Origin of the sequence: Duganella fentianensis (assembly GCF_009857835.1) — a bacterium.
GTDB lineage: Bacteria > Pseudomonadota > Gammaproteobacteria > Burkholderiales > Burkholderiaceae_D > Rugamonas > Rugamonas fentianensis.
This window is the reverse complement of the sequence record NZ_WWCL01000005.1, coordinates 1-114,906: the sequence shown is the minus strand read 5'-3', so window position 1 is coordinate 114,906 and position 114,906 is coordinate 1. Positions and strand designations below refer to the sequence as shown.

Annotated in this window: 105 protein-coding genes, 1 tRNA gene and 2 pseudogenes (1 of these 108 only partly in view); 54 read left to right on the top strand and 54 right to left on the bottom strand. The window is 60.8% G+C overall.

What is annotated here, in order from left to right; genetic code table 11:
• Both GTP23_RS21025 and lysS read left to right on the top strand, forming a co-directional pair.
• Positions 1-7: the 3' portion of an HAD family hydrolase gene (locus tag GTP23_RS21025; RefSeq protein WP_161036936.1), read on the top strand. Its footprint begins 671 nt before the window's first position; only the last 7 of its 678 coding nucleotides appear in the window; the start codon falls outside the window, past its left edge; it ends in the stop codon at positions 5-7.
• A gap of 29 nt (positions 8-36) precedes the next feature.
• Positions 37-1,563, top strand: a complete 1,527-nt coding sequence (gene lysS, locus GTP23_RS21020) for a lysine--tRNA ligase (protein WP_161036935.1) — start codon at positions 37-39, stop codon at positions 1,561-1,563.
• A gap of 82 nt (positions 1,564-1,645) precedes the next feature.
• Here lysS and GTP23_RS21015 read toward each other — a convergent pair whose 3' ends face one another.
• Entirely contained in the window at positions 1,646-2,446 is an 801-nt protein-coding gene (locus GTP23_RS21015; RefSeq protein ID WP_161036934.1) for an SDR family NAD(P)-dependent oxidoreductase, read from the bottom strand.
• 108 nt (positions 2,447-2,554) lie between these two features.
• On the opposite strand from GTP23_RS21015, the gene GTP23_RS21010 reads away from it, so the two are divergent.
• Entirely contained in the window at positions 2,555-3,457 is a 903-nt protein-coding gene (locus tag GTP23_RS21010; RefSeq protein WP_202412295.1) for a LysR family transcriptional regulator, read from the top strand.
• A 7-nt stretch (positions 3,458-3,464) separates the two neighbouring features.
• On the opposite strand, the gene ppnN is transcribed toward GTP23_RS21010, so the two are convergent.
• Positions 3,465-4,835, bottom strand: a complete 1,371-nt coding sequence (ppnN, locus tag GTP23_RS21005) for a nucleotide 5'-monophosphate nucleosidase PpnN (protein ID WP_155433984.1) — start codon at positions 4,833-4,835, stop codon at positions 3,465-3,467.
• A gap of 256 nt (positions 4,836-5,091) precedes the next feature.
• On the opposite strand from ppnN, the gene GTP23_RS21000 reads away from it, so the two are divergent.
• Complete coding sequence (locus GTP23_RS21000; protein WP_161036933.1) at positions 5,092-6,591, top strand: peptide MFS transporter; 1,500 nt, start codon at positions 5,092-5,094, stop codon at positions 6,589-6,591.
• Positions 6,592-6,661: 70 nt separating this feature from the next.
• Here GTP23_RS21000 and glpD read toward each other — a convergent pair whose 3' ends face one another.
• Complete coding sequence (gene glpD / locus GTP23_RS20995; RefSeq protein ID WP_161036932.1) at positions 6,662-8,197, bottom strand: glycerol-3-phosphate dehydrogenase; 1,536 nt, start codon at positions 8,195-8,197, stop codon at positions 6,662-6,664.
• Between the two features lie 149 nt (positions 8,198-8,346).
• Here glpD and GTP23_RS20990 point away from each other — a divergent pair, with 149 nt between their 5' ends.
• Entirely contained in the window at positions 8,347-10,701 is a 2,355-nt protein-coding gene (locus GTP23_RS20990; RefSeq protein ID WP_161036931.1) for a penicillin-binding protein 1A, read from the top strand.
• A 21-nt stretch (positions 10,702-10,722) separates the two neighbouring features.
• Here GTP23_RS20990 and GTP23_RS20985 read toward each other — a convergent pair whose 3' ends face one another.
• Positions 10,723-11,403 carry a TetR/AcrR family transcriptional regulator gene (locus GTP23_RS20985; protein WP_229256216.1) on the bottom strand — a complete coding sequence of 227 codons (681 nt, stop codon included), beginning with the start codon at positions 11,401-11,403 and terminating at the stop codon, positions 10,723-10,725.
• Between the two features lie 193 nt (positions 11,404-11,596).
• Here GTP23_RS20985 and GTP23_RS20980 point away from each other — a divergent pair, with 193 nt between their 5' ends.
• The gene (locus GTP23_RS20980) at positions 11,597-12,511 is read left to right on the top strand and encodes a lipase family alpha/beta hydrolase (RefSeq protein WP_161036930.1); all 915 of its coding nucleotides are present in this window, start codon (positions 11,597-11,599) and stop codon (positions 12,509-12,511) included.
• 9 nt (positions 12,512-12,520) lie between these two features.
• Entirely contained in the window at positions 12,521-13,465 is a 945-nt protein-coding gene (locus tag GTP23_RS20975; protein ID WP_161036929.1) for a lipase secretion chaperone, read from the top strand.
• A gap of 41 nt (positions 13,466-13,506) precedes the next feature.
• On the opposite strand, the gene GTP23_RS20970 is transcribed toward GTP23_RS20975, so the two are convergent.
• The 3 genes and pseudogenes from GTP23_RS20970 to GTP23_RS20965 form a co-directional block, all read right to left on the bottom strand.
• Positions 13,507-14,574 (bottom strand): GGDEF domain-containing protein, encoded by a 1,068-nt coding sequence (locus GTP23_RS20970; protein WP_371866959.1) that lies wholly within the window; start codon positions 14,572-14,574, stop codon positions 13,507-13,509.
• A 204-nt stretch (positions 14,575-14,778) separates the two neighbouring features.
• Positions 14,779-14,874: pseudogene (locus tag GTP23_RS23155) on the bottom strand (PEPxxWA-CTERM sorting domain-containing protein); the annotation flags it as partial.
• A 15-nt stretch (positions 14,875-14,889) separates the two neighbouring features.
• Positions 14,890-15,762: pseudogene (locus tag GTP23_RS20965) on the bottom strand (choice-of-anchor A family protein); the annotation flags it as partial.
• Between the two features lie 212 nt (positions 15,763-15,974).
• On the opposite strand from GTP23_RS20965, the gene GTP23_RS20960 reads away from it, so the two are divergent.
• The 3 genes from GTP23_RS20960 to serB all read left to right on the top strand — a co-directional run bounded on the left by GTP23_RS20960 (position 15,975) and on the right by serB (position 21,332).
• Positions 15,975-16,913, top strand: a complete 939-nt coding sequence (locus GTP23_RS20960; RefSeq protein WP_161036927.1) for a 5'-nucleotidase — start codon at positions 15,975-15,977, stop codon at positions 16,911-16,913.
• A 79-nt stretch (positions 16,914-16,992) separates the two neighbouring features.
• Positions 16,993-20,436 (top strand): transcription-repair coupling factor, encoded by a 3,444-nt coding sequence (gene mfd / locus GTP23_RS20955; protein ID WP_161036926.1) that lies wholly within the window; start codon positions 16,993-16,995, stop codon positions 20,434-20,436.
• A gap of 23 nt (positions 20,437-20,459) precedes the next feature.
• Complete coding sequence (serB, locus tag GTP23_RS20950) at positions 20,460-21,332, top strand: phosphoserine phosphatase SerB (protein WP_161036925.1); 873 nt, start codon at positions 20,460-20,462, stop codon at positions 21,330-21,332.
• A 19-nt stretch (positions 21,333-21,351) separates the two neighbouring features.
• Here serB and GTP23_RS20945 read toward each other — a convergent pair whose 3' ends face one another.
• The 4 genes from GTP23_RS20945 to rimO form a co-directional block, all read right to left on the bottom strand.
• Positions 21,352-21,834 (bottom strand): low molecular weight protein-tyrosine-phosphatase, encoded by a 483-nt coding sequence (locus tag GTP23_RS20945; protein ID WP_161036924.1) that lies wholly within the window; start codon positions 21,832-21,834, stop codon positions 21,352-21,354.
• An 11-nt stretch (positions 21,835-21,845) separates the two neighbouring features.
• Positions 21,846-22,901 carry a histidinol-phosphate transaminase gene (hisC, locus tag GTP23_RS20940; protein WP_161036923.1) on the bottom strand — a complete coding sequence of 352 codons (1,056 nt, stop codon included), beginning with the start codon at positions 22,899-22,901 and terminating at the stop codon, positions 21,846-21,848.
• A complete protein-coding gene (locus tag GTP23_RS20935) occupies positions 22,898-24,067 on the bottom strand; it encodes a cystathionine beta-lyase (protein WP_155433973.1) in 1,170 nt (389 codons plus the stop codon). The genes hisC and GTP23_RS20935 overlap by 4 nt, the downstream gene beginning before the upstream one ends.
• A 70-nt stretch (positions 24,068-24,137) precedes the next feature.
• On the bottom strand, positions 24,138-25,544 hold the full coding sequence (gene rimO / locus GTP23_RS20930; protein ID WP_161036922.1) for a 30S ribosomal protein S12 methylthiotransferase RimO: 1,407 nt from the start codon (positions 25,542-25,544) through the stop codon (positions 24,138-24,140).
• Between the two features lie 162 nt (positions 25,545-25,706).
• Here rimO and GTP23_RS20925 point away from each other — a divergent pair, with 162 nt between their 5' ends.
• The gene (locus GTP23_RS20925) at positions 25,707-26,717 is read left to right on the top strand and encodes a LacI family DNA-binding transcriptional regulator (protein ID WP_161036921.1); all 1,011 of its coding nucleotides are present in this window, start codon (positions 25,707-25,709) and stop codon (positions 26,715-26,717) included.
• A gap of 38 nt (positions 26,718-26,755) precedes the next feature.
• Here the strand turns inward: GTP23_RS20925 and GTP23_RS20920 are convergent, their stop codons facing one another.
• From GTP23_RS20920 to phaC, 7 genes are all read right to left on the bottom strand, one after another.
• Positions 26,756-27,190 carry a hypothetical protein gene (locus tag GTP23_RS20920; protein ID WP_155433970.1) on the bottom strand — a complete coding sequence of 145 codons (435 nt, stop codon included), beginning with the start codon at positions 27,188-27,190 and terminating at the stop codon, positions 26,756-26,758.
• Positions 27,191-27,383: 193 nt separating this feature from the next.
• Positions 27,384-28,469 (bottom strand): ABC transporter ATP-binding protein, encoded by a 1,086-nt coding sequence (locus GTP23_RS20915; RefSeq protein ID WP_161036920.1) that lies wholly within the window; start codon positions 28,467-28,469, stop codon positions 27,384-27,386.
• Between the two features lie 3 nt (positions 28,470-28,472).
• The gene (locus tag GTP23_RS20910) at positions 28,473-29,354 is read right to left on the bottom strand and encodes a carbohydrate ABC transporter permease (RefSeq protein WP_161036919.1); all 882 of its coding nucleotides are present in this window, start codon (positions 29,352-29,354) and stop codon (positions 28,473-28,475) included.
• Entirely contained in the window at positions 29,351-30,268 is a 918-nt protein-coding gene (locus GTP23_RS20905) for a carbohydrate ABC transporter permease (RefSeq protein WP_202412293.1), read from the bottom strand. Before GTP23_RS20905 ends, GTP23_RS20910 begins: the two co-directional genes overlap by 4 nt.
• A gap of 67 nt (positions 30,269-30,335) precedes the next feature.
• Positions 30,336-31,676, bottom strand: a complete 1,341-nt coding sequence (locus tag GTP23_RS20900; protein ID WP_161036918.1) for a GH1 family beta-glucosidase — start codon at positions 31,674-31,676, stop codon at positions 30,336-30,338.
• A 230-nt stretch (positions 31,677-31,906) separates the two neighbouring features.
• Complete coding sequence (phaR, locus tag GTP23_RS20895; protein WP_161036917.1) at positions 31,907-32,470, bottom strand: polyhydroxyalkanoate synthesis repressor PhaR; 564 nt, start codon at positions 32,468-32,470, stop codon at positions 31,907-31,909.
• 197 nt (positions 32,471-32,667) lie between these two features.
• Complete coding sequence (gene phaC, locus GTP23_RS20890; protein WP_161036916.1) at positions 32,668-34,401, bottom strand: class I poly(R)-hydroxyalkanoic acid synthase; 1,734 nt, start codon at positions 34,399-34,401, stop codon at positions 32,668-32,670.
• A gap of 47 nt (positions 34,402-34,448) precedes the next feature.
• Here phaC and GTP23_RS20885 point away from each other — a divergent pair, with 47 nt between their 5' ends.
• The gene (locus GTP23_RS20885) at positions 34,449-34,703 is read left to right on the top strand and encodes a hypothetical protein (RefSeq protein ID WP_161036915.1); all 255 of its coding nucleotides are present in this window, start codon (positions 34,449-34,451) and stop codon (positions 34,701-34,703) included.
• Between the two features lie 17 nt (positions 34,704-34,720).
• On the opposite strand, the gene pgeF is transcribed toward GTP23_RS20885, so the two are convergent.
• Positions 34,721-35,512: a peptidoglycan editing factor PgeF gene (pgeF, locus tag GTP23_RS20880; RefSeq protein ID WP_161036914.1), complete on the bottom strand. Its 792-nt coding sequence runs from the start codon at positions 35,510-35,512 to the stop codon at positions 34,721-34,723.
• Entirely contained in the window at positions 35,512-36,534 is a 1,023-nt protein-coding gene (locus GTP23_RS20875; RefSeq protein WP_202412292.1) for an RluA family pseudouridine synthase, read from the bottom strand. The genes pgeF and GTP23_RS20875 overlap by 1 nt, the downstream gene beginning before the upstream one ends.
• Before the next feature lie 87 nt (positions 36,535-36,621).
• Here GTP23_RS20875 and GTP23_RS20870 point away from each other — a divergent pair, with 87 nt between their 5' ends.
• Positions 36,622-37,422 (top strand): outer membrane protein assembly factor BamD, encoded by an 801-nt coding sequence (locus GTP23_RS20870; protein WP_155433961.1) that lies wholly within the window; start codon positions 36,622-36,624, stop codon positions 37,420-37,422.
• Between the two features lie 135 nt (positions 37,423-37,557).
• Here GTP23_RS20870 and yaaA read toward each other — a convergent pair whose 3' ends face one another.
• A complete protein-coding gene (gene yaaA / locus GTP23_RS20865; RefSeq protein ID WP_161036912.1) occupies positions 37,558-38,328 on the bottom strand; it encodes a peroxide stress protein YaaA in 771 nt (256 codons plus the stop codon).
• A gap of 35 nt (positions 38,329-38,363) precedes the next feature.
• Between yaaA and GTP23_RS20860 the strand changes: the two genes are divergently transcribed.
• The 3 genes from GTP23_RS20860 to GTP23_RS20850 are packed head-to-tail and all read left to right on the top strand — an operon-like array spanning position 38,364 to position 41,002.
• Positions 38,364-38,825, top strand: a complete 462-nt coding sequence (locus GTP23_RS20860) for a putative toxin-antitoxin system toxin component, PIN family (RefSeq protein WP_161036911.1) — start codon at positions 38,364-38,366, stop codon at positions 38,823-38,825.
• Positions 38,826-38,855: 30 nt separating this feature from the next.
• Positions 38,856-40,034: a pyridoxal phosphate-dependent aminotransferase gene (locus GTP23_RS20855; protein WP_161036910.1), complete on the top strand. Its 1,179-nt coding sequence runs from the start codon at positions 38,856-38,858 to the stop codon at positions 40,032-40,034.
• Between the two features lie 17 nt (positions 40,035-40,051).
• Entirely contained in the window at positions 40,052-41,002 is a 951-nt protein-coding gene (locus tag GTP23_RS20850; RefSeq protein ID WP_161036909.1) for an HD-GYP domain-containing protein, read from the top strand.
• 4 nt (positions 41,003-41,006) lie between these two features.
• Here GTP23_RS20850 and GTP23_RS20845 read toward each other — a convergent pair whose 3' ends face one another.
• From GTP23_RS20845 to GTP23_RS20770, 16 genes are all read right to left on the bottom strand, one after another.
• On the bottom strand, positions 41,007-42,197 hold the full coding sequence (locus GTP23_RS20845; RefSeq protein ID WP_161036908.1) for a tetratricopeptide repeat protein: 1,191 nt from the start codon (positions 42,195-42,197) through the stop codon (positions 41,007-41,009).
• A complete protein-coding gene (locus GTP23_RS20840; RefSeq protein ID WP_161036907.1) occupies positions 42,194-43,084 on the bottom strand; it encodes an ExeA family protein in 891 nt (296 codons plus the stop codon). Before GTP23_RS20840 ends, GTP23_RS20845 begins: the two co-directional genes overlap by 4 nt.
• Positions 43,085-44,881, bottom strand: coding sequence for a pilus (MSHA type) biogenesis protein MshL (gene mshL, locus GTP23_RS20835; protein WP_229256213.1), 1,797 nt, complete (start codon positions 44,879-44,881; stop codon positions 43,085-43,087).
• A 17-nt stretch (positions 44,882-44,898) separates the two neighbouring features.
• Positions 44,899-45,270, bottom strand: a complete 372-nt coding sequence (locus GTP23_RS20830; protein ID WP_161036905.1) for an MSHA biogenesis protein MshK — start codon at positions 45,268-45,270, stop codon at positions 44,899-44,901.
• Positions 45,255-45,932: a type II secretion system protein GspM gene (locus GTP23_RS20825; protein WP_161036904.1), complete on the bottom strand. Its 678-nt coding sequence runs from the start codon at positions 45,930-45,932 to the stop codon at positions 45,255-45,257. Before GTP23_RS20825 ends, GTP23_RS20830 begins: the two co-directional genes overlap by 16 nt.
• Positions 45,929-46,618, bottom strand: coding sequence for a PilN family protein (locus GTP23_RS20820; RefSeq protein WP_161036903.1), 690 nt, complete (start codon positions 46,616-46,618; stop codon positions 45,929-45,931). Before GTP23_RS20820 ends, GTP23_RS20825 begins: the two co-directional genes overlap by 4 nt.
• Entirely contained in the window at positions 46,615-47,559 is a 945-nt protein-coding gene (locus GTP23_RS20815; RefSeq protein ID WP_161036902.1) for a type IV pilus biogenesis protein PilM, read from the bottom strand. Before GTP23_RS20815 ends, GTP23_RS20820 begins: the two co-directional genes overlap by 4 nt.
• A gap of 149 nt (positions 47,560-47,708) precedes the next feature.
• On the bottom strand, positions 47,709-50,804 hold the full coding sequence (locus GTP23_RS20810) for a DUF6701 domain-containing protein (RefSeq protein ID WP_161036901.1): 3,096 nt from the start codon (positions 50,802-50,804) through the stop codon (positions 47,709-47,711).
• Positions 50,805-50,807: 3 nt separating this feature from the next.
• Positions 50,808-51,248, bottom strand: a complete 441-nt coding sequence (locus GTP23_RS20805; RefSeq protein ID WP_161036900.1) for an agglutinin biogenesis protein MshP — start codon at positions 51,246-51,248, stop codon at positions 50,808-50,810.
• Positions 51,245-52,081 carry a prepilin-type N-terminal cleavage/methylation domain-containing protein gene (locus tag GTP23_RS20800; RefSeq protein ID WP_161036899.1) on the bottom strand — a complete coding sequence of 279 codons (837 nt, stop codon included), beginning with the start codon at positions 52,079-52,081 and terminating at the stop codon, positions 51,245-51,247. Before GTP23_RS20800 ends, GTP23_RS20805 begins: the two co-directional genes overlap by 4 nt.
• Positions 52,078-52,662, bottom strand: coding sequence for a type II secretion system protein (locus GTP23_RS20795; RefSeq protein ID WP_161036898.1), 585 nt, complete (start codon positions 52,660-52,662; stop codon positions 52,078-52,080). Before GTP23_RS20795 ends, GTP23_RS20800 begins: the two co-directional genes overlap by 4 nt.
• Complete coding sequence (locus tag GTP23_RS20790; RefSeq protein WP_202412291.1) at positions 52,652-53,197, bottom strand: pilus assembly FimT family protein; 546 nt, start codon at positions 53,195-53,197, stop codon at positions 52,652-52,654. The genes GTP23_RS20795 and GTP23_RS20790 overlap by 11 nt, the downstream gene beginning before the upstream one ends.
• Positions 53,198-53,222: 25 nt before the next feature.
• Positions 53,223-53,666, bottom strand: a complete 444-nt coding sequence (locus GTP23_RS22975) for a prepilin-type N-terminal cleavage/methylation domain-containing protein (RefSeq protein ID WP_161036897.1) — start codon at positions 53,664-53,666, stop codon at positions 53,223-53,225.
• A 51-nt stretch (positions 53,667-53,717) separates the two neighbouring features.
• On the bottom strand, positions 53,718-54,227 hold the full coding sequence (locus GTP23_RS20780) for a type II secretion system protein (protein WP_202412290.1): 510 nt from the start codon (positions 54,225-54,227) through the stop codon (positions 53,718-53,720).
• A complete protein-coding gene (locus GTP23_RS20775) occupies positions 54,227-55,462 on the bottom strand; it encodes a type II secretion system F family protein (RefSeq protein WP_161036896.1) in 1,236 nt (411 codons plus the stop codon). Before GTP23_RS20775 ends, GTP23_RS20780 begins: the two co-directional genes overlap by 1 nt.
• A 1-nt stretch (position 55,463) precedes the next feature.
• Positions 55,464-57,170 carry a GspE/PulE family protein gene (locus GTP23_RS20770; protein WP_161036895.1) on the bottom strand — a complete coding sequence of 569 codons (1,707 nt, stop codon included), beginning with the start codon at positions 57,168-57,170 and terminating at the stop codon, positions 55,464-55,466.
• Between the two features lie 167 nt (positions 57,171-57,337).
• On the opposite strand from GTP23_RS20770, the gene GTP23_RS20765 reads away from it, so the two are divergent.
• From GTP23_RS20765 to GTP23_RS20690, 16 genes are all read left to right on the top strand, one after another.
• The gene (locus tag GTP23_RS20765; protein ID WP_161036894.1) at positions 57,338-58,054 is read left to right on the top strand and encodes an ABC transporter ATP-binding protein; all 717 of its coding nucleotides are present in this window, start codon (positions 57,338-57,340) and stop codon (positions 58,052-58,054) included.
• A gap of 8 nt (positions 58,055-58,062) precedes the next feature.
• The gene (locus tag GTP23_RS20760; protein ID WP_161036893.1) at positions 58,063-58,977 is read left to right on the top strand and encodes an ExeA family protein; all 915 of its coding nucleotides are present in this window, start codon (positions 58,063-58,065) and stop codon (positions 58,975-58,977) included.
• A gap of 63 nt (positions 58,978-59,040) precedes the next feature.
• On the top strand, positions 59,041-60,900 hold the full coding sequence (gene mshL, locus GTP23_RS20755) for a pilus (MSHA type) biogenesis protein MshL (protein ID WP_161036892.1): 1,860 nt from the start codon (positions 59,041-59,043) through the stop codon (positions 60,898-60,900).
• Positions 60,901-60,903: 3 nt separating this feature from the next.
• Positions 60,904-62,634 (top strand): tetratricopeptide repeat protein, encoded by a 1,731-nt coding sequence (locus tag GTP23_RS20750; protein ID WP_161036891.1) that lies wholly within the window; start codon positions 60,904-60,906, stop codon positions 62,632-62,634.
• Between the two features lie 9 nt (positions 62,635-62,643).
• Complete coding sequence (locus tag GTP23_RS20745; RefSeq protein WP_161036890.1) at positions 62,644-64,350, top strand: GspE/PulE family protein; 1,707 nt, start codon at positions 62,644-62,646, stop codon at positions 64,348-64,350.
• The gene (locus GTP23_RS20740) at positions 64,347-65,549 is read left to right on the top strand and encodes a type II secretion system F family protein (protein ID WP_161036889.1); all 1,203 of its coding nucleotides are present in this window, start codon (positions 64,347-64,349) and stop codon (positions 65,547-65,549) included. The genes GTP23_RS20745 and GTP23_RS20740 overlap by 4 nt, the downstream gene beginning before the upstream one ends.
• 12 nt (positions 65,550-65,561) lie before the next feature.
• The gene (locus GTP23_RS20735) at positions 65,562-67,133 is read left to right on the top strand and encodes a hypothetical protein (RefSeq protein ID WP_161036888.1); all 1,572 of its coding nucleotides are present in this window, start codon (positions 65,562-65,564) and stop codon (positions 67,131-67,133) included.
• Entirely contained in the window at positions 67,130-67,837 is a 708-nt protein-coding gene (locus GTP23_RS20730) for a hypothetical protein (RefSeq protein ID WP_161036887.1), read from the top strand. The genes GTP23_RS20735 and GTP23_RS20730 overlap by 4 nt, the downstream gene beginning before the upstream one ends.
• Positions 67,834-68,349 carry a hypothetical protein gene (locus GTP23_RS20725; protein WP_161036886.1) on the top strand — a complete coding sequence of 172 codons (516 nt, stop codon included), beginning with the start codon at positions 67,834-67,836 and terminating at the stop codon, positions 68,347-68,349. Before GTP23_RS20730 ends, GTP23_RS20725 begins: the two co-directional genes overlap by 4 nt.
• The gene (locus GTP23_RS20720; RefSeq protein WP_161036885.1) at positions 68,339-69,046 is read left to right on the top strand and encodes a prepilin-type N-terminal cleavage/methylation domain-containing protein; all 708 of its coding nucleotides are present in this window, start codon (positions 68,339-68,341) and stop codon (positions 69,044-69,046) included. Before GTP23_RS20725 ends, GTP23_RS20720 begins: the two co-directional genes overlap by 11 nt.
• Complete coding sequence (locus GTP23_RS20715; protein ID WP_229256212.1) at positions 69,043-69,813, top strand: ABC transporter permease; 771 nt, start codon at positions 69,043-69,045, stop codon at positions 69,811-69,813. Before GTP23_RS20720 ends, GTP23_RS20715 begins: the two co-directional genes overlap by 4 nt.
• 13 nt (positions 69,814-69,826) lie before the next feature.
• Positions 69,827-70,555: a hypothetical protein gene (locus GTP23_RS20710; RefSeq protein WP_161036884.1), complete on the top strand. Its 729-nt coding sequence runs from the start codon at positions 69,827-69,829 to the stop codon at positions 70,553-70,555.
• 47 nt (positions 70,556-70,602) lie between these two features.
• Positions 70,603-71,166, top strand: a complete 564-nt coding sequence (locus tag GTP23_RS20705) for a prepilin-type N-terminal cleavage/methylation domain-containing protein (RefSeq protein ID WP_155433931.1) — start codon at positions 70,603-70,605, stop codon at positions 71,164-71,166.
• A gap of 5 nt (positions 71,167-71,171) precedes the next feature.
• On the top strand, positions 71,172-72,239 hold the full coding sequence (locus GTP23_RS20700; RefSeq protein ID WP_161036883.1) for a phosphotransferase: 1,068 nt from the start codon (positions 71,172-71,174) through the stop codon (positions 72,237-72,239).
• 136 nt (positions 72,240-72,375) lie between these two features.
• Positions 72,376-76,833, top strand: a complete 4,458-nt coding sequence (locus GTP23_RS20695) for a PAS domain-containing hybrid sensor histidine kinase/response regulator (RefSeq protein ID WP_371866958.1) — start codon at positions 72,376-72,378, stop codon at positions 76,831-76,833.
• The gene (locus GTP23_RS20690; protein ID WP_161036881.1) at positions 76,830-77,756 is read left to right on the top strand and encodes a diguanylate cyclase; all 927 of its coding nucleotides are present in this window, start codon (positions 76,830-76,832) and stop codon (positions 77,754-77,756) included. The genes GTP23_RS20695 and GTP23_RS20690 overlap by 4 nt, the downstream gene beginning before the upstream one ends.
• Before the next feature lie 10 nt (positions 77,757-77,766).
• Here GTP23_RS20690 and GTP23_RS20685 read toward each other — a convergent pair whose 3' ends face one another.
• The 4 genes from GTP23_RS20685 to GTP23_RS20670 form a co-directional block, all read right to left on the bottom strand.
• On the bottom strand, positions 77,767-78,897 hold the full coding sequence (locus GTP23_RS20685; RefSeq protein WP_161036880.1) for an acyl-CoA dehydrogenase family protein: 1,131 nt from the start codon (positions 78,895-78,897) through the stop codon (positions 77,767-77,769).
• 9 nt (positions 78,898-78,906) lie between these two features.
• Positions 78,907-80,097, bottom strand: coding sequence for an acyl-CoA dehydrogenase family protein (locus GTP23_RS20680; RefSeq protein WP_161036879.1), 1,191 nt, complete (start codon positions 80,095-80,097; stop codon positions 78,907-78,909).
• A 123-nt stretch (positions 80,098-80,220) separates the two neighbouring features.
• Positions 80,221-82,290, bottom strand: coding sequence for a gluconolaconase (locus tag GTP23_RS20675; protein ID WP_371866957.1), 2,070 nt, complete (start codon positions 82,288-82,290; stop codon positions 80,221-80,223).
• Positions 82,291-82,620: 330 nt separating this feature from the next.
• Positions 82,621-84,879 carry a carboxy terminal-processing peptidase gene (locus tag GTP23_RS20670; RefSeq protein ID WP_161036877.1) on the bottom strand — a complete coding sequence of 753 codons (2,259 nt, stop codon included), beginning with the start codon at positions 84,877-84,879 and terminating at the stop codon, positions 82,621-82,623.
• A gap of 171 nt (positions 84,880-85,050) precedes the next feature.
• Between GTP23_RS20670 and GTP23_RS20665 the strand changes: the two genes are divergently transcribed.
• The 3 genes from GTP23_RS20665 (at position 85,051) to GTP23_RS20655 (ending at position 86,544) form a co-directional block, all read left to right on the top strand.
• Complete coding sequence (locus GTP23_RS20665) at positions 85,051-85,410, top strand: DUF2946 family protein (RefSeq protein ID WP_161036876.1); 360 nt, start codon at positions 85,051-85,053, stop codon at positions 85,408-85,410.
• A gap of 61 nt (positions 85,411-85,471) precedes the next feature.
• Positions 85,472-86,113 (top strand): SCO family protein, encoded by a 642-nt coding sequence (locus tag GTP23_RS20660; RefSeq protein ID WP_161036875.1) that lies wholly within the window; start codon positions 85,472-85,474, stop codon positions 86,111-86,113.
• Positions 86,110-86,544, top strand: a complete 435-nt coding sequence (locus tag GTP23_RS20655; RefSeq protein ID WP_161036874.1) for a copper chaperone PCu(A)C — start codon at positions 86,110-86,112, stop codon at positions 86,542-86,544. The genes GTP23_RS20660 and GTP23_RS20655 overlap by 4 nt, the downstream gene beginning before the upstream one ends.
• Positions 86,545-86,549: 5 nt before the next feature.
• Here the strand turns inward: GTP23_RS20655 and GTP23_RS20650 are convergent, their stop codons facing one another.
• From GTP23_RS20650 to GTP23_RS20640, 3 genes are all read right to left on the bottom strand, one after another.
• Entirely contained in the window at positions 86,550-87,425 is an 876-nt protein-coding gene (locus GTP23_RS20650; RefSeq protein ID WP_161036873.1) for a TIGR02285 family protein, read from the bottom strand.
• 112 nt (positions 87,426-87,537) lie between these two features.
• Positions 87,538-88,068 (bottom strand): hypothetical protein, encoded by a 531-nt coding sequence (locus GTP23_RS20645; RefSeq protein ID WP_161036872.1) that lies wholly within the window; start codon positions 88,066-88,068, stop codon positions 87,538-87,540.
• Positions 88,069-88,142: 74 nt separating this feature from the next.
• Entirely contained in the window at positions 88,143-88,703 is a 561-nt protein-coding gene (locus GTP23_RS20640) for a thymidine kinase (RefSeq protein WP_161036871.1), read from the bottom strand.
• 230 nt (positions 88,704-88,933) lie between these two features.
• Here GTP23_RS20640 and GTP23_RS20635 point away from each other — a divergent pair, with 230 nt between their 5' ends.
• Positions 88,934-89,374: an HNH endonuclease gene (locus GTP23_RS20635; RefSeq protein ID WP_161036870.1), complete on the top strand. Its 441-nt coding sequence runs from the start codon at positions 88,934-88,936 to the stop codon at positions 89,372-89,374.
• Here the strand turns inward: GTP23_RS20635 and GTP23_RS20630 are convergent.
• Complete coding sequence (locus GTP23_RS20630) at positions 89,304-91,496, bottom strand: penicillin acylase family protein (protein WP_161036869.1); 2,193 nt, start codon at positions 91,494-91,496, stop codon at positions 89,304-89,306. The genes GTP23_RS20635 and GTP23_RS20630 overlap by 71 nt on opposite strands.
• Before the next feature lie 67 nt (positions 91,497-91,563).
• The gene (locus GTP23_RS20625; protein ID WP_161036868.1) at positions 91,564-92,415 is read right to left on the bottom strand and encodes a hypothetical protein; all 852 of its coding nucleotides are present in this window, start codon (positions 92,413-92,415) and stop codon (positions 91,564-91,566) included.
• A 164-nt stretch (positions 92,416-92,579) separates the two neighbouring features.
• Here GTP23_RS20625 and GTP23_RS20620 point away from each other — a divergent pair, with 164 nt between their 5' ends.
• The 5 genes from GTP23_RS20620 to GTP23_RS20600 all read left to right on the top strand — a co-directional run bounded on the left by GTP23_RS20620 (position 92,580) and on the right by GTP23_RS20600 (position 98,655).
• A complete protein-coding gene (locus tag GTP23_RS20620; RefSeq protein ID WP_161036867.1) occupies positions 92,580-92,900 on the top strand; it encodes a hypothetical protein in 321 nt (106 codons plus the stop codon).
• 117 nt (positions 92,901-93,017) lie between these two features.
• On the top strand, positions 93,018-94,169 hold the full coding sequence (gene torT, locus GTP23_RS20615; RefSeq protein WP_161036866.1) for a TMAO reductase system periplasmic protein TorT: 1,152 nt from the start codon (positions 93,018-93,020) through the stop codon (positions 94,167-94,169).
• 125 nt (positions 94,170-94,294) lie between these two features.
• Positions 94,295-96,010: a methyl-accepting chemotaxis protein gene (locus GTP23_RS20610; RefSeq protein WP_161036865.1), complete on the top strand. Its 1,716-nt coding sequence runs from the start codon at positions 94,295-94,297 to the stop codon at positions 96,008-96,010.
• A gap of 1 nt (position 96,011) precedes the next feature.
• Positions 96,012-97,367, top strand: a complete 1,356-nt coding sequence (locus tag GTP23_RS20605; RefSeq protein ID WP_161036864.1) for a chemotaxis protein CheW — start codon at positions 96,012-96,014, stop codon at positions 97,365-97,367.
• Positions 97,368-97,389: 22 nt separating this feature from the next.
• On the top strand, positions 97,390-98,655 hold the full coding sequence (locus tag GTP23_RS20600; protein ID WP_161036863.1) for a cyclic di-GMP phosphodiesterase: 1,266 nt from the start codon (positions 97,390-97,392) through the stop codon (positions 98,653-98,655).
• Positions 98,656-98,717: 62 nt separating this feature from the next.
• On the opposite strand, the gene GTP23_RS20595 is transcribed toward GTP23_RS20600, so the two are convergent.
• Both GTP23_RS20595 and GTP23_RS20590 read right to left on the bottom strand, forming a co-directional pair.
• The gene (locus GTP23_RS20595) at positions 98,718-98,996 is read right to left on the bottom strand and encodes a helix-turn-helix domain-containing protein (RefSeq protein WP_161036862.1); all 279 of its coding nucleotides are present in this window, start codon (positions 98,994-98,996) and stop codon (positions 98,718-98,720) included.
• The gene (locus GTP23_RS20590) at positions 98,993-100,054 is read right to left on the bottom strand and encodes an HD domain-containing phosphohydrolase (protein ID WP_161036861.1); all 1,062 of its coding nucleotides are present in this window, start codon (positions 100,052-100,054) and stop codon (positions 98,993-98,995) included. The genes GTP23_RS20595 and GTP23_RS20590 overlap by 4 nt, the downstream gene beginning before the upstream one ends.
• A 156-nt stretch (positions 100,055-100,210) precedes the next feature.
• Between GTP23_RS20590 and GTP23_RS20585 the strand changes: the two genes are divergently transcribed.
• On the top strand, positions 100,211-100,942 hold the full coding sequence (locus tag GTP23_RS20585; protein ID WP_161036860.1) for a helix-turn-helix domain-containing protein: 732 nt from the start codon (positions 100,211-100,213) through the stop codon (positions 100,940-100,942).
• A 1-nt stretch (position 100,943) separates the two neighbouring features.
• On the opposite strand, the gene GTP23_RS20580 is transcribed toward GTP23_RS20585, so the two are convergent.
• On the bottom strand, positions 100,944-101,138 hold the full coding sequence (locus GTP23_RS20580) for a YgaP family membrane protein (RefSeq protein ID WP_161036859.1): 195 nt from the start codon (positions 101,136-101,138) through the stop codon (positions 100,944-100,946).
• 275 nt (positions 101,139-101,413) lie between these two features.
• Between GTP23_RS20580 and GTP23_RS20575 the strand changes: the two genes are divergently transcribed.
• Positions 101,414-101,644, top strand: a complete 231-nt coding sequence (locus GTP23_RS20575) for a hypothetical protein (protein ID WP_161036858.1) — start codon at positions 101,414-101,416, stop codon at positions 101,642-101,644.
• A 23-nt stretch (positions 101,645-101,667) separates the two neighbouring features.
• Here GTP23_RS20575 and GTP23_RS20570 read toward each other — a convergent pair whose 3' ends face one another.
• Together GTP23_RS20570 and GTP23_RS20565 are read right to left on the bottom strand one after the other, a co-directional pair.
• Positions 101,668-102,015, bottom strand: coding sequence for a carboxymuconolactone decarboxylase family protein (locus tag GTP23_RS20570; RefSeq protein ID WP_161036857.1), 348 nt, complete (start codon positions 102,013-102,015; stop codon positions 101,668-101,670).
• Positions 102,016-102,105: 90 nt separating this feature from the next.
• Entirely contained in the window at positions 102,106-102,561 is a 456-nt protein-coding gene (locus GTP23_RS20565; RefSeq protein ID WP_161036856.1) for a hemerythrin domain-containing protein, read from the bottom strand.
• A gap of 136 nt (positions 102,562-102,697) precedes the next feature.
• Between GTP23_RS20565 and GTP23_RS20560 the strand changes: the two genes are divergently transcribed.
• Complete coding sequence (locus GTP23_RS20560; protein WP_161036855.1) at positions 102,698-102,946, top strand: hypothetical protein; 249 nt, start codon at positions 102,698-102,700, stop codon at positions 102,944-102,946.
• On the opposite strand, the gene GTP23_RS20555 is transcribed toward GTP23_RS20560, so the two are convergent.
• Entirely contained in the window at positions 102,927-103,772 is an 846-nt protein-coding gene (locus tag GTP23_RS20555) for an SIR2 family NAD-dependent protein deacylase (protein WP_161036854.1), read from the bottom strand. The two genes, GTP23_RS20560 and GTP23_RS20555, sit on opposite strands and share 20 nt — an antisense overlap.
• A 78-nt stretch (positions 103,773-103,850) precedes the next feature.
• On the opposite strand from GTP23_RS20555, the gene GTP23_RS20550 reads away from it, so the two are divergent.
• The 8 genes from GTP23_RS20550 to GTP23_RS20515 all read left to right on the top strand — a co-directional run bounded on the left by GTP23_RS20550 (position 103,851) and on the right by GTP23_RS20515 (position 110,848).
• A tRNA-Leu gene (locus GTP23_RS20550) sits at positions 103,851-103,935 on the top strand.
• A gap of 272 nt (positions 103,936-104,207) precedes the next feature.
• Positions 104,208-105,404 (top strand): tyrosine-type recombinase/integrase, encoded by a 1,197-nt coding sequence (locus GTP23_RS20545; protein ID WP_161036853.1) that lies wholly within the window; start codon positions 104,208-104,210, stop codon positions 105,402-105,404.
• 26 nt (positions 105,405-105,430) lie between these two features.
• Positions 105,431-105,817, top strand: a complete 387-nt coding sequence (locus tag GTP23_RS20540) for a hypothetical protein (protein WP_161036852.1) — start codon at positions 105,431-105,433, stop codon at positions 105,815-105,817.
• 166 nt (positions 105,818-105,983) lie between these two features.
• Positions 105,984-106,187 carry a helix-turn-helix transcriptional regulator gene (locus tag GTP23_RS20535; protein WP_161036851.1) on the top strand — a complete coding sequence of 68 codons (204 nt, stop codon included), beginning with the start codon at positions 105,984-105,986 and terminating at the stop codon, positions 106,185-106,187.
• A gap of 165 nt (positions 106,188-106,352) precedes the next feature.
• Positions 106,353-107,138, top strand: coding sequence for a hypothetical protein (locus tag GTP23_RS20530; protein WP_161036850.1), 786 nt, complete (start codon positions 106,353-106,355; stop codon positions 107,136-107,138).
• A gap of 51 nt (positions 107,139-107,189) precedes the next feature.
• Complete coding sequence (locus tag GTP23_RS20525; protein ID WP_161036849.1) at positions 107,190-109,544, top strand: AAA family ATPase; 2,355 nt, start codon at positions 107,190-107,192, stop codon at positions 109,542-109,544.
• Positions 109,545-109,839: 295 nt separating this feature from the next.
• Complete coding sequence (locus tag GTP23_RS20520) at positions 109,840-110,220, top strand: hypothetical protein (protein ID WP_161036848.1); 381 nt, start codon at positions 109,840-109,842, stop codon at positions 110,218-110,220.
• Positions 110,221-110,260: 40 nt separating this feature from the next.
• A complete protein-coding gene (locus GTP23_RS20515) occupies positions 110,261-110,848 on the top strand; it encodes a hypothetical protein (protein ID WP_161036847.1) in 588 nt (195 codons plus the stop codon).
• Positions 110,849-111,140: 292 nt separating this feature from the next.
• Here the strand turns inward: GTP23_RS20515 and GTP23_RS20510 are convergent, their stop codons facing one another.
• Both GTP23_RS20510 and GTP23_RS20505 read right to left on the bottom strand, forming a co-directional pair.
• The gene (locus tag GTP23_RS20510) at positions 111,141-111,659 is read right to left on the bottom strand and encodes a hypothetical protein (RefSeq protein ID WP_161036846.1); all 519 of its coding nucleotides are present in this window, start codon (positions 111,657-111,659) and stop codon (positions 111,141-111,143) included.
• Complete coding sequence (locus tag GTP23_RS20505) at positions 111,649-112,947, bottom strand: AAA family ATPase (protein WP_161036845.1); 1,299 nt, start codon at positions 112,945-112,947, stop codon at positions 111,649-111,651. The genes GTP23_RS20510 and GTP23_RS20505 overlap by 11 nt, the downstream gene beginning before the upstream one ends.
• Before the next feature lie 217 nt (positions 112,948-113,164).
• On the opposite strand from GTP23_RS20505, the gene GTP23_RS20500 reads away from it, so the two are divergent.
• Both GTP23_RS20500 and GTP23_RS20495 read left to right on the top strand, forming a co-directional pair.
• Positions 113,165-113,728 carry a recombinase family protein gene (locus GTP23_RS20500; protein WP_161036844.1) on the top strand — a complete coding sequence of 188 codons (564 nt, stop codon included), beginning with the start codon at positions 113,165-113,167 and terminating at the stop codon, positions 113,726-113,728.
• A 44-nt stretch (positions 113,729-113,772) separates the two neighbouring features.
• Positions 113,773-114,822: a hypothetical protein gene (locus GTP23_RS20495; RefSeq protein ID WP_161036843.1), complete on the top strand. Its 1,050-nt coding sequence runs from the start codon at positions 113,773-113,775 to the stop codon at positions 114,820-114,822.
• Positions 114,823-114,906: the final 84 nt, after the last annotated feature.

The window sequence follows — 114,906 nt, the reverse complement described above, 5'->3', positions numbered from 1 at the left end:
CGTTTAACACTCACTACCTCAACAGAAGAAATGACCATGACTACGGATCATCACGAACACCCAGCGCATGACGAAAACAAGATCATCGCCGAGCGCCGCGCCAAGCTGGCCGCCATCCGCGAACAAGGCGTAGCCTTCCCGAACGACTTCAAGCCGGAACACAAGGCGGCCGATCTGCATGTGCAATTTGGCGAGAAGACCCGTGAAGAGCTGGAAGCCAACCCCGTCAACGTGGTGCTGGCTGGCCGTATGATGCTGAAACGCGAAGCCGGCAAAAAAGCCGCTTTCGCCACCCTGCAGGATTCCTCGGGCGCGCGCGCCGATGGCCGCATCCAGATCTACGTCACGCTGGACCTGACCGGCGAAGCCGCCATGGCTGCCCTGCACCACTACGATCTGGGCGACATTCTGGGCGTGACCGGCACCCTGTTCAAAACCAAGACCGATGAACTGACCATCAAGGTCAGCACCCTGCGTCTGATTACCAAGTCGCTGCGTCCGCTGCCGGACAAATTCCACGGCCTGGCCGATCAGGAAACCAAATACCGTCAGCGCTATGTTGACCTGATCATGAACGAAGAGACGCGCCGTACCTTCAAGGCCCGTACTGCTGCCATCTCGTCGATGCGCCGTTTCATGGAAAAGAACGCCTTCATGGAAGTGGAAACGCCGATGCTGCACACCATCCCCGGTGGCGCTGCGGCCAAGCCTTTCATCACTCACCACAACGCGCTGGACATGCAGATGTTCCTGCGTATCGCACCTGAGCTGTACCTGAAGCGTCTGGTGGTGGGCGGCTTCGACCGCGTGTTCGAGATCAACCGCAACTTCCGTAACGAAGGCGTGTCGATCCGTCACAATCCAGAATTCACCATGATGGAGTTCTACGCGGCCTACACCGACTACAAGTGGATCATGGACTTCACGGAAGAAATCATCCGTCAGGCCGCCATCGATGCCCACGGCACCGCCACCCTGACCTACGGCGGCCGCGAACTGGATCTGGCCAAGCCTTTCCATCGCCTGACCATCGTCGAAGCCATCAACAAGTATGCGCCGGGCTACACCCCTGAACAGCTGACCGACATGGAATTCCTCACCAAGGAACTGGCCAAGTTCGGCGTCAAGCCGTTCGCCACTTCCGGTCTGGGCGCGCTGCAACTGGCGCTGTTCGAAGAGACCGCCGAAGCCCAGCTGTGGGAACCGACCTTCATCATCGACTATCCGGCCGAAGTATCGCCACTGGCCCGTGCATCCGACACGCAGGCCGGCATCACCGAGCGCTTCGAGCTGTTCATGGTGGGCCGCGAAATCGCCAACGGCTTCTCCGAGCTGAACGACGCCGAAGACCAGTCGGCCCGCTTCCTCGCTCAGGTTGCTGCCAAGGACGCCGGTGACGAAGAAGCCATGTTCTACGATGCCGACTACATCCGCGCACTGGAATACGGCATGCCGCCAGCCGGTGGTTGCGGTATCGGTATCGACCGTCTGATGATGATCATCACCGATTCGCCTAACATCCGCGACGTACTGCTGTTCCCGCACCTGCGCCGCGAGGAGTAAGCTAAACAATATGCATGCTGCGCGTGCATAGCAAAAGGCCCGCGGATGCGGGCCTTTTTTTATACCTCAGCGCAGGATGCGCTTATACCAGCATGCCACCCGAAGCTTCGATGCGCTGCGCATTGATCCAGCCGCTACGCTGGTCCAGCAGGCTGGCCACGGCACCGCCGATATCATCGGCCTCGCCAACGCGGCCCAGTGCCGTCGCTGCCGCCACATGGGCGTTGATCTGCGGGTTGTCGCGCACTGCGCCGCCGCCGAAATCTGTCGCAATCGCGCCCGGCGCCAGCGTGTTGACGCGGATGCCGCGTGGGCCCAGTTCCTTGGCCAGATAGCGCGTCAGCACTTCCACCCCGCCCTTCATGATGGCGTAGACAGCCTTGCCGGGGAAGGAGAAGCGCGCCAGACCGCTGGACACATTCAGAATCTGGCCGCCATCAGCCAGCAGCGGCAGCAGGGTCTGGGTCAGGAAGAACACGCCTTTCAGATGGACGTTCAGCATCTCGTCGAACTGCTGTTCGGTGGTATCGGCAAACGCCACGTCGCCACCATTACCGGCGTTGTTGACCAGCGCATCGAACTGGCTGCGGCCAAACTGGGCCTGCAGCACGGCCGCGAAACGGCTGCGGAAATCAGCAAAGCCGGCCACGACGCCACTGTCGAGCGCCAGAGCTGCGCCCTGGCGACCCAGCGCACGTACTTCCGCCAGCGTGGCCTCGGCCGCATCGGCCCGTTCCTTATAGGTGATCACCACGTCCCAGCCAGCGCGCGCCAGATGGATGGCGGCCGAGCGCCCCAGTCCGCGGCTGCCGCCCGTAATCAGGGCCAGACGGCCGTTCGAAACAGTGGTATTACTTGCAGTGTTAGCGATGTTGTTGCTCATGTCAGACTCCTATCTCGTTCATGCTCGCCACGTGGAGCAGATGAAATAGAGTGTAATTCCGTATAATGAATGGATAAACCAGCGAAATCCGACATCACTATTCGAAAAATGAAACCAATCCAGACGGAAGACTTGAGAATTTTTAGCTGGGTGGCCAGACTGGGCAGCTTTACCCGCACAGCCGACCGGCTCCAGCTACCGCGCGCCACTATCTCGAATGCCATCCAGCGGCTGGAAGAGCAGCTCGGTGCGCGCCTGCTGCAAAGAACCACGCGGCGCGTACAGATCACCCGCGAAGGTGCCGATCTACTGGAACGCTGCGACCGTCTGCTGGAAGATCTGGACGACATCAGCGCCCTGTTCCGTCAGGGCGACCAGCTACGGGGTCGCATCCGTGCCGACATGCCGCTAGGTCTGGCGGCGCAGGTCAGCGCCCAGCTGGCCGGCTTTCTGGCCGCGCATCCGCAAGTGCAGGTAGACCTGTTCAGCACCGACCGTCGCGTCGACCTGCTGGGCGAAGGCTTCGATCTGGTGGTAAGGGTAGGTGCCGTCGTGGACCAGTCGCTGGTCGCGCGCCCGCTGCCGCCACTGGAATTGATCAACGTGGCCAGTCCGGCCTATCTGGCGCACTATGGCACACCGGCCACGCTGGACGATCTGGCGCAGCACTGGCTGGTCAACTACCAGCCCAATCCTGCCAGCCAGCCGGCCGGCTTCGAATACTGCGATAGTGCCAGCGGCCGGACGCATTACCTCGCCATGGGCCACAAAGTCACGGTGAATAACAGCGTGGCGTATAGCGCGGCCTGCCGTGGCGGGCTAGGCATCGCCCAGCTGCCGCAGTCGGCCGCGCAGGCCGACATACAGGCCGGCCTGCTGGCGCAGGTGCTGCCCGACTATCTGCCTGCGCCCATGCCCAGCCACATCCTGTTCCCGCACCGGCGCAACATCCCCAAGCGGGTCCGGGTATTCGCCGACTGGCTGGGCGAAATGGTTCAGACCATGCGATAAAGCCGGCTTACTGGATCACGCGGTAGCAAGGCGTGTAGTGTTTACCGGCCAGTTTCATGCGGTGCTGAACCACGAAGGAAGCCAGCAGCGCATCCATAGGCTCCATGATCTCCTTGTCGCCGTGGATTTCGAACACGCCGTGCTTTTCCACGGCGCGTATGCCCTCTTCCTTCACATTGCCAGCCACCACGCCGGAGAAAGCGCGGCGCAGATTAGCCGCCAGCAGATGCACGGGCTGCTGCTTGTGCAGGCTCAGTTTGCGCATGTTCTCGTGGGTAGGCGCAAACGGACGCTGGAACTCGTGGTCTATCTTCAGGCCCCAGTTGAAGTAATAGGCATCGCTGCGCAACTTGCGGTATTCGCGCACTTCCTTGATCCCGTTCTGCATTTCGCGCGCCACCAGTTCCGGATCGTCGATGATGATCTTATAGCGCTGCTGCGCCTCCGGTCCCAGTGTATCGTGGATGAACTGGTTAATCTGCACGAAGTACTCGCGCGAAGTTTCCGGTCCCGTGAAGATCAGCGGGAAAGGAATCTCGGCATTATCCGGGTGCAGCAGGATGCCGAGGATGTACAGGATTTCCTCGGCCGTGCCGGCACCACCGGGAAACACCACGATGCCATGGCCCGTACGCACGAACGCTTCGAGGCGCTTCTCGATATCAGGCATGATCACCAGTTCATTGACGATGGGGTTGGGCGATTCGGCCGCAATGATGCCCGGCTCGGTGATGCCCAGATAGCGCCCGTTGGTAAAGCGCTGCTTGGCATGGCCTATGGTGGCGCCCTTCATCGGCCCCTTCATGGCGCCCGGCCCGCAGCCGGTGCAGATATCCAGATCGCGCAGGCCCATCTGGTAGCCCACTTCCTTGGAATAGGTGTATTCGGCGCGGTTGATCGAGTGGCCGCCCCAGCACACCACCAGCTTGGGATTAAGCAGAGGTTTCAGCACATCGGCATTGCGCAGGATGTGGAACACGGCATCGGTAATGCCTTCCGTGCTCTCTACATCAAACTTCGGATTGTCACTGATTTCGCTGCTGACGAAAACGATATCGCGCAGCACCGCAAACAGGTGCTCGTGTATGCCCTTGATCATTTTGCCATCGACGAAAGCGATACCCGGCGCGCCCTTGATATCGAGCTTGATGCCGCGCTCGCGCTGCAGAATGCTGATATCGAACGATTCATAGCGTTCCAGCAGTTCCTTGCCATCGTCGATGGTGCTGCCGCAATTGAGCACGGCCAGTGCGCAGCGGCGCAAAGTATTAAACAGGCCACCCTGGCTGGTATCGAGCAGTTTGGCCACCTCCGCCTTGGACAGGACTTCCAGATGTCCTTCCGGCGAAATCAGGGTATCGACAACGTCATGTTCCATGATGCGTAAATCCTTATTCAATTTCGATGCACGGCACTATGTGCCGCGCCCTCAATATACGACAAACCGCCGTTCTGCGGGGCCGAGATTGTGCATTCCTGTTATGGTTAATTTAATAGCACAAATGCCACAACTTTAGGAACCATGCATCAAATTGCCCGTTGCCGGCGATTTGTAGATTAAAATGGCGCCCACTTGGCACCCCACGAGGGAGTCCGAGAGACTTTTTTCGATCATAAAAAATAGGAGAAGCCGCATGAGCGGTGCGACCACCACCAATACGGAAGCGAAGATTCCCGAGTTCAAACAGATCATGGGCCACCCTGCCCCGCTCTGGATGTTGTTCATGACCGAGTTCTGGGAGCGTTTTGCCTTCTACGGCATACGCTGGGCCCTGGTTCTCTACGTTGTGGCCCAATTCTACAGCGGCGACCCAACGGGCGAATCGGCTGCCAATCTGGTGTACGGTTCCTATCTGGCGCTGGTTTATGCCGCAGCGCTGTTCGGCGGCTACGTGGCAGACCGCGTGCTCGGTTATCAGCGCTCGATTCTGGTGGGCGCCTCGTTCATGGCCGCCGGCCTGTTCATGATTGCCTTGCCTGACCAGACCGTGTTCAAATTCGGTCTGGCGACCATCATCGTCGGTAACGGCATGTTCAAACCGAATATCTCGACCATGGTAGGCAAGCTGTATGGTGCCGCCGACCCGCGTCGCGATTCCGGCTTCACCATTTTCTACATGGGCATCAACTCGGGCGCGCTGGTCGCGCCAGTGCTGACCGAGTGGCTGGCTTCGGCCGTCTTCGGCAACCACGGCATGCCTGCCTACAAAGTAGTGTTCCTGTCGGCCGGCGTCGGTATGCTGGTTAGCCTGGTATGGTTCTTCATCGGCCGCGCCCAGCTCAAAGGCATCGGTGCTCCGGACCAAAGCAACGCCGACCCCAAGCGCATGGTCTACGTGGTACTGGGCTCGCTTTGCGTGATTCCGCTGGTGTACCTGCTGCTGGCCGCTGGCGCAGCCAATCTGCAGATCGTGCTGTCCGGCCTGTTCATCCTGCTGTCCGTGATGCTGCTGGTAGAAGGTATCCGCAACGGCAAAGTAGCGCGCGACAAAGTCATCGCCATGCTGCTGATCTTCTTCTTCAATATCATGTTCTGGATGTTCTTCGAACAGGCTGGCAGCTCGTTCACCTTCCTGGCCGACAAAATCGTTGACCGCGTAATGTTCAACTGGACTTTCCCGGTAGCCTGGTTCCAGACCGTGAACTCGCTGGCCATCATTTCCTGCGCTCCTGTCATCGCCTTCATCTGGGTGGCCATGCGCGGTGCCAATCCTTCGATTCCGCGCAAATTCGGCCTCGGCCTGCTGTTCAATGGTGCCGCTTTCGGCCTGCTGATGTATGCGCTGTCGATGCTGGTCAACGTCGACAACAAGATCCCGTTCTGGACCCTGTTCATGGTCTACGTACTGCAATCGATCGGTGAACTGTGCCTGTCACCTATCGGCCTGTCGATGGTGACCAAGCTGGCACCTACCCGTCTGGTCGGTCTGGGTATGGGTGGCTGGTTCCTGTCTACCGGTATCGGTAACAACCTGTCGGGCATCTTCGCTTCCCACGTCAGCGGCGAAGCCGGTATGTCGATCACCTCGGCACTGAGCGGCTACACCTTCGGCTTCTACTCGCTGATGGCTGGCGGCGTGCTGCTGTTCCTGATCGCTCCCCTGATCCAGAAACTGATGCACGGTGTGAAGTAATATAGGCAGCGCCGCGCACGCGGCGCCTAGCGCAAAACGGCGCCTGATCCGCAAGGACAGGCGCCGTTTTTTATTTACACTGGACGGGATGAGCCAGCAGCCAGTCCTGCAGGACTTGCGCGGCATCAGGTGGCAGATGCAGGCCCAGTTTGGAGCGGCGCCACAGAATGTCCTGTGCCGTGCGCGCCCATTCATAGCGGCGCAGGTATTCCACTTCCGTCGCATACAGGCCGGGCAGGATTTCCTCGCCCATCTCGATCAGCGTGGTCTTCTGCGCCAGCAGCGTATGCAGCCGCGTACCGTAGGCGCGTGCGTAGCGGGCCACCAGCAGCGGCGGCAGCCATGCATACTGGTTCTGCACCGTGCGCACCCAGCTATCGAACTCCAGCACGGAACGGTTCTGCGGCCTGGCGCCGAACAGGTCACCGCCGGGCAGGCAGGCATCGTGGGTCCATGCACCGTGGCGGTTGCCCAGCGCGCGGGCCACCTGATCGACCGCATCTTCGGCCAGCTTGCGGTAGGTGGTGATCTTGCCGCCGAAGACGCTCAGCAGCGGCGGGCCATCCTGATCCACTTCCAGCCGGTAGTCGCGCGTGACGGCCTTGGCGTCGGCCCCATCTTCCACCAGCGGCCGCACGCCGGAATAGGTAGACACCACATCGGCCGGCTGTACGGGGCGGACAAAGTACTCGCTGGCCAGCTGGCACAGATAGCGGATTTCTTCTTCGCTGATGGCCACCTGATTGGCGTCACCCTGGTAATCAAGGTCGGTCGTGCCTATCAGGGTAAATTCGCGTTCGTAGGGAATGGCGAACACGATGCGGCCGTCGCGATGCTGGAATATATACGCATGTTCGTGTTCGAAAATGCGCCGCACGATGATATGGCTGCCTTTAATCAGGCGCAGATGGCCGCCGCCTTCTTTCGGCACGGCCGCATGCAGCACCTGCGCCGTCCATGGTCCCGCCGCATTCACCACATAGCGGGCGTTGACCCGTACATCGCCGCAGCCCTGCTTGTGCAGGTCGGCCTGCCAGCCGCCCGCCTGCCGCTGCAATCGGCTGCACAGGGTCTGGGTCAGAATGATGGCGCCCTTTTCTTCCGCATCCATGGCGTTCAGCACCACCAGCCGCGCATCATCCACCCAGCCATCGGAATAGATGTAACCGCAGCGGAATTCCGGTTTCAGCGGCTGGCCGGCCGGATGACAGCGCAGATTGATGGCCGAGGAAGGCGGCAGCAGTTCGCGCTTGGCCAGCAAATCATATAGTTTCAGGCCGGCCCGTATCATCCAGCTGGGCCGCAAGCCGGCCGCATGGGGCATGACAAAGCGTAGCGGGCGCATGATATGGGGCGCGGCGCGTAGCAGCACTTCGCGCTCGATCAGGGCTTTGCGCACCAGATTGAACTCGTAATACTCCAGATAGCGCAGGCCGCCGTGGATAAGCTTGGACGAAGCGGACGAGGTATGGGCGGCCAGATCATCTTTTTCGCACAGCACCACCGACAGCCCCCGTCCGGCCGCATCGCGCGCGATACCTACCCCATTGATGCCGCCACCGACTATCAATAGATCGCAATCGAGAGTGTGCTGCGGTTCCGCCATGTCTTCCCCGGTGATACGTTTTAGCTCGAATAGTGATACGTTACGACAATTCCTAGCGCCAGCATAGACTGCCTCCCTCTAATTTGCAAAAATCACCAATTTCCAATTCGGGAAACGCACAACGCGATGGTCTATAATCGCGCCTACCGATGTCTCCGAGAGTGCCTGCCTTGACTACTTCCTCCATCGATTTTTCCAAGTGGCTGACCCGCCGCAACGCCATCCGTGGCTTCATCGCCATAGGCATTGCCGGCCTGATCGCAGGCGGACTGCTGATCGCCTATCTGCTGCTGGTGGTAGCGCCCAACCTGCCATCACTCGATGCCGTGACCGACTACCGGCCGAAAATCCCGCTGCGCGTCTACACGGCCGACAATGCCCTGATCGGCGAATTCGGCGAAGAACACCGCGACTTCATCCCCATCAAGGACATTCCCGAGATGATGAAGAAATCCATACTGGCGATCGAAGACAAGCGCTTCTACGACCACAACGGCATCGACTGGGTGCGCGCGCTGGGCGCGGCCAAGGCCAATCTGGGCGGAGCCATGAGTCAGGGCGGCTCCACCATCACCATGCAGGTGGCGCGTAACTTCTTCCTCACACGGGAAAAATTCTATGGCCGCAAACTCAATGAAGTCATGCTGGCCTTCAAAATCGAGGCAGCCCTGAACAAGGACCAGATCCTCGAGCTGTATATGAACCAGATCTATCTGGGCCAGCGCTCGTTCGGCTTCGGCAGCGCGGCGCAGACCTACTTCGGCAAATCGCTGAAAGACCTGAACATTGCCGAAATGGCCATGCTGGCCGGCCTGCCCAAGAATCCTGCGCGCCACAATCCGGCCGTCAACCCCAAGCGCGCCAAACAGCGCCAGCAGGTCGTCCTGCGCGCCATGCGCGACGTCAACTACATCACCGAAGAGCAGTACCAGAAGGCGCTGCATACCACGCTGCACGTCAGCCATCGTGGCCAGGAATTCGAGACCCATGCCGAATACGTGGCCGAACTGGCACGTCAGGTGGTGTATGCCCAGTTCAAGGAAGACTCCTACACCAAGGGCATCAGCGTCTACACCACCATCCTCAAGGCGGACCAGATTGCCGCTTACGAATCAGTGCGCCGCAATGTGCTGAACTATGACCAGCGTCACGGCTACCGCGGGCCGGAAGCCTTTATCAATCTGCCGGCCAATGCCGAGGAACGCGATGACGCCATCGAGGAAGCGCTGCAGCGCCGCCCGAGCAGCGACCGCCTGATTCCGGCCGTGGTGCTGGACGCCAGCCCGAAAGCCGTCAAGGTGCAGAATCCGTCCGGCGACGAAATCACCGTCACCGGTGATGGCCTGCGGCTGGTGACCAGTGCCCTGAGCGACAAGGCCAGGGACAGCGTACGCCTGCGTCCCGGTGCTGTAGTGCGCATCATGCAGGAAAAGAATAGCTGGAGCATCACCCAGGTGCCGCAGGTGGCGGCCGCGTTTGTGTCCATCGATTCGGTCACGGGCGGCTACCACGCCATGGTAGGCGGCTTCGATTACAACCTTCAGAAGTTCAACCACGTCACGCAGGCATGGCGCCAGCCCGGCTCCTCCATCAAGCCTTTCGTATATTCGGCGGCACTGGAGAAAGGCTTTAATCCATCCACCATCATCAACGATTCGCCGCTCGATCTGACGGGCGCCGAAACGGGCAACGAAGCCTGGAGCCCGAAGAACGATGATGGCAAGTTCGATGGCCCGATTACCATGCGTACCGCGCTGGCCGAATCCAAGAACGTGGCATCGGTGCGCATCCTGCGCTCGATCACCGTGCCATTTACCCACCACTACCTGGGCAAGTTCGGCTTCGATCTGGCCAAGCATCCGAAGAATCTGACGCTGGCACTGGGCACCGGCTCCGTCACGCCGGCCCAGCTGGTGGGTGCCTATTCCGTGTTCGCCAATGGCGGCTACACGGTCGAGCCGTATTTCATCGCCAAAATCGTCGATGGTAATGGCAAGGTAATCTCCGAAACCAAACCGCGCACCACCCTGCCCGACGAAGCCCGCGTAATCGATCCGCGCAATGCCTATGTGACCGATAGCCTGTTGCGTCAGGTGACGCGCACCGGCACGGGGGCTGCCGTGGCCAAGCTGGGCCGCCCTGATCTGGCCGGCAAAACCGGTACTTCCAGCGATGCCGTCGATGGCTGGTTTGCCGGTTACGGCGGCGGCATCGTGGCCGTTTCGTGGATGGGTTACGACGATTCCAAATCGCTGGGCGGCAAGGAGTTCGGTTCCAGCGTGGCGCTGCCGATCTGGATAGACTACATGAAGGTGGCGCTGCAAAACCGTCCGGCGCAGGAGCGTCCGACCCCGGCCGGCCTCACCCAGGTCAATGGCGAATGGCTGTACGACGAGTTCATGGGCGACGCCGCACGCCACTCGCTCGATATGGAAGATTATGTGCCGCCCGGTGGCGAGAACGTGACCCCTACACCACCGGCTACGCCGGCCACCAACCAGTAGTTCCGCAGCCGGTCTGCGCGCTTAGGCGCGCAGATAGCCGCGCATCATGCGCACCGCGCTATCGGCAAACTGGTCCGGCGTGATCTCGGCCGCGCGGTACTTCCAGCGCTTCACATACCAGTCCTGAAACATCGCCATGATGTGCGAAGCCAGCAGCTCGGGGCTGCCTTGCGGCCGGTGCGGCAGTTCGCTGATGATGCCGGCGAACAGGCTCTGCACATACAGTTCCGATTCCTTGGCAGTGGCACGCTGGGCCGTCTGCAGTACGCGCGAATCCATGAAGACGAAATAGAACCACGGCTGCAGGATTTCGGACACGAAGATCGAGGCCCGCACCAGCGCTTCCAGCCGCTCCAGCGGATCGCTCAGATCATCAAACATGCGCGGCACTTCATGGGTGGCATGGCGCACCACATCTTCTATCATTTCTGCCAGCTGGTCCTTGCTGCTGATGTAGCCGTACAGCCCGCCCATGGACAGCCCTGTCTCGCGGCACAGGTCGCGCAGATTCATGGTGCGGAAGCCCACCTCGTTGGCCAGCCTGAAGGTGGCACGGAAGATTTTCTCGATGTTTTCCAGCGCCGGTTTGCGCCGCTTCACAGTAATCCGCTCGGCATTGTGGTCCAGCAGATAGGCCCAGATGTTGTCGCCATCGAGTGGCGTCATGGCCTGAAATTGTTGCAGGTCGAAATGGGCTGGCAAAGTCGTCTCGCTATCTCTCGCTCGAAGCGCTGTGGTTTTTTTGCGTTGATTATAGCGCAGCCTTAATGCGGCCATCAGCAGCTATGCAGATTGGCTCCCCAGGCCTAGATTGCGGTCTGCACAGTCATTGAGCTGGTGCTACATTTTCCTCACCGGCAGCGCGCCGGACCATAAAAAATCCACGGAGACCATCATGAGACAACGCATCTGCCAGCTACTGGCATTCTGTCTGCTCGCCTGCAGCCTGATCAGCAGTCCCGCCCGCGCCGCCGGTTACACCCAGACCCGCTACCCCATCGTACTGGTGCACGGCCTGTTCGGCTTCGACAATATCGGCCCGGTCGATTACTTCTATGGCATCGCCTCGGCGCTGCGCAGCGGCGGTGCACAGGTCTACATTACCCAGGTTTCGGCCGCCAACAGCACCGAAGTACGGGGCGAACAATTGCTCACGCAAGTGCGCCAGATCCTCGCCGCTACCGGCGCCAGCAAGGTCAACCTGATCGGCCATAGTCATGGTGGCCCGACTTCGCGCTACGTGGCTTCGGTGCGGCCCGATCTGGTGGCATCCGTCACCAGCATCGGCGGCGTCAATAAAGGTTCGCGCGTGGCCGATGTGCTGATCGGCGCCGTACCCGACGTGACCTACGGCGTAGCCAATGCCGTCTCCGGCTTTATCAGCTTCCTGTCCGGCAATCCCACCCTGCCGCAGAATGCGCGCGCCGCCGCCACTTCGCTCAGCACGGCCGGCACGCTGGCATTCAACCAGCGCCACCCGCAAGGTGTGCCCGTCAGCGCCTGCGGCGAAGGTGATTATCAGGTCAACGGCGTGTACTACTTCTCGTGGAGCGGCGCCCGGCCCTACACCAATCTGCTCGACGTCAGCGACCCCGTGCTGGCCCTGACGGCGCTGGCCTTCAACGGCGCCAAGAACGATGGTCTGGTCAGCAGCTGTTCCAGCCATCTGGGCCGGGTGATCCGCGACGACTATGCGCTCAACCATCTGGACGAAGTCAACCAGATGGTCGGCATCAGCAATCTGTTCGAGACCAATCCCGTCACCCTGTTCCGCCAGCAGGCCAACCGCCTGCAGGGCATGGGGCTGTAAGGATTGTCTATGACACCGAAGGCAAGCAAGCCCGGGCTGCTGGTGCTGGTGGCGCTGATCGGCTCGGCCATCTACGCCGGCTGGCGCCAGCCTGCGGCGCCAGCGCCTCGCGCCCCCGCCGCGGCGCCCGACTACTTCGCCTTTGTTCCCTCCATGCTGGGTACCCGGCCCGACGGCCAGCTGACCCAGCTGGGGGCGGACCAGCTGGTGCTGACGCCCGAACTGGTCTACCTGTTCGACTACTATCTGGCCGCGCTGGGCGAAAAGCCGCTGGCCGCCATTCGCGGCGAAATCCGCCATGAACTGGAACGCCGCCTGCACGGCAAGGCGGTGCAGGAAGCCCAGCGACTGCTCGATATCTACATGGACTACAAGCAGGCCTTGGCCGGCGTGGAAGCGCAGCTGGCCGCCAGCCAGCCCCGCGCCAGCGACCCCGTAAAGGCAGCGCGCCTGCGGCTGCAAGCCTTGCGCCAGACCCGTGCAGCCTATTTCAGTCCGGCAGAAAGCACGGCCCTGTTCGGCGCCAGCGATGCCTACGATGAAGATGCCATCGCCCGCATGGCGATCAGCAGCGACCGCCAACTGAGCGAAGCAGAGAAACAGCAGCGCTGGCTGGCGCTTGATGCGGCGCTCACGCCGGAGCAGCGCAACGAACGGGCAGCCCCCGGCCGCGTTCTGGCACTGGAGCAGGCCGTGGCACTGGCACGCCAGCGCGGCACCGACGAAAACGAAATCTATCGCCTGCGGGCCAGCACATTTACGCCGGCTGCGGCCGACCGGCTGGCCGAGCTGGATAAGGAGGAAGCCGAATGGCAGCGCCGCATCAGCAGCTATCAGGCACGCCGCCGCGCGCTGCAGGAACGCGCAGGCAGTAGTGCCGACGCCTTGCAGCAATTGCGCGATGCCAGTTTCAGTGCGGCCGAGCAGCTCAGGCTGGGCGCTTACGAACAATAGGCCGCCCGCCAGCGCAGCATCCGTCCCCGGCCACTTGCGCCTCAGGCCGAACAGACCTGATTGCGGCCGCGGCGCTTGGCTTCATACATGGCGCGATCACCGGCCGCCATCAGCGCGGGCAGCTCGTAGCCCGCTGCCGCCGATGCCACGACGCCTATGCTGACTGTATAAGCCACGGACGCACCTTCGCATTGCACCGCTTCATCCGCAATGCGGGCGCGCAGGCGTTCGGCCAGCCGTAGCGCAGCAGCGGGATCGACACCGTCCAGCACCAGCACGAATTCCTCGCCGCCGATGCGGGCCAGCACATCCATCGGCCGCAATTCCTGCCGCAGCAAACGGGTCAGGCAGCGCAGCACTTCATCGCCGGCCGCATGGCCGAAGCTGTCGTTAATCTGTTTAAAGTGGTCGACATCGATCATCAGTACAGCTAGATCGCGCCGCGCCCGCTGCAGACGCAAGGCCAGCCGCCCGCCCTGATCTTCCAGCCCGGCACGATTCAGTGCGCCCGTCAAGGCATCGATGCTGGACAGCTGGCGCAAACGCTCGGCATAACGCCACATCACCATCAGGATCAGACCGAAGCTGGTGCAGACCTGACCCAGCGGCACCGTCAGCATGGTAATGCCCAGCACCGTCGAACTGGATAGATCGACCGGCCCTTCCTGCATCAGCAGGTGCATGCCGCGCACCACCAGCGCGGTGCCCAGCAAGCCAAAACCCGTCACGGCGATAGGCACGCCGCGCTCGCTCGAATAGCGCCCCGCGGCATAACCGCACATCCAGTTCAGTACGCCGAAATAGAAGCCGCTAAAGGCAATGCGGCCACGTACGCTAGGTTCGATCAGAGTGAAATAGCCGCTGACCAGCATAGCGATCAGGGTAATCAGCACGATCTGGCCGGTGGCCAAAGTGTCGCCACAGTGCACGCGCACACCGCGCAGCACCAGAGCGATGCCCAGCGCGATCAGGCTGTAGCCCACCAGTGCGCACAGCAGTGGTGGCACGCCTTCCAGATTGGTCAGCGCCAGTCCGGCAGAAATCACCAGATTACCGGTGGCCCACCAGCGCATTTCGGGCGGACTGTCGCGGTAACAGGCCGATGCCACCAGAAGTGCCGTTGTCAGCACAGTGGTGCAAACCTGAACCAGTAACAACGTCTCGAAGCTAAGCACGACGGCTCCCGTCCTGATGATATTTCAATGTAACTCAGGGCATCTGCAGTGGCAACTGGAAGTGTTCTGGACAAACAAAAATAGCTGCCGGAGCAGCTATTTTTGTAACAGTTACTAGTCAGCCCACTACCAGCCGGCTTACTGTTTGCGACGGCGGCGGGCGATGCCACCCACCAGTGCCAGCCCGGCCAGCATCATTGCATAAGTTTCTGGCTCAGGTACCGGTGCGGCCACATAGCCCTTGAACGGCTCCCAGCCCACTTCCACTGCCGAGCTGATCGACTTGGCAACGATGCTGCCTTCCAGGTGGCCCGTGCCCGTCAGATTTGCGTTGTTGGCCAGAATCGAACCCCAGGTGAAGGTCGAAATCTGCACGCCGGTCGCGCCGTTCAGATTGAACAGCACGTTGTTACGCAGGGCTTCCAGCTGACCATCCTGACCGCCGCCGAAAGTTACCGTACCCGTGCCGGTAACGTTGATCAGCACGATAGCGTCTTTCGCTACATTGCTCAGATTCAGATTGGTCAGGTTGTTGGTGTTCAGGTTGAACACTTCCACGCCCGACTTGCCATTACCAACCAGCGAGATGCCGCCGTTGACGAAGTTGACTGCGGTGCCGTTGCTGGCCTGTTTGCTCAGGGTATTGGACAGCGCCGTCAGGCTGGTCTTGGTGGCAGCGAAGTCCGTTACCTTGCTGATGTCCGTCTTGGTCAGATCGTGATATTTCGAGGAGGTATTGCTACCGCCATACACGCCTTTGCCGTTGAGGGTTTTGTTGTAGCTGGTGATAGGACCGTAACCTACCGTGGTATCCACGTTGGTTTTAGGTGGCGCATAGATGTCGCCGCCGGTCAGGCTGACGTTGCCGCCTACCACCAGACTTGGGCCGGTGCTGCCGTACGGAGCACGATAGCCGATGGAAGTGCCCGACGCGGTGAAGTCGCCACCGACGGCCAGACGGCCTTCGATGTCCGTCACTTTGCTGACGTTGCCGTAAATGTAAGCACTGTAGTTACTGGCTGCACCGAGGTTAAAACTAGGTACAGCGGCCTGGGCCGTACCGATTGCTGCAATGCTCAACACCAGGGGCAAAACACGTTTGATCAGATTTGAAGTGTTCATGGTATGTAATTGGTATATGTTGATGGAAAAGTAAGCAAAACGGGTAAAACCTGACTGCATGGGAAGAATTATATCCTCAAAACAATAGAAATAACCATCCTGACAATGAAAATTATTTTGTTTTAACTACCAGTTTCATACCAATCCACAAAATCGCCACGCCACTTGACTATGCGGTAAAGTAGCAAGCATTACCATCTGCCCTCTGTACCATGGCCTATCCCATCGAAAACAAGCTTGTCATCGGAATCGCTTCCAGCGCCCTGTTCGACCTCAGCGCGTCGCATAAAATTTTTCTGGAAGAAGGTGAAGAAAGTTACCGAAAGTATCAAGAAGCCCAGCACGACGTGGTACTGGACAAGGGCGTCGCCTTTCCTTTCATCCGCCGCTTCCTCAGTATTAACCAGCATTTCGCCGGCGAAGCGCCGGTCGAAGTGGTGCTGCTTTCGCGCAATTCGCCGGAAACCGGCCTGCGCGTGATGAATTCCATCGCCCATTACGGGCTGGACATTTCGCGCGCCTGTTTTGTGACCGGCAATTCCCCCTACACCTATCTGCCCGCCTTCAATACCTCGCTATTTCTCACGGCGCACGAGGAAGATGTGCGCAATGCGCTGGCGGCCAACTTCCCGGCCGGGCTGGTGCTGCCATCACGCATCGAAGACGATGACAGCGACAACGAGTTACGCGTGGCCTTTGACTTTGACGGTGTGATTGCCGACGACGAATCCGAAACCGTATTCAAGCGCAATAACAATGTGGATGAGTTCCATGCCCACGAGCGCGAACGGGTCGCTGTGCCGCACCAGCCGGGCCCGCTGGCCGCTCTGTTCCAGAAACTGTCGCACATGCAGCGTCTGGAAGAGCAAGCCCAGCAGCGCGATCCGTCCTACCGCAAGATCCTGCGCATCGCCATCATCACGGCACGCAGCGCGCCCGCCCACGAACGTGTGGTAACGACGCTGAAAAGCTGGGGTGTCTCGGCCAATGAAACCTTTTTCCTGGGCGGGATGGAGAAAGCCCGCGTGCTGGGCATACTCAAGCCGCACATCTTCTTTGACGACCAGTTAAGCCACCTGAAGTCGGCCGGTGGCAACATCCCTATGGTGCATGTACCGTTTGGTGTGGCCAACCGGCCAAGCCCACCATAACCAGCTGGCGGGGCTTGGTCTATAATGCTGGCAGCGGCATCGCCACTCTGGCGATGCGCCTTAACAGTGAAGCTGCGTTGTGTCTCTGGTCTTAAAAAATTCCATCCCCAAACCCGGCAACCGTTACGCCCTGCCTGCACTGCATGGCTCGTCGGACGCCTACGCACTGGCGCAAACTGCGCTAGCACTCAAAGCCCAAGGCCAGATGCTGGCCGTGATCGTGGCCAGCGCCAGCGACGGCCAGCGCCTGCTGGCGGAAATTCCGTGGTTCGGCGGCGACCAGCTGCGCTGCCATTTGCTGCCGGACTGGGAGACCCTGCCTTACGACGCCTTCTCGCCCCATCAGGATCTGGTGTCCGAACGTCTGGCCACGCTGCATGAAATCTCCAGCGGCCAGTGCGATGTGATGCTGGTGCCGGTCACCACGGCGCTGGTGCGCATGGCGCCGCCGTCCTTCCTCGCGGCCTACACCTTCTTCTTCAAGAAAGGCGAATCGCTGGACGAAGCGCGCCTGAAGACCCAGCTCACGCTGGCCGGTTACGCCCACGTGACGCAGGTGATGTCGCCCGGCGAGTACTCGGTGCGCGGCGGTCTGATCGACCTGTTCCCCATGGGTTCGGCCCTGCCCTACCGGCTGGACCTGTTCGGCGACACCATAGAAACCATACGCACCTTCGATGCCGACACCCAGCGTTCGCTGTATCCGGTGCAGGAAGTACGGCTGCTGCCGGGGCGCGAATTCCCCATGGACGAAGCGGCCCGCACCACCTTCCGCAGCCGCTGGCGCGAGCAGTTCGAAGGCGATCCTTCGCGCTCGGTGGTGTACAAGGACATCAGTTCGGGTATCGCATCGGCCGGTATCGAATACTATCTGCCGCTGTTCTTCGAGCAGACTGCCACCCTGTTCGACTATCTGCCGCAAGGCGCGACGCTGGCACTGGTGGGCGATATCAATGCCGCCATTCTGCGCTTCTGGACCGATACCAGTTCGCGCTACCGCTTCCTGAAAGCCGACCGCGAACGCCCTATCCTGCCACCGGAATCGCTATTCCTGTCGGACGAACAGTTCTTCGTGCTGGCCAAGCCGTATGGCCGCCTCGTCATCAGCCGCGAGGCCGATGCGGGCGCCTCCGAACTGTCGGCGCCCGTGCCGAATATCGCCGTCAACCGCCACAGCGACGATCCGCTCACCAATCTGCGCGCCTATCTGCTGCAGGCTGGCCGCCGCGTGATGATTTGCGCCGAGTCCAACGGACGGCGCGAAACGCTGCAGCAGTACTTCAACGAATACGATCTGACGCTGACGCCAGCCGAGGGCTACGAAGGCTTCATCACTTCCAGCGCCAAACTGATGCTGGGCGTAGCACCGCTGCACGCGGGCTTCGAGCTGTCCACCCCGGACGAGCACCTGATCTTCATCACCGAGACGGAACTGTATGCCGGCTCCGGTCGCCGCGTGGGCAAGAAGAAGCAGGAAGGCGTCACGCAGGTGGAATCCATGGTGCGCGATCTGTCGGAACTGAAGATCGGCGATCCGGTAGTGCACATCAACCATGGCATCGGCCGCTACATGGGCCTGACCAGCATGGATCTGGGCGAAGGCGAAACCGAGTTCCTGCATCTGGAATATGCCAAGGACACCAAGCTGTATGTGCCGGTCTCCCAGCTGCACGTGATTTCGCGCTATTCGGGCGCCTCGCCGGACGACGCACCGCTGCACTCGCTCGGTTCCGGCCAGTGGGAAAAAGCCAAGCGCAAAGCGGCCGAACAGGTACGCGATACGGCGGCCGAACTGCTTAATCTGTATGCCCGCCGCGCGCTGCGTCAGGGCCATGCCTTCGAATACTCGGCGCATGATTACGAACGCTTCGCCGACAGCTTCGGCTTCGATGAAACGCCGGACCAGCAGGAAGCCATCAACAATGTGATGCGCGATATGACTTCCGGCAAACCGATGGACCGCCTGGTCTGCGGTGACGTAGGCTTCGGCAAAACGGAAGTGGCACTGCGCGCTGCCTTCATTGCTGTAATGGGTGGCAAACAGGTGGCCATCCTTGCACCGACCACGCTGCTGGCCGAGCAGCATGCCCAGACCTTTGCCGACCGCTTTGCCGACTGGCCCGTGAAGATCGCCGAGATGTCGCGCTTCCGCACCGGCAAGGAGATCAGTCAGGCCATCAAGGGCATGGCCGACGGCACGCTCGATATCGTCATCGGCACCCACAAGCTGCTGTCGGACGACGTAAAATTTACCCGCCTCGGTCTGGTGATCATCGACGAAGAACACCGTTTCGGTGTGCGCCAGAAGGAGGCCCTGAAGTCGCTGCGCGCCGAAGTGGACGTGCTGACGCTGACGGCGACGCCGATACCGCGTACGCTGGGCATGGCGCTGGAAGGCCTGCGCGACTTCTCCGTGATCGCTACTGCACCGCAGAAGCGCCTCGCCATCAAGACCTTTGTACGCAGCGAAGGCGAATCGATCATCCGTGAAGCCTGCCTGCGTGAACTCAAGCGCGGCGGTCAGGTGTACTTCCTGCACAATGAAGTCGAGACCATCCAGAACCGTCTGGCCATGCTGACCGAACTGCTGCCCGAGGCGCGCATCGCCGTGGCGCACGGCCAGATGCATGAACGCGATCTGGAAAAAGTCATGCGCGACTTCGTGGCACAGCGCTACAACATCCTGCTGTGTACTACGATTATCGAAACCGGTATCGACGTCCCCACCGCCAACACCATCATCATGCACCGCGCCGACAAATTCGGTCTGGCGCAGCTGCACCAGTTGCGCGGACGCGTAGGCCGTTCGCACCATCAGGCCTATGCCTATCTGCTGGTGAACGATGTGGGCGCACTGAGCAAACAGTCGCAGCGCCGCCTTGACGCCATCCAGCAGATGGAAGAACTGGGTAGCGGCTTCTATCTGGCCATGCACGATCTGGAAATCCGTGGCGCTGGCGAAGTGCTCGGCGATAACCAGTCCGGCGAAATGACGGAAGTGGGCTTCCAGCTGTATTCGGACATGCTCAACGAAGCCGTGCGCGCGCTCAAGGCGGGCAAGGAACCGGATCTGGCGGCCCCGCTTTCCACCACCACCGAAATCAATCTGCACGTGCCTGCCCTGCTACCCGCAGACTTCTGCGGCGACGTGCACGAACGCCTGTCCATCTACAAGCGTATGGCCAACTGCAATGCCCAAGACAAAATCGACGACATGCAGGAAGAACTGATCGACCGCTTCGGCAAACTGCCCGATGCCGTCAAGGCCCTGATCGAAACTCACCGTCTGCGCATCGCTGCCAAGACTGTCGGCATCATCAAGATCGATGCCCACACCGAAGCGGCCAATCTGCAGTTCATGGCCAAGCCGCCCATCGATCCGATGCGCATCATTGAACTGATACAGAAAAACCGCCAGATCAAACTGAACGGACAGGACAAGCTGAAAATCACTGCGGCCATGCCGGATCTGGCCACGCGCGTGGCCCAGATCAAGGGCGCCATCAAACAGCTGACCAGCTAGTCCAAGGCTCACACTCTCTCTTTATGAACACGGAAAACAACATGACGAATCTGGTGCTGCAAGGTCTGGGCGACTGCAAAGCGCAACTGCAACAGCTGGCGGCACTGGCCGGTGTTAGCGGCACGGCTAGCAGCCGCTGGCTGAGCGACACTGCGCTGCGCTGCGAAGGCGTGGCACTGGATGAGGCGCAGCGCCGGAATCTGGCCGCTGCGGCACTGGCAGCCAGGGTGGATATTACTTACGACGCGGACCAGCGCAAAATGAGCGACTTCAAACTGGTCGCCATGGACATGGATTCCACCCTGATCACCATCGAGTGCATCGATGAAATCGCCGATATGCAGGGGCTGAAGGCGGAAGTATCGGAGATCACCGAAGCTGCCATGCGCGGCGAACTGGATTTCTCTGCCAGCCTGAAACGCCGCGTGGCCCTGCTCAAAGGTCTGGAAGCAACGGCACTGGAACGCGTGTACGAAGAACGCCTGCAACTGTCACTGGGTGCAGAAACCATGCTCAAGGCCGTACAACAGGCCGGTCTGAAAACCCTGCTGGTATCGGGCGGCTTCACCTTTTTCACCGCGCGCCTGAAACAGCGTCTGGGGCTGGACTATACCCACGCCAATGAACTGGAAATCGTTGACGGCCGCCTGACCGGTAACGTCATCGGCGGCATCGTCGATGCGGAAGAGAAGAAACGCACAGTGGAACGCGTGTGCGCCGAACTGGGCATCAGCCCGAGTCAGGCCATCGTCATGGGCGACGGCGCCAACGATCTGAAGATGATGAGCATTTCCGGCATGTCGGTAGCGTTCCGTGCCAAGCCGGTGGTGCGCGAGCAGGCCAGCGTGGCGCTCAACTTCGTCGGCCTGGACGGCATCCTGCCTTTGCTGGCCTGATCAGGCGCCGGCTGTGCTGCTAACGCTGCGCCTTGCGCAGCAGTTCCAGCAAGCCGTCCGACGCATCTTCGATATAGTCGAGTACCAGATCGAAACCACGCCCGCCGCCGTAGTAAGGATCGGGCACTTCCAGCGCGCCGCTACGGCTGGCGTGCTGCATGAACAGCCCCAGTTTATGGCGGTACTCGGGCGGACAGGCCGCTTCCAGCAGACTCAGATTGTGCTGGTCCATCGCCAGCACATGATCGAACACTTCGAAATCGCTAGCCTTCACCTTGCGCGAACGCTGGCTCGATAGATCGTAGCCACGTTTAAGCGCGAACTCCATCGAACGGGCATCGGGCTGCTCACCAACATGGTAGCCATGGGTGCCGGCCGAATCGATCTCCACCCAGTCAGCCATGCCCGCTGCTTCCACGCGCTGGCGGAATACGCCTTCTGCCGTAGGCGAACGGCAGATATTCCCCATGCAGACAAACAGCACCGCTACTTTGCCGGTCATCGCCATATCCCTCACAGCAAAGCCTGAAGCGCCGCTACCAGTTGCGCGCATTCCTCGTCCGTGCCGATGGAAATGCGCAGGAACTGGTCGATGCGGGCCTGCTTGAAGTGGCGCACGAGGATGGCGCGCTCGCGCAGCCCGGCTGCCAGCGTGGCCGCGTCGTGCGATGGATGACGCGCAAAGATGAAGTTCGCCTTGGATGGCAGTACCTCGAAGCCCAGCGCCTGCATCTGCTGCGTCAGCCATGCGCGGCTGGCGATGATGGCTTCCGACGTCTGCCGCGTGTAAGCCACATCCTGTAGCGCAGCCACAGCGCCGGCCTGCGCCACCTGCCCCAGCGGATAGCAGTTGAAGCTGTTCTTGACCCGTTCCAGTCCGGCGATCAGATCGGCATGGCCGAGCGCAAAGCCGACCCGCAGACCGGCCAGCGAGCGCGATTTGGACAGCGTCTGGACCACCAGCAGGTTCTCGTAACGGCCCACCAGCGCAGCGGCGCTTTCGCCGCCAAAGTCCACGTAGGCCTCGTCGATGACCACCACCTGATCGGGGTGGGCCTGCAGCAGCGCTTCGATCTGCGCCAGCGGCAGCGCGATGCCGGTTGGGGCATTCGGGTTGGCGATGATGATGGCGCCGCACGGTTGCTGGTAGTCGGCGATATCGATTTCGAACTGCGCGTTGAGCGGCACCTGCACATTGCGGATGCCGTACAGGCTGCAATAGGTCGGATAGAAGCTGTAGCTGATATCGGGGCTCAGCAGCGGCAGCTCGTGCTTGAGCAGCGCGTGGAAGGTATGAGCCAGCACTTCGTCCGAGCTATTGCCCACGAATACCTGCTCGCGGCGCAGGCCGAAGTGGGCGGCCAGCGTATCCTTGAGAACAGCATTCGACGGGTCGGAATACTTGCGCAACTGTTCGCCTGCTGCCGCCTGCATGGCAGCGATGGCCAGCGGCGAAGGCGGATACGGATTCTCGTTGGTATTCAGCTTGATCAGGCCCGGCATCTGCACCTGTTCGCCCGGCGTGTATGGTGTCAGCGCGTGTACGACATCGCTCCAGTAGCGGCTCATTGCAGCACCTCCAGCGCGTGTTCGATATCGGCAATCAGGTCGTGCACATCTTCCAGACCTACATTGAAGCGCACCAGCTGGCCCTTGTTCGGCCAGTCCTTGCGCATGCTCTGTATGCGGTAAGGCATGACCAGACTGTTGGCGCCACCCCAGCTATAACCGATCTTGAATAGTTGCAGCGCGTCGATGAAGCGGTCGGTCTGCGCTTCCGTGTACTGTTCGTCAAAGATCACGGAGAACAGGCCACCTGCGCCCGTGAAGTCGCGCTTCCAGAATTCGTGGCCGGGGCAATCGGTAAAGGCTGGGTGCAGCACCTTGGAGATTTCAGGGCGAGCCTGCAGCCATGCGGCCAGTTTGCGCGCTGCTGCGTCATGCGCTTCGAAGCGCAGACGCATGGTAGGCAGGCCGCGCGAAACGAGGAAGGCATCGTCCGCGCCTACGCCCATGCCGAGGCGCATGTGGGCACCGGCGATCTTGTCGTGCAGCGCACGGTCGCGCGTGATGACAGCGCCCATCAGCACATCCGAGCCGCCAGACTGGTATTTGGTCAGTGCCTGCATGATGATGTCCACACCCAGATCGAAGCCGCGCAGCGCCAGACCGGCCGACCAGGTGTTATCCAGCGCCACCACCACGCCGCGTTCGTGCGCTGCCTTGCAGATGGCTGGCAGGTCCGGTACTTCCATCGAGACGGAGCCCGGCGCTTCGGTCCAGATCAATCGGGTATTCGGCTGTATCAGCTCGGCGATGCCGGCGCCGATCAGCGGATCGTAGTAGCGCGCCGTGATGCCGTAATCGGCCGACAGCCAGCGCCCCAGTTCGCGGTTCGGGTTGTAGACGTTATCGGGCAGCAGCACGTCGTCGCCGCTGCGCAGCAGCCCCAGATCGACCATGGCAATCGCCGCCAGACCGCTAGGTGCCAGCAGGCAGTAGTCGCCACCTTCGATTTCGGCCAGCCGCGCTTCCAGCGTGAAGGTGGTCGGCGTGCCATGCAGGCCGTAGGTATAGGCGTTCTTGTCCTTCCATTCGCCCGAGCGCATGGCAGCCACGTTCTTGAACAGCACGGTGGAAGCGTGATGGATCACGGCCGGGAAAGCGGCAAAGCCTTCCGGTGCACGGTAATCGGGATGCACGATGGCGGTCTGCTGGGATTTTTTAAGTGTCATGATGAGTAAGCTCGGACGAAAAAAAAAGGCGGTCCATGTCTGGTCCGCCTTTATTATAGGTTTGATTCGCTTATTGCGCCTCGCCCCACAGGTCGTGCGCATCGGACGTGGTGATCTTCACGTCGACAAACTGGCCCACTGCCAGCTTCTTGTGCGGCTCGTAAGGTGGCTTGACGTACACCACGCCATCGATTTCCGGCGCATCGGCGCTGGTACGGCCTACGCCACCGGTACGGTTGATCTCGTCGATCAGCACGCGTACGGTCTTGCCGACTTTGGCTTTCAGGCGGTTACGCGAAATTTCTTCCTGCAGCAGCATGACGCGGCCACGGCGCTCTTCGCGCACTTCTTCCGGCACAGGGTTGGCCAGTTCGTTGGCCGTTGCGCCTTCCACTGGCGAGTAGGCGAAGCAGCCCAGACGGTCGATCTGCGCTTCCTTGAGGAAGTCCAGCAGATATTCGAATTCGGCTTCCGTCTCGCCGGGGAAGCCGGCGATGAAGGTGGAGCGGATGGTCAGGTCCGGGTTCATCTTGCGCCATGCCTGAATGCGGTCCAGATTCTTTTCACCGCTGGCAGGACGTTTCATACGCTTCAGCACTTCCGGATGGGCGTGCTGCATAGGGATGTCGAGGTAAGGCAGAATGTGGCCGTCGCCCATCATCGGGATGATCTGGTCCACGTGCGGATACGGGTAGACATAGTGCAGACGTATCCACGCGCCATACGATTTGGCCAGCTCGCCCAGCGCTTCGGTCAGCTGGGTCATGTGGGTCTTGATCGGACGGCCGTTCCAGAAGCCGGTGCGGAACTTGACGTCCACGCCATAGGCCGAGGTGTCCTGCGAAATCACCAGCAGTTCTTTCACGCCCGATTTGAACAGGTTTTCCGCTTCCAGCATCAGGTCCGCAATCGGACGCGAGACCAGATCGCCGCGCATGGACGGGATGATGCAGAAGCTGCAGCGGTGGTTGCAGCCTTCGGAAATTTTCAGGTAGGCATAGTGCTTGGGCGTGAGCTTCACGCCCTGTGCCGGAATCAGGTCAAGGAAAGGCTCGTGCGGCTTGGGCAGGTGCATGTGGACCGAGTCCATCACTTCCGCCAGCGCATGCGGGCCGGTTACGGCCAGCACTTTCGGGTGCACTTTCATGATGATGTCGTCGCCGGACGCATCCTTCTTCGCGCCCAGACAGCCCGTCACGATCACTTTGCCGTTTTCGGCCAGCGCTTCGCCGATCGCATCGAGCGACTCCTGCACGGCTGCGTCGATGAAACCGCAGGTGTTGACGATGACCAGATCGGCACCGTCGTAGGACTTGGCCGTTTCATAGCCTTCCGCGCGCAGCTGGGTCAGAATCTGTTCGGAGTCCACCAGCGCCTTGGGGCAGCCCAGCGAGACAAAACCGACTTTGGGCGCGGCGCCAGTGGTGCTGCCGGAGTCGCTGGCAGGCTTGTTACGGGAGAGAGATTGCGATTGCATGGTAAGTATCGAAAGCAGGTGTCGAAAGCGGGCGTTGAAAACGCGTGAAAATGTCGAGCAATCGAGCATTATACCCCATTCTTCATAGTGCGCCGTGATAGGATGACGCTCCGGCCGCTGCCTCAGAAACGCTGCGGCAACAAAGAATGGAGTGTAGATTTTGTGGCAACGCTAAAAGACGTCGCAGCCCTCGCGGGTGTGGGCATGTCCACCGCCTCGCGCGCGATCAGCGGCGCAGGCCCCGTCTCGGCAGAAGCCATGAAAAAGGTACAGGCCGCCGTCGAGCAGCTGAATTTCCGCCCGTCGTCGATCGGCCGTTCCCTGTCGAGCAAATCGCTGGGTATGATAGGCATCTACACACCGTCCTTCTTCGGCGCCTACTACGGCACCATCCTGCAGCAGACCGATATCGAACTGCGTGCCATCCGCCGCCATGTGGTGGTGGCTACCGGCTGCGGTGAAGGCGACCGGCGCGAAGAAACCATCGAAGCCGTCAACTTCCTGATCGACCGTGATTGCGACGGTATCGTGGTGCTGGCCCATGACCTGCGCGAAGAAGATATGCTGGCCCTGCAGAAGAAGCAGCCGCGCATCGCCTTCCTCAACCGGCGCAATCCCCATGCGCCAGAAACAGGCTTTTGCCCCGACCACTATCGCGGCGGCGAACTGGCAGCGCGGGCACTGGTCGACGCGGGCCATCGCCAGCTCGCCGTCATTTCCGGCCCTGCCTCGGCGTTCGATAACATCGAACGCATCAGCGGTTTTTATGCGGAGCTGGAACGGCACGGCATCACTCGCGCCTATGTGCAGCAGGTGGACGGGGACTTTTCGCGCGATAGCGGTTTTGGCGCTGCTGCGCAGCTGCTGGATCAGGGGCGACAATTCACTGGCATGTTCTGCGCCAACGACGAAATGGCCGTGGGCGCCCTCGCCTGCCTGCACCAGCGCGGCATCGGTGTGCCGCAACAGGTTTCCGTGATCGGCTACGACGATGACTACACGGCCGAATACAGCGTGCCGCCCCTCAGCTCGGTGCACATCCCCATGCAGGAAGTCACCCGCAATGCCGTCCGCTGGCTGCTCAACCTGTGCTACGGCACAGGCCACGAAATCGTGCGCGAATATCCCGTCACCGTCTCCATGCGCGCAACGTTGGCGCAACCAGCGTCATAGGTGTCCACTGCATAAAGGCAAGCAAAAATCATAGGCTCTTATCGCTTCGTCGAACCTTCTAGAAAATCCGTCAACAGATGCTCTGGCGGTCGCTGGTCTGCCAGCGCCTTGTCGTAGCGTAGTTCACTGGTCCACGCCATTCCTGTGATGAGCAGTTCCGCCTTGCCGCGCTGAACCGCCAGTAAATCATAGGACTTGCCATCGACAGTAGCAATATAGTTCACGCTATTGCCGCCTGTTTGAACCACCTCTTTGGCACGCAGAACGCGACCATCAAGCTTGTGGTCGATTCCACTGATCTGTACCAGTGCCTCGTGGTTTTCCTTCGCTCCGAGACGCGTGATCCATACCCGATATCCTTGCTCACCACTAAACGCCATCGTATAACGCGCCACTTCGGGACGTTTGCCCTCCGCGTGCGCAACTGGAACCAGACCGCTAGCAAATAAGAAAAGTAATAGAAGCTTGCGCATAATTTCCTCTTCCGGCAGGTTGAACTATGGGATGACACACCTGGCTATACGCCAGCGTTTTCAGACCGGCGACGTAAGCCTGTGGATGATTATCCGGCAAATATTTCCGTCTAGGAATGTGCGCGATCAAAGACGGATGCAGAACGTGAGCAAATTTATCTGCTCGCGTGAAATGTGGGCTGATGCTAAACGATTACAGGCGCTGCTCGCTGGCGGCGTCGAACAGAGAGATGCGCTGGCTGCGGATAGCAAACGCCATAGGCTGCTCGCCTTCCACCACCAGACCATCCTGCACGATGCCCGCTACCGGCGTGCCCTGCAGATCCAGCCACACTACGCGGTGTGCGCCCATGGCTTCGATCAATGTGACCGTACCTGTGGCCGCACTACTGGCACCATCGCGGTTGCCGATATCGATATCTTCGGGGCGCACGCCGAGCACGCAAGCCTGCCCATCTACGGCCGCCTGTGCATACGGATAGGCCGAGACGTCCAGCGTCAGGTGTTCATTGCGGAACATCACCTGCCCACCTTGCGCCGACAGGCTGCCCTTGAACAGATTCATGCCGGGCGAACCGAGGAAGGTGGCCACAAACAGATTGGCCGGACGGCTGTAGATATTATCCGGCGTGTCGAACTGCTGCACCACGCCGCCCTTCATCACGGCCATGCGCTGCGCCAGCGTCATAGCCTCTACCTGATCGTGCGTCACATAGATCATGGTGGCGCCCAGCTGTTTGTGCAGCTGCTTGAGTTCGCGCCGCAATTCCGTGCGCAGCTTGGCGTCCAGATTCGACAGCGGTTCATCGAACAGCATCACGTCGGCCTCGCGCACTATGGCGCGGCCTATCGCCACGCGCTGGCGCTGGCCACCGGACAGATTGGCCGGCTTGCGCTTCAGCAGCGGCCCCAGTTGCAGCATGTCGGAAGCGCGCGCCACGCGGCGCGCTATCTCCGCCTTGGGAGTGCCGCTGATGCGCAGGCCAAACGACATATTCGCTTCCACATCCATGGTCGGATACAGCGCGTAGGACTGGAACACCAGCGCTATGCCACGGTCTTTGGGATCTGCCCAGGTCATATCCCTGCCGCCGATTTCGATCTGGCCGCCGCTGGTATCAATCAGCCCTGCGATGCTGTGCAGCAGAGTCGATTTGCCGCAGCCCGATGGGCCCAGCAGCACCACGAATTCGCCAGCCTTCACATCCAGATTCAGGGATTCGATCACCGTGTTCCCGCTCAGCGTAATCTTCAGATCCCGTATCGCTACATTCGACATGCTTTATCCTTTAACCGCGCCAGAGGCGATGCCGCGCACGAACCAGCGGCCAGAAATGAAATAGAGAGCCAGCGGCACCAGCGACGTCAGGATGGTGGCGGCCATGTTGACGTTGTACAGACGCTCGCCCGTGGTGGTGTTGATGATGTTATTCAGCTGTACCGTCATCGGCAGATGATCGGTACCGGCAAACACCAGCCCTAACAAAAAGTCGTTCCAGATGCCCGTAACCTGCATGATCACCGCCACCACGATCACCGGCGTGGACATGGGCAGCATCAGTTGCAGGAAGATGCGCCAGAAACCGCCACCATCGATACGCGCGGCCTTGAACAGTTCCACCGGCAGCGCCGCATAGTAGTTACGGAACAGCAGCGTCATCACGGGCATGCCGAAGATGGTGTGGATCAGCACAATGCCGGGCAGCGAGCTATACAGATTCAGCGTGGCCAGCATGCGCACCAGCGGATACACCATCACCTGCACAGGTATAAATGCGCCCATCATCAGGATGGCAAACAGCAGCCCCGCACCACGTGGACGCCAGAACGACAGCGCATAGCCGTTCACTGCACCGATGGCGATGGACAGTATGGTGCTGGGCACGACGATGGCGACGGAATTCCAGAAGCCGCCGCGGATACCGTCGCATTCCAGCCCCGTGCAGGCCGACTGCCACGCCTGCAGCCATGGTTCCAGCGTGGGATGCAGCGGCAACGCGAACAGCGTGCCGAGGCGGATTTCTTCCATCGGTTTAAGCGAGGTTACCAGCATCACATATAGCGGCAGCAGGAAGAACAGGGCCGCCACGATCAGGAAGCCATACACGCCCATGCGGGCGGGAGTCCAGCCCGGCGTGCGGCGCGGTTTCGATACGGCGCTCATGCTGCACCGCCTTTGGCAGCACGGCGGCTACGCACAAAGTACAGCGGCGCGACGATGGCCAGCACGGTCGCCAGCAGCACGATGGAGGCGGCCGAAGCAAGGCCGATATTGGCCCGGCCGAACAGATAATCCATGATGAATTTGGCCGGCACTTCGCTGGCCGTCCCGGGGCCGCCCTGCGTCATGGCCACCACCGCATCGAACACTTTCACCACCATCACGAACAGCAGCACAAAAGCCGTCGACAGCGAGGCGCCCATCATCGGCAGCACGATACTCAGATACACGCGCCAGCGCGGTATGCCGTCGATGCGGGCGGCCTTCCAGATTTCCTCGTCCACCCCGCGCAGGCCGGACAGCATCAGCGCCATCACCAGACCGGAGGCCTGCCATACGGTGGCGATCACGATGGTATAGATCGCCATGTCCTGATCCACAATCCAGTCGAAGCGCGCTTCGGTAAAGCCCAGCTTGTGCAGCACTTCCTGTATGCCCAGTTCGGGATTGAGTATCCATTGCCAGATCAGGCCCGTGGCCACAAACGACATCGCATACGGATACAGGAAGACGGTACGCAAAGCGCCCTCCGCCATCACCTTCTGGTCGATGAACACGGCCAGCAGAAAACCGATCGCCAGACAGGCGATGATGAACAGCACGCCGTAGATGGCGATATTCTGCAGCGACAGCAGCCAGCGCTCGTTATTGAACAGGCGGATGTACTGGGCCGCGCCGACGAAATCACTATTGGGGAAGGTGCGCGAACTGCTGACGGACACGCGCGCCGTCCACAGCATGGTACCCAGATACGCCAGCAGCACTGTGGCCGCCATCGGCAGCAGCGCAAGGTAGGCAGCCAGCGATACCCGCTGGCGCCTGCGCACCACCCTGCCCGGCTGGTTAGCCTTGTTCATTCTGTCTCCTGAGGACGTGTTACGCCCATTTTATGCGGTTGGCCGAGCGAAACTCAATGCCTGGACACTATTTGCTGCGCCGTGCAGCGAGGAACTGCTGCACCAGCTGGGCGCTACGCTTGGGCGTGCGCTGCTGCGTGGTGTAGTCGACATGAACGATGCCGAAGCGGCGCTCGTAGCCGAAAGCCCATTCGAAGTTATCGAGCAGCGACCAGATAAAATAGCCACGCACATCTACCCCGGCTTTGACCGCCTGATCGACAGCGGCCAGATGGCGGTTGAAGAAGCTGATGCGCTGGCTATCGTTGACCTCACCATCGACCACTTTATCGTCCGAAGCCATGCCGTTCTCCGTGATATAGATGGGCGGCAGCTGGGGGTAATCGCGCTTGAAGCCAACCAGCAGATGGCGCAAGCCGTCGGGATAGACTTCCCAGCCCATCTGGGTGCGCTCCACATCGTCCAGCGGCACTTCCGTGTAGCCATGCTGGCCATCGCTGACCACATTGCTGCGGAAATAGTAATTGATGCCGAGGTAATCGACTTTCGCGCCGATGATGGCCAGATCGCCTTCCTGCATCAGGGGCTGGGCGTCGGGCCACAGCTCCCACAGGGCAGCCGGATAGCTTTGCTTGAGCAGCGGATCGAGCACCCACTGATTGTTCTGCACTTCGAACAGCATGGCGGCGCGCTGGTCAGCTTCGCGGTTGCCGGTGGTGGTGGCATGGCCTACATTGACCACGATGCCTGCCTGCGCAGCCGGATCGTTGGCACGCAGATGCGCCATGGCCAGACCATGGCCCAGCAGCAGATGGTGCATGGCCTGCGTGGCCAGCTTCACATCCTGCTTGCCCGGTGCGTGGTGGCCATTGCCATAGCCCAGCCAGGCCGAACACCATGGCTCGTTCAGCGTCGCCCACGCATCGACCAGACCGGCCAGTTCGCGGCTGATCATGTCGGCATATTCGGCAAACCGGTAAGCCGTAGCGCGGTTGGTCCAGCCGCCCTGATCTTCCAGATGCTGGGGCAGATCCCAGTGATACAGGGTGACGAAAGTTTTCATGCCTTGGGCGCGCAGCGCCTGCAGCAGCTTGCGATAGAAGGCGATGCCGGCCTGATTCGGCTGGCCCTCGGCCGTCATCACGCGCGGCCAGGCGATCGACAGACGGTAGGCATCCACCTTGAGCATGTCCAGCAAGGCCACATCCTCTTCCCAGCGGTGGTAATGGTCGCAGGCGACAGCCCCCGTATCCCCGGCCAGCACTTTGCCGGGGGTAGCCGAGAACGTATCCCAGATCGAGGGCACACGGCCATCCGCGTGGATAGCACCTTCGATCTGATAGGCTGCCGTGGCGGCACCCAGCAGGAAATTCTTCTGCCACAGCACCGAATCGGCGGGCGGCAACATACTCTGATCCAGCGCTACGGACACCACAGACACTCCCTATCAAATACTCAGATAACTATTTTGGAATCGTTTCCACTTCAGGTAAGCGATAGTAATGCCTAGGAATTTCTTGTGTCAACGGAAATATCGAGTTTTTGCAATACAGATACGAAAACGGCACGGCCACACAGGTGGACATGCCGTTCTGTCACGAGCGCCGGCCCGAACGGACCGGCGATACCGGATAAAACTTACTTCTTCTCGGTTGGTGCCGTGCCGGGAGCAAACGGGAAAGTACCGAACAGGTTCTTGCTCTGGCTCTGCATCTGCTCCTGCATCTGCACGAACAGGCTCTTGCTCTGGTCGATGTAGTTATTCATCATGCCTTGCATCATAGGGCCCTGCACGTTCATGAACTGGGTCCACATTTCCGGGCTAAAGGCTTTGCCATCGAGGCCGCCCACGGCACTACCGGTGAACTTGCGCTGGATGTCGGTGAAAGCCTGTACGTTCTTTTCCAGATACGAGCCCATCATGCCCTGCATGGCGTGGCCGTAGAAGCGGATGATCTGGGCCAGCACATCGGTCGAGAACATCGGCACGCCGCTGGCCTCTTCTTCCAGAATGATCTGCAGCAGGATGCTGCGGCTCAGGTCTTCATTGGTCTTGGCATCGACAACGGTAAATTGTTCATTGTCCAGCACCAGCTGTTTCACGTCCGTCAGCGTGATATAGGAACTGGTCTGCGTGTCATACAGACGGCGGTTCGGGTATTTTTTAATCAGACGGTCAGCATTTTTTTTCGTACTACTCATCACAAGTCCGTTTATTGCGCCGCAGCGCATACTCCATCAATTCGAAAAAAAGAAGCGAACCCTAGTCCGCTTTCCCAGTTACCTACACCTATTATAGAGGGGAAAAAGCATAAGTTGCACTAACCATCTTAACTATGGGTCTTATTGCAACGCAACGAAGTTGAGTTTTACTCATACTTCTGCCCCTCAACTCCCACTTAATCGGCTTTGGCCTTGACGTAGCGCCCCGGTGCCGCCTCGATAGGCTGATAGCGGGCATTGCCCGGTTTTGCCTTGGCTTTGACGTCTTTACCGCCATGGGTGGCAAGGAAGTCTGCCCACTGTGGCCACCAGCTGCCCGGCACTTCGGTAGCGCCGGCCAGCCATTGCTCGGCATCCTGACGCTTGCTACCGCGCGCCGGTACGGCGTCATTGACCCAGTAGCTGCGCTTGTTCTTGGCTGCCGAATTGATCACGCCGGCGATGTGGCCGGAAGCGCCGAGCACGAAACGGTTGGCCTTGGCCTTGCCCGGATTGAGGATGTTGATCGACTCGAAAGCCGAGGTCCACGGCACGATGTGGTCTTCGCGCGAGCCGTAGATGAACACGGGTGCCTGTATCGCCGTCAGATCGACGGCCTCGCCAGCCACCTTGAGCTTGCCCGTCTTGAGTTTGTTTTCCAGATAGGTGTTACGCAGATACCAGCAGAACATCGGCCCCGGCAGATTGGTGCTGTCCGAATTCCAGTACAGCAGATCGAACGCGGGCGGCTCGTTGCCTTTGAGGTAGTTGGACTGCACATAGTTCCACACCAGATCGTTCGGCCGCAGGCTGGAGAAGGTGCTGGCCAGATCGCGCCCCGGCATCAGGCCGCCGTCACGGAACTGCTGTTCGCGCAGCGCCACCTGGGTTTCATCGACGAACACGCTGAGCACACCCGTGTCGGCAAAGTCGAGGAAGGTGGTCAGCAGGGTCAGGCTGGCAGCCGGATGCTGGTCGCGCGCAGCCAGCACGGCCAGCGCCGTCGAGACCAGCGTACCGCCCACGCAGAAGCCCAGCATGTTGAGCTGCTGCTGGCCGCTGATTTCCTGCGTGACGTTGATGGCTTCGATCACGCCATCCTGCACATAGTCATCCCAGCTGGTGCCGGTCATGCTCTTGTCGGGATTGCGCCACGAAATCAGGAACACGGTATTGCCCTGCTCTACCGCGTAGCGCACCAGCGAGTTTTCCGGCTGCAAGTCCAGAATGTAGAACTTGTTGATACACGGCGGCACCATCAGCAGCGGGCGCTGGTGCACGGTAGGCGTCAGCGGCGCGTACTGGATCAGCTGGAACAGTTCGTTCTCGAACACCACGGAACCGGGCGTGGTCGCCAGATTGCGGCCCACTTCGAAAGCGCTCTCGTCGGACAGGGAAATATGGCCCTTGTTCATATCGGCCAGCATATTCGCCAGGCCCTTGGTCAGGCTTTCGCCCTTGGTTTCGATCAGCTTCTGCTGGGCTTCCGGATTGGTGGCGAGGAAGTTGGCCGGCGACATGGCATCGATGATCTGCTGCACGGCAAAGCGGATTTTCTGCTTCTGCTGCGGCGTAGTCTCCACCGTATCCACCATGGCATTCAGGAATCTGGCATTGAGCAGGTATGATGCTGCATTAAAGGTCGACATGGGATTGCCCTGCCATGCGGGCGAAGTGAAGCGACGGTCCGATACGGATGGCGCTTTACCGGCCAGCACATCCTGCCACAGCTGGCCGAAATCCTGCAGATACTGATTTTTCAGCGTTTCCATGGCTTCCGGCTTTACCGATGCACCCACCTCCTGCATCATGGCGGCCAGTGGATTGGCTTCCGTACTGGGGGCCAGATTAAACCAGGATTGCCATTGTGATGGGTCGCTCATCTGCGACATCCACGCGTTGGCAATAGCTTGAGGGTCGGGCAAATTCATGGTTGATTCCCTAAAAAATTAGTTAAAAATCTTTACCTGGATTGCGTATGCTGATTGTTGCTGTAGCCTGGATTTACGTGGTTGGCCTGATGGCACTGACCGAACCGACCGTGGTTGCGGGAATTGTAACGTTTTTGTTCTACTGCGTGTTGCCACTGAGCACCCTGATCTACATTTCGGGCACAGGCAAACGCAAAGCCAGACGGCGGGCTGAAGAACAGGCAGCGCGCGAAGCGCGCCAGGCGGTAGAGACTACGGAAGCCGGAGCGCACAACCCGGCGCAGGAACCCGCCCGAGACTAAGTCCGAACGGGCCTGTTTCATTTGATCCAAATCAACGAGCCTTGCCGGCCCGTGACGCCATCGCGGCGATAGGAATAGAAGCGCGCGCCATCGCTGGCCGTACACTCATTGCCGCCATACACGGCCTGCACACCGGCCGCACGCAGGCGCAGGCGTGCCAGCGCATAGATATCGGCCAGATACTTATCGTCTTTGCCGGCCACGGGCTGGAAAGCGGCCAGCGTGGCTTCCACGTCGTCACCGGCATGGGCCGCATGGCGCTGGAAGATTTCCCGCACTTCTGCCCCTACTTCGAAGCGGCCAGGCCCGATAGCCGGCCCCATCCACGCCGTGATGCCCAGCGCGCCGTGATCGCGCATGGCGGCCACCGTCTGTTCCAGCACGCCATCGGCCAGACCGCGCCAGCCCGCATGGGCCGCGCCTACCGTCTTGCCCAGCGCATCGCAGAACAGCACGGGCAGACAATCGGCCGTCATGATGATGCAGACTTTGCCGGGCGCCGAGGAAATGCTGGCATCGGCCTGCGGCACCTGTCCTTCGACCACTGTAGCGATATCCACTACGGCCGTACCGTGCACCTGCTCCAGCCAGACCGGCTCGGATGGCAAGGCTGCACCGAGCAGCGCGCGGTTGCGCGCCACCTGTGCAGCGTCGTCGCCCACGTGGGTACCCAGATTCAGCCCGCCCTGCCCTGCGCCATCGTCATACGGCGCCGCACTGACGCCACCGAGACGAGTGGTAGACAGCACGCCAACCCGATTGGGCAGGCCCGGCCAGTCCGGCACCAGCCACTGCGTGCTACCCGTCATCAGACTTGTTCCGGCTCGGCGATGCCGGCCTTGGCGATCAGCTCGGCGAAGTCTTCTGCCAGCGGCACCAGCCATTCGCACTGCTCCCCCGTGGCCGGATGCACCAGACCCAGACGGCGTGCCTGCAGCGCCTGACGGGGGAATACGCTGGCCAGATGCTGCTTGCCATACATGACGTCGCCCACCAGCGAGAAGCCGATCGACATCATGTGCACGCGGATCTGGTGGGTACGGCCCGTCTCCAGACGGCACTGCACCAGACTGACGGGGCGGCGGTCCAGCTCGCCCGAGGCCAGCACCTGATAATGGGTGATGGCCGGTTTGGCCGAGAAGTTGGTCGAAATCGCCATCTTGATGCGGTCTTTAGGGTGGCGCCCCATGGACGCGTCGATGGTGCCGTTCAGGCGCGGCGTACCCCACACCAGCGCAAAGTACTCGCGCTTGACGGTACGGGCGGCCAGCTGGCGCACCAGATCGGTCTGGGCTGGCAGGGTCTTGCCCACCACCATCAGGCCGGAAGTGTCTTTGTCGAGACGGTGCACGATGCCGGCACGGGGCACGCCCGCCAGCTGCGGGCAGTGATGCAGCAGGCCGTTGAGCAGCGTGCCGGACCAGTTGCCATTGCCCGGATGAACCACCAGACCGGCCGGTTTGTTAATGACGATCAGGTGCTCATCTTCATAAACGATGTTCAGCGGAATCGGCTCCGGCTTAAAAGCCTCGTCTTCCGGCGCAGGTTGGGGCAGAATGACGATCTTCTCGTCGCCGTAGACGGTATCCTTGGTGCTTTTGGCCACTTTACCGTCGACCGTGACGTGGCCGTCGGTAATCCACATTTGCAGGCGGCCACGGGAGAATTGCGGCACCAGATGCGAAATGACCTTGTCCAGACGCTGACCACACACTTCCGAAGTGAGGTTCAGTTCTATCGGCGCCAGACCATCCTCGTCATCGCCGAATTCACCATCGTGGTCGAGCAGCAGATCGGTATCGGTTTCAGGGGTGGCGGAAGATTCGGCCAAATTCGGCTTTGGAGTTAATATCACGGTAATCCTATCGGCTATAATTAGCCTCGTAAAACTTTGGTTAAACAGCTTCTTGCAAAACTTATGCAAAAAAAATTATCAGTAGTTGCAGCAACGTTGGTTCTGCTTAGTTTGTCCGGTTGCGGTCTGTTCTCGGAGAAGGCTGACGAGACGAAAGGTTGGAGCGCTACGAAATTATACTCGGAGGCGAACGAAGAGCTGGAAGGTCAGCACTACGAACGTGCAATTCAGTTGTATGAGAAGCTGGAATCGAGCTATCCCTTCGGCACTTACGCCCAGCAGGCGCAAATGCAGATCGCTTATGCCTATTACAAATCGCAGGATCAGGCTCAGGCCCTGGCAGCGGTCGAGCGCTTCATCAAGCTGCACCCGAATCACGCCAATGTCGATTATATGTACTATCTGCGCGGCCTGATCAACTTTAACGACCAGATCGGCTTCCTTAACTTCATTTACGAGCAGGATGCCACCGAACGCGATCCGAAAGCCACGCGTGAAGCGTTTGCCGCGTTCAAACAGCTGGTCGAAAAATTCCCGAACAGCAAGTATACGCCAGATGCGATTGACCGTATGCGTTATCTGGTCAATGCCATGGCTTCCTACGAAGTACACGTGGCGCGCTACTACTACCGCCGTGGCGCCTATCTGGCAGCAGCCAACCGCGCCATGGGCATCATGAACGATTACCGTGATTCGCCGGCCATCGAAGAAGCACTGTTCATCATGATCCGCAGCTACGACAAGCTGGGTATGACGGAACTGCGCGACGATACCACCCGCGTTTTCAAGCTGAACTACCCGACCAGCAAGTTCCTGGATGAAGGTAAAAAAGCGGACCGCCAGTGGTGGCAGTTGTGGAATTAATCGGCTGAATTAGGCAGCATCAGAGAAAACCGGGATCGCCATCCCGGTTTTTTTATGCACTTGCGGGCCGCTTTCGGGCCGGTTTCGCACCGATGACCGGCCCGTTTTACATCTGGTAGCGGGCTTTACAAAGTTTTACTCGGCCACTTTGCGGCGGAATATCCAGTTCGTTTCCGTCGAATCTCTGGCATCAAAGGCGTAGCCGTCGAGGTCGAATTTCTTCAGTTTCTGCGGATCGCGGATATTTTTGATGGCTGCATAGCGCGCCATCAGGCCACGGGCCCGCTTGGCATAGAAGGAGATGATTTTGTACTTGCCGCCTTTCCAGTCTTCGAACTGGGGCGTAATCACCGGCAGTGCAAGTTTTTTCGGCCGCACGGATTTGAAGTATTCGGTGGAAGCCAGATTGACCAGCGTGGTGGCGCCCTGCTCGGCCGCCGTGCGGTTGATCGCTTCGGTAATCGTATCACCCCAGAAAGCGTACAAATCCTTGCCGCGCGGGTTGCTCAGGCTGGTACCCATTTCCAGCCGGTGGGCATGGATCAGGTCCAGCGGGCGCAGCAGGCCATACAGGCCGGACAGGATGCGCACGTGGTTCTGGGTGTAGGCCAGCTGGGCCGGTTTCAGGCTGCGGGCGTCGAGGCCGGCATACACGTCGCCATTGAATGCCATCACCGCCTGACGGCCTTCGCTGGTATCGCGGCTCCAGCTCGCATAGCGTGCCACATTCAGGGCCGAGAGATTGTCGGACAGGTCCATCAGTTCACCCAGCTCCTGTGGCGCCAGTTCGCGCAGGCGCTCGATCAGCTGGACGGAATGGTCGAGGAAGTCGGGCTCAGTATGCAGTTTGGTGGTCGGAGGGGTCTCCAGATCGAGACTTTTGGCAGGCGAAAGCACTATCAGCATAAAATTTCACATCAACATAAATACAAAACAGCAACATGATACCTGTTCCACAGAAAGCCATCCCGCGCATCGTCATCGACACCAATGTCTGCCTCGATCTGTTCGTGTTCCGCGACCCGCGCTGGGGCGCGCTGGTGGCCGCGCTCGAGAGCGGCGCCGTCGAGGCCGTGACCCGTTCCGATTGCCGCGACGAATACCACATCGTGCTGCGCTACCCTCACCTGCCGCTCGATGACAGCAACCGGCCCGAGGCAGCCGCCCGCTTCGACCAGCTCATCAAAGTGGTGGCGCCCGAGACATCACCGCTGCTGCTACCCGTCTGCAAAGACCGCGCCGACCAGAAGTTTCTGGAAATCGCGCGCGATGCCGGCGCCAGCGTGCTGATCACCAAAGACAAGGCGCTGCTCAAGCTGGCCAAGCGCCTGAGCCGGGCCGGCATGTTCAAAGTGCTGGTGCCGGAAGCCTGGACACTGGAAGCGTGCGTGGCGCTGAGCTAGAATCAAACACCGTCCATTATTCCCTAGCCCATGAGCCATCCTGCCGCCGCCCCGATCACGCCTGTTCTGAATAGCCGCCTGCCCGCCGTAGGCACCACCGTATTTAGCCGCATGTCGGCACTGGCCGTGCAGGCCCAGGCCGTCAATCTGGGTCAGGGCTTCCCGGATTTTGCCTGCGAACGCAGCCTGATCCAGGCCGTCAACGAGGCCATGCAGGCCGATTTCAACCAATATCCGATGATGAGCGGCGCGCCTGTGCTGCGTCAGGCCATCGTCGCCAAGATCGCCAGCCTGTACGGCCACCAGTACGATGTGGAGCGCGAAATCACTGTCACGGCAGGTGCCACGCAGGCGCTGACCACGACCATCCTGTGCTGCGTCCATCCGGGCGACGAAGTGATCGTCATCGAACCGACTTACGATAGCTATGTGCCGGCCATTACCCTGTCCGGCGGCGTGCCCGTGCTGGTGCAGATGGAAACGGGTGCCAGTGGCTACAGCGTGCCATGGGCCAAAGTGGCGGCAGCCGTCACACCGCGCACGCGCCTGATCATCATCAACACCCCGCACAACCCGACCGGCAGCGTGCTGCGCGCCAGCGACCTGCAGGCGCTGGCCGACATCGTGCGCGGCACCGACATCCTGCTGCTGTCGGACGAAGTGTATGAACACATGGTGTACGACGGTGCGCGCCACGAGTCCGTGTGCCGCTATGCGGAACTGGCTGCACGTGCCTTCGTCGTTTCCAGCTTTGGCAAGACTTACCACGTCACGGGCTGGAAAGTGGGCTACGTGGCAGCACCTGCCAGCCTGATGGCCGAATTCCGCAAGGTGCACCAGTACAATGTGTTCACAGTGAACACCCCCATGCAGCACGGCATAGCGGCCTATATGGCTGATCCCAGGCCTTATCTGGAGCTGCCGGCGTTCTACCAGCGCAAGCGCGATCTGTTCCGCGCCGGTCTGCAAGGCTCGCGCTTCGAGTTGCTGCCCGCCGACGGAACCTACTTCCAGTGCGTGCGATACGATAGAATCTCCCAGCAGACCGAAGCAGAATTTGCCGAATGGCTGACCACGGAAATCAAGGTAGCAGCGATACCCGTCTCGGCGTTTTACCAGCAGGGCAAGGAATCCGGCATCGTACGCTTCTGCTTTGCCAAACAGGACGAAACACTGACGCTCGCCTTGGAGCGACTGCAAAAAATATAAATCGGGGACCCCGCATCATGAGCGAGACCATGACGGCGGCCGCACCTTCGGTGCTGCGCCGGCTCAACCTATCCAATCAGCGGCTGGAAAAGCTGCTGCATAATCTGCGCAACGAACATCAGGCCGAGAGCGAGCTGCGCGCGATCGCCCTCGAGGTGCTGCAGGCCGTTGAAATCCAGCCAGATATCGCACTGGCCAGCATACTGCTGTGCCAGATCGCCGGTAGCTACGCCGTGCGCCACTGCATAGAAACCGCCATCGTCACCATCATTGCCGCCCGCGGCCTGCAGCTGGACGCAGCGCAGACCCAGACGCTGGCGGCGGCAGCCCTGACCATGAATGTGGGCATGCTGCGCCATAACGAGAGCTTTCAGCACAAGCAGTCCTCGCTGAGCCACGAGGAAATCGCCGTGATCCGGCGCCATCCGGAAGAAAGCGTCAGCCTGCTCAAGCATGCGGGCATCGATGATGACGAGTGGATTTCCTGCGTGCTGCTGCACCATGAGAACGATGATGGTAGCGGCTATCCGGCCGGCGTGGCCAGCCCCGAGGTGACGCGCAATGCCAAGCTGCTCAGCCTGGCCGACCGCTATTGCGCCCAGGTGTCGGCCCGCAACTACCGCCGTTCCATCGTGCCCGATCAGGCGCTGCGCAATCTGCAGCAGGACCGCCAGGCACCAGTCGATCCGGAACTGCTGCAGCTATTCCGGCTGGAGCTGGGCGACTATCCGCCCGGCACACTGGTGCGTCTGCAAAATGGCGAACTGGGGGTGGTCAGCGGCCGGCACGATGGCAGCGGTGGCCAGCCCATCAGCTGCCTGCGTGATGCCGACGGCAGCGCCCTCACCCCGCCCGTGCAGCGCAGCAGCAACGTGGCCGGCTATGCCATCAACGCCGCCCTCAGCGAGGACGACGCGGGCCTGCGCTTCAGCATGAAACAGATCTGGGGCGAACAGGCCAGCCTGTGACGAACTAGCGCGACAGGGCCTCGAGCTTGCGCTCGACAAAGGCTTGCAGCTCGGCCGAGAGGCCGGTCGCTGCACGGGCGCGGCGATAAGCTTCGCGCGCTTCGGCTGGATGATTGTCTGCTTGCAGCGATATGCCCAGCCCCATCCACCAGATGCCGTTCTGCGGCGTCAGCTGCAGCGCATCACGGTAGTGCTGGGCCGCTTCGGCGTGGCGCTGCTCGCGTTGCAGCACGCCGGCCAGGAAGGCATGGTATTCGGGATTGCTGCCGGCATACGGCAAGGTCGTCAGCAGCGTCTGCAACGCCGGGCCGCCTTTTTCCAGCTGCAAGCGCGCCAGTATCATCGCCAGCCCCGGCTGACGCGGATCTATGCCCAGTGCCAGCCGCAACTGGCGCACCGCGTCGTCATTGCGCTTATTCTCCAGCAGCAGGCTGATATAGGTCTGGCGCGCCGCTTCATTGCGCGGATCGATTTCCAGCGCCCGCTCGAAATCCGCCAGCGCAGCATTGACACGGCCTTCCTGCAACGCCACCAGACCGCGCCGGTAGGTGTTCTCGGCCATCAGCCTCGGGCTCAGATTATGGGTGATGGTACCCGCTTCGCCCGTTTCATCACTGCTGCGAACTGGCACCGCAGCCTTGCGCTCGCTGCGTGCTGGCGACGCTTTCGGTACGGTCGGCGCCTTATCGCTAGGCGTCGCAGCTTTATCGGTTGGCGCCGCAGCGACGCTGGCCGCCACCACCGGCGTGGCCGGCATAGTGGCTGGTGTTTTCTTTTCGGCTTTAACGGTCGCTGCTGCCGATGCAGCCGCATCCGCCGCGCCTAGCGGCACCAGTTCCTGCGACGCAGCGCTAGCAGCCGACGCTACTGCGGCAGCGCTACTCTGGCTTGCAGCGGGTGGCGGCACTGAGGCTGGCGCCGGTGTAGCGGCAGGTGCGGGCGTTGCAGCCGGTGCCGCAACTGCAGCAGCCGCCACGCCAGCCGCATGGGCAGCACGCTGGCCCTGCCAGTAATGCCAGCCATACCAGCCAGCCCCCGCCAGCGCTACCACGGCCAGCGCGATCGCACCCAGCTTGTACTTGGCATGCTCCGCCGCCGGGACCTCGACGGCGTGCAACTGCTGCTGGCGCAAGCCGCCATCAGCGCTGCCACCGCGCGCATCGAGATCCTGTAACATCTTGTTTATCAAACTCATTTCATCAACGCCCAAGTCAGTCCGCCTGCTGCCGCAGCCACCACCACCAGCCCAACCAGCCACCACACCCAGCGCTTATCGCGGGTTACAGTATCGCTGGCCGCCAGTCCTACATGGCGTTTCGTTACCTGCTGTTTACCTTCTCCGTAACATACCATCAAAGCCTTGTTGGCCATAATGTTAATCAGACGCGGTATGCCGCCACTAGCCTTGTACAGGCTGCTGATGGCGCCACGGCTGAACAGCCGGCTTCCCGTATAGCCCGCCACGCGCAGGCGATGAGACAGATAGTACTCCATGTCGTCGCGCGTCAAAGGCCCGAGATGATAGTGAAAAGTAATGCGCTGGGCCAGCTGGCGTATGGAGTTGGCCTGCAAATGCTGGTTCAGTTCCGGCTGGCCGAACAGCACGATCTGCAGCAGCTTGCGTTTTTCCGTCTCCAGATTGGTCAGCAGACGCAGCGCTTCCAGACTTTCCAGCGGTATGGCCTGTGCCTCATCGAGGCACAGCACCACCTGCTTGTCTTCGCGCGCCAGTTCCATCAGGCGCAGCGTCAGCGATTTCAGCAGCTGGTGCTGGTCCACATCGCGCTGCAGCGGCAATTCCAGTTCGTCCGCCAGTGCCAGCATCAGCGTGCGCGGTTCCAGATACGGATTAGGAATATACGCCGTAACAAAGCCTGCGCCCAGCGAAGCCATGAACTTGCGGCATAACAGCGTCTTGCCGGTACCCACTTCCCCAGTAATCTTGATGAAGCCTTCACCACTGCGTGCCGCCACCAGCAGCGTGTTGAGCGCCTGCTGGGAATGCGGACTGGTGAAGAAGAAGCTGGTGTCAGGCGTAATGCCAAATGGCATCTCGCTCAGACCAAAGTGAGCCTGATACATTTACTTGCGTCCCCCGTTACGCGGCGCCAGCTGTTCGATACGGCGGCTGGCGTCATCCAGCTCCTGCGCGTAGCTGGACGCACCATCGACGATGGTCGGTTTGATCAGCACCACCAGCTCGCGTTTCTGCATGCTGCGCTCGGTATTGCGGAACAAGCCGCCTACCAGCGGTACATCACCGAGGCCGGGCGCCTGGCTGGCATCCGATACCGTGGCCTGGCGCATCAGGCCGCCGATAGCGACGATACGGCCATCCTGACCACGCACCATGCTATCCATTTCCGACGTACTGGATGCGGCCAGCGGCAATTGCAGCGAACCGGCACTGCCCAGATTGACGATCTTGTTGACGGTCGACACCTGGCTGACGGAAGGATGGACGTGCAGCATGATGTTGCCTTCTTCATCGATCTGCGGCGTCACATCGAGCACCACGCCGGAGAAGAATGGCTGCAGCGTCACGTTCGGGCTGGTGGTATTGCCGCTCACGTTGGAGTTGGTGGTGGTGCTCACCCCCGTCACATAGAATTCATCCGTACCGATTTTCAGCACAGCCTTCTGGTTGTTCATGGTCGCGATACGCGGACTGGACAGCACATGCACCGAACCCTGCGACTCGAGGAAGGAAATCATGGCTGCGAAATTGCTGGTCTGGAATGCCATGCCGAACAGTGTGCCGGCATTATTCGCCGCATTCGACAGCGTATAGCCGGCGCTGGCGCTGATGCCGGCCGTGCCGCCACTGGTCATGGTAGCTGGCTGGCCACCATTGGCCGGCAGCGGGGCCAGCCCGGTGCCGGGAGAGATCACGCCACCGGACACACGGTTGCTGCCGCCACCGCCGAAGGAGGCAAAGCTGGCCCAGTTGACGCCGCTCTGATAGCCGCTGTTCAGCTGTACTTCGAGGATCTTGGCTTCCAGTATGACCTGGCGTTCCACCGCCAGCCGGGTGGCTTTCAGATACTGTTCGACGCTGCGCAGCTGCTCGGGCAAGGCACGCACTACCACCACTCCCGATTGCGGGCTGATGACGACGCTGCGGCCTTCGCCGACACCGCCCACCAGTGCTACCAGCGCTTCCTTGAGTTCAGTCCAGAAATCCGTGGCCGACGAGGTTTTGACATTGCTGGCATCTTCCAGCGCATATTGCTGGTTCTGGCCCGGCTGGCCTGGCTGCTGCGGCTGGTTGCCCTGACCATTGCTCCCTAAGCCCGTGCCCGCATTGCCATTCTGGCCCGAAACCACGGTGCCTACCGTGTTCACCGAGGTCGAGGATACGCGCACATTCGAGTTACCTTTACGGGTGGCGCTCAGATAATTGACCTGGAAAATCCGCGTCTGCATGGTCAGCGGACGGATGTAGATGCGTGTGCCCTCCACCTTGTAATCGTAGCCATACATCTCGCGCACGGCATCGAGCGCCTCGAACAGGGTGACATCCTTCAGATTGGCCGAGATCGTGCCCGTCACATCGGGATGGACCAGCATGTTGTAGCGCGTACCGGCCACAATCGAGCTGAAGAACTGCTGCACGGGCACCTGATTGAACGACACATTGAAGCGCTCTTCCATCACGGTACGCGCTTTGGGCAACTCGGTTGCCAGCGTGGCCGCCGGCGGCGGCAGCAAGGCCGCTTCCACCGCCGCCGGCGTAGCGGCCGGCGCACGGGCCGAATTCGCGGCGGCCTTGAGCTGCTGGTCTATGCTGTTATAGGTATCGCGTGGCACTTGCGTCTGGCAGGCCGCCAGCATTAGCGACGCGCCCAGCACGCCCGCCCAGTAGATCATCTTTTGCATGTAACGCTCGTAGTTAGTCATCGTTTATTCCCGCTTACCTGCAGGCCACCCGGAGTCTGGGGAAACAGGATCAGGGTTTCCCGCAGTTTGCCACGTCGCAGCACTACCGAATTATCATTGATACGTTCCACGACCGCATCGGCAAATTTGCCGCCCTGCGTCACCGTTACGCCATCGATCACCGCCAGCCGCCGGTTGTTGGGCGCTGCACCGATCAGTATCGATTGCAGACGCGGCGCAGCTGGCGCGCCTTCCATTTCGCCCGCTTGCGCCGAGCCTTCCCCCAGCCCGGCAGGAACGCGGGTCGGGTCCTGCAACTGCTGTGCACCTGCCAGCAAGGGCAAGGCCAGTCCTAGCGCGCCCAGCAGGCGCTTCACAGTGCTATCCATTTCGAATCCAGACTCAGGGTATAGAGCGTCAGGCTCAGCCGCGCGGCGCCGTTACCGCTCGCGTCGAGTACAGCGTCGCCCCAGAACAGCTGTTGCGGCATGGCTTCCAGCGCTTCCAGATAGGTGATCATATCCAGATAACTACCCTGCAATACTACCTGCACGCCATGCCGGTACAACAGCGGCGTGGCGCTGCTGCGCGCATCGCTGCCTTCGTTGGCCTGGAACTGGCCATCGGCCGTGCCTTGCGGCACCAGCGTCTTGAGCGATACCAGGCGCAGTTTGCCGTGGCCATTGACCATCTGTTGCAGCAAGGGCCCCATGCGCTCGGGCGCGACCAGGCCTTTTTGCGCGACGCGTAATTTTTCGCGCAGAGCTGCACTGTCCGCCTGTACCGTGGCCAGCTTGCGGCGCAGCTCCTGATCTGGGTCACGTCTGGAGGCCGCTGCCATCTGGGCCAGTTCCGAATCGATGGCGCTGGTCTGCTGGCTTTGCTGCTCTAGCGTATCGCGCAGCACGGCATTCTGGCGGTACAGCGGCTCCAGTCCCAGCTGGTAGCCCAGATACACCAGCAGCAGCACCAGACACAGGGTACCGAGCAGCCGCTCGCGCAAGCTCAGCGCCATCAGCCAGGTGTCGAATTTCTTCCAGTTGGCCATCATGGTTGCACCGCCTTGCTGCCAGCTACGTCGGCCGTCGACTGCAGACTGAACTCGATAAACCGTGGCGCTGCCGCACGGGCCGGGGCTTGCACGCCCCCCGCCGCCACGTCGGCTTCAGCTGTAGCGCTGGCACTGCTGGCCGGCTCGTGCAGATCGAGCTGGGCGAATTTCTTACCCCGTAATACCGCCTCGCCCGACAGGCCGGCCAGGTATGGCGGCAGCAAGCCGGGTTTCAGCGCCCGCCCCTGCAGGCCTATGCTGTCGCCATTGCCCACGATTTGCACCCCGGTCAGCCACAGGCCGTCGCTGGTACGGCGTGCCAGTGCACGGAAATACGGCGAATAGCCATGCACGGCGCCGCTATGGCCCTGGTCGAGCAAGCCTGCCACTTTCTGCAGATTGGCCAGCGTAGTGCTGGCCTGATCGACTTCCTGCTGCAGCGCTTCACTCTTGCGCGGCGCCACGAAGGCGGCCGTCGCCGCCGTTTTGCTGGCCAGGCGTGCGTCCAGTTCAGCCTGAACCTTCTGCGCCTGCGCTCTGGTCTCGCCGAGCTGGCTTTTCGCCAATGCGGTGAACACGCCCAGCGCCAGCACGGTAGTCAGCACTACCCCCAGCACCACCGGCGTGGTGGCATAGTTCTTCTGCGGTTCGAAGGCGACGTTGTAGAGATTGATCTGCTGGCTCATGCCGCCACCTCCGCCGTGCGCAGTGCAGCGCCGATGGCACGCAGATAGCCGGCCTGCTGATCCAGCTGCTGCAGATCGGGCACGTCGTCCAGGTTAAGCACACTGGCCAGATCGAGCTGCTCCACCGGCAGATAAAGATTGGCGGCCAGATAGTTGCGCAGCTCGCCATTTCCGATCGGGGTCAGCACCAGCTTGGCAATGGTCACAAACGAGAATTGCCGCTCGAAGTGATCCAGCGAGCGCTGCAATTCCAGCGTGATACGGTCATGCAGATGCTGCAGACGGTCGGCGTCCGTTTCGAGCAGCTGGCCCAAGGTGATATCCATGCGCCGTGCCAGATACAGCTCGCCATTGAAGCTCACCGTCAGCAAGCCGCCGTCCGTATAGAAGGACAGCATGGCCACGCCGCGCCCCTCCGGCTCCAGCAAGGCCGAAATATTCCGCTGCGCCATCTCGTCGATATCGATGGCATCGAGCGCCACCTTGTTCTCCCAGAAGATCTGCTGGTGCGGCGCCAGAATGCTGTTGCGTGCCACCACGGCATAGGCCTGCGAGTTGTGCATATTGCTGTTCTGCGGCGGTGGCAGCATGGCCAAATCGAGAGTGGCTTCTTCGAGCGGGAAATCGATCATGTCCTTCACGCGCCAGCCCAGCGCGGCCTTCATTTCCGCCGCCGGCACATTCGGTGCCTCCACCAGCAGTAACTGATAGGCACCGCTGCCGAGCAAGGTAGTGCAGTGGTAGTTGGCAGCATGCAGGTCACGCGCCACGCGGAACAGTATCGTGCCCGGATAGCCGCCGGGTGCTGTATAGGTCTGGGCCAGCTGTACGCGCGGCTGGCTGCCGCTGCGCCGTTCGATGGCGACAGCCTGCACCCCGTCCGCCGTCAGCACCAGTGCCAGCCAGCCGCTCTTGTTACCTGCTTTTCCGAATAAACGCATCCGAGGTTCTCAAATGATTAGGTGCTGCTTTCAATAATCGCCACACATCCTTGATTATATTCAAGTTTCATGGCCAGGTTGCCGCATTTTTAGGACTAGGTGCAAGTTCGATTACTTTCTATCACCAGACGGAACAAAATGAGGCTGATTCAATACACTTCCCGCAAGAAGATCACCGGACTGCGGTAAACACCGAATGTCACGCGCCCTTGCGTCGTTGGCAGCCAGCCAGGCCCGTTGACTTTCACATCCGCAGCGCTCTTGGCGCTGCTCGTTCCCGCTTTCAGGCTGGTGGTGGCGCTACCGCTGCTCATGGTCAGCACGGCCGCAGCACCGCTGGCCAGTGTGGGACAGGACACCAGACCGCAGTTGGAATACTGCAAGGCACTGGCCAGCGTAAGACTGGTGCTGCTATCGCTGGGATTGGCGCGCCAGGAATAGCTGGTCACACCGCTGCGGCTGGTGGCACCGTAATACTGGGCCGACAGTTGCAGCGGCACCGGCAGCAGCGACGAGCCATAGGCATTCGGCACCAGCAACCGGCCGGCCACCACCGCCACACCGCCCTCCTCGGCATTGCTGCGCAAGGAAGTTACGCCATCGCTGCTGCTGCCGGTTTCGCTGGCGCGGATGTACACCATGGTCGGTGGCACCCAGTTCCTGGCATAGGGTGCACTGGCCACATACGGATTCGGCAGCGTGTAGACGGGATGGGTGCTGGCCGTGCCATCAACAAAGCTTGCCGCTGTGACGCTGTTGGCCGTCAGTGCCGCGCCGCTGGGACTGGCTGGCGGATTGGGCGTGGTGGTGCTGCCGGGCGCGCTAAAGGCGCTCAGCAGCACGGGCCGCGCCAGCGCACCGCGATAGTTCTTGGTGGTACCGTTCTGCACGTTCTGCGCTACCACCTGCAGGTCGAGCGGCTGGCCCGAATAAGCCATGCCATCGACGTTGGCCGGACAACTCATGCCGTTCGGATCGCACACCATGGGCGCATTCATGACGGTCTTGAAATGATCTGGAACAAATCGTCCTACGTTGACAGCCTCGGCCTGTATATTGCCCGTGCCCAGATAACCAGCGCTAAGCACCGGAGTCAATTCCAGCACACCCACATCGGCATAGGAAAACGCCGCACCGCTAGCCAACCCGCCGCTAAATGCACCAAAACTGCCGCTGAATGCCAGCGGAGCCTCCGGATCAGCCCCGGTGTCAACCATATCGTTCAGTCGCGCCCCCGTACTGTCCGTGGCAGGCCGCGCCAGCAGCGAAACCTGGATGGGACTGGTTTCCTTGCCGAAGTTCGGTGCCAGCCCACCGCCATACAACAGCGCCTGCACGCTCATGGAAAAATTAGTCCCCGCTGCGAGGAATTCGGGATCGCTGACGCTGGCCGGATTGCGCGCCTTGTTACCGGCCGGTGGCACCAGCAACAGCCGCTCCGGACGCTCGACAAAAGCACTGCTGGTACCCAGCCGTGCCGAGCTATCGCTGACCAGGAATTCGATACGGCCCACATCTGCATACTGGAAGAGGTAGTAATCCGCGGAACTGGCCGTGCCGCCATCGAATACCACGTCGTTCAGGCTGGTCCAGTAGGCAGAGTTTGGACCCGGCAAGGCCCCCGAGCGCGAGCACAACTGTAGTGTGACCTTGCTACCGTGGTTCTTGGTAAACGTCGCCCGTATACCTGCATCCTGGATCGGGTCATAACAGGCCAGCGCATATTTGAGCTTGATCGTCGTGTCATTACTGGCCACCGCCGTCGGCACGTTCGATATCAGATAGGTCAGATACATCGGTATCTGGTCATTGCCCAGATTCTGCTGGGCGTTGAAGTCGATCAGCTTGCAAGTCTGGGCAGGATCGCCGAACGGCAGTCCGTTGAGGCAAACACTATCGGTAAAACCATAGGTCGGCGCAATCGTCGCAACCCCCACCGATGTACTGACGGTGGAAGTATCGTTGCCATCGTAATAGTCATACAGCGGCCCGCTGACGGTAGCGCTATTCGTGATCAGGCCTGATGCCGCTGCGGCCGCCGTCACGCGCAAGGTAATCGTCGGCAGGCTGGCGCCCGCTGCCGCGGTGGCGGAATACAGGCAGGTGACCGTCTGGTCGATATTGCTGCAAGCCCAGCCGGTGCCACTGGCACTGACAAAGACCAGCGAGGACGGCAGCACATCCACCACCTTGATGGGGCCGCCCTCGGCCATAGGCCCGTTATTCACCACATTGATCAGGTAATTGCTGGCCTGCGAAGGCTGTAGCGGCGTCTGCAGCGTCATCGACACACCATGATCGGTGGCCGGCACATTGGGCGCAGCGATCACTTCGGCGTTGAGCAGCACCAGATCCTGCCCCGCCTGATAATCGCTGCGCGCCTGCGTCTGGCCTGCCTGTATCACGGGCGAGGCCACCGTGTAGGCGTCGAAATCGATACCGTAGGAAGCGGAATCATTATTGATGTTACTGGCCGAATTAAACTGGTTACCAGACGGGTTCATGGTATCGGTGACTTCCACGCCGTTATAGCGCAGAATTTCGCCCCCGCCCGACAGGGTGTTATCCCCTTCCCACGTAATGTGACCGATGCGCCCCGTCGCGCTACCTAGCGGTGACGGAATCTTGAAGTTAGCCAGCGTCAGCGTCTGGCTGGAATACTGCATGTACTGGAAGCCTTCATAGATGTTCAGCACGCGGAATGGCTGGCTGGCGAGCGAATAAACTACCAGCAACTGGAAGCCACCCAGCACGGTCTGATTATTGCAGTACGGGCTACCTGATGTAATGCTCAGGCCACCTACCGTGTAAGTGGCATTGCCCTTGGCCTTGACCTGCGTGGTAACGTCGGCTGCGCCGGCAAAGAAATCCAGCTGTATGGGAGACGAAACAAAGCTGCGGTTGGCGGGTGCCGTGACGCTGACACCATCGAAACTCACCGTATAGTCGGGGGTAGAGCTGGAACCGGCCCAGTACAGCTGCGCGTTAAGGATAGTGGCGCCAGCCGGCACACCGTTCAGCACCATATTCATGGTGCCCGTGTTGACGCTGCAGGGGTCGACGGTATTGTCTTTGGTCCGCATGGACTTCTGCGTACCGGTAAAGCTCACATTGCCGGCAAAACTCTTGAACAGCTTGATCGGCGTATCGGCCAGCGCACTGCCCGCCAGCAGCATGCCCAGCAGCAGCAAGGTGCGGCGTAGCCAGTTCGTCAGCAGCAGAGGAAGATAGGCGATCGGCATCATGATTCAGAATTGCACAGTGACCGTGCGCTGCACGTAATCAGGATTATTACTGAACGCCACGCCGCTCGGGCAGGCACCTGACTGGGGCATATTACAGGCCGTGGCAGTGATCGTCACCTGATCCAGACTGGTGCCCATGCCCGGCGTAGAGACCACACTGCACAGCACCGTCACCGTCATGCCCGACAGCGAGCCGCCCGGCACAAACGAACGGCTGGCCACGCAACTGCCATTGATCTGCTTCTGGTACAAGCCGTATTCGACACCGGCGCGCGCGGCCTCGTAGGCGCGCGATGACAGCAGGTCTATGGCTACCGTGGTCTGCTGCGAGGTACTCAGCACCATCACGGCCACTGCCAGCGTGGTCAGCACCACCACCAGAAATAAGGCTGTCACGATGGAAAAGCCGCGCTGGGCGGAGCGTATCAGGCTAGGCAGCATCATGGCGTATTATCCACGTGAACTTGCCGGCTCAGGCTGACATTCTCGCCATTCGGTGCCGTCAGGGTCAGCGTCATGCCTACCAGCGCCGCATTGGTGTTGGCCAGTACCGTGTAGTCGAAAGCGCAGCCGGAGATTTTTTTTGCCAACAAGGCCGGCGTGCCATATGGCGGTGCACCCAGGCCACTAGGGCCGAAGATCGACGTACTGTAGTTGCGGGTCAGCGTGCCGCCCCCGCCCGCCACCGGCGCACAGACATAGGTCACCGTGCCCGTCACCACCTGGAAGCGGTTGGTAGGCGAAGGCATGCTGGGCGAGGCCGTGGCAAACGGATTGCTCGCCAGCGTCACCCGCGTGCCGGAGACCGACGCCACGCGGGCGATATTTCCCCCCGTGTAGGCATCGGCCGGTGCCGCGCCGATATTGAACACCACGATGTAATCATTGGCCAGTATCTGCTGACGTCCGCTCGGTGCGGCGCCGGCAATGTCGAAGGACAGGCTGGCGCTCGGGCTGAAATCGAGCGGCAGCAGAGTAGCAGGTGGCGCATCACTGACATCGACATAGCGGCCACCGGTTTTCACGATCAGAAATTGCAGCATCTTGCGGTCCGCCGAAACATAGACGCTGTTCGGCAGCGCCAGACGCACATCGCGGGCCAGCCGCCGCAAGGCCAGGTCGGCGATATCGGACAGTTCGGCGCGGGCCGCCGTATCCACATAGCTCTGTACCGGACTGCGCAGAAAAATTGCCACCATGCCCGCCAGTATGCCGGTAATCACGATCACGATGATCAGCTCAACCAGCGTGAAACCCTGCATTCTGCTGCGCTTCATATCGACCTCGGCGCATAGCGGGTACGGTAGCCATCCAGCACCACCGAATAACCGCCCGGATAACTGACGGCCACGGTAATGCGCAGGACATTCATATTCGCCGGGGTGGCATCGGCGCTAATCTGCGCGCCGGCCGGTCCCAGAGCGCTGTCGGGATTGATGGTTACCGTGGCGCTATAACCATTCGGAAAATTGTTACCGGCCGCATCCGTTGAATAGGTCATGGGCGTGCCGAAGGCCAGTACATAATCGTTGACATTGTCGTAGGGACGGCTGTTGCCGGCTTCCGGCCCGACGCCCTCGGCCACCGTGCAACTAGCCGGGCTGGTGGTGCTGGGGCTTTCGGCAACCGGATCATTGCCGTCGCAATAGCTGAAGTGGGCCAGACGCACCTCTTCCAGCAGTCCTTCGGCGATAGCCAGCGCCTGCTTGCGCAGCATGGGATCAGGGCTATTGCGGGCGCTGCTGCTCAGTGCCTGCAGCACGCCCAGCACGGCGATACTGACTATGACGATGAACATCACCAGCTCGACCAGTCCGAAGCCGCGTTCGCTCCCTCGGCGTGGAGGATTAATAGACATAGCCGGTTTCCGCCGCCACCGTGACATTATGGGTACTGCCATCACCGGTCAGCGATAGCACCAGGGTTGAGAAGGTAGAAGTCAGCGTAGGCGGTGTATTCGTCACCAGGAAGGGTTTGCCGGTCGGGTCGAAATAGAAGCTGGTGCCGCCGGTGAGCGTGAGGCCGCCGGGCACGCCGGCACAGGCGCGGTTCTGCGTGCTGCCACACAGGCTGACCGTACTGGCGCTGCCATCGTTGATACCGGCGGGTGCGATCGCGTAAATGAGATAGAACGCATCATAGGCCAGCACGATACCGCTGCCATTCACCCGCACATACACGTTGCGCCCCTGGGAGATGGCGATTTTCTGGCCATACCGCAGCATGGCCTTCAGCTGCTCGGTATAGGATGCCGCGTCGAAACCCTTGCGCTCGAAAAAGCGCGGCACCGCCATACCGCCCAGCACGGCCAGCACGATAATCACCATCACCAGCTCGACCATGGTAAAGCCGCGTACACGCATCGCGGCGGGCAGCGCTTTCAACTGCTTCATCACGCCATCCCGCCCCGCAGGCCGATCAGCAGTCCGTCGCGGCTACCGCCATCGTAACAGCGCCCGTGGTAGGAGCGTAGGTCAGCTTGCAGCTGGCATGGCCGCTGTCCGGAGTCACCTCGCCCGAAGTGGTGAAGTTGGTGGTGACATAGTCACCCAGCTGCACGGCCGCCAGCATACCGTTAGCACTGAGGTCAGGATAACCCGTGGCATTGACGACCACGCCATCATAGGTGCCTGCCACCGAACCGGCCGCGAGGTAACGGCCATGATACATATTGGCGGCGCTCAAGATAGCAGCACGGGCACCCTGCATTTTAGCGATACGGGCATCCGTGCCCAGACTGGCAAACTTCGGCACTGCCGTTGCCGCCAGTATGCCGAGAATGACGATGACCACGATCAGTTCGATCAGCGTGAAACCGCCCTGCTGCGCAGCGAAACTGCGACGTGCTGCTGGAATATGCATGTGATTCTCCATACCTAACTATTAAAAACAACTTTTAGGTCCTAGCCTTCGTTAAGGCTGGGTCCGACAATTGGTTACTTCTATCAGCTCCACGCCAGTCGGTCTGACTGGCCTTTGCTCGGCATTGGCATTTTTTTCGGGCAAGCGCTGCAATTCTACTCTGAAACATATATTCCTAGCAGCACTATTTAAGCTAGTTTCTTGATTGTCTCTCACATAAACCAGCTGCTTCTGCACCACATCGAAATACCAGCTACCCGGCGCCAGACCGCGTGCCTGCGCGGCTTGCAGCTCGCCCGCATAGCGGCTGGGCGGATGTTCCAGCCATTCGACGGGATTGGCACCGGCCAGCGCGGCGATCTGATCTTCTGCGCCGCGCGCCCGCAAAGCTAGCACTTTGCCATTCAGTGCCGTGCGTAAATTGATCTGTATCGCTTGTACCACAGCCTGCTCACCAGCCTGCTGGTAGAAACCCATGCGCTGCAAGGCCACCGCCAGCACCAGTGCGAACACGATGACGGCGATGGCGAACTCGAACAGGCTGTGGCCGCGCTGGCGCATCAGTGCGGTATCGCCACTTTGCCCAGATCCCAGATCGGCACGAAAATACCCAGTGCCAGTACCAGCACCAGTACGCCGAGGAAGGTAATCAGGATGGGTTCGATCTGCGCCGCCAGCGTCTTCAGTTCATAGTCGACTTCGCGCTCGTACATCTGGGCGATTTCCTCCATCAGTTCATCGAGCGAACCGGACTCTTCGCCCACCGCTATCATCTGGATCACCACCGGGGTGAACACTTTGGACGCTATCGCCGTGCGCAATATGCTGTCGCCCCTTTCCACGCTATCGCGCATGCGCTCCACCCGCTTGCTCAGGTAAGTGTTATCGACCGTCTGCGACACCACCGTCAAAGCTTGTACGATGGGCACACCGCTGCGACTGGACAAGGCGTAACTGCGCGCAAAGCGGGCCAGCGTGGCTTTCTGGATAATCTTGCCGGCAATCGGAAACTTCAGCTTAAAGCGATCCCATCTGTAGCGGCCATCCCGGGTGCGTATCCAGCCACGCAGCGCGATCAGCCCTGTCACGCTCAGGAACAGCAACTGCATCCAGTAATCCACCGTGAAGCGCGAACCGCCTATCAGCAGGCGCGTCATCAGTGGCAGCTCGGCATGGAAACTCTCGAATACTTTGACGAACTGGGGAATCACGAAGATATTCACCACCACCACTGCCAGCAGCATGGCGACGATCACAAAGATAGGGTAGCGCGTGGCGCTCTTCACGCGGGCGCGCATTTCGCGCTCGAACTCCATATGATCGAATAGCCGCAGGAACACTTCTTCCAGCCGGCCCGTCATTTCGCCCACCCGTACCATGGACAGATAGAATTCGCTGAATACCTTGGGATGGCGCCGCATCGCCACCGATAGCTCGCGGCCCGCATCGAGCGATTCGCGCAAGTCCTTAATGACGGCGCCGAAGCTGGGATTGATGGCCGATTCCTGCAAGCCTGCCAGCCCGCGCATGATGGGCACGCCGGATTTGAGCAGCGTGTAGATCTGGCGGCTGAACAGCTGCACATCCATGGGCTTGACGGGGCGGGAAAACAGGCGCTTCACCCCATTGCCCCCCTGCTCCTTATTGCTGGCACCGCCGCGCGTCAGCGTAATCTGCACAGGGATGGCGCCGGCGCTACTGAGCTGGTTGGCCACGGCGCCGCTGTCGGCGCCTTCCATCACGCCCTGCAGCAGCTCGCCACGCGCATTGCGCGCCTTGTAGGAGAAATATGGCACCTCAATCCTCGCTCTGGTTGCTGACGCGCATGGCTTCGGCCACCGTGGTCCTACCCTGGATTACCAGCGAGACGGCATGCCGGCGCAAGGTTTCGCCGGCCATCTGGGCCGCCGCCTTGGTGAGGAAATAGGCCGGATCGGGGTTGTTGGCTGCATCGACCACTTCGCGCGTCATTTCCAGCAGTTCATACACGCCGGTACGGCCACGGTAGCCCATGCCGTTGCAATGCGAACAGCCCTTGCCATGGAAATAGCGCGCCATATCGACTTTATCGTTAAGCTCCATGCGCAGCCATTCGCGCTCGGGCGCCGTCAGTTCGTACGGCGTGGTGCAGCTTTCGCAGATCACCCGCACCAGACGCTGGGCCAGCACAGCCTGCAGCGAACTGCCCACCATGTAGCGCGGCACCCCCATATCCATCAGCCGCAGCGGGGTACTGGCCGCATCGTTGGTGTGCAGGGTGGATAGCACCAGGTGACCCGTCATGGCGGCACGCAGGCCGATCTGGGCGGTTTCCTGATCGCGCATCTCGCCCACCAGCACGATATCGGGATCCTGCCGCAGCGCCGAGCGCAGCACGCGGGCAAAACTCAGTTCGATCTTGTCGTTGACCTGCACCTGATTAATCCCCGGCAGCCGGTATTCCACCGGATCTTCTACCGTGATCAGCTTTTTCTCCACCGAATTCAGCTCGGACAGCGCGCTATACAGCGTGGTGGTCTTGCCGCTACCGGTAGGCCCGGTCACCAGCACCAGCCCGTTGGGGCGCTGGACTATGGCACGGAACTTCTCCACCATGGCGCGCGGCATGCCGATACTATCGAGACGCAAGCTGGTACTGCCCTGACTGAGCAGACGCATCACCACCGATTCGCCGTACTGGGTGGGCATGGTGGAAATACGCACGTCGATACGCTGGTTCTTCACGCGCACGGCAAAACGGCCGTCCTGCGGCAGACGTTTCTCCGAAATATCCAGATCGGACATCAGCTTCAGGCGCAGCGCCAGTGCCGGCGCGATACGGATATCGGCTTCCGTCTGCAGGTGCAGCAGGCCGTCGATACGGAAGCGGATCTGCAGACGGGCTTCCTGCGGTTCGATGTGGATGTCCGAAGCGCGCACCTGGGCCGCATCGTCGAACACCGATTGCAGCAGCTTGACCACGGGCGCTTCTTCCAGATTGGCATTGGCGGCCGCCAGTGCACCGAAGTCGACCGAAGCATCGCCCAGATCCTGCTCCAGCTCGCGCGCCAGATCGGAAATATCTTCCGTGCGGCGGTAGATGCGGTCGATCGCGGCCAGCACTTCCGTTTCGTTGACCACAGCCAGTTCCAGCGGCTGCTTGAGGATGCGGCTGATTTCGTCGTAAGCAAACAGATCGGTCGGGTCGGACATCCCCACCAGCAGCGAGCCACGGCGGTCTTCCAGCACCAGCGTACGGAAACGGCGCGCCTGGGTTTCCGGCAGCAGCCGCACCACTTCGGGATTAACGTTGAAGAATTTCAGGTTGAGGTAGGGAATGCTGAGCTGACGCGCCAGTGCACCGGCGATCTGTTCTTCGGTGACATAACCATTCTCGATGAATACGCGACCCAGCTTGCGCCCGCTGCGCTGCTGTTCGGCCAGCGCTGCCGTCAGTTGCTCTTCCGTGAGCAGCTTCTGCTGCACCAGTATTTCACCCAGACGTACTTTCTCTGGTCTTGCCATTCCTGATCCTCACTCTCTGCACAGCACATCAACTTGCGGCAATTCTAAGGCAGAAAGCGGGCCTTGAGCGGTTTTCAATGCGCCTGAGTCACAAGATATCGCATTCCTGGCACGAATGCGCTACAGTGACGGACGTTTTCCCGTCCTACGCACCCAGCCACCCACTCATGACGCTTCCAGCCCTGCGCTTCCAGCAAGTTGAAATACGCTATGGCGCAACGCCCGTCCTGCAAGGCCTGGATCTGCAGGTGGAAGCGGGCGAATGTCTGGCGCTGGTGGGACTGAACGGTGCAGGCAAAACCAGCCTGATCAAATGCCTGCTGGACTTCATCCGGCCCGATGGTGGCCGCATCGAAATCTTTGGCCAGCCGCATGACCAGCCCGCCAGCCGTAGCGCGCTAGGCTTTCTGCCGGAAAGCTTCATCCCGCCCTACTACCTCAAAGGCGCCGAATTCCTGCGCTATGTGCTCAGCCTGCAAGGTCTGGACTACCATGCGGAACAGGTGCACGCCATGCTGGCAGCGCTCGATCTGGCGCCCGCCGCGCTGGAGCAGACGGTGCGCCAGTATTCCAAGGGCATGACGCAGAAACTGGGACTGGCCGCCTGTTTGCTGGCGCCCAAGGCCCTGTATGTGCTTGACGAGCCCATGAGCGGCCTCGATCCGCGCGCCCATGCCCTGCTGCGCCAGCAGCTGGCCGCCCTGCGTGCACGCGGCAGCACGCTGTTCTTGACCTCCCACAATCTGGCCGATGTGGAAATGCTGTGCGACCGGCTGGCCATCCTGCACGCCGGCCAGATCCGCTTTATCGGCACGCCGGCCCAGTGCCGCGCCCAATACGGCACGGCCACACTGGAACAGGCCTTCCTCGCCTGTATAGAATAGCGGCCACCATGTACGTCTCCCACTTCAGGCTGCGCGAAGCACCGTTCGGCATCACGCCCAATCCGGCATTTTTCTATCCGGGCAATACCCGCGGCGATATCCTGCAAGCCTTGCTGTATGCCGTCTGCCATGGCGAAGGCATCATCAAGGTGACGGGCGAAGTGGGCGCCGGCAAGACCATGCTGTGCCGCATGCTCGAGAGCCAGCTGCCGGCCCATATCGATGTGATCTATCTGGTCAATCCGAATCTTGATGCGGAACAGGTGCAATATGCCATCGCCGCCGAACTGGGGCTGGCCGGCCACGGCTTGCGGGTCGATGAAATCCAGCGCGCCCTGCATGCCGACCTGATACAGCGCCATAGCCGTGGCCGCCAGGTAGTGCTGCTGGTGGAAGAAGCCCAGGCCATGCCGCTGGCCACGCTGGAAGCCATCCGCCTGCTGACCAATCTGGAAACGGCGCACCGCAAGCTGCTGCAGATCGTGCTGTTCGGCCAGCCCGAACTGGACCAGCATCTGGCCCTGAACAGCATGCGCCAGCTGCGCGAACGCATCACCCACAGTTTCATCGTGCCGGCCCTGCCGGCCGAACTGCTCGATGAATTCCTGGCCTGCCGCCTGCAGGCGGCCGGGCATGACGGCACGACCCTGTTCAGCCCGCAGGCACGGCGGCTGATTGCGCGTGATTCGGAAGGCATCATCCGCCGCATCAATATTCTGGCCGACAAGGCCCTGTTGGCAGCCTATGCGGCCGACGCCAGCGTGGTGCAGGCACGTCACGCGCGCCAGGCCATACGCGAAGCGGGTTTCCAGCGCCATGCCCGCCAGCGCCCGTGGTGGCCGGCTGTTGCATGGGCAGGCGCCATCGTGCTGCTTATTTGGGCAATTTCAAGTGCTGTCCTTGCAGCACGGGGCAATTTGTAAGATCATGCTGTCTATATTGCAAATATACAATATCCTGCACTCCTTCCGGGCCGGAAAGAAACAATGAAAAAACTCGCCACTCCCATCGTCCCCATGGTGTGCAGCGTGTTGCTGAGCGCATGCGCAAGCCATACCCTGGCGCCATCGCCCACCCACATCGCTGAAGCGCCCCGTCCTGCCGGCGCCATACCCGAGCCGGTGCAGCAGAGCGCTGCACTGCCGCCGCCCGGTGCCACCGCAAAGGTCGAAACGTATAGCGTGACGGTGCACAAGGTGCCGGTGGAGTCGCTGCTGTTCGCGCTGGCGCGCGATGCCGGACTGAATGTGGACATCCATCCCGGCATCGAAGGCGTGGTGACGCTGAATGCACTGGACCAGACGCTGCCGCAACTGCTGAGCCGCATCCAGCGCCAGGTCGATATGCGCTACGAAATCCATGGCGACACCCTGACCGTGCTGCCGGACACGCCGGAATGGCGCAACTACAAGGTCGATTACGTCAACATCGCGCGCAGCACCAGCAGCAGCGTGAATATCGCCACCCAGATTTCCACCACCGGCGGCGGCAGCGGCGCCTCCAATCCGGTCGGCGCTACCAGCGCGGCCAGCACCAGCAGCAGCTCGGGCAGCGGCCAGAGCAGCTCGGCCATCAGCAATAACAACAACGGTGCCAACGGCAACGGCAGTAATAACTCGACCACCGTCGTCAACAACCGTTCGGACAATAATTTCTGGTACAGCCTGGAAAAGAATATCCGCGACATGCTGCGCAACTCCAATCTGGCCGACAGCAATCCCGACCCATTGGCCGCGCTGAATCAGGCTGGTGCGAACACTCCCGGCGCCCAGCCCGCGACGGCACCGGCCGCCAGCAGCTTCGATGCGGCGGCCTTTGGCGGCAACAAGGCCAGCAACAAGAACAGCACCTCCGTCATCGTCAATGCCGAGGGCGGCCTGATCGCCGTGCGCGCAACGGCGCGCCAGCACGAGAAAATCCGCGAATTCCTCGACATCGTACTTGGCGCCGCCAAGCGCCAGGTGCTGATCGAAGCGACCATCATCGAAGTGCGGCTGGGCGACCAGTACCAGCAAGGCATCAACTGGTCCTCGCTGTCCAAGAGCGGCCTCAAGCTGACCCAGGGACAGGTGGGCACGGCTGCCCTGCCCAGCAATATCAATCCCGGCACCAGCCCCGGCGTGTTCGTGCTCAACTACACCAACCCCACTAGCCGACTGGGCAATATCGCTTCCACCATCCAGCTGCTGGAATCGTTCGGCAAGGTCAAAGTGCTGTCCAGCCCGAAAATCAGCGTACTGAACAACCAGACCGCCTTGCTGAAAGTAGTGGACAACAATGTCTTCTTCTCGATCAAGGTCACCCCGGCCGTGCTGGGCGTGAACGGCACGCCGACTTCGCCCGCTACCTACGAATCCAAGCTGGAAACCGTGCCCGTGGGCTTCGTCATGAGCGTCACGCCGCAGATTTCCGAAAGCGACGAAGTGACGCTGAATGTGCGCCCGACCATCACCCGCATCGTCGGCTACGTGCAGGACCCGAATCCGGCACTGGGTACGGTGGTCAGCAAGGTGCCCGTGATCCAGGCGCGCGAACTGGAATCGCTGATGAAAGTATCGAGCGGCCAGATCGCCGTGATGGGCGGCCTGATGCAGGATTCCGTCGACAACGCCAAGGACGGCATCCCCGGCCTGAGCAGCGTGCCCGTGCTGGGCAATCTGTTCTCCTACCGTAACGAGAACGCCAGCAAGACGGAACTGGTCATCTTCATGCGCCCCGTGGTGGTGAAAGATGCCAGCGTCAACGGCGACTACAAGGATTACCGCTACATGCTGCCCGGTAGCACGCCCGACACCGCAGCTTACGGCGAGGCCGCAGCACCCGCCGTGACCGTCAAGGGGAACTAGATCATGAGTCTATTGATGCAGGCGCTCAAGAAAGCCGAGCGCGCCCAGCAGAATTCCGCCGGCCATGAAGAACTGGACAAACCGTCGCAGGAATTCGACGAGATTCTGGCGCTCACGCCGGAGCCCGCGCTGCCCGCCAGCATGAGTGCTGCCAGCACGCGACAGGAACCGAGTCTGAGTCTGGAACCCATGGCCGGCCTCAGCCTGGAGCCTATGACGTCCCATCCGGCCAGCGTGACGGATAGCGCCGGTACGGCTGTCAGCGACAATGCCGCAGCAGCGGGCGCTGCGCCGGCCGCCTTCGCCACCGCGCCAGTGACGCCCACCAGCACCCAAGGTCTGGACTTTCCCGCCGCTGGTAGCAGCGCTGCAACCACGGCGACGCCGGCTGCCGATGCGGACACTAGCATGGAGAACGCCGCCGCAGCTGACTATGCAGGCTTGAACATGGATAGAGCGCCAGCGGCAGCAGCCCGGCCTCCCGCCGCCACGACCACCAGCAAAGCCGCTGCGGATGCGGCAGCAACAGCTTCTGCGTCGGCAGCGAGAACTGCAGCAGCAGGCAGCGCTAGTGCAGCACGCTCCAGCCAGCAGGCAGGCACAGGCGCACGCGAAGCGACTGCCGGAGCGGCCGCGCGTGCACCTGCCGACAGCATGCACAGCGAAAAAACCGAAGCGCCGCGCGGCACGGCGCGCACCCGCGCCCGCGCGGTTGCCGCCAGCAACCCTGAGCACGGTGGCATCGATCCCGAGCGCCTGCGCCTGTTTGGCCTGATCGGCCTGCTGGTGCTAATACTTGCCGGTTTCGGCTATTACTACTGGCAAGCTGTGATGGCGCCCGGTGCCGGCGCGCGTCTGCCGCCCGTCCCCATGCCGCCACCCGGCGCAACGGGTGCCACACCAGCCCAGGTGGTCAGCGCACCAGCGCGCAGCAGCGAAGCCGCACCGCCAGCGGAAGATGGTGCACTGCTGCCGTCCGCGCCCAAAACCACGGGCCAGCGCGATGAACTGGAACGCCGCCTGACCCAGGCTGAACAGCAACTGGCCGCCACCCAGCAGGCCCTGCAGGCACAGCTCAGCGCGCCGCAGCCTGCCAGCCTGCCACCGCTGGCCGCGCCGGAAAGCAGCGACATCCGCGTAGCGCGCGGGCAGAAATCGGAACCGCTGGCAGCCGCACTGGGCAGCGCGTATCAGACGCTCAACACGGGCGAACTGGCCAGTGCGCGCCAGCAGTACGAAGCCGTGCTGCAGCAGGATGGCAATAATCACGATGCGCTGCTGGCTCTGGCCAGCATCGCCAGCCGTGAGCAGCAGCCTGCGCAGGCGGCCAGCTACTATCTGCGCTTGCTCGAACTCGACCCGCGCGACGGGGCCGCCATCGCCGGCATGGTCGGCCTGCGTCAGGGCGATCCGGCCCAGAACGAAGTGCGGCTGAAAGGCATCCTGGCCAGCAATCCCGAGGCGGCGCCCGTGCATTTCGCGCTGGGCAATCTGTACGCCCAGCAGGGCCGCTGGCAGGACGCCCAGCAAGCCTACTTCCGTGCCTACAGCGCCGCCCCCACCAACCCCGACTATGCCTACAATCTGGCGATCGGGCTGGACCGTTTGAATCAGGGCAAGCTGGCGCAGACTTACTACCAGCGCGCACTGGCGCTGGCACAGGATACGGCGGCCGCCTTCGACCGCAGCGCGCTGCGCAAACGACTGCAGGAACTGGGCGCCAGCGCCCGCTAGAACGACACCATGGCTGAACAGGCAAAACTTCCACTTGGCAAACTGCTGATCCAGAAAGGGGTCATCAGCGAAGACCAGCTGCGCATTGCGCTGATCGAACAGAAACGCAGCAATGAGCCGCTGGGCAAGCTGCTGATCACGCTGGGCTTCGTGACCGAAGCCACGGTGCGCATGGCGCTGTCGGAAAACCTCAACCAGCAGAGTGCCGACCTGACCAGTCTGGTGGTCGATGCGATTGCCCTCAAGCTGATCCCCAAGGAAGTGGCCAAGCGCTACCGCGTGTTCCCTATCGTCTACGAGCGCGCGACCGACAATCTGATCCTGGCCATGTCCGACACCAGCAACATCGTCGCGCTGGACCAGATCAGCGCCATGCTGGTCAAGGGCATTACCATCAGCCCCCTGCTGGTGAACGAATCGGATATCAGCCGCGCCATCGACCAGTACTACGGTTTCGAACTGTCGATCGACGGCATCCTGCATGAAATCGAAACGGGCGAAGTCAATTACGCCAGTCTGGGCACTACCTCGGACGAGTACAGCCAGCCCATGGTGCGCCTGATCGATGCGATTCTGGCCGACGCGGTGCAAAATGGCGCGTCCGACCTGCACTTCGAGCCCGAGCAATCGTTCCTGCGCATACGCTACCGCATCGACGGCATCCTGCGCCAGATCCGCAGCCTGCACAAGTCCTACTGGCCGGCCATGGCCGTGCGCCTGAAAGTGATTTCGAATATGAACATCGCCGAGACGCGGGCGCCGCAGGATGGCCGCATCTCGATCAAGTTCTCCGGCCGCCAGATCGACTTCCGCGCCTCGGCCCAGCCCACCACCCACGGCGAAAACTTCGTGCTGCGCGTACTGGACCGGCAGAAAGGCATAGTCCCGCTGGACGGTCTGGGCCTCGGTGAAACGGAACTGGACCTGCTGAAGCTGATGATCGCCCGTCCCGACGGTGTGATCCTCGTGACAGGCCCGACCGGCTCGGGCAAGACCACCACGCTGTACTCCATCCTCAACCATATCAATACGGAGAGCGTTAACATCATGACGCTGGAGGACCCGGTCGAGTATCCGATGAATATGATACGCCAGACCTCCGTCAACGAATCGGCCAAGATGGGCTTTGCCGAAGGCATACGCTCGATGATGCGGCAGGACCCCGACATCATTCTGGTGGGTGAAATCCGCGACAAGGAAACCGCGGAAATGGCCTTTGCTGCCGCCATGACGGGCCATCAGGTGTATTCCACCCTGCACACCAATTCCGCCGTGGGCTCGGTGTCGCGCCTGCTCGATATCGGCATCGTGCCCGACATCATGGCCGGCAACATCATCGGCATCGTCGCCCAGCGTCTGGTGCGCAAGCTGTGCACCGAATGCCGCGCACCGCACGAAGCGGACGAAGTGGAACGCCGCCTGCTCGACCTGCCCGAAGGCGCCGGCCCGCAGACCCTGTACCACGCAGTGGGCTGCCCCCATTGCGCCCATCAGGGCTACAAGGGCCGTATCGCCATCATGGAACTGCTGAAAATGACGCCGGCCATCGACGAGCTGATCGCACGCCGCGCCTCCACCCGCGAGCTGCGCAATGCGGCCAATGCCGAAGGCTTCCACAGCCTGATCGACGACGGCCTGCGCCGTGTACTGGACGGCATTACCACGCTGGAAGAAGTGGGCCGCGTGGTCGACCTGACCGAGCGCCTGAGCCGATGACCCAGTTCTACTACCGCGCCATGGATGCGTCCGGCCATATCCAGCCCGGCAATATGGACGCTGCCAACGAGCCTGATCTGGAACTGCGCCTGCACCGCATGGGGCTGGACCTGATCGATTGCCGCGCTTCGCGCACCCGGGTGGTGGCGCTCAAGCGCGTGATCAAGCGCCACGACCTGATCAACTTCTGCTTCCACATGGAGCAGCTGACCGGTGCCGGCGTGCCCATACTGGAAGGCTTGAACGATCTGCGCGACAGCATAGACCACCCGCGCTTCCGCGAAATGATTACCGGACTGATAGAGAATATCGAAGGCGGCCAGCAACTGTCGGCAGCGCTGGCGGCCTACCCGGAAGTGTTCGACCTGACCTTCACCAGCCTGATCACGGCGGGCGAACAGAGCGGCAAGCTGGCGGAAGTGTTCAAAAACCTGTCGGAAAGCCTGAAGTGGCAGGACGAACTGGCTTCCCAGACCAAGAAGATCGTGATGTATCCGGCCGCCGTCGGCACTTTCGTGGTGGGCGTGACCTTCTTCCTGATGATCTATCTGGTGCCGCAGCTGACTGCCTTCGTCAAGAATATGGGCAACACCCTGCCGCTGCACACCAGGGCGCTGATCTGGCTCTCCAATGTGTTCATCAACTACTGGTATGTGCTGATCGGCCTGCCGCTGGCCGGCTATTTCGGTGGCCGGGCCTGGCTGGCGCACAGCGAAGCGGCGCGCTTCCGCGCTGATGGTTTCAAGCTGCGCATCTGGCTGATCGGCCCCGTGCTGCACAAGATCATACTGGCCCGCTTCGCCACCTTCTTCGCCATGATGTATGCATCCGGGATTACCATACTCGAGTGCATCCACCTGTCCGAAGGCATAGTCGGCAACCGCGTGATCGCGGCCGGCCTGCGCCGCGCCGCCCAGCTGATTTCGGAAGGCCATGGCATCACGGCCGCGTTCCAGCAGACCGGCATCTTCCCGCCGCTGGTGATCCGCATGCTGAAGGTGGGCGAAGCCACCGGCGCGCTCGATGGCGCGCTGCGCAATGTCAGCTATTTCTACAACCGCGAGGTCAAGGAAATGATAGAAAAAGTACAGTCCATGATAGAACCGGCCATGACGGTGATACTGGGCGTACTGGTGGGCTGGATCATGCTGTCCGTGATGGGCCCGATTTACGACACGATCAGCAAGATCCGCACCTGAGGCTGACGTGCTATGAGCAAACATCTTTTCTACCTGAGCAGCGAACAGCTGGCCGCCTACCAGTGGCAGGGCGGCCGTCTGAGCGGCGGCAGCGTGTTCAGCCACGATGCCGACGGCATAGCACGCTTCATGGACTACCTCGACAGCCAGCCGCTGATGCCGGCCCTGCTGCTGACCGATCTGGTCGAGGAAGACTTCCAGCGCATCAACGTACCGCATGTGGGTGGCATGGGCGGACGCAAGCTGCTGCAGCGCCGCCTGCAGCAGCAATACCGCGAAACGCCTTACCGCCACTACGAAATCCAGGGCCGCATGGCCGATGGCCGGCGCGACGATATGGTGCTGCTGGCCGCGCTGACCAATCCCGCCAGCGTGCAGCCATGGCTGGATGCGCTGGACCAGTTGCAGATTCCGCTGGCCGGGCTGTACTCGACCACTCTGCTCAGTACCGCGCTGGTGCACAAGCTGGGCCTGCGCGACGAGCACCTGCTGCTGCTGACCCAGCAAACGGGCGGCTGGCGCCAGAGCTATTTCCAGAACGGCCAGCTGAAGTTTTCCCGTCTGACGGCCGCCATCAACCGCGATGGCCAGCCCATCGATCTGGGCACGGAAACCGCCAAGACCCAGCAGTTCCTCACCAGCGTGCGCCTGATGGGGCGCGGCAATGTGCTGCATGCGGTGGTGATCGCGCCCGTGGCCAGCACACCGGTGCTGGAAGGCCAGTGCGAAGACGGGCCGGAGACTTCGTTCCGTTTCCTTGCGCTGCGCCATGTGGCCACCCGGCTGCGGCTGCGCAGCGACGAGCTGCAGGTGAATGAACTGGCCGCCCAGCTGGCCGACCCCATGCTGCTGACGCTGCTGGCACGCCAGCACGGCATCCGCCAGTATCCGCTGGGCAGCGTACGGCGCCACTTCAAGCTGTGGCGCATCCGCCGCGTACTCTACTGGGGTAGCGCCGCACTGGGCACGGCCAGCCTGCTGTGGATGGGCGCCAACCTGTGGCAGGCGCGCGATGCCCAGCAGCAGAGCGGCACGCTGATGGCCGAAGCGGCCAGCTACGACCAGCGCTACCGCAGCGTGATGGCGGCCATGCCGCCTAGCGTGACCAGCACCGCCAATATGCGCGCTGCCGTCAATGTGGAGCGCATGCTGGGCACCCAGGCGCCGGCACCGCTGGAGATGGCGGCCATGGTCAGCGCCGCACTGGAACAGACGCCGCAGATCCGTCTGCTGCAACTGGACTGGAAAGCCATGCAGGGTGATGGCGCCACGCCGCCCGCGCCCACTCAGGGCGATGGCCGCCAGGCTGCACCGATTTCGTCGGCCTTGCTGGGCATTCCCACCAAGCCGGCCCAGAGCCTGCTGCTGGAAGCGGAAATTCTGGGTGACCAGGATGACTACCGTGCCGCCGTCGACCATATGAACCGCTTTGCCCAGCAACTGGCCAGCAACCCGCGCCTCACCGTGGCCATCGACAAGCCGCCGCTGGACACCCGTTCCTCCGTCAAGCTCAGCGCCAAAGCGGGGCCGGCCAGCGAAGATGCCCACGCGCGCTTCTCCCTGATACTGGTGTGGAAACCATGAGCAGCCTGCCCCATAGCCCTAGCGGCCGCCGCGCCGCACCGCGCCCCCTGCCCCTGCCTTACTGGCTGGCCGAGTTCGGCCGCATCCGTAGCGCCGTGCTGACCGCGCTGGCCTGTCTGCTGCTCAGCACAGGCGCCTTACAGCTCAGCCACTGGCGCCTGAACAGCGCAGAAGACCGGCTGCAGCTGGCCCAGCGCACGCGCGATGCGGCCTACACGCGCTATGCCCACGTCGACAATGAAAAGCGCGATATCCGCAACTTCCAGCCGCGCTTTGTCGAGTTGCGCACGCGCGGCCTGATCGGTGCGGAAAAACGTATCGAATGGGTAGACGCCATCCGTCAGGTGCAGGAACAGCGCCGCCTGCTGCCGTTGAGCTACGAAGTCGAACCACAGCAGACCGTACAGCTGGCCGGCGCACTCGATCTGGGCGATTACCAGCTGCAAAGCAGCCGCATGCATCTGCACATGGACTTGCTGCACGAAATGGATTTATTCAACTTCCTCACCGACCTGCACCAGCGCGCCTTTTTCGCTGTGCAGAGCTGTAATATCAAGCGGCTGGCACGGGCGGTCGGCGCGCAGGGCGGCCCCACGCTGGGTGCGGACTGCACGCTGAACTGGGTCACACTGGGCACGCCGGCCAAAGCGCCAGCGGGTAATGCCAGCGCTGCGGCCAGCCCTGCCAGCAAGGAGACACCATGATGCCGCACCTCACTGCGGCAGCCCCGCACCTCAGCGCGCCACTGTGGCGGCGACCGTCGATGCTGCTGGCGGCGCTGCTGGCCATGCTCGTGGCTGTAGCACCTGATGCCGGCGCACAGCATCTGGGCCGGCTGTTCGCCACCCCGGCCGAGCGCGACGCCATGGAAGCCCAGCGCGGCGCCAGCACGGCACCGGCCGGAGTTGTCATGCCGCCGCCCGGCGTACCAGCCATGCCAGCCGATCCTAACCAGGCGATGGCAGGCAATCCTGCTGCCGCGCCCGCCGCCGCTGCACCCGTCACCCTGCTGATGGGCGGCAGCATGCGCAGCAGTTCGGGCCGCAGCACTGTCTGGCTCAACAACGTGCCGCAGAACGATGGGCTCAACCGCTTCAGCAACTCCGGCAAAGCCGACCTCTCCGTCACGCTGCCGTCCGGCCAGCGCATTGTCCTCAAGCCGGGCCAGCGCTACGACCTGTCGGCCGCCAGGGTGAAGGACGTCAATGAACCGTAAATCCCTGCAGCGCCAGCGCGGCTTTACGCTGGTCGAAATCGCCATCGTGCTGCTGATTGTCGGCCTGCTCATAGGCGGCATGATCGCGCCCCTCAGTTCACAGCTGGAACAGAAAAAAACTGCCGACACCCGGCTGGCCATGGAAGAGGCGCGCGAAGCCCTGTTCGGCTTCGCCCTGCGCAATGGCTATCTGCCCTGTCCGGCCATTTCGGCGACCAATGGACTGGAAGACCGCACCGGCAGCGCCTGCAACAAGCGCTACGGCCTGCTGCCCTGGGCCACGCTGGGGGTAGGCCGGCTGGATGGCTGGAACCGCATCCTCGGCTATAGCGTCACGCCGGCCTTCAGCGACAGCGTGGTGCTGTTCACGCTGAAAACCCCGCGCGATATCACCATCGCCACGCGTGACGCCAGCGGCCGCCTGCAGCCTCTCACGGAAAGCAACGACATACCGGCCGCGCTGATTTCCTTCGGCAAAAATGGCTATGGCGCGTTTAGCGACCAGAACACCCGCCTGAATGATCTGGGTGCCGGCAATGACGATGAAAAACTCAATCTGCAAAGCGGCATGGCACTGATCAGCCGCGACCCTAGCGAGGACCCGCGCGCCAGCGGCGGCAGCTTCGACGACATCATCCTGTGGATTTCGCCGAACATCCTCTACAACCGTATGGTGGCGGCCCAGCGCCTGCCATGATGGCCATGCACGCCAGCTGCACCATTGCCCGCTATACCGTACTGGAAGCCCTGCGCAACCGCTGGCTGTGGCTGCTGCTGGGGCTGACGCTGGCCGCCATCGGTCTGAGCAGCCTGCTCGATGCCATGGCCCTGACGGAAAGCCGCCAGCTGCAGATCAGCCTGCTGTCCAGCCTGCTACGTCTGGCCAGCGTGTTCCTGCTCACCACTTTCGTCATCAGCAGCATGGCGCGTGAAGCGGCCGATAAAGGCCAGCAATGGCTGCTGGCACAGGCCTACCCGCGCGCCACCTATCTGGCCGGCAAGCTACTCGGCTATGCCGTGCTGGCCCTGCTGCCGGTGCTGCTGTGCGGCCTGCTGGCCTGCTGCTATGCGCCCCCGCTGCAAGCAGGTGCATGGGCGCTGGCTCTGCTGTGCGAATGCTGGATCATGCTGGCTTTCGCCGTGCTGTGCATGGTCGGCCTGCAGCAGATACCGGCCGCACTGGCGGCCTGCAGCGGCTTCTACCTGCTGGCGCGCAGCATAGGCACGCTGCAGCTGCTGGCCCATGGCAGCCGTCCCGATGGCAGCCAGGGCAGCGCCGCCGGCCTGCTGTTCGACCTGCTGGGCACGCTGTTGCCCCATCTCGACCGCTATGCCCGCAGCGACTGGCTGGTCTACGGCGGTGCCAGCCTGCACGATCTGGCTGCCATGCTGCTGCAAACCGTCCTGTTCCTCGCCCTGCTGATACTGGCCGCTCTATACGACCTGTACCGCAAAGCCATCTAGCTGCCCGCCTGCCATGGCCGCCCTGCCTCCCCCTTCCATCCGCCCACTGCCGCGCAGCGCCGCACCGCGCTGGCTGACAGCAGCGCTGCTGCTGGCACTGGCTCTGCAGATCCTGTGGCAAAGCCTGCAACCGGCGCCGCGCGCCCAGGCAGCCGAACTGCCCGCCGTGCCGCCGCTCGCCCTGTTGCAGCTGGCCAGTCTGGGCGAGCCGGTAGCGCTGGCCAAGGCCAGCATGCTGTATGTGCAGAGCCATGACGAACAGGCCGGCCTCAGCATCGCCTTCCGTGCGCTCGACTACGTGCGCCTGCGCGACTGGCTCGCCACCATCCTGACGCTGGACCCGCGCAGCCAGTATCCGCTACTGGCCGCCAGCGAAGTGTATGCGGCCGTGAGCGACCCCGTGCGGGCCAGACTGATGCTGGAGCTAGTCTACCAGCGCTACCGCGAAGACCCGCAGCGGCGCTGGCCCTGGCTGGCCCATGCCGCGCTGGTGGCACGCCACCAGCTGCACGATATGCCTCTGGCACGGCGCTACGCCGCCGCCCTGCGCAGCCAGGCCGGCGCGGCCCAGCTGCCGGCCTGGACGCGCGAACTGGAAATCTTCATCGCCGAGGATATGCAGCAGAGCGACAGCGCGCGTACCCTGATCGGTGCCCTGATCAGCAGCGGCCAGATCACTGATCCGCACGAGCTGGCATTTCTGGCGCACCGGCTGGAGCAGCTGGCGCCAGTGCAACACTAGCCTTTGGGCTTGCGGTAAGATAACAACATCTAGCAGAAAGGAATCCCATGCGCACCCTCCCCCAACGTTCCCGCGGCTTTACGCTGGTTGAAATCGCTATCGTGCTGGTCATCATCGGCCTGCTGCTGGGCGGCGTGCTGAAAGGCCAGAGCCTGATCGACAGCGCGCGCGTCAAGAACATCGTTCAGCAGGCCACCTCGCTGACGGCGGCCGTGAATGCCTATCAGGACAAATTCCATGCCCTGCCCGGCGACGATGTACAGGGCACCACCCACGCACCCGGTTCTACCGGCAATGGCAACGGCGATGGCCAGATCGACGAATACCAGCTGGCGCCCCAGCATCTGGCGCTGGCCGGCTTCATCACGGGCTCCTTCAACGGCAGTACGGATTTCATGACCAGTGCCCAGGGTGGCGCCGTCTACATCTACAACGATGTGGTGGCTGGCCGTGGCGGCAATGGCGTGCGGCTCGACAACCTGCCGGACAGCTTTGCCGAACAGGTCGACAGCAAGCTCGATGACGGCAAATACAACACCGGCTCGGTGCGCGCCAGCGGCCCCTACACCAACAATGGCAGCGTGATCCAGCGCACCGCCGTGTTCTTCTAGTTCCCATGTTCGCCCAGTTCGAAGGGACCCGCGCCATTCCGGCGCGGCACCAGTTCGAGCTGACGGCGCTCGATGCCTATCTGCGCCAGCACCTGCCCGGCTATCCGGCCGGCACGCTGAGCGCCCTGCAGTTCAAGGGCGGCCTGTCCAATCCCACCTACCAGCTCGGCATCGCCGGCCAGCATTATGTGCTGCGCACCAGGCCGGCGCCGGCGGCGCAGCTGCTGCCCTCGGCCCATGCCATCGAACGCGAATTCCGCATCATGGATACGCTGGGCAAGGCGGGCTTCCCCTGCCCCCGTCAGTTGCTTCTATGCCCGGACGAGAGCGTGATCGGGCGCGCCTTCTTTGTGATGGAATATGTGCATGGGCGCATCCTGTGGGACCCCGGCCTGCCCGGCATGACGCCGCCCCAGCGGGCCGCCATCTACGACGAAATGAACCGCGTGATCGCCCTGCTGCACAGCCTCGACTACAAGGCACTGGGGCTGGCCGATTACGGCAGGCCGGGCAATTATTTTACGCGCCAGATCGAACGCTGGAGCCAGCAGTATCTGGCCAGCCAGACCAGCCCCATCGCCGCCATGCAGCAGCTGATGGACTGGCTGCCGCACCACATTCCGCCCGGCGAGGAATGCGCCATCGTGCACGGTGACTACCGGCTGGACAATCTGGTGTTCCACCCCGGCGAGCCGCGCATCGTGGCCGTGCTGGACTGGGAACTGTCCACGCTGGGCCATCCGCTGGCCGATTTTGCCTATCACTGCCTGAGCTGGCGCCTGGCCCCGGGCCAGTTCCGTGGTCTGGCCGGGCTCGATCTGGCCGCGCTCGGCATACCCGCACTGCAGCACGGCATTGCCCGCTATGCCCAGCGCACGGGCCGTACGCTGCAGGCGCACGATCTGGACTTCTATCTGGCCTTTAATCTGTTCCGGCTGGCCAGCATTCTGCAAGGCATCATGAAGCGCCATGCCGACGGCACGGCCGCCAGTGCGCAAGCGCTGGCAGCCGGCAGCATGGCCGGCCCCATTGCCGAACTGGGCTGGAGCTATGCCTGTGGTCGCGCCGGCTAGCCACCTGACAAAATAACTTTCTGATTCGCACCAGCTCGGCTACTATCCAAGGGCATTATGCTCAGATTGCCGTCCGGGGTTAGGCTTGCAAGAAACTCAATACCGTCGCTCATACTCACTGCGTAGCCTGCTAACCGTGCTGGTACTGCTCTGTCTGCTGCCGGCCGTACTGGCGCTGGGCCTGCTGGCCATGCGCTACCAGCAATATCAGCACAGCGCGCTCAGTGAACAAAGCCAGCAGAGTGCCCGCCTGCTGCAGGCCACCATCGAAGGCGAAGTCCTGCAGGCGCGCCAGCTGCTGACGGCGCTCAGCATCCATCCTGCGCTACAGCAAGATGAGCTGGGCCCCATCCGCGCCCAGGCCGCCCGTTTGTTGTTTCCTGGCAGCCCGATCAGCCAGCTGCTGGTGCAGGACCGCTCGGGCCGGCAAGTGCTACAGCTGGGCACACCGCTGGCGGCCGACATCAGCCCGGAAGCCACCCTGCACCGGCTGGCGCCCCTGTTCACCGGCGCCACCCAGCGGGTTTCTGCCATCGACCTGCAGGGCCAGCATCTGCTGGCCGTCGACCTCGCCGTACCCGGCAGCGAAACCCCGCGCTATGTGCTGAGCGCAATTTTCCATGCCGACTGGCTGGGCAAAACCGTGCGCGAACAGCAGCTCGCGCCCGAGCAGCATGTCAGCGTCTACGATGCCGACGGCAGCCTGCTGGCCACGGGCGGCGCCGCACGCCTGATCTGGACCCAGTCCAGCGAAGCCAGCCTGCGCAGCCTGCTGCATCAGCGCCAGACCGCCATCGCCACGGCCGAGACCAGCACCCACAGCAGCTATCTGGTGGCCATCAGCCATCCGCCGCAGGCGCTCACCATTGTCGCGCTGGCCACGCCGCGGCACCTGCCGGCCAACGGTGTGCTGGCCGATCTGGCCGCGCTGGGCACGGGCACGGCGCTGGTGTTGCTGGCCGTGGCAGCACTGGCCGGCTGGTGCAGTGTCCGGCTGGGGCGCAGCATACTGGCCCTGCGCGACGCAGCCCAGGCGCTGGCCGCCGGCCAGCCTTTCGGACTGGGCGATATGGGCTTCCGCGAAGCGGGCCAGATCGCCCACGCCATCCAGTCACTGCAAGGCAATCTGCGGCGCCATCAGGCCAGGCTGGAATCGCAGGTAGCCGAACGCACGGCCCAGCTGGAAAAGAACCGTACCCAGCTGGAAACCCTGTATGCCACTGCGCCCGTCGGTCTCTGCTATGTAGATGCGGAACTGCGCTATGTGCGCCTGAACGAATTTCTGGCGGCGCTCAACCGTCAGCCCGTGGTGGCCCATCTGGGCCGCCATGTGGCCGATATGATCGCCGATCCCGACCTGCGCCGCGAAGTGCTGGCCGATTACCGCAGCGTACTGGAAACCGGCCAGCCGGCCATCAATCTGCCCCGCTCCGGCCATCCCGAAACCTCGCCCGACCAACTGCGTCACTGGGTCATCAGTTACTACCCGCAGTTCGGCAACGACGGCCGCATCGTCGGCATTACGGGACTGATGCTGGACGTGACGGAACAGAAGCGCATCGAAGGGGAACTGCGCAAGTCGCGCCAGCTGCTGCGCTCGGTGGTGGACAATATGCCGGCCATGATCTTCCTCAAGCGCCTGCCCGACCTGCGTTATGAAATGTTCAACCGCTATGGCGCCCAGCTGTACGAGCGGGCCGACAGCGACGCGCTGATCGGCCTGAGCGATGCCGATTTAGTCGGCCCGGCCACGGCCGCCGAGTTTGCCGCCACCGACCGCCAGCTGCTGGATGCTCCGGCCGACACGGTAGTGGAAATTGCCGAGGAACCCCTGTGCAACAGCGCCGGCCAGACGCGCTACCTGACCACCCGTAAAGTGGCGCTGCGCGATGAGCGCGGCATCGCCACCCACGTGCTCGGGATTTCCATCGACATCACCGAACGCAAGCAGGCGCGCGAAGCGCTCACGGCCAGCCTGAACCAGCTGGCCGAACGCGAGCAGTTCATCCGTACCGTCACCGACAACCTGCCCGGCATGGTGGCCTACTGGGACACTGGCTTGCGCTGCCGCTTCGCCAACCGCTACCTGCTGGACTGGCTGGGACGCAGTGCGGCCGAAGTGCTGGGCCGCTCCATGACGGACTTGCTGGGAGCCAGTCTGGTGGCGCGCCACAGCCGCCAGCTCGATGCCGCCATGGCCGGCACGGCGCAGAGTTTCGGCGGCCAGGTCAGTGACGTGGCCGGTAAGCAACAGCACATCTGGGTCAATTACTTCCCCGACCTGACCCCGACCGGACAGGTACGCGGGCTGGTGGTGCTGGTGTCGGACGTGACGGCGCTGAAGGAGTCCGAACTCCATCTGCAGCGCCTGAACGAAGAACTGATCACGGCGCGTGACCGGGCCGAAGCGGCCAGCCATGCCAAGAGCGAATTCCTGGCCAATATGAGCCATGAAATCCGCACCCCCATGAATGCCATCATCGGTCTGGCCCGTCTACTGGAAGAAGCCCAGCTGGCCCAGCGCGAACGGGGCTATCTGGACAAGATACAGCTGGCCACGCAATCGCTGCTGGGACTGGTGAACGATGTGCTCGATTTTTCCCGCGTGGAAGCTGGCCAGCTGACGCTCGAACAGACCCCGTTCCGGCTCGAACATCTGCTGGCCAGCATCAGCGTGCTGGTCAGCGGCAGCGCCAGCGACAAGGGCATAGAACTGATCTACGACATCGATCCGCAGCTGCCGCACACCGTGCTGGGCGACCCCATGCGTCTGCAGCAGATCCTGCTCAATCTGCTCAGCAACGCCATCAAATTTACCGAGCATGGCGAAGTGGTGCTGCAGATCCGCCAGAGCCGCCAGCAGGAACAGCTATGGCTGGAATTCCGCGTGCGCGATACCGGCATAGGCATCCCGGCAGCCCAGCAGGCCCACATCTTCGACGCCTTCGTGCAGGCCGACAGCAGCACCAGCCGGCGCTTTGGCGGCACCGGGCTGGGGCTGGCCATCTGCCGCCAGCTGGCCGGCCTGATGGGCGGCCACATCAGCCTGCACAGCGAACCGGGGGTGGGTTCCGAATTCCAGTTCCGCTGTCCGCTGCAGGCGCTGGAGGCCGCGCTACCGCCCGATCCGGCGCAGCAGGGCTGGCGCATACTGCTGGTCGATCCGAATGCCACGGTGCGCGCCGTGCTGCAGCACTGCTGCCAGCAACTGGGCTGGCAGGCTGATAGCGTGGCCAATCTGGACGCCGCGGCCGCGCGCATGGATGCCGGCAGCGATGCCGACGTGCTGATCCTCGGTGCCGGCCTGCTGGGCGAGCTGCATGCCTGCCCGCAGGCTGCCACCCGCCGCTGGCCACCGCTGCTGCTGATGGCGGACGAAGAATATGCGGCCCGGCAGGCTGCGCAGCAGGGCCGTCCGGCCATCGCCGGCCTGCTGCCGAAACCGGCCACGCCGGCACAGATACGCGAACAGGTCGAGCAGATGCTGGCGCCCGGCCCGGCCGCACTGCCCGGCCTGACACTGGCCACCCACGCGCCGCTGCAGGGGCGTCTGCAAGGCATGCGCATCCTGCTGGTGGAAGACAACGAGATCAATCAGGAAGTGGCGCTCTACATCCTGCAGCATGCAGGCGCGCAGGTTGATACGGTGGACAATGGCCAGCTGGCGCTGGACCTGCTGCGCAACGCCCCGCGCCGCTTCGATCTGGTCCTGATGGATATCCAGATGCCGGTGCTGAACGGCTACGACGCCACGCTGGCCATCCGCGCGCTGGGCGGAGCGCTGGCCGAGCTGCCCATCGTGGCCATGACGGCCAATGTGATGGAAGATGACCGGCGCCGCGCCAGCGCGGCCGGCATGTCGGCCCACGTGGCCAAGCCCATCGATGTGGAACAGCTGATTGCCGTGCTGGTACGGCTGGCGCCGGGTGCCGTCGCAGCCCGGCCTGGCGGCGCCCCGCGTCCGCCGCGGGCGGCTACGTCGCAGCCGGACTGGCTGCTCGCCATGCGCGATGCCGGACTGGATGGCAATGCCGCCCTGACCCGGCTGGATGGCGACAGCCAGCTGCTGTGGAACTTGCTGCAGCGTTTCAATGTCGAACATGCGGACAGCGCCAGCCAGCTGCTGCACCTGCTCGGGCAGGATGCCGGACCAGCCGCGCTGGCCCAGCCTCTGCACCGCCTGCGCGGCGTGGCCGCCAATCTCGGTGCGGTCGAAGTGGCCGCCTGCTGCGCCGCCGCCGAAGCGGCCGTGCAGGACACGACAGCATGGCCGCGCCTGCCCGGGTTACTGGCAGCGCTGGACGCAGCATTGCAGCGCCTCGCGCAAGTTAGCACCACTTTGTCCAAGACAACTCAAGGGATTTCGCTCTCTCAGCCCCCGCTGGACCACGAACAGTTGAGACAAGCACTGGCGCACTTGCAAACTTTACTTCAGAATAACAACATGAAAGCACTCGACGTGCTGGCACACCTACAGGAGCAGCTTGCTGCCGACACCCTGCCCGCAGCGCTGGTCGAGGCCGTAGGCAAACTCGACTTCAAAGCCGCGTCGCGCCTACTTGAAGAATTTTTGCAGCGAAAGGGCAGTGCATGAGTTGGACCAACCTGGCCTGGAACGGACGGATACTGGTAGTCGATGACGCCATGGAAAATATCCAGATCCTGCACCACGCCCTGCGTGACGAGCACGAAGTGCTGTTCGCCCTCGATGGTGCGCGTGCGCTGGAAATGGCGTACAGCCAGAAACCGGACCTGATCCTGCTCGATGCGGTCATGCCGGGCATGGATGGCTATCAAGTCTGCGCCGCCCTGCGCGCCAACCCTGCCCTGCAGGATATCCCCGTCATCTTCGTCACGGCGCTGACCCAGCCCGAAGACGAGACCCGCGCGCTGGAAGCGGGCGCGGTGGACTTTATCAGCAAGCCTTTCAACGTGGCCGTGGTGCGCGCGCGCGTGCGCAGCCAGCTCACCATCAAGCGTCAGGCGGACGCCATGCGCGAACTGAGCCGCACCGACAGCCTGACCGGTGTGGCCAACCGGCGCAGCTTCAACCACACCATGGAAGCCGAATGGCGCCGCTGTGCGCGGGCCGGCCTGCCGCTGTCGGTGATCATGATCGATATCGACCACTTCAAGCTGTACAACGACCACTACGGCCATCAGGCTGGCGACCTGTGCCTGCAACAGGTGGGCGCCGCCATGTCGGCCTGTGCCGCCCGGCCGCAGGACATGCTGGCCCGCTATGGCGGCGAGGAATTCGTGCTGCTCCTGCCGCAGGAAGCGGCCGGTGGCGCCGCCGTGGTGGCCCAGCGCGTGCTCGACACCATACGCCGGCTGAAAATTCCCCATGCCGGTTCACCCACCTCGCCGTATGTCACGGCCAGTCTGGGCGTGCACACCATGCTGCCGCCGTTCGAGAACAGCGACAGCGATGCCCTGATCCGTCAGGCCGACCAGCAGATGTACCGCGCCAAGCAGAGCGGCCGCGACCGCGTCTGCGTGGCAGCACTAGGCTAGCCGCCCCCGTTCAGGCGTGCTCGGCAAACGCCGGCTGGGCCGCAAAGCGCTGCAGATGGTGGTCCACATCGCCCAGCGTCAGGTCTATCATGGTCAGGCGCTTGAACAGATGGGCTGCCGGCAGCTCGTCCGTCACCCCCATGCCGCCATGCAGCTGCACCGCCTGCTGGCCGATGAACTTGGCCGCCTGCCCTATGCGCACCTTGGCCGCCGACACGGCACGGCGGCGCTCGGCCGCGTCGCCACCATCCTGACGCGCTGCCGCCAGCATGGCCATGGAGCGGGCCTGCTCCAGATGGATGTACATATCGGCCATACGGTGCTGCAGAGCCTGGAAGCTGCCGATGGCCGTGCCGAACTGTTTGCGGGTTTTCAGGTAATCCAGCGTGGCCGCAAACAGCGCATCCATGGCGCCCACGGCTTCGGCGCACAGCAAAGTCACGCCGTAATCGGCCGCCTGCTCCAGCAGATCCGCAGCAGCACTGCCCTGTGCCAGCAAAGCGGACGCCGGCACGCGCACATCGCACAGTTCCACCGTGGCGGCACGCTGGCCATCGATGGTACGGTAGTCGCGCCGCTGCAGGCCGGCCGCAGTGGCCGGCACGACGAACAGACAGATGCCGTCCGGCGCGCCAGCATCGCGCGCTGAAACGATCAGGGCACCGGCCTGGGCACCGTGGATCACCACGCTCTTGGCGCCGTTCAGGCAGTAGCCCGCGTCATCGCGCACAGCACTGGTACGGATATCGTACAGATCGTGGCGGCTCTGCTGTTCGCCCAGCGCACACGCCAGCTTGAGCTCACCACTGGCCACCTGCTCGAGCAGCGCGGCCTGATTGCCGGCCAGCTGCAGGAACTGCGTGCCCCAGACGGTGGCAAAGTACGGTTCCACCACCAGCCCGCGGCCCAGTTCCTGCATCACCACCCACAGGTCGACGGCGCCGCCGCTGAAACCGCCCTGGGCTTCCGGCACCGGCAGCGCCGTCATGCCGAGTTCCACCAGGGTCTGCCAGGCGCTGTCGCTGACGCCGCTGGCACTATGGATGATCTGGCGCCGTGCCTCGTGGTGATAATCCTTGGCTACCCAGCGGCGCAGGGCGTCGGCAAATTGTTGCTGTTCTTCGCGCAATTGAAAGTCCATGGCTGCCCCTTACAGTCCCAGTATCATCTGGGTGATGATGTTTTTCTGAATTTCGTTCGAACCGCCATAGATCGAGGTCTTGCGGAAATTGAAGTAGTAGCCGGCCAGCGGTGCGGCCGCGTCGTCGCCCGTCAGCGCATGTTCGCGCTTGCCTTCGAGGTAGTCGGTATCGAAAGGCAGACCGGCAGGGCCCAGCGCTTCAAGCATCAGCTCGGTCAGCTGCTGCTGGATTTCCGAGCCACGGATCTTGAGCAGCGATGCTTCCGGTCCGGGCCGGTGGTCAGCCTTGGTAATCACCCGCAGCACCGTCGTTTCCAGCGCAATCAGTTCGATTTCCAGACTGGCCACCTTGGCGCCAAACACAGGGTCCTGCAGCAGCGGGCGGCCGGCCTTGCGCTGTTCCGTCGCGATCTTCTTCAGGAACAGCAGTTCGCGCTTGGAGCGGCCCACGGCAGCGATGCCGGTGCGCTCGTGGCCCAGCAGGTATTTGGCATAGGTCCAGCCCTTGTTCTCCTGCCCGATCAGGTTCTCGACCGGCACTTTGACGTTATCGAAGAACACTTCATTCACTTCATGCTCTTCATCGAGCATGATGATGGGGCGCACCGTGATGCCGGGCGTCTTCATGTCGATGAGCAGGAAGGAAATGCCTTCCTGCTTGCGCACCGTGCCGTCCGTGCGCACCAGGCAGAAGATCATGTCGGCGTGCTGGCCCAGCGTGGTCCAGGTCTTCTGGCCATTGACGATATAGTGTTCGCCCACGCGCTCGGCCGTGGTTTTCAGCGACGCCAGATCGGAACCGGAGCCGGGTTCGGAATAGCCCTGGCACCACCAGTCGTCGCAATTGAGGATGCGCGGCAGGTAATAGGCTTTCTGCGCGGCGTTACCGAAGGCCATGATGACGGGCGCCACCATGTTGACGCCGAACGGCAGGATGGGCGGCGTGCCGGCACGGGCGCACTCTTCTTCCCAGATGTGGCGCTCGGTCGCGCTCCAGCCCGGACCGCCAAATTCCACCGGCCAGGCCGGTGCCGCCCAGCCCTGCCTGGCGCAGATGCGGTGCCAGCGCACATAATCGTCGCGCTCGAGGCGGCGGTGCATGCGCACTTTCTGCTGCAGGTCAGTAGGTAAATTGGCTTCGAGGAAGGCGCGTACCGTATCACGGAAGGCCAGATCCGTCGCCGTATAGTCGAGGTCCATGCTGTCTCCATTATTTTTGCCCGCGCCAAAAAGCACGGTCGTTCAGATTATTCTACCCGAAAATCTGGACGGCACCGTGGCATTTTCGTGGCGCCGCGTATGGCCGCGCGAGCCAATGGAGGATTACTCGACCTGCACAGCCAGATCGTGCACGCCGCTGGCCGGATTGCCCGCGTAGTCGCGCGCACTGATGCGCAGGATATACGGCCCCGGCGCCAGCGCACCGATCTGCCACAGGCCCGGCTGGATCTGGCCCTGCACCAGCGTGTTGTGCAGCGCATAGGAGAAGCGGGTTTCGGCCGCGCCATGTACGGTGATGCCGCTGCTGGGCGCATAGGCATACTGCACGGCTTCGCGGTTGCGCGGGAGGCGGTCGTAGGTCTGGGCCGCCGGCAGCGGCGCCATGCCCGCCAGCGGTTGGCCACTGCGATCGAGCAGTTGGTAGCCCAGCTGGTACAGCCCCAGCCGGCGCCGTGCCTGATTGCCATCCATCTGGTCAAACGCATCGACGATGATCTGCACCCCGCCCAGACTGCGCGGCAGCAGCAGCCTGCCCTGCTGTTTCGCCGTCAGCGGCTGGCCCCGGCTATCGGCCAGCGCAATGCGCTGGATCTGCGGCGCGATGGTGTCGCGCAGGCCCGTGAACGGCAGCGTCAGCGGATTGACGGCTTCACCAGCAGGGCGGTAGTCGAGGTGCACATGGGCCATGCGGTTGACGCTGCCCAGCGTTTCGCCCACGCCGAAGCGGGTGCCGCGCCGCACCCGCAGCGCCACCGGCTTGCCTTGCTCGTCGCGCTGCAGCAGGAAGCGCGCATCGCGCACCTTGTCCTTGGCATCGCGCCCGACGCGCATGTGGATGTAGTTGAACTCGCCCAGCGCCAGCCCTTCCGACAGATCGCCATACGACCAGCTGGCGGCAGGGTTGCTGACTTTGGCCGCTACCACCGCCAGCACCGGCGTGCCGATGGCTGCCTGCACATCGAGGCCGGAATGGAAGTGGTGCCGGTTTTCCCCTTTGAAGCTGCCGCGCACCTCGCCCATCAGGCCCACGACTTCATGCGGCTGATCCTGCGGCGCTACCGGCCACAGCGTACGCGCACCGGGCACGGGCAGCGGCACGGGTGGCTCGGTGCTAGCCGTCATGCTGCCCGCGGGCGCCACATGGTAGAGCCGGCGTGTAGCGCTATCGCTCAAGTACAGGCTGCCGTCAGCGGCCAGCGCCATGCCGCGCGGCGCATGCAGGCGCACGCCGCCATCCGCGCCATAACCGGGCTGGGCCGGATGATCGGCGTCTTCCAGCGCCAGCACTTCGCCCTGCGGCGTGATCTGGGCGACGCGGCCGTGAGTCTGGCTGGCCAGATACAGATAGCCGTCATGGGTCAGCGCCAGCGCCACCGGCGCGCGCAGCAGCGAGACACGATCATCTTCAGGCGCGGCCGCGATGGTGCTGACCATGCCGTCCGGCCCCAGCCGGCGGATCGCATCGTTGCCCGTATCGGCAATCAGCAGCGTGCCGTCCGGTGCCACCACCAGCCCCGTAGGCAGATCGAAGCGCGCCTCGGCAGCTGCGCCATCCACCATGCCATTGCGCTTGCCGCCCGCCAGCGTGCTGACCATGCCGTCCGGCGTAATCTTGCGGATGCGGTCGTTATAGGTATCGCTGACATACACGACGCCGGCACGGTCCAGCGCGATGCCGACGGGGCCGTTGAAGCGCGCCGCGGCGCCCTGCCCGTCCTGATCGCCAGCGATGCCGTCGCCGGCCAGCGTGCTCACCACGCCTTGCGGGCTGATCTTGCGGATGGCGTTATTGCCCGTATCGGCCACGTAGAGATTGCCGGCCGCATCGATGGCCAGCCCCGAAGGCGTATGCAGCGCAGCGGCCGCGCCAGTGCCATCGCTGAAGCCTTCCTTGCCGCCAGCCAGCAGCGTCACGACGCCATCGCTGCCGATGCGCACCACGCGGTTGGCTTCGCCGCCTTCGGCCAGATACAGATTGCCGGCGCTATCGCCCACCAGCCCGAAAGGATCGTCCAGTGTCTGGGCGGGTGCCAGCCCCGCATGCACGGCGACGCGGGCGCGCCAGTGCGGTTCGGTTGCACGGATTTTGCCGTGCACTACGACGGCATTGCCGCCGGCCGGCGCGCTGGCCCGCATCACCCCATACACAGCAGCCCCGCCCAGCACCAGCACAACAGTGGCTCCGGCGAGCCAGGTTAAACGCGAAATAGCCAACAGACACCGCCCGAAGTTAATTTTAAAGCAGCATTCTAGTGCATCCATCGCCCCGAGTGGCGCGGCGAGTTGGGAAGCGTTCGAAACGACAGGGCAAAAAAAAACCCGCTACGGGAGCGGGCTGAATCTATTTCCTTGGAGGAGAATAGAGGAGACAGGTGAATGATGCTCTAGAGCAGAATATATTTCCAATTTTTATTCATAATGCCTGAAATATATTTGGTGAATATCTGCTGATCTGCCGCCTTCTTGCACGGCAGATTTCTTGGCATCAAGTTACGCTTTTGCCTATTTGACGCTATCCACGGCGTAAGGCAGTACGCGCGACGCCATGCGCGTATCCGTCTTCAGCAGGCTGACTTCGTCCGCGAGGATGTGCACGGCTTCATTGAGCAGCACATCCTTGGCAGCTTTGGCGGCTTTTTCCGCGTCCAGTTCGGCCGCCAGCGTACGCTCATCGCCCTGCAGGCCGTCATCCGTACGCAAAGCACCTTTGACAGCCGCCACTTTCGGCGCTGCCGCCGTCTTGCCGTTGCCGGCTTTGGCGGCAGCGGCCTGCTTGGCCAGCTCTTTGGCATCCGGAATCAGGATAGGATCGTCGGCGCCGGGCACCGGCGACAGCAATCGGGCTTCACGCAGCTTGGCGCGCGCATCCTGGGTTTCGCGTTCTTTGCGGCGCACCGCTTCATTGAGCGAAATCAGGTTGTCCTTGCGCTGCTTTTTCACCAGCGCGATATCTTCCGACAAATACTGGAAGTCCTTGTCCTTGGCCACGCGGCTTTCATGCTTCTTGTCCAGAATAGGCAGCATTTCCTTCAGGTCGCCCACGGGAATATACACGGCCGGCTTGATGGCCACCCACGGCAGCGCGTTGTCATAGCTCGATTCACCGAAAGTGTCGGAATCACCCATGGTCGGCAGTTTGATATCGGGCGTCACACCGCGCAACTGGGTGGTGCCGCCATTGATACGGAAGAACTGGGCCACAGTCAGCTTGAGCTCGCCATAATGGACTTTATCGTTGGGCGCGAAGCGGTCCAGCGGGAAGATGGTCTGTACCGTGCCTTTGCCGAAGCTGGGCTCGCCGATAATCACGCCGCGACCATAATCCTGGATCGCTGCTGCAAAAATTTCCGAAGCCGAGGCCGAGCCACGGTTGATCAGCACCCCCATCGGACCATCCCAGGCCATGCCGGCGTTGGTGTCGCTTTCCACTTCCACCTTGTTGTCGGCATTGCGCTGCTGCACCACGGGGCCCTTGTCGATGAACAGGCCGGTCAGCTCGACGGCTTCGCTGAGCGAGCCGCCGCCGTTGTTGCGCAGGTCGATCAGCACATTGTCGACCTTCTCTTTCTTCAGCTCGACCAGCAGACGGGCCACATCGCGCGTGGCGCTCTTGTAGTCGGGATCATTGCGGCGGCGCGCTTCGAAGTCCAGATAGAAGGTGGGCAGCGAAATCACGCCGACGCGGCGCTTGACGGCACCATCTTTCACTTCATAGATGGATTTCTTGGCCGACTGTTCTTCCATGCTGATTTTCTTGCGCACCAGCGTCACCGTGGTGTGCTTGCCATCCACGCCGGCATCGGCCGGCAGAATGTCGAGCCGGACGGTGGAATCTTTCGGGCCGCGGATCAGTGCCACCACATCATCGATGCGCCAGCCCAGCACTTCCGTCATGGGGCTCTTGTCATCCTTGGCCACGCCGAAGATGCGGTCGCCCACCTTGATCTTGCCGGACAGGCCAGCCGGGCTGCCGGGCACGACTTCGCGCACCACCGTGTACTCCTCGCGCGTCTGCAGCACGCAGCCTATGCCTTCCAGCGACAGCCGCATGGCAATATCGAAGTTCTCGGAAGCGCGCGGGCCCAGATAATTGGTATGCGGTTCGATCGACATGGCGTAGGCATTCATGAAGATCTGGAACACGTCTTCATTGGTCAGCTTGCGCGAACGGCTGATATAGCTCTCGTAACGCTTATCCAGCGTGTCACGGATGCTTTTATCATCCTTGCCGGCCAGCTTCAGGCGCAACCAGTCGTTCTTGACGCGCTTGCGCCACAGGTCCCTGATTTCGGCATCGCTCTTCACCCAGTCGGCCTTTTCGCGGTCGTACTGGTAGCTCTCGTCGGTAGCGAAATCAAATTTAGTCTTCAGCAGCTCACGCGCATAGCTGATGCGCTCCGCAAAACGCTGCTGGTAGAGGTTATAGATACCAAACGGCACACTGAGGTTTTCGCCCAGAATCGCATCGTCCAGACGGGTACGCACGATGGTGTACTGGTCGATATCGGCCTGGGTGAAGAACAGCTTTTCCGAATCGAGCGACTTGAAGTAGCGGTCGAAGATTTTTTCCGACATGGCGTCGTCCAGCGGCATGGGCTTGTAGTGCAGTTTGCCCAGTACGCGCGAGGCCCACAGGGCAGCCTGGGTCTGGCCCGGCTGTGGCTTGATCACGGTATCGGCCGCGGCTTTCTCCGGCACGGCAGCGCCAACTTGCACGGACAGCGCCGCCAGCATGGCGACCAACAGCATTTGCTTCTTCATCGGCTTACTCCGGAACTAAATTTGCAATCTCATTAATCGGTTATGCGCAGTGCGGATAACTGCTATTCCATTCTACAGGATAGGTGGCAGCTCGGCTCTGCTAGATTGCAGTGTCCCCGTACCAGCTTAAAGCTAGCTGAAAAGAAACACAGAACAGCCTATAATCGGCCCATGGGTGCATTTCTGAAGCGTAGTCAAGCAACTGGCCTGATCGTCTGTCTGGCGATCGTGCTGCAATTGCTCGCGCCCGCATGGGCCAGCGCGGCCCGCAGCACAGCCGGCACCCCTTGGGCAGCCGACGTCTGCCGCAGCAGCCCCGCCCCCGACAAGACACCCGCCGCCGCTCACAGCCTGAAACATTGTTTGTTCTGCAGCAGCGGCGCCGATACCTACGCTCCGCCAGCTGCACCGGCTGGCCTGCCCGCCCTGCCGGCAGGCGCGGCCCTGTATGCCGGCGTAGCGCCCGCCGCAACAGCCTGCCGCACCCACTGGCATCCGGCCCAGCCGCGCGCCCCGCCTGCCCTGTCCTGAAGTCCGTCAAGTAGCGGCTGCCCAGCGCAGCCCGCATTTCTTACGTTTTTACGGGATATTTATGCAACGCCGTACTGTTATCACTGCTCTGGCCGCGGCCAGCGCAGCCCTTTTCACCACGACCATGCTGGCCATGACGCCGGCCAGCGCCGCTGCGCCCAAGCTCAGCGGCATCGACATCACCGGCAGCAGCATAGGGCCGGACCTGCACCTGTCCTACACCAACGGCAAACCCGCCTCGGTCAAGGATTTCCGCGGCAAGCTGGTGCTGCTGTTCTTCGGCTTTACCCAGTGCCCCGACGTCTGCCCCACCGCCCTGTCGCGGGCGGTGGAAATCAAACGCCTGCTGGGTGCCGATGGCCAGCGCCTGCAAGTGCTGTTTGCCACCGTCGATCCCGAGCGCGACACGGCGCCCCTGCTGGACGCCTATATGCGCGCCTTCGATCCCGGCTTTATCGCTGTGCGCGGCGACAAGGCCCAGACCGCCCGTACGGCCAGCGATTTCAAGATCTATTACAGCAAAGTCCCCAGCGGCAGTTCCTACACCATGGACCACACGGCCATCACCTATGTGTTCGATGAACAGGGCGCCATCCGTCTGGCGCTGCGCCACGAACAGACGGCCGAACAGTGCGCCGCCGATCTGCGCACGCTGCTGCAAACCAAATCCCCCAGCAATTTTCTGAAAGGACTCTTCCAATGAAACGTCTGCTCAACCTGTTTTTACTCGCCGCCCTGCCCGCCATGGCCCAGGTCACTGTCAGCGAAGCGTGGGTGCGCGGCACCGTCGCCCAGCAGAAAGCCACAGGCGCTTTCATGACGCTCAACGCCGCCCAGGATAGCCGGCTGGTAGCGGCCAGCTCGCCCGTGGCCGGCACGGTGGAAGTGCATGAAATGAGCATGGCCAACGATGTGATGCGCATGCGCCAGCTCGACAGTCTGCCCCTGCCTGCGAGCAAGCCCGTCAAACTGATGCCTGGCGGCTACCACCTGATGCTGATGCAGCTGCAGCAGCCGCTGGCCGATGGCGACAAAGTGCCGCTGACGCTGGAAATCGAAGATGCCAAGCATGTGCGCAGCAAGGTCACGGTGGAAGCTGTGGTGCGCCCACTGGCGGGCGGCCACCAGCACTAGGCCGGCTAGCGGAAACGCTCGGCATCGGCCACGCTGGCGCGGCGCACGGATTCGCGGATCTGGGCGCCGTAGCGGGCCACGCTGGCAGGCGTCAGCGCCCCCAGTTCGGTGCGCACGATCAGGGCCGCCGCTTCCGGCGTGGACAGGATGGCGTCGATGCGGCGTATGGTCGCCAGTCCCCATGGCGTACGGGGACAGGCGAAGCCCGTCACGACAAAGTTCTCTGCGCCCTTGAGCGGCAGCACTTTCAGCCGGGCCAGCGCCGCATCCTGGGTGATGGCATAGGCCAGCGTGATGTCGTATTCGATCAGGTAATCGGCCCGCCCAAGCAAAAGCATTTTCAAGGTGCCGGCGCCATAATTCGGGCTGGCCAGCTGCTCCACATTCAGATGTACACCGGGCTGCCTGAGCACCTGATCGACAGCGGGACCATAGGCCCGCTGCTTGATGATCACCCCGCGCAGCTCGGGATTGTTCATCAGCTCGGCAGGATCGACCTGCCCCAGTTCATTCAGGCGCACATGCTCCAGCGCTTCGGGACGGATGATCAGCTGCGGCGGCGGGGAGAAAAACACAGCGCGGAAATACGCCAGTTTTTCCCGCTCCGGCGTGCGCAGGGCTGCCGTATCGCACATGCTGGCGTCCTGCCCCAGCATATGCCAGATGCGGGTGGGATTGGCACGCACAAACTGGTGCCTGGCCTCCGGCCAGTGCGCCACCACATATTCGGTAATCCGGTCGGCAATGCCATCGCCGGGCTTGCCCTCGACGGGCACATTCACGGGCGGAAAATACGAGCTCAGCCAGATCACACCAGGCTGGCCAGAGGCAGCTGCCTGAGCTAGCGCGGCGCTGCTGGCCAGCGCACTCGCCAGCAGCAACACCATCCTGCAGAATTGGGCTGGTATCTCCATGCAAGCAATAATAACTGATAAAGCCTGCTCAACCGCATCAGCAGTGGCGCGCAAACGACGCTGGCAAATAGTCTATCCGCTAGAGCAGACCCGCATACAGGGCCAGACGCCACAGGCCCACGCCCGCCAGCGCATACAGCGCAGCGGACAGAGCACCGGCACGCACATCCACCGCCGACGGCAGGCCGCCATACAGGCAGCAGGCCACTACATAGCCGGCCACACTCCAGCTGGCGTAGTGGCCGGCAGCATATGCCGGCAGCAGCCAGTGGCGCGCCAGCAGCCAGCCCAGCGGAAACAGCGCCAGTGGCGCCAGCGCCACAAATGCAGCGTTGCCCAGATGCAGGTTGCGAAAGCTGACCGCCCCCATAATCCAGCGCTGTCCCTGCCGGCGCGGCCACAGCGCCAACGCAACGGGACGCGCATGCAGCAGCAGGCCCACCAGCCAGTGGCAGGCTTCGTGCAGTACGGTGGCACAGAAACTCAGCAGCGCCAGCAGATACATGCTGTGACGCAGCCAGCGCAGCAGGGCCAGCCAGCCCAGTACCAGCACGGCCGAAGCCAGATCGGCCTGTGATAATGCGCTCAGATCAGGCATGGAGGCAGGCATGGGCATAGGCGGCTAGGCCGCCAGCAAGGCAGGCTGTCAGGCCGGCAAGGCGCGCAGCAGCGCCCGCGCAGGCGCTAGCCCAGTTCGGAATAAAAGCAGCGGCCACAGGCCTGACGGTAGCTCTCATTGCCGCCGATGCTGATCTGCTCGCCGTCCTTGATGCGCTTGCCCTGCTCGTCTACGCGGATATTCATGGTGGCCTTCTTGCCGCAGGTGCAGATGTTCTTGAGTTCTTCGATATCGTCGGCCAGCGCCAGCAGATAGGCCGAGCCGGGGAAAGGTTCGCCACGAAAATCCGTGCGCAGGCCGTAGGTAATTACGGGAATGCCGCGCACCTGCGCCAGCTGGTGCAGCTGCTGTACTTGCGCCGTACTAAGGAACTGGGCTTCGTCGATCAGCAGACAGGCGATCTTCTGGTCTATGCGCTCGAGGAAATTGGTGTCGGCGTCGAACACTTCCGTCTCGCGCTGCGGGCCCAGGCGCGAAGTCACGTAGCCTACGCCGTAGCGGTTGTCGATGGCGGCCGTGAACAGACGCACGGTCTGGCCCTGTTCTTCGTAATTGTGTGCCACCTGTAGCATGGCGGTGGATTTACCTGCGTTCATCGCAGAGTAGCGGAAATAGAGTTTTGCCACTGCAGCCTTCTGTCGTTCGGGTTAGTGCGCCTATGCCGTGCGCTATCGGTCTGCACGGATTATAAACTGCGCCCCGCCGTCAAGCGCAAATATAGGGGCAGTTAGGCCGCTTATTCCCCTTACCCGGCCAGCCGCACCGGTGTTAACATCTCGCTATCGGGAATTCCGTACGGATCTCCCGGCACTCACAGACCCACTTTTTACTGGACTTTTACTCTGGCTCTCACACCATGGAACTGCTTATTATTCTGATCGGCGTACTGGCCATTGCAACGGTTTATTCGATAGGCGTGGCTGCGGCCAAGCCCGTGCAAGGCAGCGATTTCTACAAAGTGTCCAAAGATGGCCGCGTGCTGGCCGCTGGCCGCCGCAAAATCCATGCGGTACGCCCAAAAGTCACGCCGCATGGCTTGCAGGTCAAGCTACGCAACGGCAAGCGCACGGGCGAATTCCTGGTCCATCATCTGGTGGCCGAAGCCCATCTGCCCAACCCTGCCGGCCACAGCCATGTGCGCCACCGTGACGGCAATCCGCGCAACAACAAGGTGAGCAATCTGGTCTGGATCAAGGCCCCCGTGGCGGAACTGGCCGCCGAGGAAGTCACTCGCCCGGATGATAGCGCCGCTCGAGATGCGCTTCGACGTCCTTTCGAGATATCCATATCTCTTTAAACTCGCCACGCGCATACATGCCGGCCTGATCGTTGAAATGCGGTGAGGCCGGATTGCCGCTCTGGCCACCGGCCAGCACACTACGGGCACGGATCTGCGGCCCGAACTCCACTACCGCCACAAAACTGTTACCACGTTCGCCATAGATGCGCCGCGTCTTGCTCTTGCTGGTCATGCCATAGGCGGCCAGCGAACCCCAGTTGGCCGAAGCAAACGGCACGGGCAGGCTGGGCTGGCTGTCATCGAACTGCTGCACCAGATCGTCGGACAGGCGCTGGAAGCGGTTGATCTCGCCCCACGGCGTCTGCCACTGGCCGAAATCGGCCGTCAGTCTGGCGCTGGCCTGCTCCAGCGCTGCCAGCCGCTGGGCTGGCGTCAGGCGCTGTTCCACATAGTCGAGTAGCGGCATTTCCAGCGTGCGCGCCGTGGCAGCATAGCTGTTGCTGAGCTCCTGCATCCAGAAGATGGCCAGCGAGGTCGGCACGGAATCGAGCGCATAACGCAGGTTCCAGCCACGCAGCGCGGCAATCTGCGGCGCCAGCGCAGCTTTCTGCGGGGCGTCCTCGGCCAGTCCGTCGTAGGCGGCGAACAGCTGCGGCAGCAGCGGCTCGAAGGCGGGCAGCAGCGTGTCATAGGCCGCTGCAATCAGGCTATCGAGCGTGAAATCACGCTGATCCTGCAGCACCCGCAGCGCGTGGATGCCGCGCGCGTTTTCACCCTGCAGCGACATATAGGCCGGATAGTCGCTGGCCCTGGGGCTGGCCGCACCGGCTGCCGTGTAGGGCCAGTTATTGGTGTTCTGGATCCAGCCCGTGCGCGGATTGAACAGCTGGATAGTCTCGCTGACCTTGTGCAGCCCCTGCCATTCCGTGGCCGGATTGCTGCCATCGACGGGGTGCTTCCAGTCGAAACGGGGATCGCGGCGCGGTATGAAATTGCCGTGGAAGTAGGCGATATTCCCGTCCACATCGGCATACACGGTATTGTTGGAGGAATTGCTGCGCAACTCCATGGCGCGGTAGAACTCGCGGTAGTTGCGGGCCTTGGTACGGATGTACGACTGGGTCAGGGCCTGACGAGGCTGGTTCATCATGCGCACCGCCACCCATTTGCCATCCACTGCCCGCACGATGGGGCCGTGGTGGCTGTAGTACACCCGCACCACCTTGCTGGCCATGCCTTGCGCCGTCTTGTAAGGCAGGCGGATATCGACCGGCTTCAAAGCGCGCCATTGCTGGCCATAGCGGTAGTAGAACTTGCCGTTCTGCTCGCGCACGGTTTCCAGATACTCGTCGATGGCATCGCCACCGCCCGAAGTATGCATCCAGCCCAGCCGGTCGTTAAAGCCCTGATACACGAAGAACTGGCCCCAGGTCACGGCGCCGTAGGCATGCAGGCCCTGCTCGCTGCTGACCTGCACTTCGGGGCGGAAATAGAACGAGGTGTGGGGATTGATCAGCAACAGCGGATAGCCGTTGCGGGTGAGCTGGGGCGCAATGGCAAAACCGTTGGAGCCGCCCGGCTCGCGCTCGCCGGGCCGGTACACGGCGGCCAGCGCCACCGGTTTGGACGTGGGCTCGGGTAGCCGGGCGCCATCGCGGTACAGTGCTTCCAGCTGTTTGAGATCGACCGTTTCGATATCGCCGCCTATGCTGCCTTCACTGAAGCTGAGCGCCATCCACGGTTCGAAATGGGTAATCAGGGCCGGCTTGACTTCCGGATGGGTGGCCAGATAGTAGTTCAGGCCGTCGGCAAATGCCACCATCAGCTGCTGCAGCCATGCAGGGCTGCGGCGGTACTCGGCTTTCAGCTGTTCCGGCGTGATGAACAGCTTCATGCGCAGGTCGCGGTACAGTTCGGCTTCGCCCTCCACTTCGGCCAGCCGCCCCATGGCATTGATGTAGTTGCGTTCGACGCGCTTGAAATCGTCTTCCGCCTGCGCATACATCAGGCCGAACACGGCATCCGCATCCGTCTTGCCGTACACGTGAGGGATGCCCCAGGTATCGCGCAGAATGGTCACGCGCTGCGCTGTTGCGGACAGCGTGGCCGGCGCGCCGGCCAGCACATCGCCACATGCCGCAGCACACAGCAGAGAAACTAGCGTACGACGTAAGCCCATGCGGCCACTCCTGTATAAACTGTTTAAACCATTCCATGCCCAGCCGGCAGCATAGCCGCTAGCCGGATCAGCTCGCGCCCATCAGTTCCGACAGACGCTTCTGCAGCGCCGTGATTTCTTCGCGCAAGGCAGCGTTCTTCTCGCGCAGCACGGCATTCTCGGCGCGCAGCTCGTCCACTTCCGTGGCCGGCCGGCCATAGCCGCCCTCGCCCGATGTGGCTGCGGCTTCGCGCCCTTCCTTCGGTTCTTTGGCTGGACGGGCTGCCGCACGCAGTTCGCGCACTTCCTTGGCCGCCTTCTGCAATTCCTTTTTGCCGCCCGCCACCGCAGCCAGCTGCTCCGCTTCCGGCAAGGACGCCACCGTGGCCGCTGCATTGATGGAAATCGTACCGGACCGTACGGCCTCGACCAGTTCCGGCGTGGCCGTCTTCTGGATTTTCTCGATCTGGCCTATGGTGGCGCTGCTCAGCCTGGCCGCACGGGCAATATCCTCGCGCGAGGTCAGCGGCATGGCCGGCACCCGTTTGCCTGCGTCGCCTTCCGGCGGGGCGATGGCCGCATCTTCGGCCGCCGCCTGTGCCACCAGCTCCGCCGCACGGGCCGCCATAATCTCTTTCTTGCGCAGCGCCAGCACCCCGCGCTGGTAATCGGAAATGCTGCGGCGACCCAGATTGTTGTCGATCATCCACAGTTTGACGTCTTCCAGATTGCGGAAACTGGTGTTTTCCGTGACCTTGAACGGGATGCCGTGCTGCTGGCAGATCTGGTAACGGTTATGCCCGTCCACCAGCACGTCCTGCCACAGCACCAGCGCGTCGCGGCAGCCTTCCTGCAGGATGCTCTGCTCCAGCGCCGTGTATTCAGCCTGCGTCAGCGGTTCGATATAGCTGCGCAGGGTTTCGTTAATCTTGATTTGCATAATAGGACTCCTGACTTCCTGACTCTATGCGGCATGGTAGCGCCGCCGGACGGAACGCCTCTACGCGTCCGGACCGACCCGCATGCTACACCATCGCCCCGCCCCATGGGTTGCAATTATAAAAACCTTGGCGCATCATGCTCTTTCCTCATCAGGGTACTACCATGGTTAATTACATCATTCACGTTTCGTACGCCCAGCCAGCCGCCGATACTCTCGCGCGCCTGAGTGATGAACTGCACAAATATCAGGTGGGCAGCGGCATTAAGGCCGAGGACGGGCGCGGCTATGTACTGCCAGCGGGTAGTTATGTCTACCACGGCAAGGAAACCATCAATGAAGTGCGCGACGCCATCTTCCGTATTGCCGATGAAATCCAGCATGGCGGCGTCAAGATTCTGGTGACGGAGGTGACAACGGCCTCGTGGACCGGACTGGAAGAACTGCCTGCGCTACCGGACCAGGCCCACCAGCAGCCAGCCTGATCCTGCCCGGCTAAAAAACCTGCCCAGATGAAACTTTTGTTTACAAGCTAGGCACTACTTGCAGGTAAAATAGGGCGCATGGCCCCTCTTCCCGGGTCGCCTTATCGAGACCGCAACATGCCCCGACTCCGCATATTGTCGCTGTTTTGCCTGACGCTTAGCTGCGCAGCGCACAGCCTCGCCGCCCCGCCGGCGGCAACGCCCGCCCCGCCCCGTTACAGCCCCATCCCCGTTGATGCCATTTATGCGCCTGTACAGCCTAATGGCACGGCCGACGATGCGCTGGCCAGCGGCAAAGTGGAACGCACCGTCTTCCCCATGGCGGCCAAAGCCAGCAAAGCCTGGCGCATTGCCTTCCTGTTCCCCCATGTCAAAGACCCCTACTGGGTGGCATGCAGTTCGGCCCTGATCAGCGAAGCACGCCGGCTAGGTGTCGCCATCGATATCCTGCCAGCCACCGGCTATGACGATCTGGCCGGCCAGCTGCAGCTGATGGACGAGGCCATCACCGCCCGCTACGATGCCATCGTCATTTCGCCGATAGGCATGACGGCCAATAACGCCTCGATCGCCAAGGCGCGGGCCGCCGGCATTCCCGTGTTCGAGCTGGCCAATGATAGCCGCAGCGACGACCTGACCATCAAGATCACCACGTCGCTACGCGAAATGGGCCGCCAGGCCACCCGCTGGGTGCTCGATGACGCGCGCAAGCGCGGCCTGAAGACGGTCAATCTGGGCTTGCTGCCCGGCCCGCTAGGCGCGGGCTGGGTCAAAGGCGAAGTCGATGGCACGCGCTATGCCGCCCAGGTGGCTGACCTCGAAGTCAACATCATCGATATCCGCTATGGTGATAGCGATGCCGGCGAGCAGGCCGAACTGGCCAGCCAGATGCTGGCCCGCTACGGCAATAAAATCGATTACCTGATCGGCTGCACCGGCTGCGCGCCGGCCGCCATCGCTCCGCTGAAAGCAGCCGGACTGGCCGGCAAGATCAAGCTGGTAGCTTTCGACCTGACCAATGAAATAGCCGAAGCCATACGCCAGGGCGATATCGCGGCCGCCGCCGATACGCGCGCCGTCAGTCAGGCCCGGGTGGCCATCAATGCAGCCGTCAATGTGCTGGAAAAACGCCAGACCCGTTTGCCCCATACCCTGCTCATCCAGCTGGGCATAGTCGACCAGCAAAACTTCAGTCGCTATCCATTTGATAGCTCAATCGCACCGGACAACTATAAGCTGCAGCTGAAATACGAGCCGAATAAGAGTTAGCGCGGCTGAAAATGTGAAATTTCACTTCGAAAAACATTTAAAGTGTTTTTTTTGCGAAATTCGCATATACTTGCTCCATGGAATTAAATATTTCCTTTTGACGCCTATCGGAGCCAGTCACCGCTATGAGTACGCAGCTATCCTGCATCACCGCCGCACAGACTGCGGCCGCTACCTCCCTGGACCACAGCCTGTTTGATGCGCTGGCCGCCTGCCGCCCCGTCTTGCGACTGGACCGCAACGGCGTGGTCGAGGTGATCAACGACGTCGCCCTGCAAGTCTTCGGCATCACGCAAGCGCAAGCGCTGCAGCAGCATGTCAGCAGCCTGTTCGACGCCATCCATCACAGCACCTTCAATGCCCCCGAACTGTGGCAGCAACTGGCCCAGGGCCAGCGCTACGAAGGCGAATTCCGTCACGCCTGTGCCGATGCCTCGGAACACTGGCTGAAAGCCCTGTTCCTGCCCATAGGCGAACAGGGCACCGTAGTCATCATGACCGATATCACGGCCAGCCGCCGCAGCCAGCTCGACCTGAACGGCAAGAACACGGCCATCGAACGGGCGCTGGCCGTGGTCGAATTCGACCTGCAGGGCAAGCTGCTACGCGCCAACGACAACTTCCTCGCCGTCATGGGTTACACGGCCGAAGAAGTGCTGGGCCAGCATCACAGCCTGTTCTGTACGGCAGCGGACACCGACAGCAGCCAGTATCAGGATTTCTGGCGCCGCCTGGTCGCCGGCGAATTTCTCACCGGCGAATACCGCCGCGTCGACAAGCAGGGCAAGGACGTCTGGATACAGGCCAGCTACAACCCCATCCTCGATACGGTCGGCAATCCCGTCAAGATCGTCAAATACGCCAGCGACATCAGTGCTGCCAAGCGCCAGAGCAACGAAGCTGCCGGCCAGCTGGCCGCCATCAACCGCTCGCAAGCCCAGATCGAATTCGACCTGTCCGGCAACATCCTCGGTGCCAATGCCAACTTCCTGCGCTGCGTCGGCTACACGCTGGAGCAGATCGTCGGCCGCCACCACAGCATGTTCTGCGATACCGCGCTGGTGCAGTCGGCCGAATACCGCCATTTCTGGGCCGATCTGGGCGAAGGCCAGTTCAAGAATGCGCGCTTCCGCCGCGTCGGCAACCATGGCGCCACCATCTGGCTGCAGGCCAGCTACAACCCGATACTGGACCTGAACGGCAAGCCCTACAAGGTGGTCAAGTTCGCCACCGACATTACCCAGCAAGTGGCACGCGAAGAAACCGTCAGCCACAAGGTCGAACAGATCGGCAAGATCATGCACGCGCTGGCCGATGATATCGACCATATCGCCATGAGCGCCGAACAGTCGAGCAGCATCGCCCAGCACACCGAGCAGCAGGCCCGAGAAGGCCGCACACTGCTGGAAAAATCGCTGGCCTCCATCCACGAAATCCAGAAATCCTCGCAGGAAGTGCACGACATGGTGGGCGCCATCAGCGACATCGCCAGCCAGACCAATCTGCTGGCCTTCAATGCGGCCGTGGAAGCGGCGCGCGCGGGCGAACATGGTCTGGGCTTCTCTGTGGTGGCCGACGAAGTGCGCAAGCTGGCCGAGAAGTCGGCCCAGGTGGCGCACGGCATCTCGCGCCTGATCGACCAGAATGTGCTGCGCGTCAGCGAAGGCGGCCGCATCAGCGATCAGGTCAGCATGGCGCTAGATCAAATTCTGCAGTCGGTACGCAACACCAGCGCTTCCATCAGCCAGATCGATAAGGCCACGGCCCATCAGGTCGACGCTGGTCGCCACGTGCAGACCCTACTGGAAGAATTGCAGACTTCCGCCACCCATCAGGCCTGATATGTCCGCCCCTCGCGCAGCCCAGACCGGCGCCCCGGCCAGCACCTATGCCGTGCTGCAACTGGGCAGCTGGCAGATAGGCGTAGACGCCGCACTGGTACAGCAGGCACGTCCCTATAAAGTGCCGGACACGCTGGATCAGGCTACACCGGAACTGGCCGGCAGTCTGACGCTGGACCAGCAGCGCCTGCCCGCACTCGCGCTGGCCCACTGGCTGCCCGGCCTGCCGCACAGCAGCGCCGACGCCAGCACTGCCGGGGGCTACCACCTGATCCTGCAACATCAGGGCATACGGCTGGCCTTGCGGGTCGACCAGCTGGGCGGCATGCGCGAGCTGCCGGCCACGCTGCTGGCAGCCGCCCAGCCGCACAGCGCCATGCCGCTACTGAGCAGCATCACGCTGGACGATGGCGCCACCCTGCACCTGCTCGATGGCGCCGGTCTGGCCAGCCAGGCCCGCAGCGCCATCGAAGCGGCCCGGCTGGGACAGGAGCACCTGCACCAGCCACAGAGCGAAGAAGCGCGCCTGCTGCCACCCATGGGCGTATTCGAGCTGGCCGGCCAGCGCTATGCCCTGCCCGCCGAACTGATCCACGAAGTCACCCCCTGTCCGCCCATGAGCACCGCCTTCCTATGGGGCGGCCCCTTGCGCGGCGTGGCGGACTGGCGCGGCCAGCATGTGTATCTGCTGGCACCAGCCCAGCTGGGAGCCGGCCAGAGCGAACCGGCCATGCTGGCCGTGGTGGGTGACCAGCATGGTTATCTGGGCCTGCCGATCGACGCCGCCACTACGCTGCGCCGCTTCCGGCTGGACCAGCTCAGCGGGGCCGAGGATGGTGCCCTGTATGCGGGCCTGATTGTCGATGATCAAGCCAGCCCTATCCGCCTGCTCGACAGCGCTGCCCTGCTGCAGCTAATCCCGCGCACGGCCAGAACCACCCAGCAGCAGTGCGCCGACAGCGTGCTGCAGCGCTCGCGCGACGCCTATCTGGTATGTAACACCGGCATCCGTCTGGCTGTCCCCATCCAGCTGGTGGAACAGGTGTGCGTGCTGCCGGCCGATTTTTCGCTGGCTGCTGACCTTGGCGAGAACACCGGTGGTAGCATTACATGGCGTGGTCAGGCATTGCCGCTGCATGCGCTGGGCAGCGCGCCCACCCGCATGCTGGTAATCCGCCATAACGAGAAAATTCTCGGCCTGCTGGTCGACGCGGTAGAAACCCTGCTGCCGGCCCTCAGCGCCAGCCTGCCCCGCGCCATCCGCGTGGCCGGCAAGCCGTTCCGCGTGATCAGCACCCGTCACGCCAGCTATACCCTGTTTGAACCGGAGCAGCTAGACTTCTTCAGCACCCATTAACCCACCGTGACAGTCCGCTTTCATGTTTAAAAAGATTACCGTCGATCAGGCCCAGATCGGAATGTATGTGCACAAAGTCTGCGGCACCTGGCTGGATAACCCGTTCTGGACTGCCTCGTTCGCGCTCAAGAGCGCCAGCGATCTCAAGAAGCTGCAGAGCAGTACGGCGCGCGAAATCTGGATCGATACCACGCGCGGCCTCGATGTGGCCACCGCCGTCACACAAGCAGCGCCGCCAACGCCGGCCACTACGGCCAGCGCTACCCCGGCCACACCGGTGGCGGCTGCCAGCAGCGCCGTCAGCGTGCATGGCACGCCGCCCGAATTCCGCTTCAAGGTGGAAGCCCCCACCAGCACCAGCGATGAACTGAAACGGGCCAAGCGCATCGTCAAGACCTCGCGCGAAGCCGTCGATGAAATGTTCAACGACGCCCGCATGGGCAAGCTGATCAGCACCGAAACGGCCGTCCAGCTGGCCGATGAAATCACCGCTTCCGTGCTGCGCAATCCGGGCGCCCTGATCAGTCTGGTGCGGCTGAAGAAGATCGATGACTACACCTATATGCACTCGGTAGCCGTGTGCGCCATGATGGTGGCACTGGGGCGCCAGCTCAATCTGCCCGACCATGAAGTGCGCGATTGCGGTCTGGCCGGTCTGCTGCATGATGTGGGCAAGATGGCGATCCCGATCGAAATCCTCAACAAGCCGGGGCGCCTGACGGAAAGCGAATACAGCACCATCCAGGGCCATCCGCGCGCCGGCTTCGAGCTGCTGGCACAGACCGGCAATGTGCCGGCGATCGCGCGCGATGTCTGTCTGCATCACCATGAGCGCGTCGATGGCAAAGGCTATCCCGATGCCCTGCCCGGCGACCAGATCAGCCTGCAGGCGCGCATGGGCGCCATCTGTGATGTGTACGATGCCATTACTTCCAACCGTCCCTACAAGGAAGGCTGGTCGCCCGTGACCTCGCTGGCACGCATGACGGAATGGACCAAGGAAGGCCAGTTCGATGCCACCCTGTTCGCCGCCTTCGTGCGCTGCATAGGCATCTATCCGATAGGCACACTGGTGCGGCTGAAGAGCGACAGGCTGGCCGTCGTGCTGGACAACCGCAAATCGCTGCTCGCCCCCATCGTGCGGGTAATCTACTCGCTCAAATCCATGGTCTACCTGCCGCCGGAAACGCTGGACCTGGCGCTGCCGGGCACGCCGGAAGCGATCCTTTCAAGCGAAGAAGAAGCGACCTGGGGCATTGTCGACTGCGGCCGCTTCATGGCCGACTAAACTCAGGCCGGCTTAGCTTAGACCGACTAAGCTCAGGCCGGCCAGGCTTAGACCGGCAAAGCTCAGGCCGGCTGCGGGTGGCGCTGCAGATACTGCTGGTGGATGGCGTCGAGCCGCTTCAGCTCGGCAATGGGGATCTCGAACACTTCATGCACCCGCAGCATCAGCTCGGCGCTGATGCCGGTGCGGCCATGACGGATCTTGCTCAGACTGGACGGCGCCAGCTGCAGCGCACGGCTCAGTTCCGCATCATTCTTCAGCTGCTGACGCAGCAGCACATGGTCCAGCAGCGTGTGCGGCCGGGCGTCAGCGGCCAGGCCTAGGTAACGTTGGGCATTCATACGGGGCTCCCGAGGTCGGCAAGTTCATGGGCCTGATAGGCGTGCTGGATGGCCAGTAAAGCATCCACGTCGGCCAGCAAGGCGGCCACGCAGAGTGGATCAAACTGGCTACCGGAACCATCGCGCAGATACTCGATGGCGCGCTGCAGATCCCAGCCGGCCTTGTAGGGACGCACCGAAGTGAGCGCATCGAATACATCGGCCACGGCGACGATGCGGCCATACAGCGGAATCGCATCGCCGGCCAGCCCGCGCGGATAGCCGCTGCCGTCATAGCGTTCGTGATGGCTGTGGGCGATGATGGCGCCCACCTGCAGCAGCGGCGACTCGCTGCCGGCCAGGATGCTGGCGCCGATTTCCGTATGGCGCCGCATGATCTCGATTTCGTCTGCCGTCAACGGCCCCGGCTTGAGCAGGATGGCATCGGGTATGCCCACTTTGCCGATATCGTGCATGGGGGCGGCATCGCGGATCAGATCGCATTTGGCTTCGTTCAGGCCCAGATTCTCGGCCGTCAGGCGCGCATAGGCCGCCATGCGCAGCAAATGCCCACCGGTTTCCGGATCGCGGTATTCGGCCGCGCGCGACAGGCGGCAGATGGCTTCGTGCTCGCGCGCCACCACGTCGGCCGTGGCCTTGCGCACGGCATGGGTCAGCCAGTCGGCCCGTTCGGCCAGCTGCAGCTGGGCACGGCGCAAGGCCAGCAGATTGCCCACGCGCGCATTCAGTTCGGCATGGTTGACGGGCTTGGTCAGGAAGTCATTGGCGCTCAGGCGCAAGGCTTCATGCCGCACGGCGATTTCCGTATCGGCCGTCACCATCACCACCGGCACTTCCTGCTTGCCCGGCAGCGCACGGAAACGGCGCAGGAATTCCAGCCCGTCCAGCTCCGGCATCATGTAATCGACCAGCACCAGATCGGGCGTGTGCTGCTCGCACCAGGCCAGCGCCGCCACCGGATCGGCCATGGGACGGGCCACCACCGTATCAAGCATGCTGAGCATGTGACAGAACAGTTCGAGATTGAGCTTGTTATCGTCGACGATCAAGATATTCATGGCAGTTCCCCTGAGCTGGCAGCGCTGCGGCAGAGCGTGCTGCCCGGCTGTCCGACATTCCAAATAAACCGATAAAATCAATTATACCGAATTCCACACAAAAATGTATTTTATTGTTAGAATTGGTTTAAATTGGGCGTACGGGGAATGTTACAAATGAAAAACACGAGTCGGGCCAGTGCGGTGTGCACCACACAGCGCGCGGCCAGCATATTGGGAATTTCCGTTTCATCCGTGCAACGGCTGGTAGAAGCGGGCGCCATAGGCGCATGGAAGACCCGCGGTGGCCATCGCCGCCTGCCGCTGGCCGAAGTGCTGGCCTACAAAGCCCAGCCCGGCCACCAGTTGCTGGAACCCGGACAGAGCGACCATCTGCGCATCCTGATGATAGAAGGCAGCGCCGAACGGCGCGAACAGTTCCAGCGCCGCTACAGCCAGTGGCACCTGCCGGCCACGCTGGAATTCAGCCGCAATATCTATCAGGCCATGCTGGAGCTGGCACGCCAGCAGCCGGACCTGCTGCTGGTCGATCTCGAAAGCAACGGCATCAACGGCTGCATCATGCTCAACACCCTAGTGGGCGATTCCAAGCTGTGGACCATGCATATCGTCATCCTGTCCGAGCACGATGCCGCCACGCTGGCCGAGCGCGGCGTGCTGCCGCAGGGCACGGTGTTTTTCGGCCGCACCGTCAAGGCCGAGGAATTGCGCGACTACCTGCAAGCGCGCTGCGCCCAGCAGGTGCGCAGCAGCGCACTGGCAACGGCCGTGCCGCCCCCCGCACTGCCGGTGGCGGCCCCGGTGGCGGCCGTCTGCAAACAGCAAGGGCATGCACCGCTCGCGCAGTCCATGCCCTCGTCTAGCGGCGCAATGCCGGGTGCAATCTGAATTATTCGCGTTCCAGCGGGCAGGTGTTAAAGCCCAGAATGCTGTACAGCGGGCAATAGCCCAGCGCGCCCGTCAGCAGCGGCACGACGCCGATATAGCCCCACACGCCGATATTGCCGCTCGCGGCCAGACCGATCAGCGCTACCCCAGCCACCACGCGCACGGCGCGATCCAGCGAACCTTCATTCTTCTTCATTTTCAAGCTCCTGTAGTGATTATCGGTCTACCCATGTAGCCGACGGTACAACACCCGGCAACTGCTGGCGCAACGGCCCCGGGTCCGCCCACTGCACCATGCTGGCATCTTCCCAGCAACGGCAGCAATATGTTGCAAGAAACAAGCATCATGTTGCTTGTCTTGGACATAATTTACTAGTTTGCGCCTCATCCTGCGCTAGCTCTGCCCAGATTTGTCTGGTCAGCGTATATTCTTGCCTGAGCAAACAGAACAGGGTTAGAGGAATATCTCGCATGGAAAGCATCACCGTGGTGTATCTGCAGGGTGAAAACCGTCGTTCATGTCCTGAACAAGGCGTCCTGTTAAAGGACTACACCTGCAGCGATGAAGCTTTACACGCTCCCGTACCGGAGGGCTATGCGCTGGCATTCTTCCAGGATGGCAAGGACCGCTACCTGTTCAGCCGTCCGCACGGCTGGAAGAAAATCACCCGTAACGAAACGCCCGAGCCGCGCAGCCCCTGATACGGCTGCCTATCTGTTCCAGATCAAGCAGTGAATTCTTCGTAAGCCTTGAGCGCGTGGGTGGCATACATCATCGATGGGCCGCCGCCCATGTAGACGGCCGTGCCCAGCACCTCTTCCAGTTCGGCACGGGTAGTGCCCAGCTTGACCAGTGCCTGCACGTGAAAACCTATGCAGTCATCGCAACGGCAGGCAATGGCTATCCCCAGCGCCACCAGTTCGCGCGTCTTCTTATCCAGTGCACCTTCCTTGGTACCGGCCGCAGCCAGCTGGCTGAAGGCCGTCATCAGGTCCGGCTGGGACTGGCGCAGGTCGCGCATCTTGCCCGATACTTGTTTGGTCAGTTCTTTATATTCCGGCATGCCACTCATATATCCTCCGTTTTCAATTTACTGGAAGATATTATATCGCAAAATATATTGAAGTGCGCAAATATCCGTATCCCGGCCAGTCCCGCCTGATCAGTCCGCGCCAGCCAGACTGTTTTTGAGTTCAGCCATCTGCTGGCCCAGCGCGGCCAGATCGACCTCGCTCTTTTTTACTTCGGGGAACATCTGCCCTTCTTCTTCCTCCACGTGGTGGGCGATCTGTTCCGACAGCACCTTGATACGGGCATCGTACAGTTCGTCGCCGGGGTCCAGCTCCTCGATCTGGGCTATCAGATCCTTGGCCGCCGCATGTTCCACCAGTGCCTCGTCCATCAGATCATCATCGTCCACCGGCCCGCGCACGGCCGGATAAAAGACTTCCTCTTCCAGCCGGGTATGCAGGCGCAAGGCCGCGCAGATCTGGTCGGCCAGCCGCTTCTTGCTGACTTTCGAACGGTCGCTCAGCGCTTCGAAGTCGGCAAACAGTTTGGCCACCTGCTGGTGATCGGGCTTGAGCATGGCCAGCGCATCCTGAGTCTGGTTTTTCATAACCCCTCCCATAACGATTCATCGGAAGGCCGATATTAGTAGCGCCCGCAGCGCTGCACTGTGGGCGGCCCCACACAGCAGCGATGCCGCCGTCTATAATGCGCCCACCTGTTACTTCATGCGACCATACAAGCTCATGCAAACTTTCCCTCTGGCCGGCTGGATGCGGATCGCCCTCGCCCTCGCCGCGCTCAGCACGCTGATCGTCAAAAAAGTCTGGGACCTGTCCAGTCCTCTCAACGTTGCCATAGGCGTGATACTGGCCCTGATCTATGGACTGGCTGCATGGCAGGGCGAGGTGCGCGGCTATAACTGGGGCAACAAGGCCTTCGTCGGCAGTGCCTTCATCTGGATCGCCAGCCTGGTCATGATGCTGCTGCCCTGAGCGCAGCGCTTAGCTCACGTAGGCCCGCCAATGCTGGCATGGCCAGGCTGATATCGCAGCGCCTGAGCACCGCTGCCTCGTCGGGATTCATCCGTATCAGCGGCACGTCCAGTTGTTCGCCGAAGCGCCGCACGGTCGGGATCGTCGTACCGGCGCCCAGCTCGAGTACCACCGTGCGGCTGGTGCCGGCCAGCCAGCGCTCCAGCCGCGCCATCTGCTGCCCGACGGCCTCACCATTCCAGCCACCATCGCTGAACATCAGGATATTCGGCCGCGCCAGTCCCTGACAGGCGGGACATTGCGGCAACGCCGAGCACAGCTCGCCGCTATCGCTATCGATCACCGGATCGAAGCTCTGCGCCGGCCATGGCGCATGGCCACAACCATCCAGACACTGCAGCGTATGAATGGTGCCATGGCATTCCGCCACTTGGTGTTCAGCGAAACCCGCTTTCTGGAAATGGCCGTCCACATTACTGGTGAAAACAAATCCGCCGCGCGGCATAGTCTTTGCAAGCTCGCGCAGTATGGCAAAGCCCTGATGCGGCATGGTGCGGCGGTACAGTTGCAGACGATGGCCATAGAAGCCCCAAGCCAGTTCTGGCCGTTCGCGAAACGCACGCGGGCTGGCGATCTCGTAAAAGCTCAGGCCATGCCGGCCCAGCGCCGGATAGGCACGCCAGAAACCATGCTCGCCACGGAAATCAGGCAAGCCGGAATCGATGGACATGCCGGCGCCTGCCGTAATGAGCAGGCTATCAGCCTGCAGCAGCAACTCGGCCGCGCTCTCGAAATCGCCAGCATATGGCGCAGAAAATTTAGTCATCGGTATTCCCGCAAATGTAGCTGATAGTTGCCGCTATGGCAGTTATCCCCGCTTCATGGCATAATGCCGGGCTATGTTGCTCCGATGGTGAAATTGGTAGACACTGCAGACTTAAAATCTGCCGCCGCGAGGCGTGCCGGTTCGATTCCGGCTCGGAGCACCACCTCAAGAATATCAGAATGCCTCAAATCGTCTCACATACTCTCAAAACCCGCATGCTATCTAGGCAGAGCGGGTTTTTTGTTATGTTGGCGCATCTCAATTTGTCTCATCCCATCTCAAGAGTCTGACGGTATCGGTGACGGTATCGCCAATTCGCTCGAACTAGATACCGTCATTTCGACAGATTTCTAGAACTACTTCGGACTACATTCCAGTCATTTCGACTGGCGTGGAGAAATGTTCCGTTGGCGAAAGCAAAAGAGGATGGGATTTATGGCTTTAACTGATACCTTCGTTCGTCAAGTCAAACACAATTGCGACACGGCCAGTAATAAGCACGCTGATGGTCAAGGCATGTATTTACTTGTCAGTGCTGCCGGGAAGTATTGGCGTTTTGATTATCGTTTCAACGGGAAGCGTAAGACCGCCGCACTCGGGAAGTATCCTGAGGTCAGTCTTGCGAAAGCTCGGCAGCGTCGTCTGGAAATGCGTGAACTGCTCGCGGAGGGCATTGATCCATCCGCCGACAAGCGCGAAAAGATGCGGGACAGCAAAGAGAAAGAGCGTCAGACGTTTAATGCTATTGCCCGTGAATGGCTTGAGAAGACCAAAGCGCAGAGAGCCGAAACGACCCAAATCAAGGTAAATGATTGGCTGACCCGCAATTTGTTCCCCTACATTGGCACAATGCCTATTTCACAAATCAAGCCACGGGATGTGCTTCTAGCACTGGAGCGTATGGAAGCGCGCGGCGCGATTGAGTCTGCGCACAGGGTCAAACAACTTTGCGGGCAAGTGTTTCGCTACGCCGTAGCTGTCGGCCTTGCAGAGCGCGACGTAACTGCTGACCTCAGGGGCGCGCTCGCTGCGATCCCCCGCACTCATTATGCAGCCATCACCGAACCAATTGAGGTCGCTAAGCTATTGCGTGCTATCCACGGCTATAAAGGCCATCCATACGCCACCGCCGCGTTGAAACTGTCGCCTCTATTCTTCGTACGGCCTGGTGAGTTGCGCAGCGCGGAGTGGCAAGAGATCGACTTTGCAGCGAGCGAGTGGCGCATCCCCGGCTCCAAAATGAAAATGAAGAATGACCACGTCGTGCCGCTGGCAACCCAAGCAATCGCAATCTTGAAGAGCCTCCACGCCATGACCGGCCACGGCAAGTACGTATTCCCCAGCATCCGCACGGAGGACCGCTGCATGAGCGAAAACACGGTCAACGCCTGCCTGCGTAGCATGGGTTTCGGGAAGGAAGTAATGACCGCGCATGGTTTCCGCGCGATGGCCCGTACCATCCTTGATGAAGTGCTAGAGGAGCGAGTGGACCTTATCGAACACCAGCTCGCGCATGCGGTCAAAGACGCCAATGGCCGCGCCTACAACCGCACCGCTCACCTCCCGGCGCGCCGCACCATGATGCAAAGATGGGCTGACTATCTGGACTCGCTGCGCCTTGGGAATAGTTGAGACGACAAAAAGACCGAAAGAATTTTATGACCTATATGAAAAAAGTAGGACGCACTGCGCATGAGTTTCTGCGCGTTCAAGCGAAAAAAATTGCAGACAGCTACCGTCCGGTATTTGAATGCACTGAGGAGTCATACTGTCCGAATCCGGATGACAACCCTGAAGATCAAATATTCATTAGCCACCGCCATGCTTTGGGTTGTCTGCTTAGTGAATTGGATACCTTTGCACAGCATGGCGAGTTCACCCCTCGGATTGACATGAAAAAGTTTGATATGCGGGAAAAAGCGAGGATGCTAAACGCAAATGGGTGGCGGCGCGTCGATATTTTACAGCACCTAATGGAGCAATATTCTGTCAGTCAGAGCGTTGCCGAGCGCGCGATCCGGAAGAAGTCTGCCAAGCATAGTTAGAAATTGCAAAGTGGGGGTATGTTGTTTGTGGCGATTCACTCCCCCCCACTGTTGAATGAATACATCGTCAACGTCAGCTTGTGACAAAAGCTGGCGTTTTTCTTTTGGATGCTACTACCTATCATTACCTCATGCCGCAACATCGCGGAACAACAAGAGGCACTAAATGAAAGCACGTATCATCCGCATCGCAGACATTGCGAGCACCCCATCCAAACCCGGCATCCTGCCGGTCAGTCCTGCCACTATCTGGCGCTGGGTCCGTGACGGCAAATTTCCCCAGCCGCTCAAACTGAGCGCAGGTGTTACCGCGTGGCGCGCCAACGACATTGAGCAATTTATCGCTGACAGCTCGCCAGCAATTGCTTAGACACAAGCAGCATGAACTAGCAATAACCTATCCAAATAGCTACCTACCGACCCGTAGTAACAAGAAAACTGGGCTTACCGCCTTCCACGAAACATATCGCAGAACAAAATTATCGCCCCTACTGCGAGGGGCACATATTCGCCCAAAGGGCAGAAAGATCTAACTATGAGCGCGACCATCATCGCTTCTACGCCACGCAAAATGGCTGCTTTCCCTGCGACCAAAGATATTAATGCAGCGGTCAAAGAACAATTCTCGGTAGAGAAGAAAGAATGGCTGGAATGCCAAGACTTCATCATCGCATCGAACGCCCAGCGAATTGGTTGGCTGCCGCTGAATGTCAACTCCTTGCGCCACTTCAAGGCATTCACCTGCGATGCGATCTATGTAACCCATCTTCGGAACGATATGATCACCAGCGAAATGCGTGCCGCGTACAGCCTCATTCACAAGGCGAGCCATATCATGAAAGACGCTGGTGCGAAAATTTGCGAGAAGATCAAGTCTCCACTTGAAATGCTGCGCGAAGCACCTCTCGAAGACAAGCGCGAAGTACTGCGCTACGCTCAGATCATCCCAACCGCGATTGCCGCCGCATACATTGGTGTATCGGAACATGCTCTGAGCGCATGGTACAAAGACTTGAAAGTATTCGGCGAAAACTATGCTGGCAGCCATTGCTATTCGCTTGAAGAGCTGAAGATGATTGCGAGCAATCGCTACTGGATCTGTAGCGAAATCGTTCCAGATGATCGCCGCGTTACTCCGTCGGACGACGAGAAATCGCTCGATGAGGTGGTGATGCTCGACTACCAATTTGCCGCAGCCTTCACTGACATGACGCACGAACAGATGCTCGAATATCTGCCACGGAACCAGCTTTCCAAGCGTCCATACCGTCTTTCCGATGTTGAAAAAATCCGTATTCGCAAGCTGAACGGAACTCACTAATCCCCTCCAACCTGACGCGGGCAATCGCCCGCGTCATCACTCCCCACCCCAATGCAAAACACCATTCAAATCCAAGATAGTGTCGGCGCGCAAGGCGTTGATTTGGCACTCCACTTCACCGGTGCCTCACCAAGCGAAGCGCAATCCAGTGCCGCCATTCAGGCATCAGCTTGCATCATCAACAGCGTAAACCTCAAAGCTGACGCACAGGTGCAACGCTTTCTAAGTTGCGTCACATCCCCATTAACACAGGCGACAGGCTATGCTGCCGGAGAACGTTCATCGCCGCCTAACACCAATTCTGTCCTGGCACCAATGCTGAGTGCGGTCCCTGAAACGCTACGCAACATCGCTCGCTGGGTGGTGTGGAAGCTGGAGTCACGTAATAGCAGCGGAAAACCAACCAAAGTTCCTTACTGTCCGACGCTGATCGATACGCGCGGCAGTTCGACTGACCCGAACACCTGGGGCACCTTTGATCAGGCCGAGGCGGCCTATGAAGAAGGCGACTACAACGGCGTCGGTTTCGTATTGAACGGTGATGGCATTGTCGGCATTGACATCGACAGTTGCCTTGAAAATGACGCCATTCATCCCGAGGCTACATTGCTGATGGACTCGCTGGGTGTGAAATACTACGAGGTCTCACCATCAGGCAACGGTCTGCGTGGCTTCGGGTATGCCGAAAACTTGGAAAAAGGCGTGAACGGCACATACAACGGTCTGAAGGTCGAACTGTATTCCGATGTACGTTTTCTTACCGTCACAGGCCGAGCGATTCAAAACGGCCCACTAGCACACCTCTCTGGCTTTGCTGATCTGGCCAACCGCATCGACTCTAGCAAGAAAGTGAATCCCAAAACAGGGCAGCTCGAACATCTGACTACCGACCAACGCTTGGCAAAACTTATGCACAACGTCCATACGGGTGCGGTGTACCATGACAGTTTACGCGACATGGCCGCCGTCATGGCCGGCAGTGGAACCCCGCCTGGCATGGTCGTGCAGATTTTGCGCGCTCTGATGCAAGAGTCCGTCGCACCACACGATGGCCGCTGGCAGGCACGCTACGAATCCATACCTAGCTTGGTCAATAGCGCAACCGCAAAGTATGCAAGCCATGGCATTGATATCAACGGCATCATCAACGCCGGACCAGCCTCGAATTTCAAAAGCGAGATGCAGTTGCCTTGCCGCGCGCCTATCTCCCTCGAAGAAAGCACTGCAAACCGCCTGTTCCTAGGAAAACCAAAATCTATTTCGTGGCTGGTGGAAGGTATCTTCCCACAAGCAAAGGCGATCATCTTGGCCTCGCCACCCGGCATCGGTAAATCCTATCTTTCACTTAATCTAGCTGTGGCAGTAGCATCTGCGCCATCTGCCCTTAATCCAGCTTTCTGCTTCGGTGGGCAAGTCAAAGCTCATGGCCGTGTCGTGATAGTTAGCGCGGAAGATGATTATGATGAACTGCACCGTCGTCTGGCCGCTATTACAAAAGTCATGCCGGCACGCCTGCATGTAGTGAGTCTGCCAGATAACGGACACTTTTCCTTCCTGCAAGGTGATGCCCGTTCCGGTATGTCGCCGACTGCACAATGGTCCGATCTGAAGAAACAGATCGAATCACTCGATGAGGTGCGCCTGGTGATCGTTGATACGCTCCAAGCATTGAGTTGTGGTGACATGAACGCGGCCGAAGTAGCTCAAGCTATGATGAATGAGCTGACTGAAGTGGCAAATCGCACCGGCGCAGCGGTAATTGCTCTTCATCATCTTACCAAGGGAACTGCTGATGCACAGCGTGGCCTGCTAAGCGCACAGTCTGCAATGGACTCGATTCGCGGTTCCGGCGCAATCGTGGGTGCCGTCCGCGCTGCCTATTGCCTGTTTCCTCACCCTGCCGGCAAACAGGTCTGCGAAGCCCTCAAAATACCCTTTGCAGAGAACAAGGTCATCTACGGCATGGTGGCCAAAGCTAACGGGCCAGCTCGTCGAGACCACTCGATCTTCATCCGAAGCGATTCAGGGTTACTGGAAGATCGCACCATGCAGTACAAGCGCGCAATGGGCGAAGACTGTTCCTTGCTGGAATCTGAGCTGCTGATGGAGATTTTAGCTGCCCACATCACCGGCAATGGTTTCTCTGCGTCAGTTCAATCGAAGAATGGCCTGTACAAGCGACGAGAAGAGTTGCCTAAACAGTTTCAAAGTAAACCAGCAGCGTGGTTTGAAGAAGTGAGCATGCGCCTAGTGAAGGCAGGGAAAATCGCCGAGCAAAAAATCACCAATGGCTACAAATTCGTCCCGCCGAAAGAATTTGAAAAAGATCAAATGCCAAATGCCGAAGTGCCCAGCAATGCCGAGATCATTCATCCATTACCGCAAGTACTTGATTTGAATGACTAAAATTACAATGCTCGAACGCCCGGTACATTTTTCCGAAGGGCATTCCTAAGTCTTTGATTTTTATGGATTTTTCAAATGCCCGAAATGCCTCCCTAAAGGGAGTATCCGCCTCCGCTGCTTTCGCGCTACGCGGCTCTCCGAGGTGCCAGCATGACGCACAGGCGACGCTTCAACTGCTCGTTGCGCGATGGACTGGCCCGCACAAAACCCTTAGTCCAGCACCACAGAAACTTTGCCGATCGAATTATTGGCGATCGATCAAAATATCACCAACATCTATTTCAAGGAGTAAATTATGGGCAACAGCCCTTTCGCGCCACGGAGCGCAAAATTTGAAGTCTCCGCCGATGGCAGTTATACCATCCCAACAGAAGCTGCCATAAAGTTGGTACGCAACATGTTTGAAGGAGTCGGCGTAGATCGCCTACGAGCGGATCGTTACTTCCTTAACTTGCCGTTTTCGGACGTCAGTCAACTCGATGATACGGATCTGGCCGAAGCAATTGCTGTTGGTCTAAATTATCTGACTGACCCAATGCGCGAACAGGCGGCAATTAAGGATGCCTTGCTCAAGCAGTTGGACACGCAGTTCTCCCGCAAAAATGGTCGTTTTATCTATAGCGTGGGTAGCAGCTACAAAATGGTGTGGCCAAATCACCGCACGCTGGCGCACTGATCAGTCGCCCCTACTCCTATAGTTTTCCCGCGAACCGCGAATGAAAATGCCCGTTTCGCTTTTCTTTTCGGTGTTGAAGATGAAGAAGCCTAAAGCTCCGCGTGTTCCCGTCCTTGAGCAAGCCTTTGAAGTGAACCTTCCCAAGTTAATGCGGGCTGTCAAAGCATCAGGCCGGCGGGAAGTCGTGCTGGTCGATGGTGACGAGCACACTGTCGCCGTGCTGTCTGAGACGCGCCTAGCGGTGCATCTCGGTGGCCGGGCGTGGCTGGTGGACGTTGTGGCCGTACCATGCCTAAATGACCGAGTACGCCCCCTCCTGAAGTGCCCTCGCGCACATGAGGGAAATTTTCAGTCGTTATACTGGCGAGACGGTGAATTGGCCTGCCGGCTCTGTCATCGTCTACGCTATAAGAGTAAATTGGCCACGTCGTCGGCAGAACGCGTGTTCTTGAAACAATTCAAGCTGCTTGGGCGCATGGGTGGAACACCAGGGGCCACACTGCCTGAACGACAACCTCGTGCTTGGCGCAAGCGGTACCTGGACCGTTTGAACCGTTTAGCCCATTCGGCCAACTCACATTTCGACCGAATTCGTCAATTTATAAAGCAGACGGCAGACAGCATTTAGTGACGACTGGGTGCTTCCTATAACAAAATAGCACGAAATTTGCATCAACGATGGGGCCAGATTGCACCGACAGGATGATTAATATCGTTAGCCATGTTCAGCATCATTACAAGGCGCTTTCAACTAACACTATCGACAAAGTTCTGCATTACATAAATTAATTAACCTATTTTAAATAAATACAATAACTTTTTATTTATTATATTTGCATCTAAATTTAATGCCACGATTTAGAAAGACCGAAAAACCATGAGGAATTATGCTAACTATTCCGTTTTTTTACGAAATAGACCTATGCGGCACGAATCAGCCATGATTTAGGTGTATAACCACCTTCGCTAAATACCGCGATCAGTTTTTCTGAATCTTCCGATGGAACAATCCATATTAAATCTTGGAGAAGCGGGGACACATTCGCGATATTTGAAAAAACTGAACGTGCAGTTTTGTCATTTGATGCGATAAAATTTCCAGTGGAGAGTGCAATATCGACGACATGTGCATCTTTTAGCGCAACACCCTTATCGACTTCACTGAGACCAGCCTTCTCAATCTCATGGGTCGTAATAGCATTTGATGGAATCACACGAAATTTCTTTTTCGCAACCATACTTGATAGCCACTGGGTAGCAAATAGAGATTTATGTTTTTTCCATTCGGATAAAAGTATAGGGCAAAAGACCACCTCAATATTGCAATTTTTTATACCCAACAAAACCTCTCGCGAAGATTTCGATATAGGGTGATCAGAACCACCTGATGCCCGTGCAACGTCAGCATCTACCACCGCATGTGAAGGGTTAAATTTCATTTTGCATCGCCAATTCAACTACGTCGAGATAGGCCTGCTCCACATTTAAAGTCACATCATCAAAATCTGCGGGCCATTCACCGAAGGCTCCATATTTATCTATTTCTGCTTTATCAATTTCAGTTTGACCAGTTTCGCCATTTTGAGTGAACCAATTTAAAGACACTACAGATGGTCGCAATTTCTTTTTTGCAACCTCAATCTGAACAGCTCTAATTAATAATGAACTGTGCGTCTCAATTACTACATTAATTCCACGTTTCGACACTGCATCAGCGATGATTGAACCTAAATTAAACTGGGCACGAGGATGCAAGTGTAACTCTGGCTGCTCTATGTAGACTAATTGATTTTTTCTTGCGGCAAGCAATGCCACTAAAACGGGCAGAGTTTGAGAAACACCAAAGCCAACATCCGCGATATTTACATTGTCTGCTTTTCCTTTTAAGCATCCTGAATGCCTTGAAATTCTAAGCTCAAGACGAGTGTCATTAATACTACGGGTATCTATTGAAGACGCTAAACCAAGATGCTTCAACTGCTCACCAAGCGCATTAAATTTTGATTTCTCTCTTCGTGATTCCTTCCAATTATGAATAATACTAGCAACATACCGTTCAAACGAGCCTGGATAAATAGTTTCCGAAATTGCTGCCTTATACGATCGCTCAGGATTTCCTCGAAGACCAGGCACGTGAATCATCCGTCTCGCGAACATTGCTAAAGATCTAGTTGGCGCTAATCCCGCCATAAAAGGTACCGACTCACCATCAACAACCATTTTCAGATCTAAGAAGCACCTATTGCGCAGAACTTGCCATGTTAGCTTCCTATCTTTTCCGAACATTTCGTGAAAGGGAAATTCATTCTCTGGAAGCATTGCTTCAATTTCTTCAGATCCTAATCCATTGTGAATTCGGATGCCTTCAGGAAATTCTTTACTTTTATGATAGACACCATCTATCTGAATGCCCTTATTTTTTTTAAATTTATAATATGCTTTAGTTTCATCACCACTAGTTTCGTCGAACGATATTGCGAAGTCTTCACGCTCAATCTGCGGCACCTTTGAAATTATTTCACTAGAGTCCGTCAACTTTACATTCGGACCATCTAACAAGAGTGACCCAGCATCAAAATCACTGTCAAGGGTTTGTTTGATCAATAACAACGGTTGCATAAAACTCGACTTGCCCGAGCTATTTGCTCCGGCCAGAATCGTGAGTCCCTTAAACTCAACAGTCCGTTTTTTGCCAATGGACTTATATCCCTCAATCGAAATTTTCATATGAACTTCCCTTTGATGATGTTGTCTAATTGTAACTGAATATATTGCCTCCCAGCTAGTATTAGTTAATCAAATTCACCCCAACAAATTCGTCAAAAATCGACCGTCTTCTAACATCACAAAATATGCCAAATTTTGATGTTGGAAAAATAGCTTTTGCATATTCCAACATGTTGATTTACATTTATACCGTTTTCCAACACTATAGGACTGCGGTATGGCAATCTTCGGCTATGGTCGAGTATCAACTGTGGAACAAACCGCAGAGAACCAGCGACATGAAATAGAGCAGTCTGGCTACAAAATCGAATATTGGTATGCCGATACTGTGAGCGGCAAAGCACATGCAGCACAGCGCAAGCAGTTCAGCATTCTGCTGGGCAAGTTGCGTGCGAAGGATACGTTGGTCGTATCGAAGCTGGATCGCCTAGGGCGCGATGCGCCCGACGTGTTGGCAACCATCAAAACCCTTGGCGCTCTCCAGGTGGAAGTGGTTGTGCTACAGCTCGGCAAATTGGATCTGACTTCGCCTGCGGGCAAGCTGATGCTTGCCATGCTGGCTGCCGTCGCAGAAATGGAGCGCGACTTGATCGTAGAACGGACGCAGGCGGGATTGGCGCGAGCGAAAGCTGAAGGCAAAACACTCGGCAGACCGACTAAAACGACGCCAGAGCAGCGTAACGCCATTATTTCAGCCTATGCGCGCAAGGAAAGCGTAAGTGCACTGGCGAGGCTGTATGGGGTTTCTAGGGCGACGGTCTTGTCCATCGTAGGAAAGTAGTAGTACAGTGACAACTTGCTTCCATTACATGCCTACACTAAATAATGACTATCGACGAACGACTTGAACGCACTATCGGACGTGTTACTACGTGGCAGGAATTAAATCAGCTCGAAAAAAATATCAAAGATCGAAATGGCATAGATGCCAGCGTGGAAGCAGCACTTTTAAAACGATCAACGCAACTCGGCATAGATTACGTCTTACATGAAACCGGACTTGTAGGCGCACCATTAAGTGAAGCGGAACAGAAGATCATCGCCGCAATTGGCGAATATGCAGCAATCCTGCGGCGTTCAAACAAATACCCAAGCCTTACTCTCCAACAGATCAAACGACTTGGCTTATGTGATGCTGCTGAGGTTTCAGTATGCCGAAATAAGCCGACAAAGGGATACGAAGTATTAATAGACGCGGATCTGGAGGACCTTTCATATGAACGTATAGTCCTCGATCACCCTACCGAATTCTCTGCTCGGGCAGTCTGGTTTTCTCGCCGCACACTTGGGCTACGAAATGAAAGTGAGAAGCCACCAGCAGAAACCCACAGCGATATCAATATCCGCACAGATCAGTTACTTGATTGGCTGATGGAAAGGGCAAAAAGTAATGGGTGGATCATTCCACCGTTCACAAATGCCGAAGCAGCAACAGCTATCGGCCTTGGTGCATTGAGCACTTTCGGTAGAGTGCATGGGAATATCCAGTCGCGAATCGATTTCGCCTGTTATATATGCGACTTGCCTCCACTCGGGTGTGCAGCGACAGAGACATTTGAGAAAGCATGGGGCCAAGAGGGACGTACGTGGTCATTCTCCGTCGATGAACTTCAACGGGCAGCGCAAGAGCGCGTCTGGTCCATTGACGACTTCCAGCGAATAAAAGTTCAGGCGCGTGAACTACCTGGCATCGCATATTTACCATGGCGTGAGGCACTAAGTAACTCTGAACAACGTGTTCGGGTGTGGGCTAGTCGCTGGGCAAAAGCAGCAAATTCAAGTAGCACAACGGATCAACGGCATCTCTACAGATTCCCCGCGGAGATTCTTGAAGAAGTGGTCCCGCTTGATTGGACAGTCAAATCGTTGGCTTAAGTGGAGCCTTGCGTGAAAAAGCTTATCCACGGCGCCGCTCGCCGCCCCGTGAACAGGGCAAGAGCGTGCGGCACGGTGGGTAAG

Coding starts and splice junctions, on each gene's coding strand:
- ppnN (WP_155433984.1), bottom strand. CDS start 4,835: ATGGAACATGACGTTGTCGATACCCTGATTTCGCCGGAAGGACATCTG.
- GTP23_RS20900 (WP_161036918.1), bottom strand. CDS start 31,676: ATGTTGCCGCCCGCCGATTCGGTGCTGTGGCAGAAGAATTTCCTGCTG.
- GTP23_RS20605 (WP_161036864.1), top strand. CDS start 96,012: ATGTCCGCCCCTCGCGCAGCCCAGACCGGCGCCCCGGCCAGCACCTAT.
- GTP23_RS20530 (WP_161036850.1), top strand. CDS start 106,353: ATGAGCGCGACCATCATCGCTTCTACGCCACGCAAAATGGCTGCTTTC.
- lysS (WP_161036935.1), top strand. CDS start 37: ATGACTACGGATCATCACGAACACCCAGCGCATGACGAAAACAAGATC.
- phaR (WP_161036917.1), bottom strand. CDS start 32,470: ATGAGTAGTACGAAAAAAAATGCTGACCGTCTGATTAAAAAATACCCG.
- GTP23_RS20725 (WP_161036886.1), top strand. CDS start 67,834: ATGATGCCGCACCTCACTGCGGCAGCCCCGCACCTCAGCGCGCCACTG.
- GTP23_RS20520 (WP_161036848.1), top strand. CDS start 109,840: ATGGGCAACAGCCCTTTCGCGCCACGGAGCGCAAAATTTGAAGTCTCC.
- GTP23_RS20730 (WP_161036887.1), top strand. CDS start 67,130: ATGAGCAGCCTGCCCCATAGCCCTAGCGGCCGCCGCGCCGCACCGCGC.
- GTP23_RS20960 (WP_161036927.1), top strand. CDS start 15,975: ATGGCCTATCCCATCGAAAACAAGCTTGTCATCGGAATCGCTTCCAGC.
- pgeF (WP_161036914.1), bottom strand. CDS start 35,512: ATGACGGGTAGCACGCAGTGGCTGGTGCCGGACTGGCCGGGCCTGCCC.
- GTP23_RS20815 (WP_161036902.1), bottom strand. CDS start 47,559: ATGCGTTTATTCGGAAAAGCAGGTAACAAGAGCGGCTGGCTGGCACTG.
- GTP23_RS20850 (WP_161036909.1), top strand. CDS start 40,052: ATGAGCGAGACCATGACGGCGGCCGCACCTTCGGTGCTGCGCCGGCTC.
- yaaA (WP_161036912.1), bottom strand. CDS start 38,328: ATGCTGATAGTGCTTTCGCCTGCCAAAAGTCTCGATCTGGAGACCCCT.
- GTP23_RS20505 (WP_161036845.1), bottom strand. CDS start 112,947: ATGAAAATTTCGATTGAGGGATATAAGTCCATTGGCAAAAAACGGACT.
- GTP23_RS20830 (WP_161036905.1), bottom strand. CDS start 45,270: ATGGATAGCACTGTGAAGCGCCTGCTGGGCGCGCTAGGACTGGCCTTG.
- GTP23_RS20905 (WP_202412293.1), bottom strand. CDS start 30,268: ATGAACAAGGCTAACCAGCCGGGCAGGGTGGTGCGCAGGCGCCAGCGG.
- GTP23_RS20740 (WP_161036889.1), top strand. CDS start 64,347: ATGACCCAGTTCTACTACCGCGCCATGGATGCGTCCGGCCATATCCAG.
- GTP23_RS20645 (WP_161036872.1), bottom strand. CDS start 88,068: ATGCCTGCCTCCATGCCTGATCTGAGCGCATTATCACAGGCCGATCTG.
- GTP23_RS20765 (WP_161036894.1), top strand. CDS start 57,338: ATGACGCTTCCAGCCCTGCGCTTCCAGCAAGTTGAAATACGCTATGGC.
- mshL (WP_229256213.1), bottom strand. CDS start 44,881: ATGCAAAAGATGATCTACTGGGCGGGCGTGCTGGGCGCGTCGCTAATG.
- GTP23_RS20820 (WP_161036903.1), bottom strand. CDS start 46,618: ATGAGCCAGCAGATCAATCTCTACAACGTCGCCTTCGAACCGCAGAAG.
- GTP23_RS20840 (WP_161036907.1), bottom strand. CDS start 43,084: ATGTATCAGGCTCACTTTGGTCTGAGCGAGATGCCATTTGGCATTACG.
- rimO (WP_161036922.1), bottom strand. CDS start 25,544: ATGCAATCGCAATCTCTCTCCCGTAACAAGCCTGCCAGCGACTCCGGC.
- GTP23_RS20860 (WP_161036911.1), top strand. CDS start 38,364: ATGATACCTGTTCCACAGAAAGCCATCCCGCGCATCGTCATCGACACC.
- GTP23_RS20655 (WP_161036874.1), top strand. CDS start 86,110: ATGAAACGTCTGCTCAACCTGTTTTTACTCGCCGCCCTGCCCGCCATG.
- GTP23_RS22975 (WP_161036897.1), bottom strand. CDS start 53,666: ATGCATATTCCAGCAGCACGTCGCAGTTTCGCTGCGCAGCAGGGCGGT.
- GTP23_RS20685 (WP_161036880.1), bottom strand. CDS start 78,897: ATGGACTTTCAATTGCGCGAAGAACAGCAACAATTTGCCGACGCCCTG.
- GTP23_RS20670 (WP_161036877.1), bottom strand. CDS start 84,879: ATGAAGAAGCAAATGCTGTTGGTCGCCATGCTGGCGGCGCTGTCCGTG.
- GTP23_RS20610 (WP_161036865.1), top strand. CDS start 94,295: ATGAGTACGCAGCTATCCTGCATCACCGCCGCACAGACTGCGGCCGCT.
- GTP23_RS21015 (WP_161036934.1), bottom strand. CDS start 2,446: ATGAGCAACAACATCGCTAACACTGCAAGTAATACCACTGTTTCGAAC.
- GTP23_RS20780 (WP_202412290.1), bottom strand. CDS start 54,227: ATGCGCCAGCGCGGCCACAGCCTGTTCGAGTTCGCCATCGCCGTCATC.
- GTP23_RS20660 (WP_161036875.1), top strand. CDS start 85,472: ATGCAACGCCGTACTGTTATCACTGCTCTGGCCGCGGCCAGCGCAGCC.
- GTP23_RS20635 (WP_161036870.1), top strand. CDS start 88,934: ATGGAACTGCTTATTATTCTGATCGGCGTACTGGCCATTGCAACGGTT.
- hisC (WP_161036923.1), bottom strand. CDS start 22,901: ATGAGCCGCTACTGGAGCGATGTCGTACACGCGCTGACACCATACACG.
- GTP23_RS21000 (WP_161036933.1), top strand. CDS start 5,092: ATGAGCGGTGCGACCACCACCAATACGGAAGCGAAGATTCCCGAGTTC.
- GTP23_RS20535 (WP_161036851.1), top strand. CDS start 105,984: ATGAAAGCACGTATCATCCGCATCGCAGACATTGCGAGCACCCCATCC.
- GTP23_RS20845 (WP_161036908.1), bottom strand. CDS start 42,197: ATGAGTTTGATAAACAAGATGTTACAGGATCTCGATGCGCGCGGTGGC.
- GTP23_RS20620 (WP_161036867.1), top strand. CDS start 92,580: ATGGTTAATTACATCATTCACGTTTCGTACGCCCAGCCAGCCGCCGAT.
- GTP23_RS20915 (WP_161036920.1), bottom strand. CDS start 28,469: ATGTCGAATGTAGCGATACGGGATCTGAAGATTACGCTGAGCGGGAAC.
- glpD (WP_161036932.1), bottom strand. CDS start 8,197: ATGGCGGAACCGCAGCACACTCTCGATTGCGATCTATTGATAGTCGGT.
- GTP23_RS20885 (WP_161036915.1), top strand. CDS start 34,449: ATGCTGATTGTTGCTGTAGCCTGGATTTACGTGGTTGGCCTGATGGCA.
- GTP23_RS20665 (WP_161036876.1), top strand. CDS start 85,051: ATGGGTGCATTTCTGAAGCGTAGTCAAGCAACTGGCCTGATCGTCTGT.
- phaC (WP_161036916.1), bottom strand. CDS start 34,401: ATGAATTTGCCCGACCCTCAAGCTATTGCCAACGCGTGGATGTCGCAG.
- GTP23_RS20710 (WP_161036884.1), top strand. CDS start 69,827: ATGGCCGCCCTGCCTCCCCCTTCCATCCGCCCACTGCCGCGCAGCGCC.
- GTP23_RS20745 (WP_161036890.1), top strand. CDS start 62,644: ATGGCTGAACAGGCAAAACTTCCACTTGGCAAACTGCTGATCCAGAAA.
- GTP23_RS20735 (WP_161036888.1), top strand. CDS start 65,562: ATGAGCAAACATCTTTTCTACCTGAGCAGCGAACAGCTGGCCGCCTAC.
- GTP23_RS20910 (WP_161036919.1), bottom strand. CDS start 29,354: ATGAGCGCCGTATCGAAACCGCGCCGCACGCCGGGCTGGACTCCCGCC.
- GTP23_RS20720 (WP_161036885.1), top strand. CDS start 68,339: ATGAACCGTAAATCCCTGCAGCGCCAGCGCGGCTTTACGCTGGTCGAA.
- mshL (WP_161036892.1), top strand. CDS start 59,041: ATGAAAAAACTCGCCACTCCCATCGTCCCCATGGTGTGCAGCGTGTTG.
- GTP23_RS20515 (WP_161036847.1), top strand. CDS start 110,261: ATGAAAATGCCCGTTTCGCTTTTCTTTTCGGTGTTGAAGATGAAGAAG.
- GTP23_RS20920 (WP_155433970.1), bottom strand. CDS start 27,190: ATGCGCAAGCTTCTATTACTTTTCTTATTTGCTAGCGGTCTGGTTCCA.
- GTP23_RS20990 (WP_161036931.1), top strand. CDS start 8,347: ATGTCTCCGAGAGTGCCTGCCTTGACTACTTCCTCCATCGATTTTTCC.
- GTP23_RS20870 (WP_155433961.1), top strand. CDS start 36,622: ATGCAAAAAAAATTATCAGTAGTTGCAGCAACGTTGGTTCTGCTTAGT.
- GTP23_RS20555 (WP_161036854.1), bottom strand. CDS start 103,772: ATGACTAAATTTTCTGCGCCATATGCTGGCGATTTCGAGAGCGCGGCC.
- GTP23_RS20790 (WP_202412291.1), bottom strand. CDS start 53,197: ATGAAGCAGTTGAAAGCGCTGCCCGCCGCGATGCGTGTACGCGGCTTT.
- GTP23_RS20810 (WP_161036901.1), bottom strand. CDS start 50,804: ATGATGCCGATCGCCTATCTTCCTCTGCTGCTGACGAACTGGCTACGC.
- GTP23_RS20700 (WP_161036883.1), top strand. CDS start 71,172: ATGTTCGCCCAGTTCGAAGGGACCCGCGCCATTCCGGCGCGGCACCAG.
- GTP23_RS20715 (WP_229256212.1), top strand. CDS start 69,043: ATGATGGCCATGCACGCCAGCTGCACCATTGCCCGCTATACCGTACTG.
- torT (WP_161036866.1), top strand. CDS start 93,018: ATGCCCCGACTCCGCATATTGTCGCTGTTTTGCCTGACGCTTAGCTGC.
- GTP23_RS20825 (WP_161036904.1), bottom strand. CDS start 45,932: ATGATGGCCAACTGGAAGAAATTCGACACCTGGCTGATGGCGCTGAGC.
- GTP23_RS20800 (WP_161036899.1), bottom strand. CDS start 52,081: ATGAAGCGCAGCAGAATGCAGGGTTTCACGCTGGTTGAGCTGATCATC.
- GTP23_RS20595 (WP_161036862.1), bottom strand. CDS start 98,996: ATGAATGCCCAACGTTACCTAGGCCTGGCCGCTGACGCCCGGCCGCAC.
- GTP23_RS20805 (WP_161036900.1), bottom strand. CDS start 51,248: ATGATGCTGCCTAGCCTGATACGCTCCGCCCAGCGCGGCTTTTCCATC.
- GTP23_RS20770 (WP_161036895.1), bottom strand. CDS start 57,170: ATGGCAAGACCAGAGAAAGTACGTCTGGGTGAAATACTGGTGCAGCAG.
- GTP23_RS21010 (WP_202412295.1), top strand. CDS start 2,555: ATGAAACCAATCCAGACGGAAGACTTGAGAATTTTTAGCTGGGTGGCC.
- GTP23_RS20760 (WP_161036893.1), top strand. CDS start 58,063: ATGTACGTCTCCCACTTCAGGCTGCGCGAAGCACCGTTCGGCATCACG.
- GTP23_RS20855 (WP_161036910.1), top strand. CDS start 38,856: ATGAGCCATCCTGCCGCCGCCCCGATCACGCCTGTTCTGAATAGCCGC.
- GTP23_RS20510 (WP_161036846.1), bottom strand. CDS start 111,659: ATGAAATTTAACCCTTCACATGCGGTGGTAGATGCTGACGTTGCACGG.
- GTP23_RS20540 (WP_161036852.1), top strand. CDS start 105,431: ATGACCTATATGAAAAAAGTAGGACGCACTGCGCATGAGTTTCTGCGC.
- GTP23_RS20545 (WP_161036853.1), top strand. CDS start 104,208: ATGGCTTTAACTGATACCTTCGTTCGTCAAGTCAAACACAATTGCGAC.
- GTP23_RS20980 (WP_161036930.1), top strand. CDS start 11,597: ATGAGACAACGCATCTGCCAGCTACTGGCATTCTGTCTGCTCGCCTGC.
- GTP23_RS20750 (WP_161036891.1), top strand. CDS start 60,904: ATGAGTCTATTGATGCAGGCGCTCAAGAAAGCCGAGCGCGCCCAGCAG.
- GTP23_RS20495 (WP_161036843.1), top strand. CDS start 113,773: ATGACTATCGACGAACGACTTGAACGCACTATCGGACGTGTTACTACG.
- GTP23_RS20975 (WP_161036929.1), top strand. CDS start 12,521: ATGACACCGAAGGCAAGCAAGCCCGGGCTGCTGGTGCTGGTGGCGCTG.
- GTP23_RS20600 (WP_161036863.1), top strand. CDS start 97,390: ATGTTTAAAAAGATTACCGTCGATCAGGCCCAGATCGGAATGTATGTG.
- GTP23_RS20525 (WP_161036849.1), top strand. CDS start 107,190: ATGCAAAACACCATTCAAATCCAAGATAGTGTCGGCGCGCAAGGCGTT.
- GTP23_RS20570 (WP_161036857.1), bottom strand. CDS start 102,015: ATGAGTGGCATGCCGGAATATAAAGAACTGACCAAACAAGTATCGGGC.
- GTP23_RS20945 (WP_161036924.1), bottom strand. CDS start 21,834: ATGACCGGCAAAGTAGCGGTGCTGTTTGTCTGCATGGGGAATATCTGC.
- GTP23_RS20690 (WP_161036881.1), top strand. CDS start 76,830: ATGAGTTGGACCAACCTGGCCTGGAACGGACGGATACTGGTAGTCGAT.
- GTP23_RS20560 (WP_161036855.1), top strand. CDS start 102,698: ATGCAAACTTTCCCTCTGGCCGGCTGGATGCGGATCGCCCTCGCCCTC.
- GTP23_RS20680 (WP_161036879.1), bottom strand. CDS start 80,097: ATGGACCTCGACTATACGGCGACGGATCTGGCCTTCCGTGATACGGTA.
- GTP23_RS20795 (WP_161036898.1), bottom strand. CDS start 52,662: ATGTCTATTAATCCTCCACGCCGAGGGAGCGAACGCGGCTTCGGACTG.
- GTP23_RS20585 (WP_161036860.1), top strand. CDS start 100,211: ATGAAAAACACGAGTCGGGCCAGTGCGGTGTGCACCACACAGCGCGCG.
- GTP23_RS20705 (WP_155433931.1), top strand. CDS start 70,603: ATGCGCACCCTCCCCCAACGTTCCCGCGGCTTTACGCTGGTTGAAATC.
- GTP23_RS20500 (WP_161036844.1), top strand. CDS start 113,165: ATGGCAATCTTCGGCTATGGTCGAGTATCAACTGTGGAACAAACCGCA.
- GTP23_RS20565 (WP_161036856.1), bottom strand. CDS start 102,561: ATGAAAAACCAGACTCAGGATGCGCTGGCCATGCTCAAGCCCGATCAC.
- GTP23_RS20575 (WP_161036858.1), top strand. CDS start 101,414: ATGGAAAGCATCACCGTGGTGTATCTGCAGGGTGAAAACCGTCGTTCA.
- GTP23_RS20630 (WP_161036869.1), bottom strand. CDS start 91,496: ATGGGCTTACGTCGTACGCTAGTTTCTCTGCTGTGTGCTGCGGCATGT.
- GTP23_RS20625 (WP_161036868.1), bottom strand. CDS start 92,415: ATGCAAATCAAGATTAACGAAACCCTGCGCAGCTATATCGAACCGCTG.
- GTP23_RS20935 (WP_155433973.1), bottom strand. CDS start 24,067: ATGACACTTAAAAAATCCCAGCAGACCGCCATCGTGCATCCCGATTAC.
- GTP23_RS20580 (WP_161036859.1), bottom strand. CDS start 101,138: ATGAAGAAGAATGAAGGTTCGCTGGATCGCGCCGTGCGCGTGGTGGCT.
- serB (WP_161036925.1), top strand. CDS start 20,460: ATGAACACGGAAAACAACATGACGAATCTGGTGCTGCAAGGTCTGGGC.
- GTP23_RS20590 (WP_161036861.1), bottom strand. CDS start 100,054: ATGAATATCTTGATCGTCGACGATAACAAGCTCAATCTCGAACTGTTC.